Origin of the sequence: Gloeocapsopsis sp. IPPAS B-1203 (assembly GCF_002749975.1) — a bacterium.
Taxonomy (GTDB): Bacteria; Cyanobacteriota; Cyanobacteriia; order Cyanobacteriales; family Chroococcidiopsidaceae; genus Gloeocapsopsis.
Window position 1 is genome coordinate 173,015 of record NZ_PEIG01000005.1, and the last position, 115,343, is coordinate 288,357.

97 protein-coding genes and 2 pseudogenes (2 of these 99 running past the window's edge) are annotated in these 115,343 nt (G+C 42.3%); 49 read left to right on the forward strand and 50 right to left on the reverse strand.

The window, feature by feature from the left end; all coding sequences use genetic code 11:
* The 3 genes from ccmN to CSQ79_RS10735 form a co-directional block, all read left to right on the forward strand.
* On the forward strand, window positions 1-315 hold the final stretch of the coding sequence (gene ccmN, locus CSQ79_RS10725) for a beta-carboxysome scaffolding protein CcmN (protein WP_289501018.1). Its footprint begins 363 nt before the window's first position; only the last 315 of its 678 coding nucleotides appear in the window; its start codon lies off the left edge, out of view; it ends in the stop codon at window positions 313-315.
* A 35-nt stretch (window positions 316-350) separates the two neighbouring features.
* The gene (ccmO, locus tag CSQ79_RS10730; protein ID WP_099701169.1) at window positions 351-1,148 is read left to right on the forward strand and encodes a beta-carboxysome assembly protein CcmO; all 798 of its coding nucleotides are present in this window, start codon (window positions 351-353) and stop codon (window positions 1,146-1,148) included.
* Between the two features lie 373 nt (window positions 1,149-1,521).
* On the forward strand, window positions 1,522-2,445 hold the full coding sequence (locus CSQ79_RS10735; RefSeq protein ID WP_099701354.1) for a LysR family transcriptional regulator: 924 nt from the start codon (window positions 1,522-1,524) through the stop codon (window positions 2,443-2,445).
* 262 nt (window positions 2,446-2,707) lie between these two features.
* Here CSQ79_RS10735 and rpsU read toward each other — a convergent pair whose 3' ends face one another.
* On the reverse strand, window positions 2,708-2,896 hold the full coding sequence (rpsU, locus tag CSQ79_RS10740; RefSeq protein WP_099701170.1) for a 30S ribosomal protein S21: 189 nt from the start codon (window positions 2,894-2,896) through the stop codon (window positions 2,708-2,710).
* A 396-nt stretch (window positions 2,897-3,292) separates the two neighbouring features.
* Entirely contained in the window at window positions 3,293-3,598 is a 306-nt protein-coding gene (rbp, locus tag CSQ79_RS10745) for an RNA-binding regulator (protein WP_099701171.1), read from the reverse strand.
* 297 nt (window positions 3,599-3,895) lie between these two features.
* Here rbp and CSQ79_RS10750 point away from each other — a divergent pair, with 297 nt between their 5' ends.
* A complete protein-coding gene (locus tag CSQ79_RS10750) occupies window positions 3,896-4,921 on the forward strand; it encodes a cysteine hydrolase family protein (RefSeq protein ID WP_099701172.1) in 1,026 nt (341 codons plus the stop codon).
* Window positions 4,921-5,838 (forward strand): DMT family transporter, encoded by a 918-nt coding sequence (locus tag CSQ79_RS10755; RefSeq protein WP_099701173.1) that lies wholly within the window; start codon window positions 4,921-4,923, stop codon window positions 5,836-5,838. The genes CSQ79_RS10750 and CSQ79_RS10755 overlap by 1 nt, the downstream gene beginning before the upstream one ends.
* A gap of 87 nt (window positions 5,839-5,925) precedes the next feature.
* Here CSQ79_RS10755 and CSQ79_RS10760 read toward each other — a convergent pair whose 3' ends face one another.
* The 4 genes from CSQ79_RS10760 to modA all read right to left on the reverse strand — a co-directional run bounded on the left by CSQ79_RS10760 (window position 5,926) and on the right by modA (window position 9,973).
* On the reverse strand, window positions 5,926-7,089 hold the full coding sequence (locus tag CSQ79_RS10760; RefSeq protein ID WP_099701174.1) for an XRE family transcriptional regulator: 1,164 nt from the start codon (window positions 7,087-7,089) through the stop codon (window positions 5,926-5,928).
* A 328-nt stretch (window positions 7,090-7,417) separates the two neighbouring features.
* Entirely contained in the window at window positions 7,418-8,482 is a 1,065-nt protein-coding gene (locus tag CSQ79_RS10765) for a sulfate/molybdate ABC transporter ATP-binding protein (RefSeq protein WP_099701175.1), read from the reverse strand.
* On the reverse strand, window positions 8,415-9,161 hold the full coding sequence (modB, locus tag CSQ79_RS10770; protein WP_099701176.1) for a molybdate ABC transporter permease subunit: 747 nt from the start codon (window positions 9,159-9,161) through the stop codon (window positions 8,415-8,417). Before modB ends, CSQ79_RS10765 begins: the two co-directional genes overlap by 68 nt.
* On the reverse strand, window positions 9,158-9,973 hold the full coding sequence (gene modA, locus CSQ79_RS10775; RefSeq protein WP_099701177.1) for a molybdate ABC transporter substrate-binding protein: 816 nt from the start codon (window positions 9,971-9,973) through the stop codon (window positions 9,158-9,160). The genes modB and modA overlap by 4 nt, the downstream gene beginning before the upstream one ends.
* 131 nt (window positions 9,974-10,104) lie before the next feature.
* Here modA and CSQ79_RS27665 point away from each other — a divergent pair, with 131 nt between their 5' ends.
* Window positions 10,105-10,245, forward strand: coding sequence for a hypothetical protein (locus tag CSQ79_RS27665; RefSeq protein WP_289501019.1), 141 nt, complete (start codon window positions 10,105-10,107; stop codon window positions 10,243-10,245).
* A 124-nt stretch (window positions 10,246-10,369) separates the two neighbouring features.
* On the opposite strand, the gene CSQ79_RS10780 is transcribed toward CSQ79_RS27665, so the two are convergent.
* On the reverse strand, window positions 10,370-11,311 hold the full coding sequence (locus CSQ79_RS10780; RefSeq protein ID WP_099701178.1) for a methylenetetrahydrofolate reductase: 942 nt from the start codon (window positions 11,309-11,311) through the stop codon (window positions 10,370-10,372).
* Between the two features lie 37 nt (window positions 11,312-11,348).
* On the reverse strand, window positions 11,349-12,356 hold the full coding sequence (gene trpS, locus CSQ79_RS10785) for a tryptophan--tRNA ligase (RefSeq protein WP_099701179.1): 1,008 nt from the start codon (window positions 12,354-12,356) through the stop codon (window positions 11,349-11,351).
* Window positions 12,357-12,432: 76 nt separating this feature from the next.
* On the opposite strand from trpS, the gene CSQ79_RS10790 reads away from it, so the two are divergent.
* Together CSQ79_RS10790 and CSQ79_RS10795 are read left to right on the forward strand one after the other, a co-directional pair.
* The gene (locus tag CSQ79_RS10790; RefSeq protein ID WP_099701180.1) at window positions 12,433-12,732 is read left to right on the forward strand and encodes a hypothetical protein; all 300 of its coding nucleotides are present in this window, start codon (window positions 12,433-12,435) and stop codon (window positions 12,730-12,732) included.
* Window positions 12,733-12,963: 231 nt separating this feature from the next.
* Window positions 12,964-14,517 carry a B12-binding domain-containing radical SAM protein gene (locus tag CSQ79_RS10795; RefSeq protein ID WP_099701181.1) on the forward strand — a complete coding sequence of 518 codons (1,554 nt, stop codon included), beginning with the start codon at window positions 12,964-12,966 and terminating at the stop codon, window positions 14,515-14,517.
* A gap of 4 nt (window positions 14,518-14,521) precedes the next feature.
* On the opposite strand, the gene CSQ79_RS10800 is transcribed toward CSQ79_RS10795, so the two are convergent.
* A complete protein-coding gene (locus CSQ79_RS10800; RefSeq protein ID WP_502693925.1) occupies window positions 14,522-15,625 on the reverse strand; it encodes a P-loop NTPase family protein in 1,104 nt (367 codons plus the stop codon).
* Window positions 15,626-15,766: 141 nt separating this feature from the next.
* Here CSQ79_RS10800 and CSQ79_RS10805 point away from each other — a divergent pair, with 141 nt between their 5' ends.
* A complete protein-coding gene (locus tag CSQ79_RS10805) occupies window positions 15,767-18,487 on the forward strand; it encodes a cation-translocating P-type ATPase (RefSeq protein WP_099701183.1) in 2,721 nt (906 codons plus the stop codon).
* 162 nt (window positions 18,488-18,649) lie between these two features.
* Entirely contained in the window at window positions 18,650-19,339 is a 690-nt protein-coding gene (locus CSQ79_RS10810; protein WP_143755451.1) for a hypothetical protein, read from the forward strand.
* A gap of 79 nt (window positions 19,340-19,418) precedes the next feature.
* On the opposite strand, the gene ychF is transcribed toward CSQ79_RS10810, so the two are convergent.
* Window positions 19,419-20,510 carry a redox-regulated ATPase YchF gene (ychF, locus tag CSQ79_RS10815; protein ID WP_099701185.1) on the reverse strand — a complete coding sequence of 364 codons (1,092 nt, stop codon included), beginning with the start codon at window positions 20,508-20,510 and terminating at the stop codon, window positions 19,419-19,421.
* A 210-nt stretch (window positions 20,511-20,720) separates the two neighbouring features.
* Window positions 20,721-20,936 carry a hypothetical protein gene (locus CSQ79_RS10820; protein WP_099701186.1) on the reverse strand — a complete coding sequence of 72 codons (216 nt, stop codon included), beginning with the start codon at window positions 20,934-20,936 and terminating at the stop codon, window positions 20,721-20,723.
* Window positions 20,937-21,109: 173 nt separating this feature from the next.
* Here CSQ79_RS10820 and CSQ79_RS10825 point away from each other — a divergent pair, with 173 nt between their 5' ends.
* Entirely contained in the window at window positions 21,110-22,594 is a 1,485-nt protein-coding gene (locus tag CSQ79_RS10825) for an aminotransferase class I/II-fold pyridoxal phosphate-dependent enzyme (protein WP_099701187.1), read from the forward strand.
* Window positions 22,595-22,656: 62 nt separating this feature from the next.
* Here CSQ79_RS10825 and CSQ79_RS10830 read toward each other — a convergent pair whose 3' ends face one another.
* Both CSQ79_RS10830 and CSQ79_RS10835 read right to left on the reverse strand, forming a co-directional pair.
* The gene (locus CSQ79_RS10830; RefSeq protein WP_099701188.1) at window positions 22,657-23,199 is read right to left on the reverse strand and encodes an RES domain-containing protein; all 543 of its coding nucleotides are present in this window, start codon (window positions 23,197-23,199) and stop codon (window positions 22,657-22,659) included.
* 3 nt (window positions 23,200-23,202) lie between these two features.
* Entirely contained in the window at window positions 23,203-23,574 is a 372-nt protein-coding gene (locus CSQ79_RS10835; protein ID WP_289501021.1) for a helix-turn-helix domain-containing protein, read from the reverse strand.
* Between the two features lie 93 nt (window positions 23,575-23,667).
* Between CSQ79_RS10835 and CSQ79_RS10840 the strand changes: the two genes are divergently transcribed.
* The 4 genes and pseudogenes from CSQ79_RS10840 to CSQ79_RS27670 form a co-directional block, all read left to right on the forward strand.
* Entirely contained in the window at window positions 23,668-24,729 is a 1,062-nt protein-coding gene (locus CSQ79_RS10840) for a helix-turn-helix transcriptional regulator (protein WP_289501022.1), read from the forward strand.
* Between the two features lie 76 nt (window positions 24,730-24,805).
* Window positions 24,806-27,487, forward strand: a complete 2,682-nt coding sequence (locus tag CSQ79_RS10845; protein ID WP_099701189.1) for a TonB-dependent siderophore receptor — start codon at window positions 24,806-24,808, stop codon at window positions 27,485-27,487.
* Between the two features lie 29 nt (window positions 27,488-27,516).
* On the forward strand, window positions 27,517-28,494 hold the full coding sequence (locus CSQ79_RS10850; protein ID WP_289501023.1) for an ABC transporter substrate-binding protein: 978 nt from the start codon (window positions 27,517-27,519) through the stop codon (window positions 28,492-28,494).
* Window positions 28,495-28,707: 213 nt separating this feature from the next.
* Window positions 28,708-28,860: pseudogene (locus CSQ79_RS27670) on the forward strand (hypothetical protein); the annotation flags it as partial.
* A gap of 60 nt (window positions 28,861-28,920) precedes the next feature.
* Here CSQ79_RS27670 and CSQ79_RS27675 read toward each other — a convergent pair.
* The 12 genes from CSQ79_RS27675 to CSQ79_RS10910 form a co-directional block, all read right to left on the reverse strand.
* Window positions 28,921-29,112, reverse strand: a complete 192-nt coding sequence (locus tag CSQ79_RS27675) for a hypothetical protein (protein WP_289501025.1) — start codon at window positions 29,110-29,112, stop codon at window positions 28,921-28,923.
* A complete protein-coding gene (locus CSQ79_RS10860; RefSeq protein WP_099701191.1) occupies window positions 29,109-29,447 on the reverse strand; it encodes a type II toxin-antitoxin system VapC family toxin in 339 nt (112 codons plus the stop codon). Before CSQ79_RS10860 ends, CSQ79_RS27675 begins: the two co-directional genes overlap by 4 nt.
* Complete coding sequence (locus CSQ79_RS10865; protein ID WP_099701192.1) at window positions 29,444-29,686, reverse strand: DUF2281 domain-containing protein; 243 nt, start codon at window positions 29,684-29,686, stop codon at window positions 29,444-29,446. Before CSQ79_RS10865 ends, CSQ79_RS10860 begins: the two co-directional genes overlap by 4 nt.
* 284 nt (window positions 29,687-29,970) lie before the next feature.
* Window positions 29,971-30,168 carry a type II toxin-antitoxin system HicA family toxin gene (locus CSQ79_RS10870; protein ID WP_099701193.1) on the reverse strand — a complete coding sequence of 66 codons (198 nt, stop codon included), beginning with the start codon at window positions 30,166-30,168 and terminating at the stop codon, window positions 29,971-29,973.
* Window positions 30,169-30,411, reverse strand: a complete 243-nt coding sequence (locus tag CSQ79_RS10875; RefSeq protein WP_099701357.1) for a DUF1902 domain-containing protein — start codon at window positions 30,409-30,411, stop codon at window positions 30,169-30,171. It abuts the gene before it with no gap.
* 369 nt (window positions 30,412-30,780) lie between these two features.
* Window positions 30,781-30,993, reverse strand: a complete 213-nt coding sequence (locus tag CSQ79_RS27680; RefSeq protein ID WP_289501026.1) for a HepT-like ribonuclease domain-containing protein — start codon at window positions 30,991-30,993, stop codon at window positions 30,781-30,783.
* A 35-nt stretch (window positions 30,994-31,028) separates the two neighbouring features.
* The gene (locus tag CSQ79_RS10885) at window positions 31,029-31,316 is read right to left on the reverse strand and encodes a nucleotidyltransferase family protein (RefSeq protein WP_099701358.1); all 288 of its coding nucleotides are present in this window, start codon (window positions 31,314-31,316) and stop codon (window positions 31,029-31,031) included.
* Window positions 31,317-32,152: 836 nt separating this feature from the next.
* The gene (locus CSQ79_RS10890; RefSeq protein WP_099701194.1) at window positions 32,153-33,649 is read right to left on the reverse strand and encodes a mannitol dehydrogenase family protein; all 1,497 of its coding nucleotides are present in this window, start codon (window positions 33,647-33,649) and stop codon (window positions 32,153-32,155) included.
* 4 nt (window positions 33,650-33,653) lie between these two features.
* Window positions 33,654-34,760, reverse strand: coding sequence for an ABC transporter ATP-binding protein (locus CSQ79_RS10895; RefSeq protein WP_099701195.1), 1,107 nt, complete (start codon window positions 34,758-34,760; stop codon window positions 33,654-33,656).
* Window positions 34,761-34,895: 135 nt separating this feature from the next.
* A complete protein-coding gene (locus CSQ79_RS10900) occupies window positions 34,896-35,714 on the reverse strand; it encodes a carbohydrate ABC transporter permease (RefSeq protein ID WP_289501029.1) in 819 nt (272 codons plus the stop codon).
* Between the two features lie 3 nt (window positions 35,715-35,717).
* Window positions 35,718-36,635: a carbohydrate ABC transporter permease gene (locus CSQ79_RS10905; protein WP_099701197.1), complete on the reverse strand. Its 918-nt coding sequence runs from the start codon at window positions 36,633-36,635 to the stop codon at window positions 35,718-35,720.
* Window positions 36,636-36,658: 23 nt separating this feature from the next.
* A complete protein-coding gene (locus CSQ79_RS10910; RefSeq protein WP_099701198.1) occupies window positions 36,659-38,005 on the reverse strand; it encodes an ABC transporter substrate-binding protein in 1,347 nt (448 codons plus the stop codon).
* A gap of 162 nt (window positions 38,006-38,167) precedes the next feature.
* Here CSQ79_RS10910 and CSQ79_RS10915 point away from each other — a divergent pair, with 162 nt between their 5' ends.
* Window positions 38,168-38,971, forward strand: a complete 804-nt coding sequence (locus tag CSQ79_RS10915) for an SDR family NAD(P)-dependent oxidoreductase (protein ID WP_099701199.1) — start codon at window positions 38,168-38,170, stop codon at window positions 38,969-38,971.
* A gap of 209 nt (window positions 38,972-39,180) precedes the next feature.
* On the forward strand, window positions 39,181-40,131 hold the full coding sequence (locus CSQ79_RS10920; protein ID WP_099701200.1) for a sugar-binding transcriptional regulator: 951 nt from the start codon (window positions 39,181-39,183) through the stop codon (window positions 40,129-40,131).
* Window positions 40,132-40,296: 165 nt separating this feature from the next.
* Here the strand turns inward: CSQ79_RS10920 and CSQ79_RS10925 are convergent, their stop codons facing one another.
* From CSQ79_RS10925 to CSQ79_RS10955, 7 genes are all read right to left on the reverse strand, one after another.
* Window positions 40,297-40,533, reverse strand: coding sequence for a hypothetical protein (locus CSQ79_RS10925; RefSeq protein ID WP_099701201.1), 237 nt, complete (start codon window positions 40,531-40,533; stop codon window positions 40,297-40,299).
* Window positions 40,534-40,556: 23 nt separating this feature from the next.
* On the reverse strand, window positions 40,557-40,811 hold the full coding sequence (locus CSQ79_RS28880; protein WP_099701359.1) for a hypothetical protein: 255 nt from the start codon (window positions 40,809-40,811) through the stop codon (window positions 40,557-40,559).
* 435 nt (window positions 40,812-41,246) lie between these two features.
* Window positions 41,247-42,215 carry an iron-siderophore ABC transporter substrate-binding protein gene (locus tag CSQ79_RS10935; RefSeq protein WP_289501030.1) on the reverse strand — a complete coding sequence of 323 codons (969 nt, stop codon included), beginning with the start codon at window positions 42,213-42,215 and terminating at the stop codon, window positions 41,247-41,249.
* A complete protein-coding gene (locus CSQ79_RS10940) occupies window positions 42,203-44,770 on the reverse strand; it encodes a TonB-dependent siderophore receptor (protein ID WP_289501031.1) in 2,568 nt (855 codons plus the stop codon). Before CSQ79_RS10940 ends, CSQ79_RS10935 begins: the two co-directional genes overlap by 13 nt.
* Before the next feature lie 402 nt (window positions 44,771-45,172).
* Complete coding sequence (locus tag CSQ79_RS10945; protein WP_289501032.1) at window positions 45,173-45,568, reverse strand: endonuclease domain-containing protein; 396 nt, start codon at window positions 45,566-45,568, stop codon at window positions 45,173-45,175.
* Between the two features lie 377 nt (window positions 45,569-45,945).
* Window positions 45,946-46,929 (reverse strand): helix-turn-helix transcriptional regulator, encoded by a 984-nt coding sequence (locus CSQ79_RS10950; RefSeq protein ID WP_099701202.1) that lies wholly within the window; start codon window positions 46,927-46,929, stop codon window positions 45,946-45,948.
* Window positions 46,930-47,175: 246 nt separating this feature from the next.
* Window positions 47,176-47,766 (reverse strand): MarC family protein, encoded by a 591-nt coding sequence (locus CSQ79_RS10955; protein ID WP_099701203.1) that lies wholly within the window; start codon window positions 47,764-47,766, stop codon window positions 47,176-47,178.
* 186 nt (window positions 47,767-47,952) lie between these two features.
* On the opposite strand from CSQ79_RS10955, the gene CSQ79_RS10960 reads away from it, so the two are divergent.
* Together CSQ79_RS10960 and CSQ79_RS10965 are read left to right on the forward strand one after the other, a co-directional pair.
* Window positions 47,953-49,368, forward strand: coding sequence for an aspartate ammonia-lyase (locus tag CSQ79_RS10960; protein WP_099701204.1), 1,416 nt, complete (start codon window positions 47,953-47,955; stop codon window positions 49,366-49,368).
* A 187-nt stretch (window positions 49,369-49,555) separates the two neighbouring features.
* Window positions 49,556-49,762, forward strand: a complete 207-nt coding sequence (locus CSQ79_RS10965; RefSeq protein ID WP_099701205.1) for a hypothetical protein — start codon at window positions 49,556-49,558, stop codon at window positions 49,760-49,762.
* 164 nt (window positions 49,763-49,926) lie between these two features.
* Here CSQ79_RS10965 and CSQ79_RS10970 read toward each other — a convergent pair whose 3' ends face one another.
* Window positions 49,927-51,762: a PstS family phosphate ABC transporter substrate-binding protein gene (locus CSQ79_RS10970; protein ID WP_099701206.1), complete on the reverse strand. Its 1,836-nt coding sequence runs from the start codon at window positions 51,760-51,762 to the stop codon at window positions 49,927-49,929.
* Between the two features lie 219 nt (window positions 51,763-51,981).
* Between CSQ79_RS10970 and CSQ79_RS10975 the strand changes: the two genes are divergently transcribed.
* The 5 genes from CSQ79_RS10975 to panD all read left to right on the forward strand — a co-directional run bounded on the left by CSQ79_RS10975 (window position 51,982) and on the right by panD (window position 55,883).
* On the forward strand, window positions 51,982-52,944 hold the full coding sequence (locus CSQ79_RS10975; protein WP_289501033.1) for a GAF domain-containing protein: 963 nt from the start codon (window positions 51,982-51,984) through the stop codon (window positions 52,942-52,944).
* Window positions 52,941-53,918, forward strand: a complete 978-nt coding sequence (locus tag CSQ79_RS10980) for an Npun_F2552 family protein (RefSeq protein ID WP_099701208.1) — start codon at window positions 52,941-52,943, stop codon at window positions 53,916-53,918. Before CSQ79_RS10975 ends, CSQ79_RS10980 begins: the two co-directional genes overlap by 4 nt.
* A gap of 518 nt (window positions 53,919-54,436) precedes the next feature.
* The gene (locus tag CSQ79_RS10985) at window positions 54,437-54,643 is read left to right on the forward strand and encodes a TLTLP motif-containing protein (protein WP_099701209.1); all 207 of its coding nucleotides are present in this window, start codon (window positions 54,437-54,439) and stop codon (window positions 54,641-54,643) included.
* A 219-nt stretch (window positions 54,644-54,862) separates the two neighbouring features.
* Window positions 54,863-55,402, forward strand: a complete 540-nt coding sequence (locus CSQ79_RS10990) for an inorganic diphosphatase (protein WP_099701210.1) — start codon at window positions 54,863-54,865, stop codon at window positions 55,400-55,402.
* Window positions 55,403-55,499: 97 nt separating this feature from the next.
* Window positions 55,500-55,883: an aspartate 1-decarboxylase gene (gene panD / locus CSQ79_RS10995; protein WP_099701211.1), complete on the forward strand. Its 384-nt coding sequence runs from the start codon at window positions 55,500-55,502 to the stop codon at window positions 55,881-55,883.
* Between the two features lie 15 nt (window positions 55,884-55,898).
* Here the strand turns inward: panD and CSQ79_RS11000 are convergent, their stop codons facing one another.
* From CSQ79_RS11000 to CSQ79_RS11015, 4 genes are all read right to left on the reverse strand, one after another.
* Entirely contained in the window at window positions 55,899-56,267 is a 369-nt protein-coding gene (locus tag CSQ79_RS11000; protein ID WP_099701212.1) for a FeoA family protein, read from the reverse strand.
* Between the two features lie 365 nt (window positions 56,268-56,632).
* A complete protein-coding gene (locus tag CSQ79_RS11005; protein ID WP_099701213.1) occupies window positions 56,633-57,706 on the reverse strand; it encodes an anthranilate phosphoribosyltransferase family protein in 1,074 nt (357 codons plus the stop codon).
* A gap of 56 nt (window positions 57,707-57,762) precedes the next feature.
* Entirely contained in the window at window positions 57,763-58,731 is a 969-nt protein-coding gene (locus CSQ79_RS11010) for a LysR family transcriptional regulator (protein ID WP_099701214.1), read from the reverse strand.
* Between the two features lie 225 nt (window positions 58,732-58,956).
* Complete coding sequence (locus tag CSQ79_RS11015) at window positions 58,957-60,261, reverse strand: HEAT repeat domain-containing protein (RefSeq protein WP_289501034.1); 1,305 nt, start codon at window positions 60,259-60,261, stop codon at window positions 58,957-58,959.
* Between the two features lie 606 nt (window positions 60,262-60,867).
* Here CSQ79_RS11015 and CSQ79_RS11020 point away from each other — a divergent pair.
* The 6 genes from CSQ79_RS11020 to CSQ79_RS11045 all read left to right on the forward strand — a co-directional run bounded on the left by CSQ79_RS11020 (window position 60,868) and on the right by CSQ79_RS11045 (window position 70,212).
* Complete coding sequence (locus CSQ79_RS11020; protein ID WP_099701216.1) at window positions 60,868-62,418, forward strand: ferredoxin--nitrite reductase; 1,551 nt, start codon at window positions 60,868-60,870, stop codon at window positions 62,416-62,418.
* 50 nt (window positions 62,419-62,468) lie between these two features.
* Window positions 62,469-63,794, forward strand: coding sequence for a CmpA/NrtA family ABC transporter substrate-binding protein (locus tag CSQ79_RS11025; RefSeq protein ID WP_099701217.1), 1,326 nt, complete (start codon window positions 62,469-62,471; stop codon window positions 63,792-63,794).
* Window positions 63,795-63,899: 105 nt separating this feature from the next.
* Window positions 63,900-64,682 (forward strand): nitrate ABC transporter permease, encoded by a 783-nt coding sequence (gene ntrB, locus CSQ79_RS11030; protein ID WP_289501035.1) that lies wholly within the window; start codon window positions 63,900-63,902, stop codon window positions 64,680-64,682.
* 140 nt (window positions 64,683-64,822) lie between these two features.
* The gene (locus tag CSQ79_RS11035) at window positions 64,823-66,826 is read left to right on the forward strand and encodes a nitrate ABC transporter ATP-binding protein (RefSeq protein WP_099701219.1); all 2,004 of its coding nucleotides are present in this window, start codon (window positions 64,823-64,825) and stop codon (window positions 66,824-66,826) included.
* 104 nt (window positions 66,827-66,930) lie between these two features.
* The gene (locus CSQ79_RS11040; protein WP_099701220.1) at window positions 66,931-67,767 is read left to right on the forward strand and encodes an ABC transporter ATP-binding protein; all 837 of its coding nucleotides are present in this window, start codon (window positions 66,931-66,933) and stop codon (window positions 67,765-67,767) included.
* A gap of 210 nt (window positions 67,768-67,977) precedes the next feature.
* Complete coding sequence (locus tag CSQ79_RS11045; RefSeq protein ID WP_099701221.1) at window positions 67,978-70,212, forward strand: molybdopterin oxidoreductase family protein; 2,235 nt, start codon at window positions 67,978-67,980, stop codon at window positions 70,210-70,212.
* A 118-nt stretch (window positions 70,213-70,330) separates the two neighbouring features.
* Here the strand turns inward: CSQ79_RS11045 and ppk2 are convergent, their stop codons facing one another.
* On the reverse strand, window positions 70,331-71,170 hold the full coding sequence (gene ppk2, locus CSQ79_RS11050) for a polyphosphate kinase 2 (protein ID WP_099701222.1): 840 nt from the start codon (window positions 71,168-71,170) through the stop codon (window positions 70,331-70,333).
* A gap of 218 nt (window positions 71,171-71,388) precedes the next feature.
* On the opposite strand from ppk2, the gene CSQ79_RS11055 reads away from it, so the two are divergent.
* The 4 genes and pseudogenes from CSQ79_RS11055 to CSQ79_RS11070 all read left to right on the forward strand — a co-directional run bounded on the left by CSQ79_RS11055 (window position 71,389) and on the right by CSQ79_RS11070 (window position 75,106).
* A complete protein-coding gene (locus CSQ79_RS11055) occupies window positions 71,389-73,425 on the forward strand; it encodes an NAD-binding protein (RefSeq protein ID WP_099701223.1) in 2,037 nt (678 codons plus the stop codon).
* 91 nt (window positions 73,426-73,516) lie between these two features.
* Window positions 73,517-73,696 (forward strand): annotated as a pseudogene (locus tag CSQ79_RS28885) (BrnA antitoxin family protein); the annotation flags it as partial.
* 294 nt (window positions 73,697-73,990) lie between these two features.
* The gene (locus tag CSQ79_RS11065) at window positions 73,991-74,848 is read left to right on the forward strand and encodes a restriction endonuclease (protein WP_099701224.1); all 858 of its coding nucleotides are present in this window, start codon (window positions 73,991-73,993) and stop codon (window positions 74,846-74,848) included.
* Window positions 74,849-74,863: 15 nt separating this feature from the next.
* On the forward strand, window positions 74,864-75,106 hold the full coding sequence (locus CSQ79_RS11070; protein ID WP_099701225.1) for a hypothetical protein: 243 nt from the start codon (window positions 74,864-74,866) through the stop codon (window positions 75,104-75,106).
* A gap of 78 nt (window positions 75,107-75,184) precedes the next feature.
* Here CSQ79_RS11070 and CSQ79_RS11075 read toward each other — a convergent pair whose 3' ends face one another.
* Both CSQ79_RS11075 and CSQ79_RS11080 read right to left on the reverse strand, forming a co-directional pair.
* Complete coding sequence (locus CSQ79_RS11075) at window positions 75,185-75,619, reverse strand: DUF4079 domain-containing protein (protein WP_099701364.1); 435 nt, start codon at window positions 75,617-75,619, stop codon at window positions 75,185-75,187.
* A 286-nt stretch (window positions 75,620-75,905) separates the two neighbouring features.
* On the reverse strand, window positions 75,906-76,247 hold the full coding sequence (locus CSQ79_RS11080; RefSeq protein ID WP_099701226.1) for a DUF1830 domain-containing protein: 342 nt from the start codon (window positions 76,245-76,247) through the stop codon (window positions 75,906-75,908).
* A gap of 402 nt (window positions 76,248-76,649) precedes the next feature.
* Between CSQ79_RS11080 and CSQ79_RS11085 the strand changes: the two genes are divergently transcribed.
* The 4 genes from CSQ79_RS11085 (at window position 76,650) to gntT (ending at window position 81,798) form a co-directional block, all read left to right on the forward strand.
* A complete protein-coding gene (locus tag CSQ79_RS11085; RefSeq protein WP_099701227.1) occupies window positions 76,650-78,215 on the forward strand; it encodes a photosystem II high light acclimation radical SAM protein in 1,566 nt (521 codons plus the stop codon).
* A 101-nt stretch (window positions 78,216-78,316) separates the two neighbouring features.
* Window positions 78,317-79,672, forward strand: coding sequence for a DICT sensory domain-containing protein (locus CSQ79_RS11090; RefSeq protein WP_099701228.1), 1,356 nt, complete (start codon window positions 78,317-78,319; stop codon window positions 79,670-79,672).
* 35 nt (window positions 79,673-79,707) lie between these two features.
* Entirely contained in the window at window positions 79,708-80,346 is a 639-nt protein-coding gene (locus tag CSQ79_RS11095) for a pentapeptide repeat-containing protein (protein ID WP_099701365.1), read from the forward strand.
* 141 nt (window positions 80,347-80,487) lie between these two features.
* On the forward strand, window positions 80,488-81,798 hold the full coding sequence (gntT, locus tag CSQ79_RS11100) for a guanitoxin biosynthesis MATE family efflux transporter GntT (protein ID WP_289501037.1): 1,311 nt from the start codon (window positions 80,488-80,490) through the stop codon (window positions 81,796-81,798).
* Window positions 81,799-81,932: 134 nt separating this feature from the next.
* On the opposite strand, the gene CSQ79_RS11105 is transcribed toward gntT, so the two are convergent.
* Entirely contained in the window at window positions 81,933-82,742 is an 810-nt protein-coding gene (locus CSQ79_RS11105; protein WP_099701230.1) for a CPBP family intramembrane glutamic endopeptidase, read from the reverse strand.
* Between the two features lie 10 nt (window positions 82,743-82,752).
* On the reverse strand, window positions 82,753-83,034 hold the full coding sequence (gene clpS / locus CSQ79_RS11110) for an ATP-dependent Clp protease adapter ClpS (RefSeq protein WP_099701231.1): 282 nt from the start codon (window positions 83,032-83,034) through the stop codon (window positions 82,753-82,755).
* Window positions 83,035-83,330: 296 nt separating this feature from the next.
* Here clpS and CSQ79_RS11115 point away from each other — a divergent pair, with 296 nt between their 5' ends.
* Window positions 83,331-83,702, forward strand: a complete 372-nt coding sequence (locus tag CSQ79_RS11115) for a hypothetical protein (protein WP_099701232.1) — start codon at window positions 83,331-83,333, stop codon at window positions 83,700-83,702.
* A 72-nt stretch (window positions 83,703-83,774) separates the two neighbouring features.
* On the opposite strand, the gene CSQ79_RS11120 is transcribed toward CSQ79_RS11115, so the two are convergent.
* Window positions 83,775-83,969, reverse strand: a complete 195-nt coding sequence (locus CSQ79_RS11120; protein ID WP_099701233.1) for a hypothetical protein — start codon at window positions 83,967-83,969, stop codon at window positions 83,775-83,777.
* A gap of 558 nt (window positions 83,970-84,527) precedes the next feature.
* Between CSQ79_RS11120 and CSQ79_RS11125 the strand changes: the two genes are divergently transcribed.
* The 4 genes from CSQ79_RS11125 to CSQ79_RS11140 all read left to right on the forward strand — a co-directional run bounded on the left by CSQ79_RS11125 (window position 84,528) and on the right by CSQ79_RS11140 (window position 91,029).
* Window positions 84,528-84,917, forward strand: coding sequence for an STAS domain-containing protein (locus CSQ79_RS11125; RefSeq protein ID WP_289501038.1), 390 nt, complete (start codon window positions 84,528-84,530; stop codon window positions 84,915-84,917).
* 108 nt (window positions 84,918-85,025) lie between these two features.
* A complete protein-coding gene (locus CSQ79_RS11130) occupies window positions 85,026-87,653 on the forward strand; it encodes a TIGR03960 family B12-binding radical SAM protein (protein WP_099701234.1) in 2,628 nt (875 codons plus the stop codon).
* A 644-nt stretch (window positions 87,654-88,297) separates the two neighbouring features.
* On the forward strand, window positions 88,298-90,331 hold the full coding sequence (gene rne, locus CSQ79_RS11135) for a ribonuclease E (protein WP_099701235.1): 2,034 nt from the start codon (window positions 88,298-88,300) through the stop codon (window positions 90,329-90,331).
* A gap of 47 nt (window positions 90,332-90,378) precedes the next feature.
* Window positions 90,379-91,029 (forward strand): ribonuclease HII, encoded by a 651-nt coding sequence (locus CSQ79_RS11140; protein ID WP_099701236.1) that lies wholly within the window; start codon window positions 90,379-90,381, stop codon window positions 91,027-91,029.
* Here CSQ79_RS11140 and CSQ79_RS11145 read toward each other — a convergent pair.
* The gene (locus CSQ79_RS11145; RefSeq protein WP_099701237.1) at window positions 90,998-91,579 is read right to left on the reverse strand and encodes a DUF1997 domain-containing protein; all 582 of its coding nucleotides are present in this window, start codon (window positions 91,577-91,579) and stop codon (window positions 90,998-91,000) included. The genes CSQ79_RS11140 and CSQ79_RS11145 overlap by 32 nt on opposite strands.
* A gap of 310 nt (window positions 91,580-91,889) precedes the next feature.
* Here CSQ79_RS11145 and bchH point away from each other — a divergent pair, with 310 nt between their 5' ends.
* The gene (bchH, locus tag CSQ79_RS11150; RefSeq protein ID WP_099701238.1) at window positions 91,890-95,639 is read left to right on the forward strand and encodes a magnesium chelatase subunit H; all 3,750 of its coding nucleotides are present in this window, start codon (window positions 91,890-91,892) and stop codon (window positions 95,637-95,639) included.
* Between the two features lie 143 nt (window positions 95,640-95,782).
* Here bchH and CSQ79_RS11155 read toward each other — a convergent pair whose 3' ends face one another.
* The 6 genes from CSQ79_RS11155 to CSQ79_RS11180 all read right to left on the reverse strand — a co-directional run bounded on the left by CSQ79_RS11155 (window position 95,783) and on the right by CSQ79_RS11180 (window position 101,609).
* Window positions 95,783-96,898 carry a nucleotide-binding protein gene (locus tag CSQ79_RS11155; RefSeq protein ID WP_099701239.1) on the reverse strand — a complete coding sequence of 372 codons (1,116 nt, stop codon included), beginning with the start codon at window positions 96,896-96,898 and terminating at the stop codon, window positions 95,783-95,785.
* A gap of 146 nt (window positions 96,899-97,044) precedes the next feature.
* Entirely contained in the window at window positions 97,045-97,614 is a 570-nt protein-coding gene (locus CSQ79_RS11160) for a PIN domain-containing protein (RefSeq protein WP_099701240.1), read from the reverse strand.
* Window positions 97,615-97,620: 6 nt separating this feature from the next.
* The gene (locus tag CSQ79_RS11165) at window positions 97,621-98,085 is read right to left on the reverse strand and encodes a helix-turn-helix domain-containing protein (RefSeq protein WP_099701241.1); all 465 of its coding nucleotides are present in this window, start codon (window positions 98,083-98,085) and stop codon (window positions 97,621-97,623) included.
* 203 nt (window positions 98,086-98,288) lie between these two features.
* Window positions 98,289-98,978, reverse strand: coding sequence for a DevA family ABC transporter ATP-binding protein (locus tag CSQ79_RS11170; protein WP_099701242.1), 690 nt, complete (start codon window positions 98,976-98,978; stop codon window positions 98,289-98,291).
* Window positions 98,979-99,054: 76 nt separating this feature from the next.
* Window positions 99,055-100,227, reverse strand: coding sequence for an ABC transporter permease DevC (devC, locus tag CSQ79_RS11175; protein WP_099701243.1), 1,173 nt, complete (start codon window positions 100,225-100,227; stop codon window positions 99,055-99,057).
* Between the two features lie 194 nt (window positions 100,228-100,421).
* Complete coding sequence (locus CSQ79_RS11180; protein ID WP_099701244.1) at window positions 100,422-101,609, reverse strand: ABC exporter membrane fusion protein; 1,188 nt, start codon at window positions 101,607-101,609, stop codon at window positions 100,422-100,424.
* A gap of 1,119 nt (window positions 101,610-102,728) precedes the next feature.
* Between CSQ79_RS11180 and CSQ79_RS11185 the strand changes: the two genes are divergently transcribed.
* From CSQ79_RS11185 to CSQ79_RS11205, 5 genes are all read left to right on the forward strand, one after another.
* Window positions 102,729-104,060, forward strand: a complete 1,332-nt coding sequence (locus CSQ79_RS11185; RefSeq protein ID WP_099701245.1) for a ParB N-terminal domain-containing protein — start codon at window positions 102,729-102,731, stop codon at window positions 104,058-104,060.
* A gap of 696 nt (window positions 104,061-104,756) precedes the next feature.
* A complete protein-coding gene (locus CSQ79_RS11190) occupies window positions 104,757-105,035 on the forward strand; it encodes a hypothetical protein (protein ID WP_099701367.1) in 279 nt (92 codons plus the stop codon).
* Window positions 105,036-105,212: 177 nt separating this feature from the next.
* Window positions 105,213-110,147 carry a type I polyketide synthase gene (locus tag CSQ79_RS11195; RefSeq protein ID WP_289501040.1) on the forward strand — a complete coding sequence of 1,645 codons (4,935 nt, stop codon included), beginning with the start codon at window positions 105,213-105,215 and terminating at the stop codon, window positions 110,145-110,147.
* Window positions 110,148-110,484: 337 nt separating this feature from the next.
* The gene (locus CSQ79_RS11200) at window positions 110,485-112,173 is read left to right on the forward strand and encodes an SDR family NAD(P)-dependent oxidoreductase (protein ID WP_099701247.1); all 1,689 of its coding nucleotides are present in this window, start codon (window positions 110,485-110,487) and stop codon (window positions 112,171-112,173) included.
* 50 nt (window positions 112,174-112,223) lie between these two features.
* On the forward strand, window positions 112,224-115,343 hold the 5' portion of the coding sequence (locus tag CSQ79_RS11205) for a PfaB family protein (RefSeq protein ID WP_099701248.1). 189 nt of this gene lie beyond the right edge of the window; the window shows 3,120 of its 3,309 coding nt (coding positions 1-3,120); the start codon lies at window positions 112,224-112,226; the stop codon falls past the right edge of the window.

The following is a 115,343-nucleotide window of genomic DNA, read 5'->3' on the forward strand; positions in this document are numbered from 1 at the left end:
TCGCTGATTGGAGACAAAAGTCGTGTAGTTGTGGCACACACATCTGTGGCGGGCATTGATACAATCAATGAAACCGCCTCCCTTTCTCTTGAAGAAACAAATGGTGATAATTCTCCTGCGATGAATAACTCACCGTCGTCAACGCCAGAACCTCCTGAATCTGAACCTAGTGAGACAACACCTTTGCAGCAACCTACAAGTCAAAAAGTCTATGGACAAGCACAATTAAATCGTATGCTGTCAACAATGTTTCCTTACCGCCAAGCCTTGAACCGCCCTATACAAGATGGTCAGTCTCCTTCTGATCAGCCTTAATTCTATATTCTGGTCTGTTCACATGGAGGTCTAAGATGGAGACACCAAACCAAGGATACGCTCCCAGGGAGCAGTTCAGTAAAAAAGATGATCTCCGAGAAAGTGCCTTGGGTTTAGTTTCAACTTTAAGCTTTCCGGCAATTATCCAAACTGCTGATGCCATGCTGAAGTCCTCTGAAGTGACTTTAGTAGGATTTGAGAAAATTGGCAGTGGTCACTGTACTGCGATCGTACGTGGTAAAGTTGCTAGCATTCGCTTGGCAGTGGAAGCAGGAGCACAAACAGCTGCAGAATTTGGTCAGCTTGTTTCAACGTTGGTCATACCACGACCTCTACCCAATTTGGACGTTGTTTTTCCGATTGGTAATCGCTTGTCTGATCTAGCTCAGTTTGAGCGCGACATTCGCGTTAGTAGTCAAGCAATCGGTTTATTGGAAACACGCGGTTTTCCAGTTATGGTTGGGGCAGCTGATGCCATGCTCAAAGCTGCTGACGTGAAACTCATGTCTTACGAAAAGATTGGCGCGGGACTATGTACCGCAATCATTCGCGGAGCAGTTGCCGATGTTGTGGTAGCAGTAGAAGCAGGAATGCAGGAAGCATTACGCATTGACGCAAATTCGTTAAATGCAGTGACAGTCATCCCCAGACCTTTAGATGATTTAGAGCAAAGCCTACCTCTAGCAAGCTGCTTGCTTGAAGATCAGCCTAAGCCCTTGAAACTACCAGTAGCAATTAAAGATAAAACACCCGAAGCAGAGTTGATTAAGCTACCAGATTTGGCAACTATTCCGGTAGAAATTAATCAAGCAGAAATTAATCAAGAGGAGTAAATTTTATAACGTCTATAGTACAATCTCCTTTTCTATAATGTTTGCTTGTTGGTGGAGTCAAACCGAAGTAACAGCCTTGTATCGGATTTGATTGGTACCCTGGATGCCAAAACAAGAAAAGCGCTGCACACTGATAGTATGATGAGAGTAGCATCTCTGAGTGTGGTCAAAAACCACAAACGCAGATGGGAAAGTAGTTATGGCTCGCATAGCAAACTATTTAAATGTACAACGCTGTGACAGAAGGGATCTTACGCTCTTGTTGTTGTTTTGATAATAACCGCAAATTCTTATAAAGAAAAGCCATTATTTCTAATAGTAAGAATAGAATGTGCTCTATAGATCCTCCTTGAACTTTGAAGGAGAGGGAACCTTGAAGCAAGCAACGCTTCATCAGTTAAAGGTATTTGAAGCCGCTGCACGACATGGTAGCTTTACACGGGCAGCAGAAGAATTATTTCTGACTCAACCTACTGTCTCGATGCAGGTTAAACAACTGACAAAAGCAATAGGTTTACCACTGTTTGAGCAAGTCGGTAAACGTCTTTACTTGACAGAAGCCGGCAAAGAATTATTTACGACTTGTCGAGCCATATTTGAGGAATTAGCTCAGTTGGAAATGACTGTGGCTGATCTCAAGGGCTTAAAGCAAGGACAATTACGCCTAGCCGTTATTACAACTGCTAAGTACTTTGTACCTCGTCTATTAGGACCATTTTGCCAGCGCTATCCTGGCATTGATATTGCGTTACAAGTCACTAATCACTCCGGCATTCTCGAACGATTAACGGATAATTTGGATGATTTGTATGTCATGAGCCAGGTTCCAGAACATTTAGATGTCGTGTTTCAACCGTTTTTGGATAATCCTCTTGTCGTGTTGGCACCGGTAAATCATCCTTTAGCTCATGAAAAAAATATTTCGCTCTCACGGCTTGCTGAAGAACCTTTTATTATGCGCGAACCAGGTTCAGGAACGCGTAAAGCAGTTCAACAACTCTTTGCTACACATGAAACTACAGTGAAAGTCAAGTTGGAACTAGGCAGTAACGAAGCAATTAAACAAGCGATCGCCGGTGGTTTGGGACTTTCTGTCTTATCTCGTCATACCTTGACCCCAGACGGAGCAAACAGTGAATTGAAGGTATTGGATGTAGAACATTTTCCCATTCATCGTAACTGGTACGTTGTCTATCCCAACGGTAAGCAACTCTCGGTTGTAGCGCGTACTTACTTAGAATATTTGCTCGATGCTGCTAAACAATTTTCTACTTCAGCATCGAGTTCATCAGATTAGTCTTAGAAATCTCAATCTGTAGTGGCATAGCTTGAGTTGTTTTCGCTAAAATGCCTACTAACCAATTTATATATCTACACCCCAGTTGTTATTTTGGTCAGAAAATAAATTCAGGTGCTGATCTCTTATTAAAGTTGTAGGTTTTGTTTAACCGATTGCTAAGGATTTACTTGATTAAACAGCTATATTAAATATGATTAAATACTGAGATTAATCCATCTATAAATAAGCAGACTAGGCACACATGTCTGCTTATTATCAATTAACTTCTACCACGAAAACGGCGCTTACGTCTTCTAGCCACTTCTTTGCGCTTCCGCTTTTCAATGGGAGTTTCAAAGTGACGTTTACTCTTGATATCTGGTAAAATCCCTGCTTTAGAGACTTGACGTTTAAATCTCCTTAGTGCTGACTCAAAATTTTCATTTTCACCGACTACAACTTGGGTCATTCTATTTCCTCTTAACTACAATGCATAGCATTTATGACAATCTCAATTCAAAAAAATCAGTTATGACGTCAGTGCTATTCAATTCTTATAAATAGGTTCTCAATGACGAATAACAAAATATGAAAAAACTCTAGCTATAGTTAATTAACTGAATTGAATTGGGTATAATTTCTGAAAAGGATAGTGTCTAATAATAAAAAATGAAAGGTAGTAAAATAACTAGAGAGCCTTTCTCTCTTATCTTTACTTTTCAGAAGACATTCAATTTTTGAACTTTCAATAATATCATGTATCAGTGGCATTTGCAACTGTTGCAAATACACTCCTTGGCATTACTGCTGATATCAGCGTATTTAACTCAGTTACTTAAGTTAACTTCTGCAAGAGTATCAAGACTTAGTAGCGTTTTGAATAATTCTGGTTTCTGTCACCCCAGTTTCCACCACCTGAACGTCTGTCCTCACGTGGTTTAGCTTTGTTGACTTTCATTGTTCTTCCCATCCATTCTGCACCATCGAGAGCTTCGATTGCGCTAGTTTCGGCAGCTTCACTTTCCATTTCTACAAATCCGAAGCCTCGAGGAAGACCAGTTTCACGATCTGTTGGTAATTGTACGCGCTTCACAGTACCATATTCAGCAAAGATACTGCTAAGATCTTCTTGTGTAACTTCAAAGGACAAGTTACCCACGTAAATTGACATTGAATCTCTCCTGCATCGACTTTTGTAGAGAGTTCGATCCGGAGAGGCGCTTGTGAATTAAGAACAAACAACTACCGCCGAATTTACTTCTCGCTTACCAGCTTAACATACAACTTATATATGTAGAGATCAGGGGTCAGGGGTCAGAGATGAGAATGAAATTGGTTCTGAGCTTCTAGAGTGTCCTAATTTTTGCAGGTAGATGAGCTTAGTTCAACGATGCTGGTAATTGAGTCAAGATTAACAGCACACAAGAACTGATGGAGTTGATCATAATGAGAATAAAAACTCATATCTATGAATACTCATCAATTACCAACCCCGACTTTTTTTGCTCCTAGTAAAGTTAATGAAATATGGCGTGTTCCTTACGAACAACGCGCGCAAGAAGCAGCATCATGGGCGCAAGAGTACAACATTACACCAGCCAGCAAAGATAAAATTCGCATTGGGTTGCTTTTGATTGATGTCCAGAATACCTTTTGTATTCCTGGATTTGAATTATTTGTTGGTGGTAGATCTGGTACAGGCGCGGTTGAAGATAATGCACGTTTGTGTGAATTTATCTATCGCCATTTAGGTGTGATTAGTGCGATCGCCGCCACAATGGATACTCATACTGCAATGCAAATTTTCCATCCTGTATTTTGGGTTAACTCCTCTGGTACTCATCCCGCACCTGCAACATTAATTACACCTGATGAAGTAGAGCAAGGTATCTGGAAAGTCAATCCTGCTGTCGCGGCGAGTATTAGTAGCAAAGATCATCAAGCACTACAAAACCACGCTTTACACTATGTTAATCAACTAACACATCACGGTAAATATCCTTTAACCGTATGGCCTTACCATGCCATGCTAGGTGGTATTAGTCATGCTTTGGTTTCTGCGGTAGAAGAAGCCGTGTTTTTCCATACAATTGCCCGTAATACTCAAGCAAGATTTGAAATTAAAGGTAACAATCCATTAACCGAAAATTATTCAGTACTGCATCCTGAAGTATTAACAGGTGTTGATGGTCGAGCGATCGCGCGAAAAAATACAGAGTTAATTCAGTATTTATTAGAATTTGACAAACTTATTATTGCAGGTCAAGCGAAAAGTCACTGCGTCGCTTGGACAATTGATGATTTATTAACAGAAATTAAATCGGTTAATTCCAGCCTGGCACAAAAAATTTATTTACTAGAAAATTGCACATCTCCCGTTGTTATTCCTGATGTAGTAGATTACACCGAACAGGCTGAAGCAGCTTTTGAACGCTTTGCGGCGGCGGGAATGCATTTGGTTAAATCGAGTGAAGCGGGTGATTGGTTATTGTAATGCAAATTTGGCAAGCATCGAAATCTTGGCAGGTTGGGTTAGTTTTAATCATCGGAGTATTTGGTACTTCAGCTGCATCAATTTTTGTGCGGTTAGCATTTGCAGCAGTACCAGGTGTTCCTAGTGTTGGATTTAGTCTTGTTCTATCCGCAGCGCGTTTGACAATTTCTGCGATACTACTACTACCAGCTTGGCATCATCTGCGCTCATCTCCACCTAGACGTATATCTATATACTATGCATTAGTAGCAGGTATTTGCTTAGCGCTACACTTTGCAACGTGGATCACTTCGCTTGCTTTTACCTCAATTGCTGCTGCATCGACTTTAGTAAATAGTACACCAATTTGGGTGGCGCTACTTTCGTGGTTATGGCTGCGTGAAAAGCTATCATATATGACTCTTGTAGGAATCGGTGTTGCACTTGCAGGCGGTATTGTTATTGCATTAGGAGGTGCTGGGGTAGATTCTTTTGCAAGTAACTCCCTACTGGGAAATTTTCTGGCACTTTTTGGTGCTTGGATGTACAGTTTGTATCTACTCCTCGGACGTCAAGCTCAACAAGAAGGATTAGGATTAGGCAGCTATATTACAATTGCTTACACTACAGGAGCTTTAGTATTACTGCCGTTGCCAGGAGTGTTGGGTGTATCTTATACAGGCTATCCATCTATCGTCTATGCTTACATACTACTAATCGCGCTTTTCTCGCAAATGATCGGGCATACTAGCCTGAACTGGGGAATGCGCTGGCTTTCACCAACGTTTGTCACGCTTGCTGCTTTATTTGAACCTGTTGGTGCTAGTTTTCTCGCTTATTTCCTGCTGGATGAATTACCAGGGCGTTTAACAATTGTAGGTGCAGCTATTTTATTAGTGGGAGTAGCTTGTGCGATCGTGGGAGCGAGGCAAAAATAAATTAAATCGAGCTAATGAAACCAAGATGAAGCTTTTTCATCTCGGTATTATCTATTTATTAATGAAGTGTGGCAAGGATTGTGATACTTAGTATTTTGCTCGTTTTGAGTTTGTATTCGACATTGGCTCAACTGTTGCTATAACCTCTCCTGTTTGGCTAGTGTCGTATCCACCTAATGCTTCTAGTTGCGAGAGAACTCGCCGATGCCCTAATGTACTAAGTAATTGTTGCACAGGAGCTTCATCTAGGTAAGGTTTAAGAATAACTAAATCATATCGGGAACGATGCAGTGGTAGAAATTCCAAACCAAAGGCAGCAGCGACTGATGCAGTGCTGACTCCTGCGGTTACTTTACCTGTTGCGATCGCGTGAGCAACCTCTAGATGTCCGCGTACAATCTGTTCAAAACCCTTGACAGATTTAACATTAATGCCTGCTTGCTGAAGCGATCGCTCTAACAACTGGCGGCTACCAGATCCTATTTCTCGGTTCACAATTGTAACTCCAGGTAAAGTTAAATCCTCTACAGATTTGAGGTTGAGTGGATTTCCTGGCTGAATCATTAATCCCTCTTCCCAACTTCCCAAATTAATCAAAACAGCTGTGTTATTTTGTAAAACAGCTTGCACGAAAGTAACATTGTGTTCCTGAGTAGCAGAATCATATAAATGCATCCCTGCAATGTGAACTTCCCCTCGACAGAGCCGATGCAACGCAGTCATACTGTTGTCAGATGTCCAATGAACGCGCAATTCGGGATGCCAACGTTCTGCTGCCCGTGCCCATAGTGAGAGGGCTGGCGTGCAGCCTGCCAAAACGACCGTATGATGCAGTTTTTCTAGATCGTCTAGTAACTTAACTTGTGTCGAGGAAGATGAATCATACTTGCCTTCTCCATCAGCAGGAATCATCTCCATGCGAAAGGCATCATTGCCCAACAACGGATAAGCTATCCAGCGATCGCCGACTCGCGCTAGGCTTAAGCGTAGTGCTTTGCCAGTAGGAGTATGCTGTGCCGGAACTGCTTCAATTTGAGGAGTATCTTGTTCCAACCAGAATAAATCTTCGACTTGACATCCCAATGCCTTTGCCAAGCGGAGTGCTACGGTAGTTGATGGGGCATATTGTCCAGATTCCACACCACCAATGGTTTGTCGAGAGACACCTGCAATCACAGCTAAGTCTTGCTGACTCATACCTAGGCGCAGCCGAATTTGCTTTAAGTTGTTGTAAAGATCGTGTTGCTTCACACTGCTTGATTAAATTCCTTGAGAACTGGCACGCAGCTGTAGTTAACATAAGTAGTTTTGGCATCTGTTACCCAAACCTGCATTTACATTACCAGATTTCACATAGGCTGAAAGCTATCAATGGTTATTGTTGATAACTCAATAATAGACCTCCTGCATGAATCGAAAAACTACCCTTGTCATTCTGAACCCTTCGCTGGCGCTCAAGGGCAGGTTCCACGCAGTGGAGTGTTCGCGCAGCGTTGCCGTAGGCTAGAATCTCAAGAGATGTTTCAGGTATTCCCGCAGGAAGTCTAATGAATTCTTTACGCGGATTGTAACGGTTGTGTCAATCGTTGAGTAAAAATAATCGACGTGAATCTAGGCAAGCAAACCACGGTAAGGGACGGACTTTCAGGCGTTCCCAATTGTCCTTAAAGACTTCTGCCTGAAGGTTATAATCGTCTGTGTTAATAGGTGGTTCTTGCAACTTCAGATACAAAGTCATACGATGGGGCGTTTCACTTGTCCAAACTAACCAACAGGGAAACGTATTTTCCTGATGTTGATCTGGAAAGGTAATTTGATGGGCACGAATACCCACATGGGTATGCAGCGAAGACATAGGTTCAGGGGATTTAAGGGTACAGTTCCAATCCAGCGCTTGAAGTGTCTGAAAGTCTATCAGTTGAATTCTCGAAATATTTTTACAGCCTGTTAGTTGGGCAACAGTTAGTGTGTTAGGGTTTTCAAAAACGGTTTGTTTATGTCCATCCGCAACAATCTTACCAGCAGAGAGAACAATTAATTTCTGGCAAATTCGGTAAGCTTCCTCTAGATTATGGCTGACAAATAAAGTTAATCCTTGGTAGCTAGACAAGGTTTTAATCAATTGCTTTTCTAGTTCGCTGCGTAAATGAGTGTCAAGGGCAGAAAATGGCTCATCTAATAGCAAAATTTCTGGATGAGTTGCTAATGCTCTAGCTAGCGCCACCCGTTGTTGTTGTCCACCAGATAGCTGATAGGGATAGCGATGCTCAAATCCTACTAGTTTGACCTGTTCTATTTGAGTGGCGACGTGTTTCGCTTGCAACTTCTTAGATAAGCCTTTTAGACCATAGGCAATGTTTTGGGCAATAGTAAGATGAGGAAACAGAGCATAGTTTTGAAAAAGGAAACCGACGCGGCGATCGCGACTAGGCAGATTAATTCCCTTACGGGAGTCATATAAAATCCGGTCATTTAGCACGATGACTCCACTGGTGGGTGTTTCAATTCCTGCAATACAGCGGAGGGTCATACTTTTGCCTGAACCCGAACTACCTAAAATTCCTAGCACTTCTCGCTCAACGGTAAAAGCGACTGCTAGAGAATAACTGGGAAGTTGCTTTTGAATATCGACGATGAGTTGCATTGAATGCTTGCAGTTTCTTGTGCTGTTGTTGACTCTGGGGTTGTTGTGATTCTAGATATCGCACCCACCAAAGCAAAGCAAAGGCGATCGCACTCATGATGAGCACCATGATGTTTGCTAATTCATACCGTTGCATTTGTACTGCATCATAGATAGCTAAGGGCAATGTTTGCGTTCTTCCAGGGATACTACCTGCAACCATTAAGGTGGCTCCAAATTCTCCGAGTCCTCGCGCCACACTCAACCCAAATCCAGCTAAAATGCCTCGATAAGCCACAGGAATTGCAATCCGCCAGAGGACTTCTAGTTCTGTTGAACCGAGGGTACGGGCTGCTGCTTCTAATTCAGGATCGACATTGGCGATCGCGGCTCTGGTTGATTCAACCATTAAAGGAAATGCGACAATAGCAGAGGCGATCGCTCCAGCTTGCCAGGTAAATAATAAATCAATACCAAACCATTCTTTGATCGGGCTGCCTCTTCCCAATACCAGCAACAAGAAATAGCCTACGACACTCGGTGGCAATACTAACGGCAAATTCAGCAGTGTGGAAACAATAATCTGCCCTGAAAATTGTTTTCTTGCCAGCAAGATTCCTATGCTTAGACCAAATACCAGAATCAAAATGCTGGCAACGATTGTGACTTGCAAAGACAAAATAAACGGCTGCCAGATCATGATAACGGTTCCTCTCCTGGTAAAACAAAGCCATATTTGCGCATCAAAGGTCTTCCCTGTTCGCCATTGATAAAAGCGGCGAATTGCTTGGCTACCTCTGGATGACGGGCATTTTTGGGAACTGCTAGCATTTGTTCGAGTGGTTGATGTAAATTGGCAGGAAGCAAAATCCACTTGCCTGGTTTATTGATACTGATGGAAAGCGCGGCGATCGCGATATCTGCATTTCCTGTTTCTGCATATTGCTGTGTTTGTCTGATATTTTCTCCAAAAACAAGCTTCGGTTGCAGTTCTTCCCAAATGCCTGCCGATTGCAGGGCTTCTTGTGCTGCGACACCATAGGGTGCGTGGTTGGGATTGGCGATCGCGACTCGCTGAATCTGCGGTTGAGTTAAGTCTTTGATGTTTTGAATATTCAGGGGGCTATCTTCTCTGTGCCAAAGTGTAATGCGTCCTATCCCGTACAATGCCTTTGTTTCTGGTAGAATTAATCCTTTTTGGTCTAAATCATTGACAAATTGCTTATTAGCTGCTGCAAACAAATCGACAGGTGCACCCCGCTCAATTTGCTGGGCAAGTTGCCCTGTTGATCCCAAGTTAAACGTTACCTGATTTCCTGTTTCTTGTTCCCACAGCTTACCAATCTCTGGAAAGACGTCGTTTAAATCTGCGGCTGCGGACACAGTCAAGGAGATTGTCTCAGCCGGAGGTGAGGGAGAAGTCACTAAAGTAGGCGTACTGACAGTAGAAACTCCACATGCTGTTAAACAACCGATGAGAGCGAGAACTAAAAACCACAAGTGCTTTTTCATGATTTGCTCACAATGTCGCTATCACTGCAGACAAGGCAAGTATTATCTATACAATGCCAATATACTTGCATAATTTTATGTTCTACTTAGCAGTGCCACAGTTGTTCACAGTTAATGGCTAGCAGGTGCAAATGCAAATATGTATTGCTCAAGCTTGGAACAATCAACGTATAGCTATGGAAATGAGGCTCGTAGTTCTCTTAAAGGCAATGTCAAAGCCTTTGTTGCTGGAGCTATTTTATAGCGCGATCGCCCTCGTTGCCACGGGCTAAGTAAATTTTTTTGCTCCAATTTGTCACAATTGATGCGGCATCTAAATATAAGGAGGCGATCGCGCTAGCCAATTTAATTCATGTTAACTTCAGATCGCCTACCTAAAAGTTCGTTCTATTGTGCTTATGTTGTCATTGACATGACAGGCTCTTTTTTGACTGGTGCAACACCAGCTAAGTCTAAAATTTGTGGAATCAAATCTTCGCGCTTAACTGCCATCATATGGACACCTTGACATAATTCGCGAGCGATTTGGACTTGCTCTGCTGCAATTTTGACTCCTTCTTGGAGAGGATCTTGCGCTTGTTCTAAACGGTCAATAATATGTTGTGGAATATTGACTCCAGGAACACAGCGATTAATAAATTGGGCATTTTTAGCAGATTTTAATAAAAAGATACCCGCCATGATTGGCTTACCACAGCCATTGGCGATTTTATCCATAAATTTTTCTAGACGATCAAAATCTGTAATGAGTTGACTTTGGAAAAACTGCGCCCCAGCTTCAAGTTTACGGTCAAATCGACTTTGTAACCCTGACCAGCTTGCGAGTTGTGGATCGACTGCTGCACCAGGAAATAAATCTGTTGCACCATCAGTGAGAGGTTGATCGCAACAATCCATCCCAGAGTTCATTTTATGAATTAATTTGAGCAGTCGGATAGATTCGAGGTCAAACACACTTTTGGCATCTACATGATCGCCTGCTTTTACAGGGTCGCCCGTGAGCGCTAAAATATTGCGGATGCCGAGAGCATAAGCACCCATAAGATCTGCTTGGAGTCCAATACGGTTGCGATCGCGACAGGCAATTTGACAAATTGGCTCAATTCCGTACTGTAACAATATCACCGAAGCCGCTAGCGAAGACATCCGCAGCACTGCCCTACTACCATCAGTAATATTCACCGCGTGGACGCGATCTTTGAGTTGTTGTGCCATTTGCACCATATGCGCTGGATTGCTACCTTTGGGTGGTGCAACTTCAGCCGTGATTAAAAAGTCACCCTGAATAATGGCAGTGCGTAATGAGTTTAAAGAAGTTCCGTTTAAATTATTTAGCATTAGATCGTGCAAATTAAATTTTATATTTTTCTAGCAATTACACTGGCATAGAATAGCCCAAAGATGATTTCACTTTGTTCAGGGTTTGGTTCGCGATCGCTTCTGCTTTTTCTCGTCCTGAACGTAAGACCGACTCTAAATAGCCTTTATCGTTCATGACTGCATGATATTTGTCTTGGATTGGTTTAAGGGCTGCGATCGCTGTTTCTGCGAGTAGCGGTTTAAATTGTCCCCAGCCCATATCTTGACACTCAGCCGCAACTTCTTGCTTTGACTTGCCCGAAAGCAGCATATAGAGTGTTAACAAATTATGACATTCAGGGCGTTCTGGGTCATCAAACGTTAAACCCTTGATTGGATCAGTTTTACAGCGCTTAATCTTTTGTTGAATTTGTTCTGGAGTATCGAGTAAATTAATCCGACTAGCATCTGACGGATCGGATTTAGACATTTTGCGCGTACCATCTGTCAAACTCATCACCCGCGCACCTTCTTTGCGAATGAGTGGATCTGGTAACTTAAGTACTGGATTTTCTCTGGCAAATTGATAGTTGAACCGCGCTGCAATATCGCGGGTAAGTTCTAAGTGTTGCTTTTGATCCTCACCGACAGGTACTTTATCTGCTTGATACAGCAAAATATCTGCTGCCATTAATACGGGATAATCAAGTAAGCCTGTACTGACATTTTCTCCTTGCTTGATTGCCTTTTCCTTAAACTGGATCATGTCTTGCAGCCAGTTCAAGGGCGTAATGCAATTGAGTAGCCATGTCAACTCACTATGGGCGCAAATGTGGGATTGGACAAATATAGTCGAATGATTTATGTCAAGACCACTCGCCAGATATATAGCAGCCATATTATACGTATTAGTTGCTAGTGTTGCTGGATCGTGCGGTACGGTTATAGCGTGTAAGTCTGCTATGAATAAGAAGTTCTCGTATTCGCTTTGCCCTTCTACCCAATTGCGAATTGCACCTAGATAATTACCTAAGTGTAAATTACCAGTTGATTGAATCCCAGATAGAACGCGCTGCTTAGCCATTGATTTTAATTGATTGTTTACGCAATAACTGCCCAAAAATTATAGTAGGTATCTTTTTAGTTACTAGTTTCCAATTATGACTCAATCTTCCCCAAATCCGATGACTCTGCTGCGCCAATGCCTCAAATTAGCGCAAGAAGTTTCTACCCATGCTCAAGCAAATGAAGAATTTACCCAACTGCGTGATGGTATCGCAGCAACAAACCCCCAAGCAGCAGAATTGATGGATATACTCTGGCAAGATGTTATTGCTGCACGACGTTCAGCAGAGTTTTGGCACGAGATGAGCAACGTAGAAAAAGACTTAAGTAACCGGATGATGGAAAATATGGCACAATTACGCCAAAATTACTTACGTCTGATGCAGGAGATGTAGAGAAGAGAGCAGAGGAAGCAGAGGGGAATACTTTTTTCTATCTACTCAAAACTCATAATTCAAAACTCAAAACTAGCCACTCACCACACTTCATGAACAAATTTTTATAAATATTGATATTGGTGAATTTTTAGTACTTTTTGACACCAGTGGCAGTAAGTTTAGGTAATTGATCCCCCATGCAGGGACTATATCCCTTCAACATTCTTTGCCAATTTGGAGTACGTGCCCATGAAAGCATTACTGCTATGGCCCGTTATGCCTAATTCTTTCTGGTCGTACCAGGAAACATTAAATTTAGCAGGTTTGCGCTCAACAAATCCACCGCTTGGTTTAATTACGATCGCCGCAATGTTGCCAGCTGAGTGGGAAATTCGCTTTGTAGACCGCAATATCCGCTTTGAAACGGAGGATGACTGGGCTTGGTGCGACTTGGTCATCATATCAGCAATGATTATCCAAAAACAAGACTTTCGCGAACTCATCCAAAAAGGGGTTGCGTTAGGGAAGAAAGTTGCTGTAGGTGGTCCATACCCGACATCTGTACCAAAGATTGCATTAGATGCAGGAGCGCATTATCTTATTTTGGATGAAGGGGAATGCACAATTCCCATGTTTTTAGAAGCTTTAGCACGTGGCGAAGCCTGTGGGATATTCCGATCGCCAGAAAAACCTGATGTAACGCAAACACCAATTGCACGGTACGACTTACTTGATTTAAACGCCTACTTAGCAGTTACAGTTCAGTTTTCCCGTGGTTGTCCTTTTCAGTGCGAATTCTGTGACATTATTAACTTGTACGGACGCAAGCCTCGCACAAAAACCCCAGAGCAAATGTTGCAAGAATTTCAAGTTCTTTATGACTTGGGTTGGCGGCGATACGTATTTGTTGTTGATGATAATTTTATTGGCAATAAACGGAATGCAAAAGTATTTTTAAAGGCATTGATTCCGTGGATGGAAGCGCATGATTATCCCTTCATTTTATTAACTGAAGCTTCGCTAAATTTAGCTGAAGATGATGAATTAGTTGAACTCATGGTAAAAGCTGGTTTTACTATGGTGTTTATGGGGATTGAAACTCCGGATACAGATAGTTTAGTAGGCATTCATAAATTACAAAATACTCGTCAAGATTTGATTGAATCTTGTCATAAAATTACCCGTGCCGGACTGCAAATTATGTCTGGTTTTATTATGGGATTTGATAACGAACGTCCTGGTGCAGGAAAACGAATTCAAACATTCATTGAAGAAACAGGAATTCCACAGTGTCAATTTAGTTTATTGCAAGCATTACAAAATACAGCAATGTGGAATCGCCTGCAAAAAGAAGGGCGACTAGTTGACGGTTTAGGGACGATTCACCAAGGTGCAATTATGAATTTTGTGCCGACTCGTCCGGTAGAAGAGTTAACGGAAGAATATATCGATGCCTTCTGGAATATTTATGAACCAATGCCATATTTGAAACGTACGTTTCGTCACTTTCGGATGATGAATGGCTGGCGGGGTAAAACAAAACGCCCAGTAACAATGACTGAATTGCAGTTATTTGCTGCGCTTTGTTGGCGACAGGGTTTGTTGCGTTCGACGCGATTTCGTTTTTGGTGGCAATTAGGGGCGATCGCACTGACAAAACCACGTCTGGTATATGATTACTTAGTTGCCTTAGGTGCAGGCGAACACTTTTTCCACTACCGCTACCAAGTGCGAGAACAATTGCAAGTACAACTGAGTACAATCAAACAAGCAAAGCAACAGGAGTTATTAGCTGTTAGCTAATTGTTTACTCGCTTAAACGTTGACGCAGCCATAAAGCGAAAAAGGGAAGTGCTAAACGATAATTCTGTTCAGAACCGTAGATCAAGCCTTTTTGCTGTAATCCTATCAATGCACCTTGTAGACTTCCACCACGAGAAAGCCCGTGTTTTTGAATATACTCTCGGCTTTGTGGTTTACTTGTAGGATCTAACGCAAGACATTCTAAAAGTTGCACTTGACTTGCAGGTAAAAGCATGAGTAATGACTCGAAGGTGATTGACAAATCCTGTAATAACTCTTGAATTACTTGATGTACTTGTTCATCGCCAATGAACTCATCGGTACGACGGCTGACAAGGCGACGAATCAGTGTCATCGCATCGCCAATGTGTCCTTGAACTGCATCAATGAAAACGTCTATCGCTTGCGATCGTGAATCAAATGTTAGCCCCTGGGTATGTAAAATTTCTCTTGCCCATACTGCCAACACATCATCTGCTAAAGGAGTAAGTTCGACAACTTCTAGCGGGTATTCGGTATGCGTAATTTCTGCAATTGTAGCAATGAGTACGTAGCTGACTCGCGTCTGTAACTTAATTTCTCGCCTTAGCGTGTTTTCCCATTCACTATTGCGATCCCATGAGCGGAGGTGCGGAAAACTCTGTAAAATCAGCACAACACGTTTATTAACGACTTCGGCTAAAAGTTGCGGTAGCTGAATTAATCTTTCAAAGGCTTGCCATAGCTGCTTTGGTGTTACCGCAGGTGCGAGTTTCAGGTGAGTGCTGTTGTCGGTGATGTGAACTGTAAACAAATCTTTGGCAATTGTGTTAACCCACGTTTGCAGTAGCGTCGAGTCAAAGTTTTGACTAATTGCTTCTGCGAGTAATTCGATGAATTGCCTTCCTGCGATCGCGCGGATGCAATCTATTTCTAAAGCGATCGCTCCTACTTCTAAAGCCGCAGTTCTTACCAACGTCCGTCTTCCACACCCTGGTACTCCCGCAATCAAGAGATCTCCATCGCGGGCGAGAACTTCCACAATCTGTTGAAATTGAGCCGAACGCCCAATGATTTCTATCGAAGTAGACACATTTACTACATTCACGCACCTGTACCAATTTTGGATAGAACAAAGCTAACTGGTGAAATTTTCCACCAACTCGAAGGCAATCTATAGTTACCATTAAAAACCATTAGTGTAGTTTTTAGTAAAACACTATTTATTAGTGCTAAATATTAGATAGCACTTAACAATTGATTAAGAAATATGACGCAGACGCTAGCGCCGAGACTGCTACAGCAGCAGTCCCCAGTTTGGCACGCTTTGGAGATTGAGCAAGCGATCGCAATTCTTGAAACGGACGCTGCACAAGGATTGAGTAACACCGAAGCCAAGCAACGTTTAGCAAGGTTTGGGGCAAACGAACTGACAGCAAAAAAGCAAAAACCTTGGTGGTTAAAGTTTCTGTTGCAATACAACCAACCATTGCTCTACATCTTAATTGCGGCAGGGGCAACCAAAGCCATCATTGGCGAATTTGTTAACGCGGCTGTGATTTGGGGTGTGACGACAACCAACGCGATTATTGGATACGTTCAAGAATCGAAAGCCGAAGGAGCAATCGCCGCCCTAGCGCAGTCAATAACCACCGAAGCAACCGTGATTCGTGACGGGGAAAAATTACGAGTTGCATCACGTGAGTTAGTTCCTGGGGATATTGTGTTACTCACTTCTGGCGACAAAGTCCCCGCAGATTTACGGCTGATTCAAGTTCGCAATGTGCAAATTGATGAATCTGCGCTGACAGGAGAATCTGTTGCAGTGGAAAAACAGCCGCACGTTCTCACAAGCGAAACTTTATTAGCCGAACGCCGTAATATGGCATACGCGGGAGGTTTTGTTACATTTGGACAAGCAACGGGAGTTGTTGTAGCGACAGGTAATGCGACTGAAACAGGGCGGATTTCGCAGCTACTTGAGCAAAAAACGGATTTATCTACACCACTAAGCCGAAAACTCGAAAAATTCAGCCATACATGGTTATACCTGGTATTGGGGCTAGCGACACTGACTTTACTTGTTGGCTGGCAAACTAAACCGTGGCGTGAAGCGATCGAAGCTACAGTAGCGTTAATCGTTGGCTCGATTCCGGAAGGATTACCCGCAGTCGTTACCGTAACGTTGGCGATTGGAGTCTCGCGGATGGCGCGACGTCATGCAATTGTTCGCAAACTACCAGCAGTTGAAGCATTAGGAAGCGCGACAATCATTTGTTCGGATAAAACTGGTACATTGACCGAAAACCAGATGACGGTGCAAGCTATCTATGCAGGAGACAAACGATATGCACTCACAGGTAACGGGTACAGTCCTGAAGGAGAAATTTTAGCAGTAGATGCGCAAGGATCAGAGGTTCTATCGAACATTGCCTTACAAGAATGTTTGATTGCTGGATTGTTATGTAATGACTCGCATTTAGAAGTTAAAAATCATCAATGGGTTGTTGTTGGAGATCCGACAGAGGGGGCGTTGATTGCGGCTGGCAATAAAGCAAATTTATTTCATTCAGCGTTGGAACAAGAAATGCCAAGAGTTGATGTCATTCCCTTTGAATCAGAATTTCAATATATGGCAACGTTGCACCAACAGCAGTCAGGGAAAGTCGTCTATGTTAAAGGTTCGGTAGAGGCAATTCTTAAGCGCTGCAAACAGCAATTAGATCCACAAGGAAAGTTAACATTTTTACATCCACAGACTGTGCATCAAGAAGTGGAGAAAATGGCACGACAAGGATTGCGCGTGTTGGCTTTGGCAAAAAAAACTGTATCCATCTCGACACTAAAACACTCAGATATCGATAGCGGGTTAATTTTTCTGGGATTGCAAGGGATGATCGATCCGCCCCGTGCTGAGGCAATTAAGGCGGTGCAAGCCTGCCAACAAGCTGGAATTCAAGTGAAGATGATTACGGGCGATCATGCGGTGACGGCGAGTGCGATCGCATCCCGCATGGGCATCAATAAAGATGGTGCAGTCAAAGCATTTACAGGCGCTCAACTTGCGGCAATGGATCAGCGCGAACTCGCGGCGGTTGCTGAAGAAGGAGTTGTCTTTGCCCGCGTTGCACCCGAACAAAAGTTACGTTTAGTCGAAGCGCTGCAATCGCGAGGTGAAATTGTCGCGATGACAGGTGATGGTGTCAACGATGCACCCGCACTCAAACAAGCCGATATTGGCATTGCAATGGGGGGCGCTGGTACAGAAGTTGCCAAAGAAGCCGCAGATATGTTGCTGACTGATGATAACTTTGCTTCGATCGCAGCGGCGGTAGAAGAAGGACGTGCAGTATACAAAAATATCGTCAAAGCGATGTGCTTTATTCTCCCTGTCAACGGAGGAGAATCAATGACAATTTTACTCAGTACCTTACTAGCACGCGATTTACCAATTTTATCGTTGCAAATTCTCTGGTTGAACGTGATCAACTCGATTGCGATGACTGTGCCTTTAGCGTTTGAGCCGAAATCGCGCAATGTCATGCAACAGCCACCGCGTCGCCCTAACGAAGCTTTACTTTCAAAAAGTCGGGTTCAGCGGATTTTGGCAATTTCGCTGTTTAATTGGATTGTCATCTTTGGGGTTTTTGAATATATTCGGGCAACGACGGGAGACATCAATTTAGCGCGAACTATGGCAATCAATTCACTCATTGCTGGCAGGATTTTTTATCTTTTAAGTTTGAGTCAGTTAGTACCGAATTTGATGGCTAAAATTAAGGGTACAGCGGCAGAAGTTGATATTCCTGCGATCGCATTTGGCATTATTGGTGCGATTATTTTGCAAATCGTCTTCTGTTACCTACCAATCATTAATACTATCTTCTCAACCGCGCCTCTCGATTTTCATCATTGGCTATTCTGTCTTGCTGTTGGTTTACCAATGATTCCTTGGTCAATATTTGTCAACCGTCTCGATCCACCAAACTAAGTATACTCTGATGTCATTGGCGATCGCGCGTTAACAGAAGAGGGACGAAACCCTCTTTTTGCTTTTACTTTAAATATCACATCGTTTTTCCGAAATGTCGTTGATGGGTGCTGTATCCATCCCTTACACCGCAATATTCAATTTCACTAGGTGGAACTCGCCATGACAAGGATGCGACAATTCATCAATCAAAGTAAGTGGGATTCGTTTCTATTAGTTGTTGTTACTTGCTTCAGTCTTTTCTACTTGCTGGCAATTCCTTTCGGTTGGATACGCACAAGATTTGAACTAACCGAGATCATCATTTTTACAATTATCTTATTAATTAATTCCGAATTACTCGAACGTCTTAGAAAACTTGGAATTAATAAAGATGGTATCACATTTGAACTCGATCAAATTCAGGCTGAACAAAAGAATCAAAGAGACAATATTGAAACTAATAAAGCTAATATTGAAGCTGTGACAAATATCCTTCAGCGCTTAACTTTACTAGAAGCTCAACTCGCTGAAAATAGAAAAGATTCTCATCTATTAAGCCAGAACTTGCTTGATGACTATGAGCTAAAGCACCTGCGTAAGCTAGCAAGTGATACTCCCTTTAATTATAAAAGACAACCCTCATTTGAACGCGAACTCAGACATCTGCGCGCATTAGGCTTTGTTGAGAATATGCCTGGAAAAACAATTTCTCATATGCCAGAACGTGGAGATTTAAAAGAACATCTAAGAATTACTGAACATGGCAAGCAATATTTAGACAAAATCGAGTCTATGGCTACTACAGATTATTCAGCATCAATCAGTAATAATAGTAGCAGAGATCCTTCTGAGAAAAGCGATCGCACTTAGATAAATAAAGTCCAGAAAGGTAAACTTAACAAATAAAACGCTGACTAAGAGTTTGCTGCTGTGTACACTTTAGTAACTATTACACATTAAATCGAAATAGCATCACGTCGCCTTCTTGGACAACATACTCTTTTCCTTCACTCCGAACTAAGCCTTTTTCTTTTGCTGCATTCATCGATCCAGTCGCGACTAAATCTTTGTAAGCAACTGTTTCTGCCCGAATAAATCCGCGTTCAAAATCAGAGTGAATGACACCTGCGGCTTGGGGCGCTGACATACCCGCATGAATTGTCCAAGCGCGAGTTTCTTTAGGTCCTGAAGTAAAATATGTGCGCAATCCTAAAAGTTCATAAGTTGCGCGAATAAGTGATTTTAATCCGCCTTCTTCGACTCCTAACGATGCGAGAAACTCAGCTTTATCTTCTTCAGGTAATTCTACTAATTCAGCTTCAACTTGGGCAGACACAATCACAACTTGAGCATTCTCTTGGGAAGCAATTTGCCGCACTTGCTCGACATATTCGTTACCTGTTGCTAAGTCATCTTCCGAGACATTTGCAGCATAAATAATTGGTTTACCGCTAAGTAATCCAAGTCCTTTAATTGTTGCGGCTTCTTCTTCAGTTAAATCAATTTGACGTACAGATTTGCCTTCGTTCAATGCAGCACTTAGTTTTTCTAAAACGGTAACTTCAAATTGAGCGTCTTTACTTGTACGCGCTTGCTTTTTTGTGCGTTCAATACGTTTTTCTATTTGAGCCAAATCTGCTAACGCAAGTTCTAAATTAATAATTTCAATATCTCGTTTAGGATCAACTGAACCTGCGACGTGAATAATATCGTCGTTTTCAAAACAACGGACGACATGAGCGATCGCATCAACTTCACGAATATGGGAAAGAAACTGATTGCCTAAACCTTCGCCTTGGCTTGCACCTTTCACTAAACCAGCAATGTCAACAAACTCAACTCGCGCTGGTACGATTTGTGCCGAAGATGAAATATCTCCCAGAACTTGTAACCGTTCATCTGGTACTGAAACGATACCAACATTAGGTTCAATCGTACAGAAAGGGAAATTAGCAGCTTCCGCTTTGGCATTGGCAACCAAAGCATTAAACAAAGTCGATTTACCAACGTTGGGTAGCCCTACTATTCCGGCTCTGAGCATATACTTTTTGCAGATGAACGGTCAGCTTAACTAGTTTAACGAAGTTTGGCTAATTATTGTCTCTAGCAGTTCAATTTAGTCTGGGCATACTGAAACGTAATGCTTCTAGCGACATCATGATGCAACATCCAAACTAAACTTGGGTTGTGCGTAGAAACTCAAAAGTAGCTCAAGCTTTGATGCAATTGGGTCTAAAATCCAAAAAGATATCTATACTGGCTCAGGAATTGGTTGGGGAATTGGTGCAGGTACTGGCTGTGGTGCAGGTCCTGGTGTAGGCTGAGGAATAGGACTTGGTACTGGTTGTGGCGACGGTTCTGGTGTCGGTTGTGGTGCAGGAGACGGTGGTGTGGGATCTGGCAAAGGATTGGGAATTGGTGTAGGAATTTCTGGTTGTGGTAGAGGGTTAGGAGTAGGATTAATCATTGCAACTCGATTGAATTTGTCTATACCACCCTAAATAACAACTGCTATTTATTACATCTATCTATGTGTCTACACCCAGTGCGACTTGATACTTTACTAAGTGGCTAAAACTCATATCAAGGGTAGGGCAGGCTTGAGTTTCTACCCTATAAAATCATCACAATACTATTTTTATGTCTTTTCCCGATCAACACCAAACAAACCTACCAATATTAAATGCTTTACGCGAATGTACTAACAAAAACCATGCAGCTTTTTATACACCAGGACACAAACGAGGACAAGGTATTTCCTCACAGTTAGCTGATGCTTTCGATTCAAGTGTATTTAAGTTCGATTTACCAGAACTTCCAGAACTAGATAATTTGTTTGCTCCTCAAGGTGTGATTCAGCAAGCCCAAGAATTAGCAGCAGATACCTTTGGTGCAGAACAAACTTGGTTCTTAGTTAATGGTTCTACGTGTGGTGTAGAAGCTGCAATCTTGGCTACGTGTGGTGTAGGAGATAAAATCATTCTGCCGCGTAACGCACACTCATCTTGCATTGCAGGCTTAATTCTCTCCGGTGCAATTCCTGTGTTTGTTAATCCCGAATATGATTCAACACTAGATATTGCCCATAGTGTGACTCCAGAAGGTGTTGCAATCGCACTCCAACAGCATCCTGACGCGAAAGCTGTGATGGTTGTTTACCCAACGTATTACGGTGCGTGTGGTGATATTGGTGCGATCGCATCTCTTACCCACAAACACAATATTCCTTTACTTGTAGACGAAGCCCACGGCGGACACTTTGCATTTCATCCGGATCTACCGATATCTGCATTGGCAGCTGGTGCAGATTTAACAGTGCAATCAACACATAAAGTTCTTGGGGCAATGACTCAAGCATCGATGCTGCACATCCAAGGCAGTAGAATAGATCGCGATCGCCTTTCTAAAGCATTACAACTTCTGCAATCTACAAGCCCTAGTTATTTACTTTTAGCTTCCCTCGATGCCGCACGGCAACAAATGGCACTGCAAGGAAAACAGCTAATGTCACGCACTTTACAGCTTGCTATAGAAGCGCGTACCCAAATTCATCAAATTCCTGGATTATTAGTTTTAGAATGCAAATCTACTCCTGGCTTTTGTCATCTAGATCCAACGCGGCTGACGGTAACGGTTTCAGATTTAGGCTTGACAGGCTTTGAAGCAGATGAAATCTTGCATGAACAACTTGGTGTAACCGCAGAATTACCTTCATTACAAAACCTGACATTTATTATTTCCTTGGGCAACACGCAAGAAGATATCGAAAAACTAGTGCAAGCTTTCATTTTGGTATCTAAACAACATCAAAAAGAACACTTGACTTGTAAAAAGCCTTTGTGGGAAAATCTTTTTTATATGATGGATTATACTGTGCAAATTTCGCCACAACAAGCATATTTTGCCGCTACTGAGAGTGTACCGATAGTCAAGGCTTGCGATCGCATCTGTGCAGAGTTAATTTGTCCTTACCCTCCAGGAATTCCTGTTTTGATGCCAGGAGAAATCATCACCCTACAAGCTTTAGATTATCTTCAACAAATCCAGGCACAGCGAGGCTTTATTAGTGGTTGTGCTGATAATACTTTAAGTACTATAAAAGTAATAAAAGAACAAATCGCATAATAACTATAGTATTCATTCCAATGCTTAAAACTTGGAGATTTCAAACCCTACACGCTCCTCAATCATGAAATTTGGAAGAATCCATCAGCTGCGACAGAGGGTAAAAACTTGCGTGTTTCTGGCAGTAATTTTTCCAAAAATAGGACTAGACACCATTGCTCCAAATTATCGAGAAAGGCAATGGAAGGAACAACGATCGCTTGAGTTGATGTAGTATTACGAATGAAGTTTGCAGTTGAGCGAGCAATAGTTTTGTGCTTGAAACAGTCTGGCGCATTCTCCAAAGAAAGTGCAGTCCAAACTTGGGGATTTGTTAGATCAAGAACGTATTCTAACTCAACCCGAAAACGAAACACCTGACGACGGTGAGTTTGGCTAGCTAAGCCCAGAGTTCGATCGACCTTGAAATGACGCGCATATTCAGCTAAGGCGACATCTTTTTCCTTTGCTAGATACAGTGTTGGTTCCCCAGCAACATTCCAACGATTTTCATTGCTCCGACCGCAATATCTAAAGTCGTATACGTCGTATGTCTTACCAGGGTTATCAGGTATATGCCGCACAGCGTATCCAGTCCACGAGGAAATATAAGTTTGGAGGGGCATAATCTAAAAGCCCGTTCCCTCATAATCAGCAGCTAAAGTACCAATGACAGTTTCGTATTCACCTAATTGCAGGAGTTCTAAAGCGCATCGTCCATTAAATACTGGCAGTGGTGTATTGAGAAATTCTTTTAAACCTTCTGGAGTATAAACCATCAATCCTAACTCTTTAATTTCTTTGAGTTTGGCTAACCTTGACAGCGTATCTCGATCGCTGGGTCGTCGTTCTCCTTTTTCCCAGCGAGTTACTGTTTTGGTGCTGACTTTCAGCAGCGTACTCATGCGTTCCTGAGAAATAGCTAATCCTTGACGAATATCAAGTGGATTTAGCCGTTGGCTGTAGTTGGTAAGTGTTGACATATTTTGGCTAGTTTTCATAACCACGCTACATCTACAATAGCTATTGTCTAGACAAATGTCTAGTCAGACAAGCAGGACTGAGGCAAAATATTTAAAAAAGATTGGTAAGCTTTGGAGTTAGGTTTGTTTGTGGGAAGCGATCGCGGTAAGATTATTGACAATCTTTTGCATAATCTCCCACTACTTCAGTACCTCATGACACAGACTTTCTCTCGAGAGGATTTCATTGAACTGTCATATAGTCAGCCTGTTCTAGATAACGGCTTTGAAACGTATCAAACACCTAAATGCCTTGGTGATGGTTATTTTCAGGAGGTAGAGCTTTTTCCAGGATTGGAACTTGCCATTTATGACAATGAGTATCGCGATGACTTGGTGGTTAAATCCCCCGTTCGCGACCATCCTGTACAATTTTGTATTTTCTTATCAGGCGTTGTGCATCATGATGACGATTTCCCATCAATAGGAGGCAAATACGGTTACTTATCAGGTAATGGCATTGCCCAGGCAGTTACCGCAAAGTATCAGAAATCGCAGCGACAAGTAGGAGTTAGCGTTCACCTCGAACCTGAAATTTTAGAAACATTTCTGGCGGAAGATCTGGAGCAATTTCCGACACATTTAAAGCCATTGATCCACAACAACGATTGGCAAGTTGTGTTTTCGCCCCAAATTACCTTAGGTATGCAAGTGGCGACTCAGCGGATTATCAATTCTCCGTTTCAAGGATTCACAAAGCGCCTTTATCTTCAGGGAAAAGTTTTGGAACTCTTAGCAATGGTGTTAGATGGGATTTCGGGCGATCCCAACCCAACGTTACCACGCTTCAAACCAGAAACAATCGCCCGACTGCATCACGCTAGAGAGATATTAGCAACGCAGTTAGAGAATCCACCGTTATTAACAGAGTTGGCTGTTTTGGTGGGAGTAAGCGATCGCACTCTGCAACGCGGATTTAGAGAGTTATTTGGCACAACCGTTTTCGGATATTTAACGCATCAACGCATGAAACACGCCGAACAACTCTTGCGACAAAGCGATCGCACCGTTGCGGAGATTGCGCGGATGGTTGGCTATGCACATTTGGGACACTTTGCTGCTGCTTTTAAGCGTCAATTTGGGATTACGCCGCGTGAATGTCTGGTAGGAAAAAAGGCGGTTTTGGGATCATAAATGGCGGTTTAGTGGATAGACTTAGCGTTTTAACTTCTCTACACTACGCCTTATTGCCTGTTAAGAATTATTTGCAATGAAGCGGGATTTTGGTAATTGGTGTGTGGAGTGTGCAATTAATGTTTGGCGATCGCCTTTTGGTAACAATGCACAATATTGGCTGCGTTTGTGGTTGATTTTGATATCCAGTATCAGCAGTGTCTTAGCACTATCACCCGCTGGGGCGCAAGAGGCGAATGCAAAAGATTATTCAACTCTATCGACTGACATCCGCCAAAGTGAAATAGAACAACCTGCCACAACGCTTAATGAGTGGTTAACTCAAATTGCACAAACAGCAGTCATCCAAATCACAGGAGTGCAAGCTAATCCCACTGAACAAGGTGTGGAGGTGATTTTACAAACAACTCAAGGCGAACAACTGCAAATTAGCGATCGCAGTGCTGGAAATAACTTTATCGCAGATATCCCTAATGCTCAATTGCGTTTACCCAATGGTGAGGCGTTTGTATTTCGCTCTGAAAAACCAGTTGAGGGGATTACTGAGATCGCGGTTACAAACCTGGATGCCAATACGATTCGGGTGACAGTAGCGGGTGAAACAGGATTGCCCACAGTAGAGTTATTTGACAGTGACGAAGGGTTGATTTTTGGTTTGACACCTGCGGTAACGGCAATGCAGCCTGAAGTTGAGCAGCCGACGACGAGTGATACACTTCCAGATGAACCAGCAGCGCAGGGTGATGAGCCAATTGAGTTAATAGTGACGGGAGAGCAAGATACAGAGTATCGCGTACCGAATGCCAGCGTGGGAACAAGAACTGATACGCCACTGCGCGACATTCCCCAATCGATTCAGGTCGTACCCCAACAAGTGCTGCGGGATCAAAATGTGACTCGCCTAGAAGAAGCCTTGTCAACTGTGGGTGGGGTAACTCCAGTCTCTTCTCAAAGAGTAGGGTTCAGCACCTTTATCATTCGAGGCTTTGATAGCCCTAATGATGGAAATTTTCTCAGAGATGGGCTAAGAGACTCCCAAGCACAATGGATACCTGAACTCTCCAATATCGAGAGAATCGAAGTTCTTAGGGGGCCTGCTTCAGTTTTGTACGGTGGAGGTTCTCCGGGTGGAACTATCAACTTGGTAACAAAACAACCTCTGCGCGATCCCTTCTACGCCATTAATGCCACAATTGGCAGCTACAATTTCTACCGGGGTACTGTCGATTTATCTGGGCCATTGAACGACTCAAGGACAGTTTTGTATCGACTCAATGCATCTTATTTGGATAGAGACAGTTTTGTTGATTTTTATAACCAACGTCAATTCTCTATTTCACCTGTATTTAGTTTGGCACTGGGCGAGAGAACCAACCTGACCTTGGAAGGCAGTTACACAGACGTAAGCCTTATCAATGATTTTGGTTTGCCAGCAATCGGTACTGTGTTGCCCAACCCAAATGGGCGCATACCACGCAATCGCCTCACTGCAGAGCCTGACTCTGTTGCTAATCAAACTGCAGTTAGGGTTGGGTATAGGCTGGAGCATCAATTTAGCAACAACTGGTCATTACAAAATGCGTTTCGAGCAACAGTCAGAACAGTCAGAGCAGACGAGAATGTTTTTTCTACTAGTCTTGCTGACGACAATCGAACTTTGAATCGTGGAAGTTTTGGAGCTGATAATCGTAATAATGATTACGACTTAGCAGTCAACCTTATTGGCAGATTTTCAACTGGCTCAATTGACCATCAGCTAGTCTTTGGAGTCGATCTAGCTAGGAGAGAGGAGTTCGGTCGAGGCTTTGGTGGGACTGCTGCCCCCCTTGACCTGTTTAACCCTGTGTATGGACAGCCTCGTGGCCCTCAGACGCTTAACCGTGATGAAAATACCTTAACGGATGCATTAGGTATTTATGTTCAAGATCAAGTGACGCTAGCAGACAATCTCAGATTATTAATGGGCGGGCGTTTTGATCTGTTTGAAGAAACCAATCAGAATTTTCTGGCAGATACCAGCACCAGTCAATCGGGTCAGGCATTCAGTCCGCGTATCGGTATTGTTTACCAACCCATCGAACCCATTTCCCTCTATGCCAGCTACAGTCGCTCATTTGACCCAGCTTTCAGCACTTCCTTTGAAGGAATCAGCCAATTTCAACCAGTGCGTGGTACTCAGTATGAAGTGGGGGTCAAGGCAGATGTGAATGACAGACTTTCGGCAATCCTTGCCTTTTATGATTTGACCCGCTCCAACGTGATAACGCCTGACAATAGGCCCGGTGTACCCCCAGGCTTTTCGATTCAAACTGGAGAACAGCGCAGTCGAGGCGTAGAACTCACTGCACAAGGCGAAATTCTGCCAGGATGGAACATCATTGCGGGCTATGCCTATACTGATGCCAGAATCACCCAAGACAACACATTTCCTGTAGGTAATCGGTTGAATCTTGTGCCTGAAAATTCCTTTAACCTGTGGACAACCTACCAAATTCAGCAAGGTGTGCTGCAAGGTTTAGGATTTGGTGCAGGATTGTTCTATGTTGGAGAGCGGCAAGGTGATTTAGTCAATAGCTTTCAAGTCCCCAGCTACCTGCGGACAGATGCAGCAATTTTTTACAATCGCGATCGCTTCCGCGCCGCCCTTAATTTCAGAAATTTGTTCAACGTAGACTATTTTGAATCCGCTTTCAATCTACGTCGAGTTTATCCAGGCGAACCATTTACAGTGCAAGGAACAATTTCATGGGAATTTTGACCCTATCCCAACCCTTACTAAGGGGGGTAATGCAGAGACTTCGCAAAATCGTTGCCAGATATAAGCATCTGCCACTATTTCTAGCAACAATAACCATTTTAGTCGTCCCAGCCTGCCACAGTGATACGTCGCAACTTAAGCAAAATCAAACCTACTTAGCAACAACTCGAATTGTTAACCATGCTTTAGGTGAAGTCGAGATTCCAGTTAGTCCTCACAGAGTTGTCGTTTTACATGATCACTTACTTGCTTGTGTTATGGAATTGGGTTTTAAGCCAATTGGATCTACTTATAATGTCTATGGCGAGGATAATCAGTATTTTCGAGGAATTCCATCTGAATGGACTGATAGCATCGCGAAAGTAGGTGTTAATGATCAACCTTCTTTAGAAGCAGTTCTTGATCTTGCTCCTGATTTAATTTTAGGTCGAGATCTAGGTAATTCAGTTAACGAGATGTACTATAAGCAACTGTCGGCAATCGCGCCTACAGTAATAGTCAAAGATAGCGAAGGTTACTTGTCTCAATCTAAATACATTGCTGAGATTTTAGGAAGAAGCGATATTGCAGAAAAACTTCAAATTGAGTATGAAGATAGAATCCAAAACCTACGGCAACAATTAGCAGAAAACCTAAGTAATATCACTATATCTGTGATTAGTTCCGTTGGTGGTGGAAACTTTGTGACTTTTTCTGCAAATGATATTTATGATCAGATTTTTAATGAAATAGGTTTACGCCGTCCACCAATTCAACAAAATCAAAAGGAAATCAGATTAGTACATAGCATTGAGACTCTACACGAACACGACGCTGATGTTGTGTTTGTTAGAAACTTCGGGGAAAGCCCTGATAAATTTCTATCTTTTTTAAAACAGCCTCTTGTGTTACAGCTTCGAGCGGCACAAAATAACCGAGTGTATGAAGTACATTGGCTTGGTGGAAATTATTTAGTAGCTAATCGAATTATTGATGATTTATATAAATATCTTGTCCATAAAGATTAAATTATTAATTTTTGTTTATAAATAATAGGAGTTAGAAAATAAACTAAAGTTTATTTTTCCGGCAATTGTGCAAAAATTGAAAATAATAAGTATAATCTATTAATAGAAAGTGCAAAATTTACCGATCAAAATAATTTTTCTGCCCTGTGAACTCCAAAAAGACATTTTTACTCATTTGGAGGGCTTTATTCCAACCCATCCTTAACTTGTACAGCACTAATAATGGTTACTAAACAAATTCAATTACGTGCTGGTAGTGTTGTCATGCCACTGCATAATCCAGTACAAGTAGCTGAAGAATGGTCTGTAGTTGATAATCTTTCTATGGGAGAGTGGCAATTGGTTTTGCATCAGGTTGGACTGTAGATGACTTTGTACTTTCTCCTGAAAGTTATGCCAACCGCAGAGAAACAATGTGGGTGGAATTCAAACAGTCCAAAAGCTTTGGGAAGGTGAACAAGTTGAACTCAAAGATGCGGCTGGAAACGCTTTTAAAGGGAGAACTTTTCCACGACCAATACAACCAAAGCTACCAACTTTAAGATTTTCCTGGAGTGGCAATTGTTGAGATGCGATCGCTTCTGCAATGTAAACTGTTTTGAAACTGCTTTCAATCAATGCAAAGGCATTTGTTCAACGATCGCCTGGGCGATTAATAAGCGATCAAATGGTCGATGATGATTTGGCAGCATTTCTAAAGCGTAGATGTGTTCAGTCAAAATTGATAAAAGCTGCAAGTCGTTTACTTGTCGCTGACTCTCAATCAACTCCGAAAGTGGTAAATCAAAATTCAACTTCCCAAGCTGAAGCTTGATTTGCATCTCCCATATACTCACAATACTCAGAAATATCTCATGCTCTCTATCAACAAACAAACTCGTAACCCGTTCAGACGAACTATTTGGCTCAAAGATAATCCAAATTAAGGTGTGCGTGTCCAGTAATAATCTCACGATTCTCCCGTCCAAAAATCCTCAGGAAGTGGATCGTTGAAATCCTCGCTGATCCAACCCTTGCCTTGATGAAGTCCTAGCACTCGTGGTTGCTTTACCGCTGCTTGTTCATATTGAGATGCACCATATTTTTGATGCAAAAATTCCACAAAATCAATCACTTGCTGTCTCTGCTCAGGTGGCAGCGCCTGCAGTTGCCTCAATAACGTTTGGGGCAATGTTGTAGTTTGGGAATTCATGAATCACCTCTGGAGGCTTGATGAATTTATCCTAAATTAATTACAGGATGCTTCTTTGTCAGGATGACACCGCTTGAAGTGCTGACTTCTCATTTTATCTGGCTTTTACGAGACTATGGATTTTATGGGATCTGACTCATGATGATCGCTTACACTATCCCTAAGTCTATGCCTAAACGCAAGTTAATCTTGCGATCGCCACAGTCTCTCAACATTATTGAAGTCGTAAACGGCTGATTGTGCGATCGCTTCTTGAGTTCGCCACGATTGTCAACCTGCTGATTTCAAAATGCTTTAGGCAATCCTGCTTGCTTCAAAACTGCGTTAGCCGTATGCCGCGATTTAATTAAACCATCTACAACAAAATACCGCTGTGTAATGGGACTGTACCAAATTTCATGATCTCCTTTACCCTGTCGTTCAAAATAGCAACTTGCCTCTATCAACAGTTTCTTTAGCTGCGGAGTAAATGACTGACTCATTTAAGACGCAACCTCGATCAACTCTTGTCGGTGACTTGTCAGTTGCAATTCAATTGAATCTGTATCTGGAGTCACAAGACGATTAAGCAGAATAAGCTCTAGGACTATACTTCGGAGTTTCTGCATTAAAGCCTCGATCGTCTCAGCTTCAGTTACTAATCCTGGAATATCTTCACTCGTTGCAACCCAGACAGCAGCTTCTACATCCCAGAACGCCTCAACTTTGTAGATCATTTGTGCCATTGCTAAATTCTGCAATGCTTTCATTGTATCTGACTCATGACGATCGCTTACACTATCCCCAAGTCGATGCTTAAACGCAAGTTAATCTTGCGATCGCCACAGTCTCTCAATAACATTATTGAAGTCGTAAACGGCTGATTGTGCGATCTCACTCTGAAATCAAATCAATTATTGAATTGCGATGTCACAGACTCTGCGAGAAGGCTTCGCCAATGCGTCTACGCATAACCTAACTCTCGAATCTAAATCTTATTCACTTCCACAAATAGGTAAGATCAATTAAAGGCTCTGTCTAATTGCAGTGATGACAATCTTCAGAGGTGGAATACCTTCTTTGACAGTAGACCAAACAACAGCGACATCAACTCCCTAATATTCATGTACCAAAATATCTCTCATGCCAGCGATCGCACGCCAGGAAATTTGAGGATATTTTTTACAAATTTTCTCAGGGATTTTCTTAAGGGCTTCCCCTAAAATTTCAATGGATTTGATAACAGCTAAAACTTTCTCTCGGTTTTGTTGGAATTGATTAAAGTCAACAGCATTAGTGAAGGTTTCGATATCAGCAATTGCCTCCAAAATATCATCGAGATACTATGATAGAGAGCGTTTGGTCATACATAAACAACTTCTGATAAAACCTGCGCTCGAATTCTCGGCTTAAGTCCGTTTTTAGTCACTAAGTCAACCTTGAAGCCCACTTGCTCACTGAGATAGTCTCGCAACTCCACAAGTTGGAATAAAGTCGGAGCTTGATCATAGTCAATTAAAATATCAAGGCTCTCTATTGTTTGTTCTCCCCTTGCATAAGAGCCAAATATGCCCAGCTTCGTCACTTGATACTGTCGCAATCGCGGTTTACTCTGGCTCAAAACTTGCTTAACATCATCCAGTGATTTCATATTTGCCATAGAAACGCCTGTTTTGCTCTTATTTAGACTTTACTCAGCGATCTGGCTGCATTCAGCATTTTACTGAATCATTAACCTTATGACATATCTAACCATACAGCAATCCTAAATTGTTTGTGAAAACCTCTCCTTATCTCTTTCCTTTGTGCTACGCCATTTTCCCCAACGGAGGACATTTCCGCACGGAAGTGGCTTCTCTGTGACTCTGCGGTTCGTTTCTAAATAAAATTTACAACTCAGATAAAATTGCTATACATCCCTAACACATTACTTTCATTGCTTATCTGCAAGTGCGATCGCTCACCAGCACAAGGAAAGTAGAATAGCTGCATTTTGACTCTCTCAGGCAAGATGCCTAACCCACAAAAGCTGAATTAATCTGATATTTGTATGGTGGGTGTCTTCACCTGCCCATGATTTGCAAGAAGTCTATTGTTTGACCATGTCCTGTTTTGAGTAAATACAATCACTGCACTCTTCCTTTACCAGTTGCTGTTTTTTGGATGACCAGTAACTTTTTGAGTTCGTCTACGGTTTCTTTAATTTCTGCTTGTACCAACTGGTTATGATTTGAGTGCAAAGGCTGGGGCGATCGCCAACTCTTGATGCAAGTCTTGACTGTTTCTAAATCCTCGTAGAAGTAGTTATGTTAAATACGGTTGATGAGGGATGACAAAAATGGTGGCTCAAGGTGGCTAGTTACTAGTGACTAATCACTAAATACTTACAAAAGTGTAACGATACCGATAGTTTGGTTATTTAACCGGAGATGAAACCGACAAATAGAGGCAAGTAAGCGGCATAATACCCCGAAAATTACTGTTTGATTAAGTTTTTAACAACTGATGTAGTGTTCCTTTGGCGCCCAACTCCCACAAGCTATGTAACTGACTCTCAATAACCCCGACAAAACGCGACGATTGCGATAAATCGCCAAAAATCTCAGATAAGCTGAGCAATGGTTGAGGATTAGAACCACCACAACGGGCTTGTTGAGTTAGAATGTTTGCCATTGGGTCATCAATCGCGATCGCCCTGCCTTGATCGTCCTCTCCATTTAGGTAGCGGAACCAGGCAGCAACGGTTAAGCTCAGATAGTCGATCGCACCACCTTGCGCAAGTTTATCGCGGAGCGAACCTAAAACAAACTTTGGCATTTTAGCAGCACCATTGAGGCAAAGACGCGGGAGTTGATCCTGAATTTTAGGATTGGCAAATCGTTCAACTAAAGTCTTTTTATACTCTGTCAAATCAATTCCTGGTACAGGTTCAAGTGTAGGCGTGACTTCTGCCATCAAGTTAGCTACTGCTTGCTGAAATAACGGGTCTGCCATAACCTCATGAACGTACGTGTAGCCTGCCAAAGAGCCAAGATAGCCAATCAATAAGTGACTCGCATTGAGTAGCCGGATCTTCATCATTTCATAAGGATGAACGTTGCTAGTCATTTGTACGCCCACAGTTTCCCAATCTGGTCTACCAGCACAGAAATCGTCTTCGATGACCCACTGAATGAACGGTTCTGCCACAACGGGAAAAGCATCATCGATGCCAAACTGCTCGGCTACCATGGCAATATCAGGTGGAGTTGTCGCGGGAGTGATGCGATCGACCATGCTGTTAGGAAACGCTACGTGTTCGGCAATCCAATGACCTAATTGGGGATTTTGCAGTTCGGCAAAAGTCGTTAACATTTTGCGGGCAATGTTGCCGTTACCTTGCAAGTTGTCGCAGGATAACACGGTAAATGGTGCTACTCCCTGTTTATAGCGCCGATCGAGCGCAGCCGTCAAAAATCCATACACTCCAATCGGTTGGTTAGGATGCTGCAAATCTTGCTGAATTGTGGGATGATTAACATCAAATTCGCCACTGCCTTCAATGTAGTAGTAGCCGCCTTCGGTAATTGTCAGCGTCACAATGCGGCAGTTGGGATTTGCCAAAGCATCAATGACTGCTTGTCGATTGTCTGGTGCGAATAAATATTGCGTAATTGAGCCAATAATCCGCGCGCGATCGCCTGCGCTTGATCGTTCAACAAGCGTATACATACAATCTTGTGAATGCAGCGCGTCGCGCATCCGCCGATCGTAATCTAGTAGTCCCACACCGCAGATTCCCCATGCACTTTGAGGATTTAAATGTAAGTAATCATCGAGATACAACGCTTGATGTGCGCGATGAAAGCCACCAACACCAATGTGGACAATACCATTAGTAACTTGTTGGCGATCGTAATGCGGGACGCGAACGCGCTTTGCTGCTAGTTTTGATAGAGCGGTTTCATTCAGCTTGATTGCTGAACCTGTACTCATATTGCTCATAAAATTAATTAAGAGTTAAATAGTGACGACGGACTTTAGGAATCGCCTCACCTTGTTGATTAAACAAGTGACATAAATCGCCGTTAATGTGGATCGGAACGCGATCGTGCAATTGGCTAGAATTATCTCCGTCGGTTTGCACAATGAGAGTATCGCCATCCGCAACTTTGACGTAGAGATAGGTTTCACCGCCAAGTCGTTCGACAACAAGCACCTCGCCATTGATTGTTGCTTGCGCTTGATCTAACCGTAAATGTTCAGGACGAATTCCTAAGGTGGCGCGATCGCCAACAGATATTCCAGGTTTGACGGGAATCATTACACTAGCACCACCAGGAAGTCTAACAGTCGTACCAGAATCGTTAACACCTGCAACTGTCACTGATAGAAAGTTCATCCGAGGTGAACCGATAAATCCGGCAACAAACAGATTGCGGGGATGATGATATAGTTCGAGCGGTGAGCCTACTTGCTCGACAATACCGCCTTGCAACACAACAATTTTATTCGCCAGCGTCATAGCTTCGACTTGATCGTGCGTCACGTAAATCATCGTCGATTGCAAACTATCATGCAGACTGGCAAGTTCAATGCGCATCTGTACCCGCAACGCCGCATCAAGGTTGGATAGTGGTTCGTCAAATAAAAACACCTTAGGATTGCGAACGAGGGCGCGACCGATCGCTACCCGCTGGCGCTGTCCTCCTGATAGTTCTCTTGGCTTCCGGTTCAAAAGCGGCTCTAATTGTAAAATCCGCGCAACATCACGCGCGCGTTGCAGCCGTTGTGCTTTGGGAACACCAGCAAGCCGCAGGCTAAACGCCATATTCTCTGCAACAGTCATGTGCGGATACAACGCATAAGTTTGAAACACCATCGCCAAGCCGCGTTTATCCGGCGGGACATCATTCACTTTCTTGCCATCAATCAACAATTCACCAGCGGTAATTTCTTCAAGTCCCGCAATCATGCGGAGTAGAGTAGATTTTCCACAACCGGATGGACCGACGAAAACAACAAACTCGCGATCGCTAATATCCAAGTCAATGCCTTTGATGATTTCACTATCCGCATACGTTTTGTGGATATTTTTTAAAGCAACTGTTGACATAAAAAGCTTCCATTGTACAAATAATCAACTCAAATCAAACTCAACACAAAAACCTTCAGAATCCCTCCTTTGTGTCCTACCCTGGGGGAAGGCTACGCCTATGTAGTTCATTTATTCCCAAATCCAGCAGAACCATTACTTCACCGCACCAAACGTCAAACCTCGAACTAATTGCCGTTGACTGAACCAACCGAAGATTAAAATTGGAGCGATCGCCATTGTTGATGCAGCGGAAAGTTTTGCCCAGAACAATCCTTGTGGACTTGAAAACGAAGCAATAAACGCTGTCAACGGTGCAGCATTTGCTGTGGTTAAATTTAAACTCCAGAAAGCTTCGTTCCACGACAAAATAATCGCTAGTAGTGCCGTCGATGCAATTCCAGGTAACGCGAGAGGTAGCAACACATGAACAAGTTCTTGTTGCGTTGTTGCGCCATCCATGCGATCGGCTTCTAAAATCTCTTTAGGAACTTCCTTAAAAAAGCTATAGATCATCCAAACGACGATCGGTAAATTAATCAGCGTGTAAATGACGATCAAACCAATCCGAGTATCCAATAGCCCAAAGTTACGTGACAAGATGTATATCGGTACCAGCACGCCAACCGGCGGTAGCATTTTGGTAGATAGCATCCACAACAACGTTCCTTTGGTGCGTTTTGTCGGAAAGAACGCCATCGCATACGCCGCAGGTATTGCCAGTAGCAGCGCTAGGATTGTTGAGCCAAGTGAAACAGCAACACTGTTAAACGCATAATTGAAATAATCTGCCCGCGCTTCGATTGCCACATAGTTTTCTAAAGTCGGCTGGAAAAACAACTGCGGAGGAGTTGCGACTGCTGCAACTTCAGTTTTAAAACTGGTAAGAAACATCCAGAAAATTGGGAAAAACAAGATGCAGGCGACAAGCCAGCCGAGTAACGTAAATAGCCAACGACGAGAATTACTTGCCATGATTTAGGTATCCAAATTACGAGCAACACTACGCATCAAAAAGATCGCCACAATGTTGGCAATAATCACGGCAATTAATCCCCCAGCAGAAGCACCGCCGACATCAAATTCCAACAAAGCTTTGAGAAAGATGTAATACGCAAGGTTAGTAGTCGCTAATCCAGAACCGCCACCTGTGGTTACAAAAATTTCGGCGAAGATCGTGAGAAAGAAAATTGTCTCGATCATTGCCACTACAGCGATCGCACGGCTGAGATGCGGCAACATGACAAACCGAAATAATGCAACAGGATTCGCGCCATCCATGCGGGCTGCTTCTAACTGTTCGCGATCAAGAGATTGAATGGCAGTGAGTAGAATCAGCAGCGCGAACGGCAACCATTCCCAAGAGACAATAATAATAATCGCCAGCAAGGGGAAATCTGCAAACCAATCGATCGCACCCAATCCTAAGCCTGTAGTAATCTGCGCAAACAGCCCATTGACTGGATGCATCAGCATATTTTTCCAAATCAGCGCACTTACCGTCGGCATCACAAAAAACGGCGAGATTGCCAGCACTCGCGCAATGCCTTGTCCAAAAAAGTCTTGGTCAAACAGTACCGCGAGTAAAGTTCCCAACCCAATCGTGATTGCCAGAACAGCACCAACTAGAACGACTGTCGTGACAATCGAACTCCAGAAACCTGGATCGGTCAAAATAAACGTGAAGTTTTCAATGCCAATAAATTCACGTACATCAGGATTAAGTAAGTTATACCGCTGAAAAGCAAACCATACTGTCATTGCCAGCGGCACAATCATCCACAGCAATAAGGCAATCATCGAAGGGGCAACCAGCGGTAAAGTAGATACCTGTCGTTTGCGTTGCTTAATCCGTGGCGTTTCGTGACGGGGCTTAACAACGATTGAAGAAGACATAGCCTCAAGAAGTAATAATAGTTTTACTCGATATATCCGGTGTGGCGCATAAAGCGTTCCGTCGAGCGCTGCGATTGCTCTAACGCTTGGTCTACGGTGATGTTGTTAGTCAAAGCGGCTGCAATAGTTTGTCCCACTTGTGCGCCGATCGCCTGAAATTCTGGAATGTCAACGTATTGCACTCCCTTGTAAGGCGTCGGTTCGATTGCTGGACGCGTAATATCTGCCGATTCAATTGAGCGCAGCACAATCTCTGTAAACGGTGCAGCTTGTTGATAGTTGGAGTTCTCGTAAGTTGATGTCCGCGTACCAGGCGGTACCGCAACCCAGCCATTCTCGTCAGCAACCAACTGGATATATTCTTTTGATGTTGCCCACGCAACAAACCTTTGCGCGGCTTCAGGTGATTGTGAGGTTTTAGGTACTGCGAGTGCCCAAGCCCACAGCCAATTTGAGCCATTAGGATAGTCAGCGATCGGCGCGCGGGTAAAACCAACAGTGTCGGCAACTTGCGATTCTTTTGGATTCGATAATAATCCTGCAGCAACGGTGGCATCGATCCACATTCCGCATCTGCCTGTTGAGAACAATGCTAGATTCTCATTGAATCCATTGGAACTCGCGCCAGGTGGACCGTAGTTATTCAGTAAATCGATATAAAAGCTAACTGCATTTTTCCATGCGGGAGTATTAATTGTTGGTTGCCACTCCATGTCAAACCAGCGTCCCCCAAAGGTATTGACCAACGTCGAGAGAAATGCCATGTTTTCTCCCCAACCAGGTTTACCGCGCAGGCAAACGCCATAAACTCCATTTGCTGGATCGTGGACTTTGCTTGCCCATTGTTGAATCTGCGCATACGTCGGCTGTTCAGGTACTGCAATTCCTGCTTTGGCAAACAAGTCTTTGCGGTAATACAGCATCGAACTTTCACCATAGAAAGGAACAGCATAAAGTTGACCTTCGTGGGAAAGTCCTTCGCGGATCGGAGTGAGTAAGTCGTTTACGTCGTAACTAGCAGGAAGTTGTAAGGGCGTTAGCCAATCGCGTCTAGCCCAGATCGGTGTTTCATACGAACCAATGGTTAAAACATCAAATTGTCCGCCCTGGCTGGCAACATCTGTGGTGGTGCGTTGGCGCAAAATGTTTTCTTCTAGAACAACCCATCGTAGTTCGATGTCTGGATTAGCTGCCTCAAAGTGACGTGACAGATCTTGCATAACTACCATGTCACCATTATTAACAGTGGCGATCGTTAGTCGCGTTTTCTGTGCAGCTTGCGAACTTGGCGCACAGGCGTGTAGCAATTGCACTAGTACCACTCCTGCAAGGAATGCCACTAGCACTTTGGCGAAGCGGGGGATACGCATCGCATGGCTCCTTTAATTGTTAACAAACGAATAAATTAATTTTTTTGATTTTATGCTCTAATTTTGAGCAAAAGCTCGATAATAAAAATCATACTTGGCTTCGAGGCAAAACTGAGAAGTTGATGAGAATTTGCAACAATTCTTCAATACGAGGTGAAGACTATGACAGCAAAAGCAACTTATGACTTTACAGGTAAGACGATATTGATTACAGGTGGTGCGGGAGAAATTGGTAAAACTACGGCTCGCCGTTTTGCGACTAATGGTGCAGGTGTTGTGCTACTCGATTTAAATGAAGCGGGAATGACGCAGGTGGCTGAGGAACTCAAAGAGTACAACGTTCGAGTGAGTACATTTCGCTGTGACGTTACGTCTGCTAATGATGTTCATCAAGCTTTTACAGAGGCTGCGGTGCAGTTTGGGCAAATTGATTACGTTTTTAACAATGCAGGATATCAAGGCGTGTTTGCCAAGACCGATGAGTATCCTGAAGATGACTTTCAAAAGGTAATTGATATTAATGTCATCGGTGTTTTTCACATTCTTAAGGCGGCTGCGCAACATCTACGCGATATAGGCGGAGGCGCAATTGTCAATATGGCAAGCTTCGCAGGGGTGGTAGGACCGCCGAATATGCTGGCTTACGCGGCTTCCAAGTTTGCAGTTATTGGCATGACTCAGACCGCAGCAAAAGACCTTGCACCTTATGGCATTCGCGTCAATTCGTTGTCGCCTTCACTCATTGGTCCTGGTTTTATGTGGACGCGACAAACCGAATTACAAGCAGCAGTAGGTTCGCAGTATTTTGATGCTGACCCTAAGATTGTTGAGCAGCAGATGATTAATTCAGTACCGCTGCGTCGTTTGGGAAGTTTAGAAGAGGTTGCTAATGGTGTAGCGTTTCTCGTGAGTGATGAGGCGAGTTATATCACTGGATTTAATTTGGAGATTACTGGCGGGCAATAGAAAGATGATGAATATGTTCGTGAAATGGAAAGTGATACTTTTTCATAATTTGAGCAAAATATCTAGCTTTAGGCATTTACTCAAATTTATAAATCATTCTTTTGGTAGTTGTATTATTTCACTAAATGAAAAATACAGATAATTTCTCTTCTGCTTCCTATTTGTATCAACCTTATGGTGAAAACAGTATTATCTGCTCAAGGTAGGATATGAGAGAACCTTTATCAGAGCGACGCGATCGCAAACTCGATCTCGCTGCACGCGCGGCTTGGCTGTATTACATTGCTGGAAATACCCAAGAAGAGATTGCCGCAAAGCTCAATGTCTCTCGACAAGCTGCCCAACGCCTAGTTGCATATGCGGTTAGTGAAAAACTGATCAAGTTCCGGCTCGATCATCCCTTAAGTGAATGCATTGCGCTAGCTGAGTCATTACGCGATAAGTTCGCGCTGTCTTTGTGTGAAGTAGTACCGAGTGGTGATACATTCCAGGGAATTGGCGTGTGTGCGGCTACTTACCTAGAAGCTTACTTGATTACGAGAACTCCAACTATATTGGCATTCTCTTCAGGTCGCACATTGCGATTGATGGTAGAACAAATTCCATCGATGAACCAACCTCAGCACAAAATTGTTTCCATCATTGGCAATATGTCACATTGTGGACGTGCAGGTCGTAATGAAGTAGTAATACATTTATCCGATCGCGTTGGTTCGCAAGCCTATCCAGTACCAACTCCGGTTGTAGCAACAAGTATCGAAGAACGGGAACTGTTACAAACGCAGCGATCGTTTATTGCGGTAAAGACTCTTGCAGAACAAGCTAAAGCAACTTTTGTCGGAATTGGTGACATTGCTTGGAATGCACCGTTACATCAAGAAGGCTTTATCGATGATGAAGAAGTTGCTGAGTTACTTGAACTCGGAGCGGTTGGAGAAGTCGCAGGTTGGGCATACGATCGCCACGGAGTATTACTGCAAAAAGGAACAAATATTCGTGTTGCTAGCGTACCGCTCGAACAACCTGCACAGCGTCTCATTATTGGTGTGGCGGGTGGTGCAAAAAAAGCAGAAGCTATTCTAGCTGCACTGCGTGGCAAGTTAATCACAGGACTGATTGCTGACGAAGCCGCTGCCCAAGCGATTCTTGCCAAACTTTAAGTTCAAGACACTCAAGGACTTACAGTATATCAGTTCTCTATCTCTTGTACAGTAGATTTCGCGCACGCAGATTATTGACCAAAATTGGTTGAAGGTTTTCTGGTTTCACGACAAGAGTTGTGTTACGAACATCAAAGGTTGTCAGGCGATCGCTCTGAGTATGTTTTATGCAAGCGTGGGTTGAGACTCTATTTGACAGACTGGAGCTTCTCGACGCGACACAATTCGTAACTCACTAGGGTAACGTGGACGCGGATCGTCTACTAACCAAATTGGAGGCACCATCATGGCTTCATAGTAATCAATTTGGTGCAAAACCCCTGGGTTGTTTTTGAGTTCTACAATCGTTCCTGGTAGATACTCAAACATCTCATCCCAATCGATAGCTGATTCGGTGTTCATAGCACTCAATCTCATTTCCTCGATCAACAATAGAAGTGGCTCCTATGGAGAACAACTTCACCACAATCCGGTATCCAAGCGTTCCAGGTATCTGGGGATTCCTGACAAAGTAATTTGGCTTCATCGAATGCATATTCGCTAGGCAATTGCAGCAGCTTAACCCATGTATCGCGGGTGTAAGTGATATGACAAACGGGTTTCCAACCTGAAGCGATCGCTCCCTCTAGTGCTGGTGTGGGAGGACAAACCGGATTAGTTGTTTGCAGGGATATACTCATTTCTACATCAAATCCATTAAAACTGAGTGCAAAATACTTTCTCTCTGTCAAACCAGGAGAAAAAAATAAAATATTTTCTGTATTCATTTTTACAAAATATGAGCGCGATCGCTCAATTATCCCAAATAAATTAACAAATCCTGACACAACTTCTGTGCTGTGCAAAATTTCGGTTATTCTGCATTTTGTAGCAGCAATGATCTGGACAGACAAATCCTGTTTTGCCTTCTGCTCTAAAGTATTGCAATCCAAAATGTATCTATCAATTGATAGAATTCCTCTAGAGATTTGGGTTGACGGCGTTGTGGCGCATCGGAACTTATTCTTCTAGTTTCCAGAATTTCTCTATATATAATATGTATGGAATTTAGCGACTATAGTAATTTTTGTTGGAGCGATCGCACTTTTTGAAGTAGAGTGCAGAGGCACAAGAGTTTAAGGTGTGTTGACGAGGTGTTTAAATAAGTCATCAATGACGGCATTCATTGCCAAAATATCAAAAGCGTACCAGTGGTCAGAATCAACAAGATAAACTCGATTTTGTTGAACTACTTTTAATTGCTGCCATAAAGGAGATTGTTGTAGCTTTTCTAAAGCCTCTCTACCTGCTTGTTTACCATATGAAAGGAACAAAACATCACCATCAATATCAGATAAATTTTCATAAGAAATTTTGTCTCGCGTGAAGAAATCTCCATTTTGTGTAGGTGGACGTTGTAATCCAATGTCATTCAAAACTATACTAATAGGATGTTGTTTTCCGTAGATGAATATGCCATAAGTTTGATCTACTGTAGCAATAGATACTTGCATTTGCAGACGACTATTACCCAACGCTTTTTTTAATTGTTCAATTCGCTGCCAGTAGTCATTAATTAACTTTTTACTTTCCTGTTCCTTGTCGAGAATCTTAGCAAGATCTTCTAAAGTTCTTTGCCAAGAAGCTGGTGGAGTGGGATGATACAAGGCAACGGTAGGTGCAATATTGGATAGTTGCGTGTAGATATTTTGTAATCGAGTATTTGATAAAATTAAATCAGGTTTTAGTAACAGAAGCTTTTCTAAATTTGGCTCAAACCCAATATTTTCAACTCCATCCACTTGGCTTTGAAGGTGTTCTGGAAAAGGTTCTCCTAGAATCCATGCGGATGCAATAGGTTTGATACCTAATGCCAACGTACTACTAAAAGTACCACCCCACAAAGTTACAACTCGCTGAGGATTATGAGGAATACACGTTTCACCTGCTGTGTGTTGTACAACTCGACAGCTTGCTAACTCCTTATTGCTTGTAACACTGTGAAAACTACAAGCCGAGACAATTGTGCAGATTAATACTCCTAAGAGAAATAGATAGGTAAAGCGAAAACATCTCATACAGTTCAACTCGCTCAAAACTGCCATGAAATTGTTCCTTGAATGGTGAAGGGTTCACCTCGAAAAACTCTTAAGCTGTTAAAAGCTCCTGAAAAATAATCCACATCAAATAAGTTTTTAAAATTGATTTGTATCTGAAATTGCTCTCGATTGTAAAAGATTGCAGCATCGGTACGGAGGTAGCTAGGTACTTGAAAAGTGTTCGCTAAATCTCCTTGACGTTCTCCTACAAAGAATAAACCCGCACCCACACCAAGACCCTGTAGCGCACCTTCTTGAATTTCATAAGTTGTCCACAAGTTAAAGCTATTTTCGGGGATATTGTTGAGGAAATTGCCAACTAAACTACTGTCGGTGTCATCGGTGACAGTGGCATCAGTATAAGCATAGCCTGCGAAGATATTCCATCCAGGTAAAATTTCACCTGTCAGATTTAGTTCAACCCCTCGGCTGCGTTGCTCACCTGTTTGAATAGAAAAGTTGGGATTGACTGGATCTTCTGTTAAAACATTAGAACGAGTCAAGTCATATAAGGCAAGGGTTGCAGAAAGCTGGTCGTTTAAATCTGCCTTAACCCCGATTTCATACTGAGTTCCTCTTCCTGGCTCAAACTGGCTACCATCAAATGCTAAACCAATTGTAGGAGTGAAGGAGCGACTGTAGCTAGCATAAAGCGAAAGCGGCTCAACAGGTTGATAGACGATACCGACACGCGGACTAAATGCATTGCCAGATTGATTTGTTCTGGTATCTTCTAGCAAATCTCGATTGGTTTGCTCAAAAGCATCAAACCGCAAGCCTAGAAGCAGCTTGAGATTATCAGTTATTGTAACTTGATCTTGGATGTAAATACCCAACGAGTCTGATACAGAAGTGGAGTCATAAAATTCGACAGGTGGTGTAAGAGGCTGCCCATACACAGGATTGAACAAATCGAGAGGTGGGGCAGTTCCACTCGAACCTTCCGATCTAATGTAATCAATCCTAGCTAGAGTAGTTCCTAATAGCAACTGATGTTCAACAGAGCCAGTTGAAAATTTGCCAACAATATCTGTAGCAAAACTATATATATCTTGCTCATTGAAATCGACCAGATACCTACGATTTAGAGTTCTGTTGTCAGGAGACAAACTATCGGGAAAAACGAGATTTCTCCTCGTCTCGCGATATGTTCTCAATCCAAAGGCACTTCGCAATGACCAATTATCACTAAATTGATGCTCCAATTCAGCCCTAACTCTAATTCCATTTTGATCGAAGTTACTATCAGGTTCGCCAATATATAAGTTACGTGCGATCGCACCATTGGGGTTAAGGAGAATTGTCCCAACTGCTGGTTGACCAGGTGTAAATACACTATTCAAACTGAGGTATTCGCCTGAAAAAGTCAGGGTGGTATTCTCACCAATTCTCCAATCAAGAACAGGCGCGATAGAAATGTTTTGGTTTTCTACAAAGTCGATGAAACTACCAGCGCTTCTATAAGAAGCATTCAGCCGATACAAAACTGTTTGCGAGTCATTTAGAGATCCAGTTAAATCGATGGCACCGCGATAAAAGTCATAACTACCAACTGTTGCACTTAATTCGTAAAATGGATCGGGTAAGGGTTGCTTGGTAATGATATTAATTGTGCCACCTGGATTTGCCGAGCCAAACAATACTGACGATGGACCCTTAAGAACTTCTACCCTGTCAATACTCGTGAGTTCAAGCAAATATGTACCGACAGGATCTTGTAGACCATCTCTGAGCGTAGTTCCAAAAAATGAGAACTCGTCAATCCTAAAGCCCCGAATCGCAAAATCACTTCCTGGCCAAGATCGAGGAGTGATTTGCGTTACACCGCTGACATTTTGCAACGCATCTTCTAAACGGACAGCTTGCTGATCTCGTAGCACTTGTTGCGGTACAACTTGAATTGATTGCGGAATATCTCGCAGGGGTGTATCGGTTCTGGTCGCGGTTGAAGCATCAGGAACAAAGTATCCATCTTGTTCTCCTGTGACGACGATTTGAATTTCTTCTTCAGCTTCTGTAAATTCTGGTGTTACGCTCAAAATCAAACTTTGAGCTTGTGTTCTCACTTCCGCTGTTGGCGGTGCATCGACACCTGTAATGGCAACTCGAACATAATTATTTGGTAAGTTTGTTACTGATACCGATGCAATTTCTGCTACTGGATCGATTTGCTGAAAATCCTGTGCATTGGGAAGTGCTAGCACTGCATTGGGAATATCGGCGATTAAAGTATTGCCAATCACTGAGGTGACAGGAGCTAATTCTGCGGAGGTGTCTAAAATTACGTCTAATCCAAAATCGGTAGCACTAACGCTAACGCCTGTCACTTCGATTACAGAAGGAGTTTGACTCAGCCACTGTTCAACAGTTTTTGCTGGCTGTGCTATATCGTGTAGATGAGGTATTTCGTTGTTGTGTTGAGAATGTTGAGATTCGCGCAATCTTTCAGTTAATAAATTACGACTTGTATTTTTCCCCTGTTCTACCGAATCAGCCCAAGCGGATGGCGCAATCAATACCGAAAAGCAACTTAGAATAGTCAACCAACGCAACTGCATCATCACTCTACACACTTTAACTGAGAAGCATTTTCAAGAACATACAGCTTCTGTGCGTGTGATAAAAGCAATTTTGGTTGCTAGCCGGAATATTTTTGAATGCTAGCGGGAATTTTTTATTTGGTAATTGGTAATGGGTGTAGAAATACCAATTACTTCCAGTCAATACCTGTTCCAAGTCCCCCATAATTGGGGGATTTAGGGGGCTAAGATTCTCGATACTTATTAAAATATTTTTGTTTTAGTTGATATCTTAGAATACAGCTTGTAAAATTTGGCGATCGCACAAGATTTACCAGGCTCTACACCAATTGCTCAAATTTGGATGACAAATCACTGGTTTGCGTTTGTGGTTTTATCGCCCCCTAAATCCCCCACCAGTGGGGGACTTTGAAAGAGGAACAGTTAGATTTTTTCGCGACTGGCTTCAAGAATTTGCTGGAGAACCCACTCCAGGTTTGTCATCACTTCCTGATTGCGAAATCGTATGACTCGCAAGCCAAAGCGCTGAAGTTGCTCGGTGCGAGCATTATCATAGTCAAGCTGTTGGTTGTGAATCTCGCCATCGAGTTCAACGACTAATCGACACTCAGCGCAGTAGAAATCAACAATAAACGAACAGACAGCGTGCTGACAACGAAACCTTAATCCCTTGAGTTGTCGATTTCTTAAAGCTTGCCATAGTATCTTTTCGGTGGGTGTAAGGTTTTGTCGCAGATGTCGCGCAGCCGCAACAATTCTCGGAGTCGTTCCTCGGATGCGGTGAGATTTCATCGTTAAAAGTTTGTCATAGATATTCATAGAGTACCCACGACAGTTATTGATACTTCAAAGTCCCCCAATTTTGGGGGATTTAGGGGGCGAAAATCCGCTGATAATTGAGTGGTGAGAAGTGAGACAGTGTATTATCTGCCCACAAGTGGCGTGGATTTAGGGAGCGAAAACCCGCTGATAATTGAGTGGTGAGAAGCGAGACAGTGCATTATCTGCCCACAGTGGCGTAAGGGGGCTGAGATTCCTGAAACTAATTTAAAATATTTTTGTGAGTCAATGTCTTAGAAATAGAGTTTGTCCGCTGCGACGATCGCACAAGAATGATGGCGTTTGTGTTTGAGTGTCCTCGCCCCCTAAATCCCCCACGAGTGGGGGACTTTGAGAGTGGATAAACATCAGAATTTTCAAACTTTACACTGCATCTGATACGCTTTTGGACTCATACCAAATTTCTTCCTAAAGGCAGATGCAAAGTAACTCCGACTTTCAAAGCCTATTGCATCTGCGACTTCTGTCACTTTCATTTCGCTCGTTGCTAATAATTGTTGTGCTTGCTCTAAGCGATAATCATGTAAATAGCCAAATACTGTTTTACCAAATACCTGCTGAAAACCGCGCTTGAGTGCGTAATCGTTTAACCCAACTTGACGCGCTAGATCGATTAGTGATGGAGGATTAGCTAGCCGTTGCATTAAGATTTTTCGCGCCTGGTGAAGTCGATCCAAATCGTTCCTATTGAGCGACGGTGTGGGAGTTTTACCCTGTTGAAATTCAATTTCTTGCTCAACCATCAGCGCCAATAGCTCTAATACCTTGCTTTCAAGATATATTTGCTTTGTGATGCCTTGATAAGGACAGTGGAGAATTTGCTGTAGCGTTAGCCGCATCACTGGTGTCACTTTACCATGCCGGTATTGATATTCTTGATGTGGTTCGCGAAATAGATGCAGTAACTCTGAAGCAATTTGTCCCGCAGTAGCAATCAATGATTGACATAATTCGGGTGCAATGTGAACGTTGATTTGTAAGTATTGCCCTCTCGATCTTTCAAAAACTCCCCCTGATGCTAAGCCACTACCGCAAAACCAATACTGTCCAGGAATAAGATCGTCACTTCGAGATCGAAAACTACCTGCTAGGCAAAATCCATATTGAATCGGATGATCGTGTTCGTCAAATTGTGTCGTTAAGTCGCTGTGAAGTTGATAGTTATCGATTGTGAGTTCTATTCCTTGATGCAAGTTAATCGCTTGCTGAAATCCTTGCCCTAATTCACGAGGAAACTGCCAAATCACATCCGAGTAGTTTAATGAATTGGGTTGTGGCGGCGTAGGGTTAGCATCTTGCCAAAGTTCCTCGTAAGCTTGTGCTGAAATTGTGGTAGTCATGTGGCGATTTGCGTGTTGCTGTCATTAATTTATTATTGTTAGTTTAGAAAGATTCTCAATATTTCAGTAGGAAATGGGCAATGGAGAGTTGGGTTATTAAATTTCTTGCAAGAGTATTACATTTGACTCTGGTTAGGCATCTTGCCCAACCCACAAAGGTTGAATTAATCTGAATTTATAGGGTGGGTGTCCTCACCCACCCATGATTGCTAATGAATGCTTGAATTGTGCGATCGCTAACAATTACTAAAAAAACAATTCCTTAATTCCTTCACTACCAATCTCAATTGCCAATGCAGCAAGCAGAAAACCAAGAAGTTGCGTAACGATGACTGCACCTTCCGCACCAATCCATTTGTCAACGCGCCCTGCTTGGCGCACAATAAACCAGGTGACAACCATCGCTGCAACAGTACCAACGACAACACTGATATGTGCGTTAGGAGACTCTGACATTAACAGCATGACTGTAGTAATCGTTGCAGGTCCTGCGAGTAAAGGCAACGCTAGCGGAGTAATCGCCACATCGCGCCCTTGTTCGACAATTGGCGTATCCAATTCGCCTTCGAGCATTTTTAAAGCAATTAGTAGCAGTAACAGCCCTCCAGCTACCCGCAATGATGCAATACTGATGTGCAAGTAATCGAGAATAAACTGACCGCCGAAGGCAAAGCCCAATAATACTGCGATCGCCACAATACTAGCTTTATCAACAACTCGGTTACGTTGCTGTGGTTCCATACCCTTAGTTAGAACTAAAAATATCGGTGCATTACCCAAAGCATCAGCAAGGACAAATACAGCAACAAAGGTTCTGACTAGGACAGATGTATCCATAGATAAGAGTGAGGGGTGAGGGGTGAGGGGCGAGTCTTAATTCAGAATTGTACAGGATGCTACTCAATAGTAAGAAATCCATAGGATGAGGAGCGAAGGGTAAATTTAATTATCCACTGCCAGGTTTTGTCAAATCAATAAATCTGGCATCATACCTGAGAGTGACTTATTTTTGCACCTGCCAACATGACTCAACAAGATTCACAAGTACGAATTGAACGCGATTCGATGGGAGAACGACAAATTCCCCATCATGTCTACTATGGTATCCAAACGCTACGAGCAACAGAAAATTTTCCGATAAGTGGAATTAAGCCTCTACCTACATATGTTGATGCTTGTGTGTTGATTAAAAAAGCCACAGCGATCGCAAATGGTGAACTCGAATGCATATCTTTAGAAATTAGTCAAGCAATTGTTGCAGCAGCAGATGAAGTGTTATCGGGGAAACTGCGCGATCAGTTTGTGGTGGATGTCTACCAAGCAGGTGCAGGAACTTCGCATCATATGAATGTTAACGAAGTCTTAGCTAATCGGGCTTTAGAAATTTTAGGCGATGAAAAAGGAAACTATCAGCGCGTCAGCCCAAACGATCATGTAAATTACGGTCAATCGACAAATGATGTCATTCCGACCGCAATTCGTATCGGAGGTTTATTAGCAATAAAAAGAACGCTTTATCCTGCGTTGACAGGTGCGATCGCTGCTTTAGAGAACAAAGCTGTAGAATTTCAAGATATTGTGCGATCGGGTAGAACACACCTACAAGATGCGGTTCCAGTAAGACTAGGTGAAAACTTTCGTGCTTGGGCACAAATCATCCAAGATCACGAAACTAGAATTAAAACTGCTGCACAAGATCTGACTATTCTTGGCTTAGGAGGTAGTGCAGCGGGAACAGGGTTAAATACACATCCCCAGTATTGCGATCGCGTTGCTCAAATTTTAGCGGAATTAATTGATCAACCTTTACGTCCTGCACCACATCTTATGGCAGCAATGCAGAGTATGGCACCATTTGTAAGTGTTTCTGGGGCTTTACGCAACTTAGCACAGGATTGCGTCAAAATTTCTCACGATCTACGGTTAATGGATTCGGGACCAAAAACAGGTTTTAAAGAAATTCAACTACCACCCGTACAACCTGGATCTTCAATTATGCCAGGAAAATACAACCCTGTAATGGCAGAAATGACTTCAATGGTATGCTTTCAGGTGATGGGTTATGACAATGCGATCGCCCTCGCCGCACAAGCTGGACAACTTGAACTTAATGTCATGATGCCACTCATTGCCTACAATCTGATTCACAGTATTGAAATATTGGGTAACACTCTCGCCGCATTAACCCAACGATGTATTAAAGGTATATCCGCAAATCGCGATCGCTGTTTTGCTTATGCCGAAGGTAGCTTAGCGCTGGTGACAGCCCTCAATCCTTATATTGGCTACTTGAATGCAGCCGCAGTTGCCAAAGAGTCGCTAGAAACAGGTAAATCACTCCGACAGATTGTTCTCGAACGCGGATTAATGACAGCAGAAGATTTAGCTAAAGTATTAAATCTAGAACAAATGAGTGCAATGCGCTCTACACAAGGATAGGCTCTTTTTTTTAGAATACATAGTAGGTAAGCGAAAGCGCAACTCAAGAACTGGTAATTAGTCAATGGTCAATGGTTCATGGCAAACTGCTATTAATTATTCACTATTAACCAACATAACAAAGTGTGATATTTAATTATGCCTACCTACTTAAATCTAAAAGTCTTTAACGAGGAGAAATAATCAGTTGGCTACTACTGCGATTACGAGAAAAAACCTTATTTATAGTTTGCTAACAGGTTTGATTATTGGTATATTTATTGGCACACCTTTAGGCTGGTTTACACACCAATTTTTTGCCGAACGTCGTCTAGCCGAGGTTTTGATTTGCCGCGAAAAGAACCGCAATCAGCCTGAAGCTGTTTTACAGTCGATGTGTGGTTCTAGATTTTAAAGAATTTGTGTTAGATCTATTTCCATTAATTGCTGTTACTTACGTTTTTGTCTGTCTAATAGTCAATAATTTATGGGGTATTGCTATTAATTATTAACTAACATAAAAAAGTGTAATGTATAATTATGCATACCCACTTATGTAGTTATGAATTATATAGCTATTCAACGAATCGGAACAAAACCTGCTTGTTCTACTAATTTTTGTCCTTCATCAGTTGTTAATAAATTGACATAGCTGACTCCTGCTTGCTCGTCGAGTCTACCATCGCGTTTAACGATCGCAAACAGCCGACGTGTTAGCGGATAGGAACCGTTAGTAAAAGCTGTTTTGTTCAATACCGTTTCGTTTATACCAACAAAGGGGGTAATAAACATTTCTCCTGCTGCTATGGATACAGGGATAGGATAGATCGTTTCTTGTCCTACAACAACCGAGGCTGAACTATAGCCAATAGCGCCAGGATTAGCAGCAACTTTGAGAATTGCTTCTGTTGCTGTAGCAACAGCTTGGACATTTTTACCAAACTCCCTTCCGGCTAAAACTCTTTGTTGAACAACATCTGCAGTTCCACTGACTTGAGGAGTAAAACTATATGCTGTAATTGGCAGAGCTGAACCTCCTACACTTTTCCAATTGCTGATTCTTCCTGAGAAAATATCCTGTAGTTGTGCCAAGTTTAGACCCACAATAGGATTACGCGGGTGAACAAAAAAAGTAATACCATCAATGGCAATAGGAATTTGTTCTAAAGCAAATCCACGCGCTTTTGCTAGAGCGATCTCGTCTTCTTTTAAAGGACGCGATGATAGGGCAAAACTCAATTCACCATCCAGTAGCATTTTAATACCAGCAGCAGAACCTTGAGGAGTACCAACGGGTTCAACAAAACGTAACTGAAACTGCCTTTGTGACTGGCTAATTGCAGAAACAATTCCTGGAGAACGCAACGGGGCTAGGGTAGGAGAACCACCGTAATTAAAGACTCCTTGAGGAACGTTTGGAACCTCAGCTAAGGTTTTGTAAAAAACAAGATTATTGGTACGAACTTCTGAAGCGATCGGGCTAAGAATAATAATTTGAATCAATCTGTAGAGTGAAATTGTTACTGCTAAAGCAGTGGCAATAATACCAATTCGTAGTAAGAATTGAATATTGTTACGGTTAAATGGCATAGTATTTAAGTTCAGATTCTCATCTTGTGAAAGAATCTTTTTCTTTGAACTTTCTTGATGAAAACTATTATTTTGAGCAATTGCTAAACCATTTTCTTTTATTTTAACTAAACTTGATTTTTGCTGAAGTTCTTGAACATTATTTACATCATTTTCACTTTGGTGTGATTTTAATTTTCCTTGCTCATCTAATGTTTTTAGTGAGATCAAATCATCATAATTTACAATTCCTTCAATGATATAATGTTGGTAAACTGATAAGTTTGCAATCTGCTGCTCATAGGTTTGTTCGCTAGGTAAGATCACTGTTTCTTGTGCTGAAAGCGGAATAAATAAAGTGATCAGTTTTTCTTGACTTAAAGCAGTATGACATTGTTGACGAATTTCAGAAGAAAGGACTACTCCAGGGCGCGCTGGTTCGTAGTTCCATAGGTTAGATACGACCTTTGTTGCTACTGAAATTGATGGATTATTGCGGTCAATAACCGTTAATGGACCTTTTTGTAAGCAAGTTAAAATTGTTTCTAGATGAAAGCTCAGCAGTGTTTCGTCTAAGTAATAACAGACAAAGTAAGGGATGACACTGCCGTTTTGATCGATTTCGTCAGCGTATAACCATCCAAATAACGTTTGTCCAGAAGTGATTTGATATAAGTAAACAGCACGATATCCTAATGTAGGAGGATGAGAAGGTTCCCAGTAGTATGAAATGATGCGATCGCTAAATGCTTTGCGAACTTCAAGCGGCACTTGTTGACTCACAAGCTGTTTCAATCCTCTACCTGCAAAACTCGTGCAATGGAGTTGTCTTAGGAGTAAATCCATCAGCTTACTTGCAAAAAAAAATTAAAACAATACTATCTTGAGGAGAATTTTCAAGCAACTCCCCCACAAATATTAGTAGGTATGTACAGAATCAGCAAGAAACTTCCTAAGTCTGTTAACTACAATACTAAACTTTCAATTAATAAAAATTATATATTTTCTTCGCTTACCAAATTTCTCAGCATTGGTTATGGTGTAAATAATCAAAAAACTGCAAAAATGTCAATATTGATGGCTTTATCGGCAAATACACAGCAAATACTTCAGATCAAACAACAAATCAAAATTGCAGCAGTCATAGCGATTTTAATATTGCCAGTATTAGATACGAAAGCTAGCGCTGAAAATTCAAGTTCTCAAGTAGTCATTGCTCAGAATCAAGCAGCTGAGCAAGCAAGAATGACTCAACCACCAAAAATTGCTTTTGTACCAAGAAGACGATTGCCGTTAACTCTTTTAGCTGAGACTGGGGCAGGATTACTACTACTCTTTGGGTTAGTTGCTGCATATTTGGCTAATCGTACGCAAAAACCATTGTCAACGGCAACAGATACCTCGAATCAAAATCTTATAGCTTTATTAGACAACACGATAACAAGTAATCTTGCCATAGCACCAAGCACCGCAACACCATTACTGCCAAGTGCCACAAATGAATCAGTGCGAAAAGAGGCAACGGGACAAGCAGAGCTTTTTAAAGAAGTAACACTACGATTGCGGCAAGCAGTAGACATAGAAGATTTATACAGAACCGCAGTCAAAGAAATCCGCCGTGCCATACGAGCAGACCGCATTTTACTCTATCAGTTGGATGACGCAACTTGGCAAGGCAGTGTGGTAGCAGAATCTGTCGCCCCAGGACTACCACAAACTTGGCGGGTGAAAATTGACGATCCTTGCTTCCGCGAGCGGCATATGGAATTGTATAAACAAGGTCGCGTGCGGGCAATCAATGATATCTACCACGAACCAGGCTTAACCGATTGCCACATCAAATTGTTAGCACAGTTTGCAGTGAAAGCAAACTTAGTGGCGCCAATTATGCACAACGATGTGTTGTTAGGATTACTGATTGCGCATCAGTGCGATCGCCCGCGTGTTTGGCAAGAAAATGAGATTAGCTTGTTTGCGCGCTTAGCAACTCAAGTCGGTTTTGTCATTAGTCAAAGTGATTTTATATGAATTCGCAACCACTCGTTAGCCTAATTCAAGCTCAATCCTACGAACAAAACTTATTACGAGATGCTTTAGAAACTTTACTGCAGCCTTTGGGAGGGCTGACTAGTTTTGTCAAGCCAGGCGATCGCGTTTTGCTCAAGCCTAATTTACTGACTGGCTCGCGTCCTGGAAAAGAGTGTACCACTCGTGCTGAATTAGTCTACACCGTAGCACAGATGGTTATGGATGTTGGTGGTAAGCCATTTTTAGGAGATAGTCCAGCATTTGGCAGTGCTAGGGGTGTTGCGATCGCCAATGGATATCAGCCATTAATATCTGACTTGCATATTCCTGTTGTAGACTTTCACGGACGACGTTATCAAACTGTCGGTGAAGAATTTAATCACTTGCTGCTGTGTAAAGAAGCGATCGAAGCTGATGTCGTCATCAATCTACCCAAAGTAAAGTCACACAGTCAACTGACATTAACTCTAGGTGTGAAAAATCTTTTTGGCTGTGTTCCTGGAAAAATGAAAGCATGGTGGCATATGGAAGCCGGAAAAGATCTCAATCGCTTTGGGCAGATGCTTGTCGAAACTGCACGGACAATCAACCCAGACTTAACAATTATTGATGGTATTATTGGACATGAAGGTAATGGTCCTAGCGGCGGCGAACCGCGACAGTTAGGTGTATTGGGTGCTGCTGCTGACGTATTTGCTCTGGATCGGGCAGTGATAGACCTGCTGCAAGTGCAGCCAGAAAGCGTACCAACCATCGCCGCGCAAGCTCGTCTCGGACTGTGTGCAGATATTAGCCAAATCCAATTTCCCCACTTACATCCTACTGCGCTACAGATCGATGACTGGAAATTGCCAGATGCGCTGACACCGATTGACTTTGGAATGCCCCGCGTGATTAAGTCCACATTTAAACATCTCTACATCCGCTGGATCAAAGAGCCAATGAAAGCTTACGCTGCTGGTCAAAACCAATAAGCGTATTTACTCAAGTGTAAACTTTGCTACGATGAGCAGCTATAAGTTTAGATTAAGCTGTTAACACCCTCCGATTGCTCAAGCAACCGCCATAAAGCTAGCTAATGGCGGTTTTTTATGTTGATACAGAGAATCAAAAGGTAGTAGGGTAAGAGGGTAGTAGAGTAGGCGGGTAGTAGAGTAGCTGGGTAGTTGGGGAGACTAAGAGAGTTATGAATGTTGAGTGTTGAGTTATGAGTTAAGAAAATTCTTTTAATTCAAAATTCAAAATTCAAAACGTGCTAAGGCACCGCTACGCTAACAAAACTCTATTACCTACACTCCCACACTCCCATACTCCCACTAGTCACTCATCACTCCTTATATAAGTTCTACGAATACAAGAGATAAGATTTGTTGGTTAGCGAACAGTGTGTTAGAAAAGAGTTGCTAAAATGGCAGTAAGAAAGTAGAAAACTACCTTCTCATGTGTCAAACATTGTTCAGGTTCATTACAACAGGTTCAGTAGAACTTCTTTATGGAATCAAGTAGTAGTCAGTCTGCCAGCTCAGCAGAGAAACCTTCTCATAAGTTGGCAGACATCGTAGGAACAGCAATCGCTTTGTTGACTCTGACAGTCCCACTTGTGGCGATCGCTCAGTACTCTGACAAAAATCTTCTGACAAACGTGCAACCAATATCATATCCTTTGCAAAGAGCAGGAATGAAAACCAGCGAATGGTGATGAAATTTATGATCGTTGGAAACTGACTTTAGTACTACGGTTAGCTAATGGTGAAGGGTTGTCAGCCCTAGACTTGTTAGTTATGCACCTAGCTAACAGCTAACAGCTAATCGCTTTTTTAATAGCTAAGGGTTTGCAGTTGTCCGTCATACCCTAAAATGCTACACGGGGAGCTAACGGAACTGCACCCTAAATTAGCTGTTAAATTGGAGTGATGTTGTGGACTTAACCCGTATTCCGGCGCAACCAAAACCAGGCGTCATCAATGTTTTAATTGAAATCACTGCTGGAAGTAAAAATAAATACGAATACGATAAAGATTTACAGGCTTTCGCTTTAGACCGAGTTCTGTATTCTTCGGTGCAATATCCTTACGATTATGGCTTTGTCCCTAATACTCTCGCTGATGATGGCGATCCTCTTGATGGTATGGTATTGATGGACGAGCCAACATTTCCAGGATGTGTGATTGCAGCACGTCCCATTGGAATGTTAATTATGATTGATGGTGGCGATCATGACGAGAAAATTTTGTGTGTTCCCGACAAAGATCCGCGCTACCAACATGTCCAATCGCTTGCAGATGTTGCACCACATAGATTAGATGAAATCGCTGAATTTTTCCGTAGCTATAAGAATTTAGAGAAGAAAGTTACAGAAATTCGCGGTTGGCAAGATATTGACCAAGTTATGCCCTTGGTAGAAAAATGCATTGAGGCAGGTAGTAAACAAGGGCGCAATTCTGACGCTGAAGCATAATACACAACCTCAAGAGAAAGTCATTATCATAACGTTAGAGTCGTTTTCTTCAATAAACTGAAGAACGATTCTATCACTCAACCCTAGTGCCTCTTTCATGCAACGAACGCTACTATTAGCTAAAATTCACAGTTGCACGCTCACTGCGGCTAATCTGAACTACGTAGGTAGTGTCAGTATCGATCAAATCTTACTCGACGCTGCAGGAATACTACCTTACGAGCAAGTGCAAGTTGTTAACGTTGCCAATGGAGAAAGATTGATTACATATGCGATCGCCGCTCCAGCAAATTCAGGAGCAATTGAGTTAAATGGCGCTGCCGCAAGACTCGGTATGCCAGGCGATCGCTTAATTATTATGACTTATGCACAATTCACACCCGAAGAACTCAAAACTTACTGCCCGACAGTTTTACTAGTAACTGAAAACAATCGTCTCCTTGAAGTCCGGCGCTACGATGATTTATTAGCGCAGGTTTGATTCATCGTCTCTTCTCTACGTTGAGCAAGTTTGAGATAATGCTGTGACTAAAATTTGATGTGCCATTCCTGCACCAAGCCCAATGCGGTTATCTTGAATGCCTACCACAACTGAGCCACTACCGGTACGGCTGACAATCTGAATCTCGCATCCTACAGTTAAACCCAGATCAAACAGACGACGCGCTAATTCATCTTCGCCATTGAGTTTGACAATCGACAGGCGATCGCCAACTGTTGCCCTAGTTAAGGGAAATGACATTTTAGCAGTGTTCTGTGAGATACTGCTATGTTCCTGCTTGTAGGATTCAGGTGTTCCGCCAAAAAATGTAAATTCCCACTCTTTGCGACTTGGGTGCTGTTGTGCGTTGTTCGGGTCTTTCATGCGATCGTTCTCCCGAATTACTTAGAATCATTCTCACGGACTTATTTAGAAATATTCGCAAATAAAGTCTAAAAATTGTAGCTTTTAAGAGAGAATTCACATTTATCTTTACAAATCTTTATGTTTACTACCAAGAATAAGCTCAAGCAGTAAAAATTAAGGATAGACCACAAATACCTTTTTTTGGAACAAAAGCATTTAATAGACTTTGCCAAGCAAGTCATTACTAGACTTCCTGCATGAATACGAGTGCCATAAATTCGCTGCTACATAAACAAAGTCCACCAATTTAGAGTCGTGAAGTGTTGAGTGATGAGCTTAAGAGAGTTACTCGTAAAGAGTGCTGAGTTATGAGTTAAAAAAATTCAAAACTTTATCAGCGATCGCGTCACTAAAGCAATAACTTGGGTTATCTTTTGGAGTTGCTGTGTGACTGCACCACTTCTAAGTAAAGCTTCAGCTTTCGCAATTCCCGAGGGCATATCTGGACAAACGCCACACCGCCAGAGATAAAAACCACCGTTCCACAAAGCTGTTTGCATTAATTCAGACGGTTGCCCTTGCAATATAGATTGCATCGCCTCTAATAGCTGCGTCGTCGATTCTAACGGGACATTTTTAGTCGTAAAGCCATAGTCGCGGGGAACAAGGTGCAAGCGCTCAATTGGTTCGTCAGGATTCAGTGTCGATAAGCCAATAATTGCGGTGCGATCGCGGGGCAGATCGCAACTTCCTTCTAATCCTTTGACTGTTGTAAAGTGCTGAGTTCCTCTGACAGCAAAAGCGGTTTGAAACATACCTTCTGTTGGTGGATGAACGTAGCCAGCAACAATATGCGCATCTCCAGCGTACGGACACCAAATCAGTTCCATTGTGGCAAATGGCGGACGTTTACCAACTTGGTCGCGGTATTCAAATAGACCTTGAGCCAAGGGAAAATGCTGAGGGAGATAAATAAATCCTACGCCAGTAGCCTCGAACACCTGTTGCGTTTGTGCGAGTGACAGCTTCTTCCAATCAACACCTAATCCTTGCCAAATATCAACAAGTGGTAATCCATATTTAGTCGGTAAGCGATCGCCACCATGCATAATCACAGGTTGTCCTGCTGCTGACAGTAGTAAAGCCGCGATCGGGCTAATGGGTGCAGTACGCGATCGCCCGTCATAAGGTAAACCCAAAACAAAGACACGTTGTGTTGTAGTTATTGGTTGCAGTTTAGGACCAAGTTGATCGTAAGCATCAAGCATTCCTGCCAACTCTTCTCCTGTAGGGCGCTTGATCCGGTGCGCAATCAGAAACGCCCCAATTTGGGCTGGAGTTGCTTCTTGCAGTAAAATCATCCGAGTTGCAGTCGCTGCTTCATCTCGCGTGAGATTTTCACCGGTATGATTACCGCTACCCACTTTTTTTAGCAAATCCCGAAATGCATTGCTCATTGCGATCGCTCAATTAAAAACAAGATAGATGATGGGTGAAGAGTTTTAGCCTAGCACTATCGCACCTGCAAATTCTCGATGATCTGCGGTCCTGAATGCTGTTCAAACTGTGGAATAACGAGTTTCTTTACTAATTGCCAAAAATCTCGAATTGGCGGAACTTGCAAGCGATCTTGTGTCGTCACCATCACAACTTGACGTGTTAAACCAGAATTGACACCTGTGATTGAATGACTACTCGCAAGAGGGCGCACTGCTAGCGTCGGATCTTGGCTTGCTTCGACTAATGCGGAACGTGGTAGTAATGCAATTAATTCACCTTGGCGCACGACCCCGCGAAAAGCATCAAGGGTATTCACTTCTAAAACAGCTTGGAGTGTCGCGCCAAACCGTTCAAATTGTTCTTGGACAAGGCGTTGCATTCCATAACCATCTTTGAAAACAACTTGAGGATAGCGAACCAACTCGAACCAAGGAACTTTGTCAAACTGAGCCAGAGGATGATTTGCTGCGGTTAACACCTCAATCGGTTCGTCATATAACACTTCCACTGCCATTTCGGAACCTGTTGTGAGCAAGCGATTATTCATCACAATTGCCAAATCGACAAGTCCATCTTTAAGGACTTTCAACGCGCGATCGCTTCCTAAAGACGTCACGCGTAACTGAATTTCGGGATAGTCGTGACAAAATTGCTGTAAAACAGGGGGTAAGCAGTTAGAACAAATCGAATGAATTGCCGCAATACACAATTCAGGCTGCTTTCCAGCAACTAAATCCGCCAGTTCCTCTTTAATTGTCCGCCACTCTTGACAAATTTTTCGCACTCTGGGTAAGACACGCTCACCTCCTAAAGTCAGCGTTGCACCTGTAGTACGATGAAACAACGATAATCCCAAATCGGCTTCCAGCGCTTGAATTTGGCGACTGATTGTCGATTGAGTTACGCCGCATTTTCGTGCTGCTTGTTGAAAACTACCTGTCTCCGCGATCGCCAAAAAGGCTTGCAACTGCTCTAGCCGCATTTTGTGTAGCCTGAATCACATTTAAGGCATACACTAACTTAGCGGATTTAGGATAGTAATTTCGTAGAGATTGATACAGCAAGAAGGAGGAGTGAGGGGTGAGTGAATAAAGTGACTAGTGATTAGTTTTGTTAGCGTAGCGGTGCCTTAGCACGTTTTGAATGTAGAGCAAAAGAGCGATTAGTGGTTAGCATACAAGTATTCTTCTGTTTTCCTGCAAAGCTCTCAATTCAACCATTCAGAAAGCGCGATTGCAACTCCTTGTTTGAGTTCTGGGGCTAGATCGCTTGTGGCGATTTGCTGGAGTTGTTTGTAGGCAATTTCTGGTGCAAGTTGTTTGAGTGCTGCGATCGCGTGTAGTAAAACTGCACGCTCTGAATCAGCTAATAATTGGATTAAGGGTTCTATTGCTTGTAATTGTTCTAGGTATCCCAGTGATAAAGCAATGACTGCCCTGATCCGCCCAGTTTCAGTTACTGGATGTTGCAAATGCAGCATATTGATTAATATATTGGCAGCTTTCACTTGATTATTTGGTTGTTTAACTTGCCCTAGAACTGTGATAATTTCTTGACATACAGCAACAGATGGCGACTGCTCCAAAAAAGAGGAAAGATGATCTAAAGCCAGGTTTGATTCAATTCTGCCTAAAGCCCGAAGAATTTCTATTTGGAGAGACTCTGGTGTGTGTGGTGATTGGAGTACTTGATTTAAGCCAATCACAGCAGGATCTGTCCCTAAACGCCCTAACGCGATCGCCGCAGCATGACACACATCAAGATTGAAATCGTACAGTTTTGGTAAGATACGTGCAATAAGGTCTAATTCTGCGCACAAGTCAGTCCGAAAGCCTAAACCCAACACAGCTTCGCGCCTTACAGGAGCAGCAATATCATCTAGAGCATTGAGTAATACTGGTGCAATTCGCGGATCGTGAAAACTACTCAAAGCTTCAATTGCCACAGCACGAATATTCGCTTGGGCATCGCTGACAATACTCAGTAGTGGTGCTATTGTTTCTGAACGCCGGATGTAAGCAAGCGATCGCGCTGCAAGTAACCGCGTATTTTCATCATCTAATAACTCTGTTAGGACTGTAACGGCATTACTTCCAATTTGTCCGAGTGCTGTTGCGGCAATTGCCTGGAGTTCTTCATGATGAGTTGTTTTGATCAGTTCTACTAAAGCAGCGATCGCCTGTGGGTGGTCAAATTCGCCTAGAGTCCGCGCAGCAAACCAACACAGTTCCTCATCGTCATCTTCTAAGATTTCTACCAGAGGAGCGATCGCGCTTGTCCCTAGACGGGGAATTAGTTTTGCAACGTCCCAGCGTTGTTGGAAATCTCCTGCGAGTAACACAGCAATTGCCAAATCAAGGAGTTGCGTTGCTTCGGGTACAGTGTTTATATTACCTTGCTCGCGCTTTCTCCCAGGAATTAGCTGCTGCAAACATTGTACGAGTAATGACCAGTTACTTGCACTCAACGCTGAGTGTGCTTGCTCCAACTTGAGTTGAATACTTGTGTTCACGATCGCTTTGTATGCAGATTAAAATTAGCTTAACTTGACCACAACCAATTATTTTGGCTTTTCGATGAGTTAGTTGTTGCTGGAACTGAAAATATTTTATCTGCTGCAATCGAGTAACTATTGCATAAAGATGCAGTTTGCCCAAAACGTTGATAGCTAGTTAATCGCAGTAGTCATCATCTTCACAAAACTTAACTAAATAGATTGACAAATCTACTGTTAAAGCTTTTAGCAATACAGAGTTCTTAATTATGCGTGTTTTGCATCCACCTTACGACTGAGCTTATTGCAAAAAATGCATCAAGTCGATGCATTTTCTTCATATTTTGAAATATTTAGTTACATAAGATACGAAATTACTTGCAATGTAATTCTAACTTGGATGTTGTCAGGCACATTCAACAAAAAGATGTTTCTGATGTAGCTGTAAGCTTCGCAATCCCGCAATACAAAGAAGGAAATATTCATTTTGTTCTAATCAGCAGTCTGCGTAACTATCTATACGACTTTTCGTTTTCAAACAGAATAACCTAACAAACTAAGCAGTAGCATCAGCAGACTACTTTTTTTCAGCTCCAGCGTGCACAAAGGCAATGAGGGGACACTATGACAGAAGCAGCCAAGAAGGAAACCCTAAATAAATTCGAGAAATTCAAAGCCGAGAAAGATGGTCTTGCTGTCAAAGGCGAATTAGAACATTTTGCTGCGCTCGGGTGGGAAGCAATAGACGAAACTGATCGCGACCATCGACTCAAATGGGTAGGACTATTCTTTCGCCCTGTGACTCCTGGTAAGTTCATGATGCGGATGCGCATACCCAACGGTATCGTCACAAGTCATCAGATGCGAGTATTAGGTGAAGTGGTGCAACGCTATGGTGATGATGGCAATGCAGACATCACTACTCGACAAAATATTCAGTTACGTGGAATACGAATTGAAGACTTTCCCGATATTTTTAATCGGTTTCGTGCCGCAGGATTAACCAGTGTTCAGTCGGGAATGGACAATGTGCGTAATATTACTGGCGATCCAGTAGCTGGACTTGATGCAGATGAGTTATTTGATACGCGCGAGTTAGTCTGCCAAGTGCAAGATATGATTACCAATAATGGTGAGGGTAATCCAGAGTTTACGAACTTGCCACGCAAATTTAATATTGCGATTACAGGCGGGCGCGATAACTCAGTTCATGCTGAAATCAACGATTTGGCATTTATTCCTGGATTTAAAAATGATACTTTCGGCTTCAACGTCATTGTTGGTGGTTTTTTCTCTGCCAAGCGCTGCGACGCGGCAGTTCCTCTCCATGCTTGGGTACCTCCAGAAGACGTCGTTGCAGTATGTAGAGTGGTTTTAGAAATCTTTCGGGATAGTGGACTGCGGGCAAATCGCCAAAAGTCACGCCTAATGTGGCTAATTGATGAATGGGGAATCGAGAAATTCCGCGCTGAAGTTGAAAAAAAACTAGGTAAGGAACTACAACCCGCCGCCGAGAAAGATGAAATTGATTGGGAAAAACGCGACCATGTTGGAGTTTTTCGCCAAAAGCAAGCAGGGTTAAATTATGTAGGTTTACATATTCCAGTGGGACGGCTTTATGCTCAAGATATGTTTGAAATCGCCCGACTCGCTGAAGTTTACGGAAATAGCGAAATTCGGCTTACGGTAGAGCAAAACTTGATTATTCCCAATATTCCCGATTCGCGCTTAGATGCATTTTTAGCCGAACCATTGTTACAACGCTTTTCGATTAGCCCTGAAACATTAACTAGAGGCTTAGTTTCTTGTACTGGTGCTCAGTTTTGTAACTTTGCCTTGATTGAAACCAAAAACCGAGCTTTAGGAATGATTAAGGCACTCGAAAGTGAGCTACATTTTACACGCCCAGTGCGCATTCATTGGACAGGATGTCCGAATTCTTGCGGTCAACCACAAGTTGCAGATATCGGATTAATGGGTACTAAAGTTCGGAAAAATGGCAAGGCAGTGGAAGGAGTTGATATCTATATGGGTGGCAAAGTGGGCAAAGATGCGCACTTGGGGACTTGCGTTACTAAAGGGATTCCTTGTGAAGACTTACAGCCAGTGTTACGGGATTTGCTCATTGAGCATTTTGCAGCGCAGCCTAAGCAAGAAGCAATCAGCGCTAGGTAAGTAGCGATCTTTGAAACTGATTTAGCAACAATTCAACTGAAACCAAGAAGATGACCAAGTTTACGAGAAGACAATTTATTTTCACTGCTGGGACTGCAACTGCTGCTTCGCTATTGATGCATGGCTGTGCTAATGGTAATTCTAATACTGCAGCAAATAACGGTGGTACGGTTCCAGCGGCTAATATTGACCCAGCCGATGCACCAGAAGTAACAACTGCACGATTAGGATTTATTGCACTTACAGATGCTGCGCCTTTAATCGTTGCCAAAGAAAAAGGCTACTTTGACAAATATGGCATGAAGGATGTCGAAGTAGCAAAACAAGCATCTTGGGCAGTTACCCGCGACAATTTAGTTCTTGGTTCTGGTGGTGGTGGAATTGATGGTGCGCATATTTTGACACCCATGCCTTATTTGATGTCTTTAGGGACAATTACGCAGGGCAATCGCATTCCGATGTATATTTTAGCGAGATTAAACACCAATGGGCAGGCAATTTCACTATCTAACACTTACAAAGAAATGAACGTAGGTTTAGATAGTTCTCCCTTACAACAAGCTTTTGCACAACAAAAATCTGCTGGTAGAGAACTGAGGGCTGCGGTAACTTTTCCTGGAGGAACCCACGACTTGTGGATGCGCTACTGGTTAGCTGCAGGTGGAATTAATCCGAACAGTGAGATTTCTGTAATTGTCGTTCCACCACCACAGATGGTACAGAACGTGCGCGTGGGTAATATGGAAACCTTCTGTGTGGGTGAACCTTGGCCTGCACAAACGGTCACACAAGGCATTGGTTATACTGCCCTCACAACTGGCGAACTATGGAAAGATCATCCAGAAAAAGCACTGGCAATGCGGGCAGATTGGGTAGATCAACATCCCAAGGCAACGAAAGCAATTTTGATGGCAGTGCAGGAAGCTCAACAATGGTGCGCTTTGCCAGAGAATAAAGAAGAAATGGCAAATATCGTTGCTAATCGGCAATGGCTGGGAGTATCAGCGAAAGATATTTTAGGTCGTTTCCAAGGTCAGTATGACTATGGTACAGGTCGTACTGAAGACTATAGCGACTCATTACTCATGAAATTCTGGCGCGATAACGCCTCCTATCCTTACAAGAGTCACGATCTGTGGTTTTTAACCGAAAACATTCGTTGGGGTTATATTCCAGGCGATACTGACACGAGAGCGCTCGTCGATCAAGTTAACCGCGAAGATTTGTGGCGCGAAGCCGCCCAAGCGCTTGGTGTTTCAGCGGCTGAAATTCCTCAGAGTACTTCCCGTGGTGTGGAAACATTCTTTGATGGCGTGCAGTTTGATCCAGAAAATCCAACAGCATATTTGAATAGTTTAAAAATCAAAAAAGCCTAATTGAGCGCTAAAACTTGCAAGTTGTAAGAACACGGGACAGGAGAATAACAAAGAATGACAGTACTTGGTAGCCGCTCAAAGAAGAGCAGCAAATTGGGAAAAGCAATGCCCGCTGTAACGAAATACGTAGTGCCCCCACTAGTGGCGATCGCTGTTATTTTAGTCATCTGGCAGCTGATTTTCTCAGGACCAGATGCTAACTTACCTGGTCCAATTACTGTACTGCAAGAAACTTGGGACCCTTTAATTATCGATCCGTTTTTTGATTATGGTGGGACGAATAAAGGATTAGGTTTGCAAATCCTCGCAAGTTTAGGTAGAGTTGCTATCGGCTTTTCCTTAGCGGCGATCGTCGGGATTGCATTAGGTATTCTTGTCGGAATTAGTCCCTTTGTTTATCGCGCCCTAGACCCTCTATTTCAGGTGTTACGTACTGTACCACCTTTGGCATGGCTACCACTTTCACTAGCAGCATTGCAACAATCTAATCCCTCAGCAATTTTCGTCATTTTTATTACAGCAATTTGGCCTATTATTATTAACACAACTGTAGGAGTACAGCAGATTCCCCAAGACTACAGAAACGTTGCTAAAGTGCTGCGTCTATCGGGACCAAAGTTTTTTTGGAAAATTTTGCTTCCTTCAGCAGTTCCCTATATTTTTACTGGTTTGAGAATCGGGATTGGCTTATCTTGGTTAGCGATCGTTGCAGCAGAAATGTTAACCGGCGGTGTAGGAATCGGCTTCTTTATCTGGGATGCTTACAACAGTTCTCGGTTGAGTGAAATTATTCTGGCACTGGTTTATGTCGGGATCGTTGGTTTAATCCTCGATAGACTTGTTGCTTTTGTTGCATCTAAAGTTGTCCCAGAAGAGCAAATGAATTAAGAGAGGGGCGAAGAGTGAGGGGTGAGGGGCGAGGGAATATATAGTTAGACGATCTCTCAATCCTAGTTTTCCCCGCTTTATGTCCTTGTTTTGTGTAACTTCCTCTGTGCTAAATACCCTGATCCCTCATTTATTAAGTTATGAAAGTATTTGTAGAAGTCGATCACATTGATCAGGAATTCTTGCTACCGAATGGTGGTAAATATGTAGCGCTACGCAATATTGAACTAAAAATTCAACAAGGTGAATTTATTTCTTTAATTGGACACTCTGGCTGCGGTAAATCAACACTACTGAATATCATTGCAGGGCTAAATCGTCCAGCAAGAGGTGGGGTACTGCTCGAAGGGCGACAAGTTACAAAGCCTGGTCCTGACCGGATGGTGGTGTTTCAGAATTACTCATTATTACCTTGGTTAACAGTACGGGAAAATATTGCTTTAGCAGTTGATGAAGTTATGAGCAATGTCCCAAAAGGCGAACGCCGAGGTATTGTTGAGCATCATATTGATTTAGTCGGGCTGCGTCATGCGGCAAATAAACGACCAGGAGAAATTTCTGGGGGCATGAAACAGCGGGTGGCGATCGCCCGTGCCCTTTCTATTCGCCCAAAATTGCTATTGCTAGATGAACCGTTTGGTGCATTAGATGCTTTGACTCGTAGTGGTTTGCAAGATCAGTTGATGAAGATCTGCGAAGAAAACCACATGACGTGTGTGATGGTAACGCACGATGTCGATGAAGCTTTGCTGCTGTCAGATCGCATTGTCATGCTGACGAATGGACCCGAATCGCATATTGGACAAATTCTTGAAGTTCCCTTCCCACGTCCGCGTCATCGCTTGGAAGTTGTGAATCATCCCAACTACTACAGCTTGCGTAATGAAATTGTTTATTTCCTCAATCAGCAAAAACGTGCAAAGCAGCGTAAGGCACAGCAAGCCGTAGCGATCGCTCGCAATGGTTTAGAAAAAGTCAATTTGGAAATTGGTTTTGTTCCACTAACCGATTGTGCTCCCTTGGTTGTGGCAAAAGAGAAAGGATTTTTTGAAAAATACGGTTTAGATCAAGTTATTTTGTCACGCGAACCAAGTTGGAAAGTGCTTGCCGAAGGTGTGGCAACACGCCGCTTGGATGCTGCGCAAATGACTGCAGGAATGCCCTTAGCAATGACAATGGGGATGAATGGTAAAGCCCCGCAACCAGTCGTTACAGGGTTAGTTCTCGCACGCAATGGTAATTCAATTACTTTGAGCAAGCGGTTTTATGATGAAGGAGTTAGGACGCTTGCTGATTTTAAAGCGGCGATCGCCCGAACACCTGATAAAGTACATACTTTAGGTATGGTACACCCAGCATCAATGCATAACTTGATGCTACGATACTGGCTTTCTTCAGCAGATATTGATCCTGATTTGGATGTAAGCCTGACGGTGATTCCGCCACCGCAGATGGTCGCGAACCTCAAAGCTGGAAATATTGATGGATTCTGTGTTGGTGAACCTTGGAATTCCCGCGCAGTGAAAGAAGACTTGGGTTTTGTAATTGCAACAGATTTGGATATCTGGAACGGACACATTGAGAAAGTTTTAGGCGTGCGCGAAGATTGGGCAAATCAACATCCAGAAGCGCACCTGGCTTTAATTAAAGCTTTACTTGAGGCATGTGAATACTGCGACGATCGCCGCAATCGCGAAGAAATTGTCACGTTGTTGGCACAACCTCAATATGTTGGTGTTGCGCCAGAGTACATTCGCCCTGGATTTATTGACGAATACGCACGCGGTAACGATACGGAACCCGAAATGCTGTTGCGGTACAACCAGTTTTATATTGACCGTACTAATTGTCCGTACCGCGTTGAGGGGCTTTGGATGATGACGCAGTTGGCACGGTGGGGAATTACACCTTTCCCGAAAAACTGGATTGAAATTTTGGATCGAGTGCAGCGTGTCGATTTATTCGGTGCAGCAGCAAGAGATCTTGATTTATTAGATGTAGAACCTGACCGTGGTTCAATTCACTTCTTTGATGGCACAGTATTTAATCCTGATGACCCGATTCGCTATCTCAATAGTCTCAAATTCAAGCGCGATGTGCGGATTGAAGAAGTTGTCTTTGATGCAACGCCAGCAGCCGTGTAGAAAGGGGCGAGGGGCGAGTGAATAGCAGTTAGTTGTTATCCCATAACTCTAGTTTCTCCACAATTGAAACATTCTGAACCGTAATTCTTACCGATATCTAAAATATGCAAACTCTGAACACTACTGCTCTTAGAAAACCTGAAGTTCTTAACGGCGATCCTTTTCTGGTCATCGATAACGTCTCTAAGATTTATCCGACACCTACGGGTCCTTACACGGTGTTAGATGGCATTAATCTCACGGTTTATGAAGGTGAATTTATCTGTTTAATTGGTCACTCTGGCTGTGGTAAATCGACGCTTTTAGATATGGTGTCAGGATTTCGCAAGCCGAGTGAAGGTGAAGTCAGACTGCAAACCAAACGCATCACTGAACCTGGTCCCGATCGCATGGTGGTGTTTCAAAATTACTCGCTATTACCTTGGTTGAGCGCCTTTGAAAATGTATATTTAGGAATTGATTCGGTTTATCCAAATAAACCCAAAGCTGAAAAAACGGCGATCGCCAACGAACATCTCGCAATGGTTGGGCTTGCAGATGCAGCCAATAAAAGACCCAGAGAACTTTCTGGTGGCATGAAACAGCGCGTATCAATTGCGCGGGCTTTAGCGTTGCGTCCTAAAGTTTTAGTGTTAGATGAACCTTTTGGTGCGCTTGACCCCATCACTAGAGAGGAACTGCAAGAAGAACTGCTGAAAATTTGGAGCGATCATCAAGTAACAGTACTAATGATTACGCACGACATTGACGAAGCATTGTTCTTAGCAGATCGCTTGGTCATGATGACGAATGGTCCAGCAGCAAATATTGGGGAAGTTATGAATATTCCTTTCCCACGTCCCCGCAATCGCGCTCGCATCATGGAAGATCCTGAATACTATAATCTACGCAACCAAGCGCTTGATTTTCTCTATCGCCGTTTTGCACACGCAGATGAGTAAAGAGGGATAAGGAGTGAGGGGGAGTGGCTAGTTACTAGTGAATAGTGATTAGTTTTGAATTTTGTTAGCGTAGCGGTGCCTTAGCACGTTTTGAATTACAAAGAATTCTCATAACTTCTTAAACTCATAACTCAACACTCTTTACGAGTAACTCTCTATCTCTTCTATCCCAACTCCCCTAGTTTTCTTGCCTATCGAGGGATATTAACAATGACCGATACAACTAAAACCCTCTGTCCCTATTGTGGTGTAGGCTGCGGTTTGGATGTGTCGCCGCCAGCACAGCCAGGGAAGGCAATTAATCGAGATAGCCAAGGTAATCCGATTTGGAAGGTGAAAGGCGATCGCAATCATCCTTCGAGTCAAGGCATGGTTTGTGTCAAAGGCGCGACAATCGCTGAATCGATTGATAAAAACCGCTTGCGTTACCCTATGCTGCGCGACTCCTTAGATCAACCATTTCGCCGCGTGAGTTGGGATGAGGCTTTAACACATATTGTGAGTCGGATGCGATCGCTGTGTGCAACTCAAGGAGCCGATGCTATATGTATGTATGGTTCAGGGCAAATGCAAACCGAGGATTACTACGTTGCGCAAAAACTGCTTAAAGGTTGCCTAGGAACGAATAACTTTGACTCGAATTCCCGCTTGTGTATGTCATCAGCTGTTGCTGGCTATGTGCAAAGCTTGGGTGCGGATGGTCCTCCATGCTGCTATGAGGATTTAGATTTAACCGACTGCGCCTTTATTATTGGCTCGAACGCTGCTGAATGTCACCCAATTGTTTTTAATCGCCTGCAGAAACACCATAAGAAAAACCACGACGTCAAAATGATTGTGGTCGATCCACGTCGCACTCCTACTGCTGAAGTTGCCGACTTACATTTAGCAATCCATCCAGGGACAGATATTGATCTACTCAATGGCATTGCCCATCTACTATTACGTTGGGGCTATTTTGAGTCTGAGTTTGTTAGTGAGTGTACAGCAAACTTTCCGGCGTTTGCTGAGGTAATTTCCCACTATCCACCTGATATTGTTGCTAGAAGATGTGGCATATCAGTTGAGGACTTGGAAACATCTGCCCGCTACTGGGGAACAAGCAAGCGCGTTCTTTCACTGTGGTCAATGGGAGTAAATCAATCTACCGAGGGCACAGCCAAGGTACGTGGCATCATTAACTTGCACCTCATGACTGGGCAAATTGGTAAGCCTGGGTGTGGTCCTTTTTCTCTCACAGGTCAACCCAACGCAATGGGTGGACGAGAATCAGGAGGATTGTGTAATTTATTACCAGGATACCGTCACGTCCAAAATGCCCAAGAAAGAGCAGAAGTTGAGAAATTTTGGGGCATTCCCGCAGGCAGAATTTCATCTAATTGGGGTCGTACTGCATGGGACATGATTATAGGTTTAGAAACCGGAGACATCGGCTTACTATGGATTGTCGCGACGAATCCGGCTGTGAGTTTACCTGATGTCAAGCGCACCCAAGCTGCATTACTGCGATCGCCTTTTACGGTGTATCAAGATGCGTACTACCCTACCGAAACCGCAGCGTATGCACACGTGTTACTACCTGCAGCGCAATGGGGTGAAAAAACGGGCACAATGACCAATTCTGAGCGGGTTGTGACGTTGTGTCAGGCATTTCGCCCACCTGTAGGGGAAGCCAAGCCTGATTGGGAAATTATTGCAGAAGTTGGGCGACGGCTAGGATTTGCCGATAAGTTTCCTTTTGCAAATTCGGCAGAAGTTTATGCTGAGTATGTCCAATTAACACGCGATCGCCCTTGCGATATGACGGGAATTAGTCACGCGAGGTTAGCCCAAGATCCGATACAATGGCCATACCCTGATGAAGGGGTGAGGGGCGTGGATCTTGGGACGAGGGAATCCTGCAAGCGATTGTATACAAATTTGCGGTTTGCAACACCCGATGGACGGGCGCGATTTAGTGCTTATCACTCGCGAGGACTGGCTGAACCTCCTGATGCAGAGTATCCGTTTGTACTCACAAATGGAAGACTATACGGTCACTGGCATACCCAAACACGCACAGGAAGAATTGAAAAAATTAAACAAATGCATCCGCAGCCCTTTTTGGAAATTCATCCTCGTGATGCAGCAAAGCTAAAGATTCAAGAAAATGATTTGGTAGAAGTGCGATCGCGGCGCGGAAAAGCACAATTTCCAGCGAAAGTCACAAAAGCGATCGCACCTGGGACACTTTTTGTGCCTATGCACTGGGGCGCACTTTGGGGAGATGAAACTGAAGCTAATGCCCTCACGCACCCTGAACACGATCCCGATTCGCATCAACCCGAACTGAAAGCCTGTGCCGTACAACTGATTCCTGTCGCACTGAAAGCAAATGTCAGTAAATTAAAAGACAACTTTCAACAGAATCAGTCAAACGAAATTATAATACGCATCACTTCTTAACTAGGCAGGCAAGATGCCTGCTCCACACGCCACTCTACTAACACCCTAACCCCTCGACGCCAGTTGCTACAACGGAGGACACCTCCGCAATGCACTGGCTCCCCCTCGCTCCTTGCTCCTAATACACTTCTGGGACAAAAAACTGCTCATTCTTGGGAGGGCGGATATAATCGCTACCAGGCTGTCTTGGTGGTAGTTCCATTGGTTGGGGAACGATGTCTTGATAGTGAATTTTGCTCAAAATATGACTGATGCAATTAAGACGGGCGCTTTTTTTATGGTCAGCTTCTACAGTAAACCAAGGCGCTTCCGGAATATTTGTATGTGCAAACATCACATCTTTAGCTTTGGAATATTCTACCCAGCGATCGCGTGATTCAATATCCATTGGGCTAAGTTTCCATCGTCTTGCTGGATCGCTAGCGCGCGATTGAAAGCGACGTTCCTGTTCTTCATCGCTAATCGAAAACCAGTATTTTAGCAAAATCATGCCAGAACGAACTAACATCCGCTCAAATTGAGGACAGGAAAATAAGAATTCCTCATATTGTTCTTCTGTACAGAAACCCATAACCCGTTCTACACCAGCGCGATTGTACCAACTGCGATCAAACAGTACAATCTCTCCTGCACCTGGTAAATGAGGTACATAACGTTGAAAATACCATTGCGACTTTTCATGATCCGATGGTGTTCCTAAAGCAACTACTCGACAACCACGAGGATTTAAAGAATCAACAATTCGCTTGATTGTGCCACCTTTACCAGCCGCATCACGCCCTTCAAAAATTATCCCTACTCTTAAGCCTTGGTGCTTTACCCAATACTGGAGTTTTACCAATTCGACTTTCAACTGAGATAATTCTTGCTTATAAACTTTCTTTTTTAATTTCTTTTTTGTAGTCTCTTTTTCTGTCGTTTCTTTGGAAGCAACTCCATTTTTATCGGCTGATTTCATTTTTTTATTCCATATTTTTAATTTTAAACTAATGATTACACATCCTCAAGGGTAAAAAAATATTATTAAATTGTAGTGTAATTTACAGTTTATGAATTATATTTTAAATTTCTGCCACAAGCTGTCAACGATGAACATACTATTAAATTGAGGCAAGATTAACACAAAAAGACAACTCAATAGTTGAAATTTTGCTAGCCACTCACTCCTTGCACTCTATGATGCCATCATCAGGAAGTTCCAAGACTCTTCAGCCGCCATCTCAATTGACGCGCTTCTTAGTTTGTGGACTAGGTAGTTTAGGACAACACTGCGTTGCAGTATTGAAAGACTATGGTGTTGCCGTAAGTGCAATTGATTTAATCCTGCCACAAAATTGGGAAGTTCCTGAGTTACCAAACTTATTAGATGATTTAGCGATCGGAGATTGTCGTCAAGCGGCCATTTTGGAGCAAGTTAAAATTCGTGAGTGTCGCTCTATTCTTTTAGTAACTAGCGATGAGCGAGGAAACACAGAAGCAGCATTTGCAGCACGATTATTAAATCCAGATATTCGCTTAATTCTGCGTTCGGATAAACAAAATCTCAATCAACTTTTAAGTGAGAATCTCGGTAATTTTGTTGCATTTGAACCGAGTCAACTATCAGCAGCAGCATTTGCTTTAGCGGCTTTAGGCGATCAAACCTTGGGTTATTTTAATTTAGAAGGACAGCTATTGCGAGTGACAAAGTATCAAGTAAAACCAGGCGATCGCTGGTGCGATCGCTGGTGGGTACATGGGTTGAATACTCGCAATCGTCGCATCTTGAGTCATACTGCAAACTTTTCACCCCTGCCAAAACAATTCTACGAGTGGGAACCAGAAGCAAGAGTAAGAGCAGGAGATACAATAGTTTATATTGAAGTCGCATCAAGTAGTTACTCACAGCAAGCAAAAGCAAGTTCTGTCAAGCAGCAGCTACACCAAGCTGTTCGCCAGGGCATATGGCATCATCTCAAGCATTACATTAGCCAATTTTGGCAATGGACGTATCAATATCAAACACGCCGTGTTGCTGTGCTTTGTTGCTTTACAGTATTAATTTTAGTTGTTTGCGGGACAATTCTCTTTAGATGGGAATATCCAGAGATTAACTTGCAAGATGCTTTCAACGCGACAGCAACGTTGTTGTTAGGCGGATATGGAGATTTATTTGGTGATATTAAACCAGAAACTCCTTTGTCTTTCGGGTTGCAAGTTTTTAGTCTGGCACTAGCCTTAGCAGGTACAGCATTCATTGGCGTATTATACGCATTGCTGATTGATCTGCTATTGACTTCTCGGTTTCATTTTAGCAGTCGTCCTCCCATACCCCAGCAAGATCATATCGTTCTCATTGGCTTAGGTAGATTAGGTCAACGTGTTGCCACCTTGTTGCAAGAATTCAAGCAATCAATTGCAGGAATTAGTAACACCGAGTTAGATCCTGGCATTCTCCCTCAGATGCCGTTAGTTATCGATAACGTCATCAGTGCTTTTAGTAAAATACATCTAGAAAATGCCAAAAGTGCCATTATCATTACCGAAGATGATTTAGAAAATCTAGAAATCGGTTTGATGGTTCATGCTGCTAATCCTGATGTTGGCGTCATTATTCATTCGTACGATCAGCACTTTCGCGATCAAGTAGCAAAACTCTTTCCTTATGCCAAAGTACTATGTGCTTCAGCGTTATCTGCAGAAGTCTTTGCAGCAGCAGCGTTTGGGGAAAACGTATTGAGTTTATTTCACTTCAACAACACCACAGTACTTGTGACAGAATATTTCATTGAAACTGGAGATACCTTAAATGGCTTGATGTTGTCTGAGGTCGCTTATGGCTACGCTGTTGTTCCAGTTTTATATCAGCATGATAAACATGAATCAGCAAAATTTATGCCGGCGCCGGAAACGCGGCTGTATGTCGGCGATCGCCTGATAGTGTTAGCCACAAGTCAGAGTTTACAACGCATCGAACGCGGTGAAATGACCCCCCGAACTCGGCAAGTACAGATTGAAAAAGCCCTCAATCAAGATGCTGTTTTTGATGGTGCAAATGCGATCGCACTGATTTCAGGTTGTAGTTTGGCGATCGCTCGCAAATTAATGAATAACTTACCAGCAACATTACCCCAGCCTTTATATCATCACCAAGCACAACATTTAGTCTGGGAGTTAAGTAAAGTTCAAGTCACCGCACATTTAACTGCATTAAAAGGCTCCAACTCGGTTTGAGTTACGAATTAGTATTAAATATCAAAATTATAGTTATGCTGATGCTTCCGTAAATAATTTGGGACTTTGATGGAACTTTATATGACACTTCACAATTCAGTTAGATGATGAGGTTTTAGTATGGTTTCGTGAACAAGCTCACAAAGCAGGCGGAGGAAATTATCAAACTATGATTAACGAAGCTTTACACCAGCATATTCAGTAGAGTCGCGAACCTTTAGAGGAAATACGCAGAGTTATGCGTAAAGAGCTTGAACGTATTGAGCGTTAAGGTGCTTGTTGAGAGCTAACTACCCCAAATCAGGTATTTTCAAATATTGACGATATGTAAATGGTTTCGCTCTTTTGATTGAAAAGCTTGTACAACTCTCTCTACCTGAATTGCTCAGTATGATATGCGGAAAGTTTCTGCATAGTAATTATAGTTAGCTAGCTTCTCTGGGTTGGGGCTGTACCTTCGGATTGTTTGTGGGATATCTATGTTGAGCGATCGCAAAACAGTTACATATCTTGAGTAGCGATTTATATTTGACAAAGCAACATCTTTGTAAATCAGCTCATCTGTATGAAGCGATCCGCCCCCTTAGTTCCAACATTTGATTCAATGCTTATACCCACAATTCAAGCTCTACAAATTCTGGGTGGATCCGGTACAACTGAGGAGATTTACGACCAGGTAGTACAAATTCTTGATTTGCCGGATAAGGTTCTGGAAATTCCGCACGGCAGTACATCCCAAAGTGAAGTTGAGTACCGTCTTGGGTGGAGCCGTACTTATTTGAAAAAATACGGGCTTTTGCAGAATTCAGCACGCGGTGTCTGGTCCCTGGTATCAACCTCTATCAATCTTGATAACCTAGATACAAAGGAAATTGTCAAGGCTGTTCGAGATGCAGAGAAATGCAAAGTTGTTTCTTCAGAGCCAACGATAGAAACCTTTGAATCGATTGAACCCCTGGAACTAGCATGGCATCAGCAGTTGCACAAAATGTTGCTAACCCTTGAGCCATCTGCATTTGAGCGTTTAGCACAACGCCTACTGCGTGAGTCTGGGTTTATCCAAGTTCAAGTTACAGGAAAATCGGGTGACGGTGGAATTGATGGAGTGGGCATTGCCCGTATCAATGGTTTTTTGAGCTTCCATGTCCTTTTCCAATGCAAACGTTATCAAGGTTCAGTAACAGCGGGTCAAATTCGGGATTTTCGGGGAGCCATGCAAGGGCGTACTGACAAGGGGCTATTGATCACGACTGGCACATTCACTAGAGATGCGATTAAGGAGGCAACACGAGATGGCGCGCCACCCATTGACTTGATAGACGGCGAGCAGTTAGTCCAACGATTGAAAGAGTTGGGGCTTGGTGTCAAGATCGCCACGATTGAGTCAGTGGAAGTTGACACAGCTTGGTTTGCAAAAATTTAACGCAATGGAGGTCAAATGGTTACAACTCTTAACAAACCATCTTCTCTAATTCATGAAATCCAACTTGAAAAAGTTGGCAACTGGAATTTATTCAAATTCAGTGCATCTCTTCAACTGCGAATGGAGGATCTTCTAGAAAAGAAAAAAGCCGATCAAATCACTCCTGATGAATTTGCTGAATTGGATGCGATCGCAGAGTTGGATCGTATTTTTACTCATATCAACGCGATGCTTGCTGCTCAAAATGCGAATCAGTGATGAACTTAAGCAAGCTGTTCGAGTGCAAAGCTATTTTTTGCCCTATCGACTATTTCTCTCTCTAACTCAACCGGGAAATTACGGCAAGTACTTTTGGACAACATCCCAACCTGTGAGTGACACCCAAACTAACCCCAGAAACAAGATGATATTTGTTCCTATATGAAGCGATCGCATCCACGATTGACTATCTATAAAAATTGCACTGAGTGCGGAGAGTAAAACTAAGCCGACGACAAATAATCCGGCGGGAAGATGAGAAGAATGTCCTAGGCTACCAAAGTGACCCAACGTTCCCACAATACCGATTGCTAACAGTAGCAAGACTAGTAGAACTAAGCTACCACCAAACATAAAATGCAGCGATCGCAGCCAACTCGGACGTGATGTGCGTGTTGTTCGGGCGCGAAACATCCAAACACCAGTAACGGCTAACAATAGATATGCTAGCAGCGATAAACCCATTGACCATGCTGCTATTTTCCACAACCACAAAAAGGAAGGCAGATTCAACTTAAACCAAATCCCTAGCAAGTACTACAATTTACCTTAACGCCTTAGGGGAGTTGGTAGTTGTCTTTCCTGCGAGGGAAATGTGTTAACCAAGTTTTTATCAATTTAATCGCTTATTATCTCAAAAAAAGCTACTAGCAATCAGCTAAATAGACTTTATGATCGTCCGCCCTCTAATAAATTAAAGGAACCACAAATGCGCAACCTTAAAATTTTAAACCCTTGAATTTATCTGTAAGGTTTAGTTAACAGCTAATTACTCTGCAAACTTGTATGATTGAATGCTCTAATCTACCGAAGTCAAAACAGCAGCCGTTAAACTTTTTCTTTTCTCATTGATTTCTGGAACTTCTGCTTCTTCAATCGTGCCCTCTTCACTAACGCAGAGGCGATCGCAGGGGATCGTATCTGAAAGAATTGCACTTGCCATCATGCCAGTATGAATTTCTAGCATTGATTTCGGTGGCGCTTCAAACACCAAGCGCTGACCTGGAAAGACCACTCTTTCAAAATACCAATTAGGAATATTAGAAATGCGAGCAATCTGAATTTTACTTGTCGCATTAACATAGCAGCAGACAAGTTGACTAGATTGGTTTGGTGGTAAAGGATCTAAAATTTGAGCCATAGCCGCCAAGTAGCGTCAAGCCACACCTATGAGATTACAATAGCCAAGCTAACACTGAGCGATCCCCAGTTGCTGTAACCCCGACTACCAACTGATGGCTACAATAAAAATTCTGTCTAAATCCAGAACAACAAGTTTAATTCTGTAGTTAATTAAACTCAATTTTTGCGCAATTAGCAATCACTTCGCGTCCCTGATTAAAAATTTCCACGCGGCGAAGTAAACTGAGTGTTATCGTAAAGTTATATGAAAAATGCTTTCATAAAGTTTCCAAATCACCAGGCATCTATCTGGGGATCAGTTTTAAATAACTCCACAGTTAGCTGCACTTAAGAACAGAAGAGGATTCCGAACCCTTGCTCCTGTCCAACAATTGCTAAGTTTCAGTTTTAGATAAGCGCTATGGAAAACCGAATTCTCTACGTTCGCCTTCCCTGCAACCCAATTTTTCCCATTGGAGTTGTTTACCTAGCAGATCATATCCACAAGCAGTTTCCTGATGTTGAGCAACGCATTTTCGATTTAGGAACAGTCCCACCGCTCGATTTTGCCTCTGCTCTTGATACTTGTGTTGATGAATTTCAACCAACATTGCTCGTCTTTTCCTGGCGAGATATTCAGATTTACGCACCTGTAGGGGGAAGAGGTGGTAATCCTCTCCAAAATGCCTTTGAATTTTACTATGCGCGTAATCCTTTGATTAAACTGCGAGGAGCAATTGGCGGACTTAGACTCGCAGCGTCTTATTACACAGAACTGTGGCGCAACTTAGGATTAATTAAACGCGGACTCAGCCGCGCTAGAAAACACCAACCAGCAGCTCGTGCAGTCGTCGGTGGTGGTGCAGTGAGTGTCTTTTATGAGCAATTAGGAGACAAGTTACCTACAGGAACAATTATTTCTGTGGGTGAGGGAGAACTATTAATAGAAAAACTGATTCGAGGTCAAGAATTTCGAGATGAGCGCTGTTATGTTGCTGGAGAAAAGTCACGCGATCGCCTGATTCACGAGCAACCCACTCCTATAGAAAAGAGTGCCTGTAACTACGACTATATCGAAAGTATCTGGTCTGAATTTCAATACTATCTTCAAGATCAAGATTTCTACGTCGGCGTCCAAACTAAGCGTGGTTGTCCGCACAATTGCTGCTACTGCGTTTACACAGTTGTGGAAGGAAAACAAGTCCGCATTAACCCTGCTGACGAAGTTGTCGCCGAGATGCAACAACTCTACGATCGCGGCATTCGCAACTTTTGGTTTACCGATGCCCAATTCATTCCAGCGCGACGATTTATTAATGATGCAATAGAACTCTTACAAAAAATCCTCGATGCAGGGATGCAAGACATCCACTGGGCGGCTTATATCCGAGCTGATAATTTAACACCTCAGTTATGTGACTTAATGGTCAAAACGGGGATGAACTACTTTGAAATTGGGATCACGAGTGGTTCTCAAGAACTTGTCCGCAAAATGCGTATGGGTTATAACCTCCGCACAGTCTTAGAAAACTGCCGCGATCTCAAAGCCGCAGGATTCAACGATCTCGTTTCTGTCAACTACTCTTTTAATGTAATTGACGAACGCCCAGAAACAATTCGGCAAACGATCGCCTATCACCGCGAACTTGAACGGATTTTTGGTGCAGATAAAGTCGAACCAGCAATCTTCTTTATCGGGTTACAACCGCATACCCACTTAGAAGAATATGCCTTGAAAAACCAAATTCTGAAACCAGACTACGATCCCATGAGTTTAATGCCTTGGACAGCCAAGAAACTGCTATGGAACCCCGAACCCCTCGGTTCCTTCTTTGGTGAAGTTTGCCTAGCAGCATGGCAGAAAAACCCCAATGACTTCGGTAGAGAAGTGATGAACATTCTCGAAGCACGTCTTGGTTGTGCTGATTTAGAAGAAGCTTTATCTGCACCAATAGAAACCGACAAAAAACAGCTTGTTACAGCTTAATAAAATTGGTAATGGGTCATGGGTCATAGGTAATAGGCCATATCATCTTCGCTCACCCAATTACCAATTACCGCGTTCCCAGTTACCACTTGCTCAAATTCATGTTAGAAGGTTCCATTCTCCAACAACTAGCCACTGCCCACGCTCACAATAGCCAACCTCTTAATTTGGGCGTGTACTACAAAAACACCCTTGTCGCACTTTGCCACGCCTTAGAAGACTGTATTCTGACCTCAAATAATCCGCCATTAGTGATTACAGCTTTCCAACAAGGAAAATGGTATCTACAAGAGGCAGAGCGATATAGCCAAATTGCGCAAAAAGCAAGACATATCGCAATTATGGCAGCCCCTGATACAGGCTTTGCAGAGCATCCGACAAGTCAAATGACGAATGTTGATTTAGTTGCCTTAGATCCTCAAGATCCTGTAGCACAAGAGTGGCATCTGATTATATATTCTCCTAGCTACACCGCGATGGTGTTATGTCAAGAGTTATCTGATACTGATTATGGCACTGCGGGAAGACCAACAGTAGATCTAGAGCGGAAATTTTATGGCTTTTGGACATTTGAGCCAGCGTTAGTACGAGAAACGGTAGATTTGGCGATCGCCCATATTGGCAAATACAATCCTGAACTTCAGCAACAACTAATTGCTTTAGTTAATGCGATCGCCACTGATGCTCCCAGCGACATGGATGATTTAGGTCATGCAGTTTCTCGCGTTGTTGATTATCTGCAAATCAGTCAAACTGGTGTCAGTCAATTAGACCCGAGTGCGCAACAAGTCCTCGATCAAAACTTAGTTTCTAACGAATTACAAGCATTTTTACGCCTAGCCCAACTTATTGATATAGCCGATACAGAAAACCCGATGGCAGCAGCAGAAATTGCTGCTTTAGCTGAAACTCTGGGACAATTATTAGACTTACCCGCATGGCAATTAAAGCGCTTGCGTCTAGCAGGATTACTGCATCGTATCGCGCCCGCAACTGTCGGAGTGCAATACGGTGATGAAGCACCAAGTTGCCCATTAGTACCCGCAGCCCAAGTACTACGTACAATGCCCAGAATGCAGGCGATCGCCCACATCATTACGCACCAAAATGAGTGGTGGAACGGTAACGGTCAACCTGCGGGTTTATCAGGTCAAGAAATTCCGCTAGAATCACGCATTTTAGGCTTAGTTGCTGCATTTCAAAAACGTGTTACTCAACTGCAAGCATCACAACCTCAGCATTCACCTTTAACACAAGCCTTAACCGAGTTTAAACAACAGCAGGGACAAATCTGGGAACCAAAACTCGTTGCTACCCTAGAACTATTGGTGATGGGTTTACAGCAAGGATTAGAATTGCCAGTTACAGCACCAAAAATTAGTACAGGAATGTGGTTAGTTGATCCGCAAACGAGTGAAGATAGCAAGCGTCATCAAACAGCAAGGAGCCAGGTGTGAGTAGCGATCGCCCTATATTCGAGCAGGAAAAAGGCATAAATAAAGATATTGCTGCCCTGCATTCTGGTAGCAAACATCTACCAGGAGCTAATCTAGAAGATGCGGAACTAGCCGGTATTGCCTTAGAAGGTGTCAATTTAGCCGGAGCAACACTTGTTGGAGCAAATCTTGCTGGTTGTAAGTTAGAACGCGCGCGATTAGATGGTGCTAATCTTCTAGGAGTTCAGCTCACAGGTGCAGACTTGCGAGCAAATTTCCTCGGAGCTAACTTGATGCAAGCTGACTTGACAGGTGCAGACTTACGTGGTAGTAACTTACGGGGCGCTAATTTGATGGGTGCCAAGCTGTCGCAAGCTTCTTGTGCAGGAGCCTTCTTGAGTGGAGCCAATCTGATGAGTGGCAACTTGCAAGGAGTAGACTTACGTGGTGCAGATCTACGCGGCGTCAATCTTAGCGGTGCTAATTTGCATGGAGCGAATTTAAGTCAAGCTGATTTACAAGGCGCCTTACTACAGCAAGCAAACCTCGAAGAAGCAGATTTAAGAGGTGCAAATCTCACCGGAGCAAACTTAACCGGAACAAACCTTTTATGTGCAGAACTCGAAGGAACCAATCTCACCGGAGTTAATCTTGCTGGTGCGTGTCTGATAGGTACTAATGTCGTTTCGCCTTAGAGTTGTTGCGTGGAGGAAAGCAGGGGAGTTTTGAGTTTTGAGTTTTGAGTTTTGAGTTGAAGAGGGTTACTTGTAAAAGTGTAATAGTCAAGACTTTCTCAATTCACGTATTCAAAACTCTTTTATGCCTCTGTGGTTCGTATGTTCCAGCAGTATAACTTTCTCCATCGCTTCTTAAGACTAGCAAGCATCAACATTATCTCCAACCTGATGGTGCCGCTTGCTGGATTAATCGATGTTGCCTTTTTAGGACACCTTGCTGAAATTCGTCACTTAGCTGGAGTTGCTTTAGCTACAGTGCTATTCAACTACATTTACTGGACATTTGGCTTTTTGCGCATGGCAACGACTGGAACCACAGCCCAAGCAGTAGGACGCCGCGATCGCGAAACAACTATACTAATAGGCTTGCGCAATACTATACTCGCTTTAGCATTAGGGTTATTTATCTTACTTTTACAGCAGCCTTTACGCGAACTAGGATTTACCCTACTCAGTGCGACCCCAGAAGTCAAAGCCGCAGGGAGAGATTACTACAACACTCTAATTTGGGGTGCGCCAGCAACTTTAATCAACTTCGTCGTTGTGGGTTGGTTTCTCGGACGCGAACAAAGTAGCAAAGTATTACTTTTGTCCGCAGTTGCAAATGGAGCAAATATTTTTCTAGATTACATTTTAATTAATCGTTGGGGATTAGAAAGTGCAGGTGCTGGAATTGCTACAGCCACTAGTCAGTATCTCATGTTGCTCACAGGAGGAGTGCTAGTTTATCTAGAACATCAATTGCGAACAATCCCAATACAATGGCAGCAGATATTTGATGTGCGTGCTTTAAAGGCAGCTTTTTCTCTTAACGGAAATATCTTAATCCGCACTTTGGCGCTAGTTTCTACATTTGCGTTTTTTACTAATCTAAGTTCTGTTTTAGGAACTGCAATACTCGCGACAAACACACTCTTGATGCAAGTAGTAACTTTAGCAGCTTACTTTATTGATGGATTAGCATTTGCAACTGAAAGTCTTGCAGGTATTTTTCGGGGTCAAGGTAGTAGTAAGCTATTGTTACCTCTACTCTGGGTTTCTGGAGGAACAAGTTTAGTTATCGGGCTACTTTTTGCCATTCTCTTTGTCGGCTTTCCTCGTCTTCTCTTTGGATTATTAACGCATCATCTCACTGTCATTGAGCAAATAGATAACTATGTTCTCTGGCTATTGCCGATTCTCAGCATTGGTTCCCAAGCTTATATGCTTGATGGTTACTTTTTAGGTTTAACCGAAGGACGCATTCTGCGCAATGCATCTGTGATTGCTGCGATCGCTGGTATTGTTTTTATGCTAGTTGTAGCCTATTTATTTCCCAGTAATCACCTGTTGTGGCTAGCGCTATCTTGTTTTATGGCAGCCAGAGTTGTGACATTAGCAATTCAATTACCAGCAAGCTATGAAGCTTAGAGAGTTATGACTGTTGAGTTATGAGTTATGAGTTATAAAACTTTCTTCAATTCAAAACTCAAAACTCAAAACGTGCTAAGGCACCGCTACGCTAACAAAACTCTATTACCCACACTCCTACACTCCCACTCTCATCACTTGCGCCTCACCCACAACGCTAGTACACCTAAAAATAATAACCCCATCACGCCAGCAAGTGGATTACGCTCAACGCCAGTAATCCAATCAGGGACTTGACCAGAATATTGAGTCAATTGCCCGACATTAATGATGTAGTATCCCCAAATTAAACCTGCGTGTAAACCAATCGGTAAGCCGAGGCGATTTTTTCGCATTCGCGCCCAGACTAATGTCAGCCCCAACACAACTAAAGCTGGAAATTGCGGCAATGTCCGTAAGATATCTGGCAATGGTTTAATAAAATGCAACAGTGCAAATAAAGTCGCATTAATCCACGATGCACGTTGAAAACGGTAATCGCGCAGCAACTCGTCGAGTAACCAACCGCGAAATAGTAACTCTTCAGCGAAGCCAACAGCGATCGCAACGATCGAGCCTTCTAAAACTATTCGTGGTAAAAAGCCCGTACTCGGAAGCCAAACTAACCAACCTAACCAACCTTCGACTAAAAATAAGCTAAAAACTAACACTACACCAATAATCAATCCGCGCAGCAAATCTAACCAATTGTGCTGCGTTCTCACTAAACCATAGTGTTGTAGTATCTGAGGCTGATGGTAAACGCGCTTTCCCCACCATTGCAGAAGAAATATAAATTCTCCATACAATAGCAGCATTGTCAGAATGCTAATTGTATTGGGATCAAGTCTCGTTAAATAAATTGGTACTGCAAACGGCAACCATATCAACAACAATACCAAGACAAAAACCCCAATTCTAACCGGAACTGGGTATCGTGCAATACTACTAATCTTATGCAGCAACGAGTTTTAATTATTCCTCTGGTTCAATTGTGCTAGTTAGACCGTGATTTTTTAAGGTTTCACAGTAAAACTCAGCATGCTCTTGGGCACAAGCAATCACAAGTGCCATACCATTAGTGTGCGCTTCCATCATGATACTCACAGCTTGCGGCTGAGTAATACTCGGTACCGTCTGCATTAACACTTGCACTACGTACTCCATACTGTTGTAGTCATCATTATGAAGTAGCACGCGATATCGAGGTGCGAGCTTTCTAATTGTTGAAGGCTTCTCAAGGGTTTCGACAGACACTGCTATCCACTTTTTTAATTCACTACAACACTCTGTTAAACCTTTACTTAACAGATATTCATTTATTTTATATCATCTCAACTTATCTGCAAGCGACTGTGCTTAGGAGTTCATGATGTCTTGGGGAAGTGCGATCGCTCTTCCTTAACTAAAATAGTAATCATGCTGGTAAGCAGTACAGGAGTGCCCCTATTTTAAGTTTGATCGCCGACACAAGCCAATCGGATAAGTCTTGTTAGCTTTGTAAAATTAAACTAAGCACCAAGATTACGCCAACTGCTGTGGAGCCAGTATCAATGGATTTTCCCTATGACTTTCAACCGCGACAAATTGTTTATTTAGAAAATAATAATCAACGCTTGTACGCAGAAGTTATTCAAGTCGTAGACTCACGTCAGATGTGCTGGGTACGTCCTTTAGCGTTGGTGACATTTCACTCAGAACCGTCAGTCACATTTGACCAGTTACCATCAGTTACTGACTTACGCTCAACAGCAGATTTGTTTTGGCATAGTGCCTTGTTTCGTCCAGCTTTGGACACTGAGGTGATTCCCTTCTTAGTTGGACAAATGGCTACAGACCCTTCATCTGAAACTAACCCGATTGATGTGGCACAACTTAATCAGTTTATCCGTGGCGTTTGGCAGGCTTATCAAGCTGCACAGTAGACAGAGTTCTGAAAGTTAGCATGAGCAAGTACAACGCACCATTTTTTCTTGACTTTGTTGTACTCAGTGATTTCAAAAACTAGGTACTAACTTAATTCTCCCAGCATCCATCTCAGCCATTAATAACTCTAGTGCTTCATAATCAATATCAGATATATGTCCTTGTGCGGTTAATTCTGAATTAATCGCATTTTCAATATCAGGTGTTAATCGCTTTATATATAATGCTTTTTCTACTAATTGGCGGATGCCATATTTACTTTTCATACTAAGAGTTAGTATTTTACTTGTAATATATTGTCCGATACCTATATGGTAGCAAACGTGCACTAAATCATGCTTTTGGCGTGATTCGTATCACAGAGATTCACAATGTATTTATGCCTCAAGATAGATGTTATTGCAACATAAAACAGTAAAATTTCACCTAATCTTTAAGAATTTAATATAAGCTTTTTCTTAACTTTAGCAAGTCTGTAAAGATTACATTCCGCGTATTAGATACTACCCTAGTAAATGTCAAAAGTCATCATCTTTGTAGTGGAAGCAACAATGATCTCTTTGCCTTATTCTAGCCATAAAGGTAGGAAAAGTTAAGACAGATGATCTAAGAAATAGGAACTTTAACTCGGTAAAATTAGGAAATATTATTTTCGTATAGGTGTATACTTTATATTTTTGTAAACTAATGATAGGTTTGAGCAACTCATTGAAAAATAAAGATTCAGTAATATTACCGAAGATACATTTTTCAAAACTTGTAGTATGTCTACTATCATGTTGTTAAATATCAGGTAATTGGTTAGTAGCTTCAGCAAAAAAAGTATGATGCAAACAATGATTGCCTATCCAAAAGTTACTGTACTCAGAGCTTACGGCTCTTTCAATGCTTCAAGTGCTGCTGAATTTCAACAGCAACTGAAAGCCACTATTGCTGCGGATGAGTGTACAGTATTTTTATTAGATATGGAGCATGTGGAATCCATCGATAGCGCTGGTCTGATGGTATTGGTTCAAAGCTTAAGGCTAGTGGAAGGATGGGGAAAGAGATTTAGTCTGTGTTCGTTTTCGCCCGCATTGCGTATAATTTTTGAGTTAACTCAACTTGATTCAGTGTTTGAAATTTTTGAGAACGCTGAAGCTTTTGAAGCAGCCCTTGCTCAGTCAGAAGTAGTAACACCCAGCTACTACCCAGAGCAAAGTATGTGCGCATAGTCAAGTTTGAAACAAATGAATAGCAAATTTGACAAGCAACTGTTGATGCTAGTAGTGCTAAGGTTGAAATGGATTACAGATATTAGCTGATATTAATATTTAAGTACGGTGACAGTTGCTGTAGAAAAGTTAATTACGTCTGAAGTCTCGCGACCCGCTCGTTACTTAGGAAATGAGTTAGGAGCAATCCACAAGCCGTGGGACACAGCAAAAGTGCGCTGGGTACTGACATACCCAGAAGTCTATGAGGTGGGTGCATCTAACTTAGGGCATATCATTTTATACAATATATTGAATGCTCAGCCGCGACAATTGTGCGATCGCGCCTACTTACCTGCGCCAGATTTAGCAACGAAGTTACGCACAACCCAGACGCCATTATTTGCAGTAGAGTCCAAACGCTCTTTACAAGAATTTGATGTACTTGGCTTTAGTTTAAGCTATGAACTGGGAGCGACTAACATTTTAGAAATGTTGGATTTAGCAGGGATTCCACTAACATGGCAAGAGAGGCAAGCGTCACTATCTACCTATCCGTTGATTTTTGCGGGAGGGCAGACAGCAACATCAAATCCTGAACCTTATGCAGACTTTTTAGACTTTTTTGCTCTGGGAGATGGAGAAGAATTACTTCCAGAAATTGGTTTAGTTATTGAAGAAGGTAAGACTCGTGGGTTGAGTCGTCAAGAATTATTACTTGATTTGGCTCAAATTCCAGGGGTTTATGTACCGCAATTTTATGATATGTCGGCTGACGGTTCGGTGCATCCAAATTCTGTAGATGTACCATCACGAATTTTGCGGCGAGTTGCTGTACCGATGCCTGCATACTCGATTGGGTTAGTTCCTTACGTAGAAACTGTACACGATCGCCTAACAATTGAAATTCGGCGTGGCTGTACGCGCGGTTGCCGTTTTTGTCAACCAGGAATGTTGACACGCCCAGCACGAGATGTTGAACCTGAACAGGTAGTTACTGCGATTGAACAAGGAATGCGGGCTACAGGATACAACGAGTTTTCGCTGTTATCTTTATCATGTTCTGATTATCTATCGCTCAGTGCAGTAGGCGTAGAAATTAAAAATCGTTTGCAAGCAGAAAATATTTCCTTATCTTTACCCAGCCAACGTGTCGATCGGTTTGATAAGAACATTGCCAATATCTTGGGTGGTGCGCGACAGTCAGGATTAACGTTTGCACCCGAAGCAGGGACACAGCGGATGCGGGATATTGTCAATAAAGGATTGACAAACGAAGAACTCTTACGGGGTGTGCAAACAGCTTGGGAACAAGGCTGGGACAAAATCAAGCTGTATTTTATGATTGGCTTGCCAGGGGAAACCGATGTTGATGTTTTAGGAATTGTTGAAACAGTCGCTTGGTTACAGCGCGAGTGCCGTGCTAAAGGTAGAAGACCACTGGCATTTAACTTAACAATTTCTAACTTTACACCCAAGCCACATACACCATTTCAATGGCATTCTGTTTCTACTTCAGAATTTGCACGTAAGCAGGAACTACTAAGACAGGCATTTCGCCGGATGAGGGGAGTTAAAGTGAACTTCACCGATATCCGCATTTCTGCAATGGAAGATTTTGTGGGCAGAGGCGATCGCCGCATAAGTCATGTGATTCGCCGCGCGTGGGAATTAGGCGCAGGAATGGATTCTTGGTACGACAGTGCGGAAAGAGCCTTTGATGCTTGGGGTAAAGCGATCGCCCAAGCCGGATTAAGTTGGAAATACCGTCAAATAGAAAACGGAGAATGGAACTTAATTCCAGAACAAGAAACAACTAGCAACCAGCAACTAACCACTAGCCACTTACTTGATGCACCACTACCTTGGGATCATATTGATACAGGCATTAGTAAACAATGGTTGCAAGAAGATCTGCAAAAGGCTTTAGCTGCGGCTACAGTTCCCGATTGTTCATTTGAGGGTTGTTCGCACTGCGGAGTATGTAGCACCAACTTTGGTCATAATGTGGTCATTGAACCACCACCAATTCCTGAGTTTCAAGGAAATTTTGTCCCCAAAACAACTAAAGTACAACGCTTACGCGGATATTTCGGTAAGCTCGGAGATATGGCTTTAGTGGGTCATCTTGATTTGGTACGATTGTTTGATCGAGCAATTCGCCGCGCCGCACTACCAATTTCTTTTACAGGTGGTTTTCATCCTAGCCCTAGAATGAGCATTGCTCAAGCGTTACCCTTAGGCGCAACAAGTAGTGGTGAGATTATTGATTTTGAATTGACTCAAGCAGTGCCTGCAGAAGAGTTTCAATATCGCTTAAGTCAAGAATTGCCAAGCGATCTGCCCATTTACAGCGTAGTAGCTGTAGACTTGAAAGCACCTGCAGCAACTCAAGTTTTGAACAAGGCAGAGTATTTAATTAGTATTGCTGTGGCAGAGGAAACTGCGATCGCACAATGGCAAGAATGGTTAACAGCGATCGCTAACTCGGAAACAATGTGGTTTGAACACATCAGTAAATCTGGTAAACGCCAACAAGTGAATTTACGCGATCGCTTGTTTGAGTTGTCAGTCAGTAAAATACAAGAAGCAAACGCTGTCACTTTACGATATGTTGGTAGTTGTCGTAATGATGGTACGCAACTTAGACCAGAACAGGTAATCTTTATGTTGGAGCAAGTAGCACCACAACGGGAATTTCAACTACTTCATATCCATCGTAATCAGTTAGTTTTAGAGTACGACTTAAGTAAGTAATCTCAGCTACTAAGCGCTCATAGCTAATTGCTTTTTCTCAACCTTGAGTTAAAATTGAACCAATAGAAGTTTTGCTAGCGCCGCACATTGAGTGACCTGACCACTCTCCTGTTATCAGGGCTGAAGCAAAGATGAGTGAAGAATTTGACGATTCTTTTGCATAAAAGCTAAGGCGGATTGAGTGTTTTCTCTGTTTGTCCCTATAAGTGGTAGAGTAAACAATTCTAGGCGCAGTCATCGATTCATTATGAGTTGTTGCAGACTGTTACCCTAAATCTTAGTTAGGGAAAATGCATGAAGCTCAACCAAAGATGGCTACTCAGGTGAAACGCTAGATATGCACCTATTCGGCAAGAATTTACCGAATCGAGGTTAGATCAATAACTTCTTGTCCAGCGTAATCAAAACGACTCTTATGTACCAGTAGAGAAGTGAATAACTGGTGTTAAAGCTAAAAATCTTCAAAATCAGGAATTATGCATTGAGCAACAAAGGTGACGAGATGATCGCAGTTAAGCATAATCAGCATAACTATCAGGGAAATAAGTCTTTTCCCTGCAACCTTGTCAAAACCTAATTTCGTTTCCTTAGGTCACTAGAACTTTATTTATGCCAATACTAAGGGCAATTTTTGAGGGAATTGAATGCCAAAACAAATCATTATAGCAGAGCAACATCATATCGCTGCAGTATTTTCAGAAGACCAAATTCAAGAACTTGTCGTTGCTACAGGTCGGCACCAAATTGGTGATATCTACTTAGGTGTTGTTGAAAATGTTTTACCTGGTATCGATGCAGCATTTGTCAATATAGGTGATACAGAACGTAATGGTTTTATTCATGTCACCGACCTTGGTCCCCTAAAACTGAAGCGTACTGCAGGAGCCATTACTGAACTTTTAGCACCACAGCAAAAAGTCTTGGTGCAAGTGATGAAGGAGCCAACGGGAAACAAAGGACCCAGGTTAACAGGAAATATCACTTTACCAGGTCGCTATGTCGTACTAATGCCGTTTGGGCGAGGCGTCAACTTGTCAAGACGCATCAAAAATGAGAATGAGCGGAATCGCTTACGCGCTTTAGCAATCCTGATTAAACCAGCAGGTATGGGCTTACTCGTTCGTACTGAAGCGGAAGGAAAGCCCGAAGAAGCAATCATGGAAGATCTAGAGTTGCTGCAAAGACAGTGGGAGGCAATTCTGCAAGAAGCACAATCGACACGCGCACCTTCTCTGCTGAACCGAGATGATGATTTTATCCAACGCGTACTGCGGGATATGTACGGTGCAGATGTGAACCGAATTGTTGTCGATTCTAATACAGGGCTAAAGCGCGTCAAACAATACTTAATCAACTGGAGTGGAGGTCAAGCGCCCCAGGGTTTGTTAATCGATCACCACCGCGATCGCATTGCGATTTTAGAGTACTTCCGCATTAATGCGGCAATTCGCGAAGCCCTCAAACCAAGAGTCGATCTTCCTTCTGGTGGCTACGTCATTATTGAGCCGACCGAAGCATTAACCGTGGTGGATGTCAACTCTGGCTCATTCACGCGATCGGCAACTGCTCGCGAAACTGTGTTGTGGACAAACTGCGAAGCTGCAACCGAAATTGCGCGACAACTGCGCTTACGCAATCTGGCTGGCGTGATCATTGTTGATTTCATTGATATGGAATCTCGTAAAGATCAACTGCAAGTCTTGGAACACTTTAATAAAGCTCTCAAAGCCGATAAAGCACGACCGCAAATTGCCCAATTGTCTGAGTTGGGATTAGTTGAATTAACCCGTAAGCGCCAAGGACAAAACATTTATGAACTATTTGGTCGTCCATGTCCTACCTGTGGTGGATTAGGACATTTAGTTCATTTGCCAGGGGAACCAGATCGCGATGCAGTCGCAGCACCCAGAAATGGAGCAGAACGAGCCGTGGGTGAAACACTGCGACTAGCAGAATCGCGAGACTATACTGAACCAACTGCAGATTATAATTTAGAACCTGGTGACAATGAGTTTGCTAATCTCAATATTCTGAATCATCCTAGCTATCAAGAACTCGGAGAGAGTAACAAAAATCGCCGGACTCGTCGCCGCCTGATTGGTAGAGGCGAAGGTTCTGTGAAGGATGAACCTCGGATGCCATCTACACCAATGAATTTGGTAAACGAACGCGATCAAGACCTTGAACAAGAGTCTGAATCATCAACATCCGAGATATCACTACCAGTCACTGGTAAAAATAACTGGATTGAGCGCACTGAGCGCAGTAGACCAGCTAAACCAGAACCGGTGAAGCCTACTGTTGCTGAACCTCCGGAAATAGTTTCTGTGGAGATGACACCAGAAGAACAAGAAATCTATGCCATGATGGGTGTTTCGCCATTGGTACATGTGAATCGAACAGTCAAAAATTCACGCTCTTTGATCATCAATGTCGTGTTACCTGGGCAAGCTGCATCTGAATCTGCTGAGGACGATTTTGTGACACCATCACAACCACAGCCAGTTACGATCAGCCCCCAAGCGCCTGTAGAATTCTCAGATACAGATAATACAGAGGAATCCTCTGTTGCGACTGTAACTGATGAAAGTGAGAGTGAAAGTGATACTGGTGGAACTGTTGTTACGCGCAGACGTCGCCGTCGCTCTTCAGCAGTAGAGAATCGAGGTGAAGAATAGGAATGTAAAATGCTACGTTCCTATCAAAGTAAAGAGCAAGGTTGAGTATGAAAAATGACTATATTAACTTAGACCTTGACTCAGCACTTAGCAACCAACATTCAGTTTTGCTAGCTGGAGTAGACGAAGCTGGACGCGGAGCCTTATTTGGTCCTGTGGTAGCAGCGGCAGTCATTTTACCTCCGGCTGCTTTACCTGAGTTGGTAGCGTGTCAGGTACGTGATAGTAAACAACTATCGAGTTATCGGCGCCAGCAGTTGGCAGAAAAAATTTGTCTGTTGGCTGTGGATTGGAGAGTAGGCTTTGCTTCTACAGCGGAGATTGACAGCATCAATATTTTACAAGCATCACTGTTGGCAATGAAGCGCGCTGTGACTAAACTCAAGGTAACGCCAGAGTTATGTTTAGTGGATGGCAACCAGCCCATCAAAAATTTAGCACTACCTCAACAAACACTTGTCAAGGGAGACGAGCGATCGCTTGTCATTGCTGCTGCTAGCATTGTCGCGAAAGTATGGCGTGACGATCTTATTCTACGCCTTGCTGCTAAGTATCCGCTGTACGACTTGGTATCAAATAAAGGTTATGGTACTGCACGTCATCTACAAGCACTACAGCACTATGGTCCCTCACGACTACATCGATTGTCGTTTCGCCCCTGTCAAGTTAGGGCAATGGAAATTGGGGTTGGGGAATAATTAAATCAGCTTCAGTATCTTCAGTGTCACTTGCCCAAGCATAGTAATCTGCTAGCAGTTGATGCTGGAGTCTTTGTTTGATCGTCAATAAAACACTTTTGAGTAAACCATTACCCGCAGCTTCTAAGATTGGCTTGGGTGTCAGCCAAAAGGGAGGTGGTAATTCTACTTGTACTTCTAATTCTGCCTTTCCTTGGAGACCCGCCTTACTTCCGACCTGAGATGGAGACAAGTATCCTTTCAGATTGAGGGCAAAACGTTGATTGATATAATCAACTCCCCGAATTTCACAGCCTTGCGATCGCAGATAAATTGTACCGTTGTGCTCAGCCCACACTTTAATATCTACTGTTGGTTGAATACTCAGTGTCATAAAGGTTAGCGGACGCATGGTCAGACGGAAGCACTCGTTACTCAAATGCTCAACTCGACTCGGATCGACCAAAGCATTAACAAGACGTTGTGGCTGTCGCAAATAATGTTGAATAGGAATCGGTTGCTCTGGAACAACAATTTCGACTGCTTGGGAAGCACTAAACCGAGTAGACATGAGCGGCTGAAAGTAGCTTTTACATAATTTTACATTCTTTTAAGCGAGATGTTTATACTCCTCAAGAAACAAGTCCTAATGAGTAAGTATATTGGCAAAAGTAAACGTAACATCAAAGCGGTAATTGGTAATTGGTCATTGGCAGAGCTAACTTTCTTCTATCGCTAAGTGCTAATTAGAAGTTTTTGCGTTTCCGATTACCCATTACCAGTTACCAGTTACCACCAATATGAGTCATTTTTTACGTAAGCGATCAGTTTGTAAAGATTTTCCCGCGTAAGATCAAAAGTAAGATGTTGGGGCTTTAGGTATGCAACGCATTGTTTTGATTGCGGGGTTTGAATCTTTCAATGCTGACTTGTACCGCAAAGCAGCACTACTAGCAGAAGAACGCTGTCCGGAGTTGGAAATAGAGGTATTTAGCGATCGCGATATCAGTACTAAACCTGAAACAGTCGCCGCCGCGCTAGCAGATGCTCAAGTATTTTTTGGCAGTCTACTATTTGATTACGACCAAGTTTTGTGGCTGCGCGATCGCGTTCAACATATTGCGATTCGCCTCGTTTTTGAGTCAGCACTAGAGTTGATGAGTTTAACTCGCCTGGGTGCATTTGCGATCGGTGACAAGCCTAAAGGAATGCCCAAACCAGTCAAGTTTATTTTAGATAAATTCAGTCAAGGACGCGAAGAAGATCGCCTGGCTGGATATATTAGCTTTTTAAAAATTGGACCAAAACTGCTCAAATTCGTTCCAGGGCAAAAAGTCCAAGATCTACGCAACTGGCTCATTATATACGGTTACTGGAATGCAGGCGGCATAGAAAACGTAGCTGCTTTATTTTGGACACTCGCAGAAAAATATTTAAATCTCAAAGTCGGTGAAATTCCCCCACCTGTCGAAACTCCTAACATAGGATTGCTACATCCTGAATATCAAGGCTATTTTGAATCTCCCCACGAGTATCTGAAATGGTATGTAAAGGAGGGGCGAGGAGCGAGGGATAAGGAGCGAGGGAAAGATTCTCAAATCCAAGATTCGGTTGTAGGAATTTTGTTGTATCGCAAACATGTTATTACGCGACAGCCTTATATTCCTCAGTTAATTCGTCGCTTTGAAGACGCAGGATTAATCCCATTACCAATTTTTATTAATGGTGTTGAAGGTCATGTAGCAGTACGCGATTGGATGACTACCGCATATGAAACTGCACAGCGACAGTCGGGTCATATTGAAACTCCTTCGTTATCACCCGAAGCCGTAGAAGTTGATGCAATTGTCTCTACTATTGGCTTTCCCCTTGTAGGTGGTCCCGCAGGTTCGATGGAAGCAGGGCGACAGGTAGAAGTTGCAAAACGGATTTTGAGTGCGAAAAATGTACCTTATATTGTTGCTGCACCATTACTGATTCAAGATATTCATTCCTGGACGCGCCAAGGTGTGGGGGGATTGCAAAGTGTCGTATTATATGCGTTACCCGAACTTGATGGAGCGATTGATCCAGTTCCCTTAGGGGGATTGGTGGGTGAGAAGATTTATTTAGTTCCTGAACGGGTAGAGCGGTTGATTGGGAGGGTAAAAAAATGGATCGCTCTACGCCAAAAGCCAGCAAATGAGCGAAAGATTGCAGTTATTTTGTATGGTTTTCCGCCAGGTTATGGTGCGACGGGAACTGCTGCATTATTGAATGTACCGCGATCGCTCCTGAAATTCCTCCAAGCATTAAAAGACTGTGGTTACACAGTCGGAGATTTACCGGAAGATGGCGAAGAGTTAATTTCTCAAGTCAAAGTTGCTGATGAAGATCCATCTGTTGGTACTGTTGTCAATGCGCGAACTTTAGAAACGTGGTTAGGTTATCTCAAAACATCTTGGATTGAAAAACATTGGACTTTAACAAACAGTGGCATTAAAACCTATGGCGATGAGTTTCATCTCGGTGGCGTGCAACTTGGTAACGTTTGGATTGGCGTACAGCCACCACTGGGAATTCCTGGCGACCCAATGCGGTTAATGTTTGAGCGAGACTTGACACCACATCCACAATATGCTGCGTTTTATCAATGGTTGCAGCATGAATTTCAAGCTGATGCGGTGGTTCATTTTGGCATGCATGGCACAGTAGAATGGTTGCCTGGTTCGCCGTTGGGAAATACTGGTTATTCGTGGTCAGATATTTTGTTGGGTAACTTACCACATCTATATATATATGCAGCAAATAATCCTTCCGAGTCAATTTTGGCAAAGCGGCGCGGATATGGTGTTTTAATTTCGCACAATGTCCCGCCTTACGGTCGGGCGGGGTTGTATAAAGAATTAGTAGCACTACGCGATTTAATTGCGGAATATCGCGAAGATCCTGAAAAGAATTATGCTTTGAAAGAAGCGATTTGTAAGAAAATTGTTGATACGGGAATTGATGCTGATTGTCCGTTTGAAGATGCTAAACGCTTAGGCATTACTTTTACACCAGAAAATGCACGGTTATTTAGTAATGCAGCATTTAACCATTACTTGGTGCAATTGTATGAATATCTACAAGTATTAGAAAATCGTCTATTCTCTTCGGGTTTACATATATTAGGAGAACCACCAACCGCAGAAGAACTAGCAAGCTATCTTCAAGCTTATTTTAGCGACGAATTATCCGAGGAGACGATCAGCGCGATCGCAACAGGCAATTACGGACAAGGCAATATATATAAGTACGGGCAAGGTACTGCCTTGCCCCAACCCAACACTTTACCCCAAGAAGCATTACAAATTCGCGATCTTCTAGCACAAAACACTGATGAAATCACAAACCTTTTAAAGGGACTCAATGGCGAATACATTCCGCCTGCGCCTGGTGGTGACTTATTACGCGATGGTATTGGTGTTTTACCCACAGGGCGCAATATTCATGCGTTAGATCCTTACCGAATGCCATCACCTGCGGCTTACGAACGCGGAAAAGAAATCGCCCAAAAGATTATTGCCCAACACTTACAAGAACACAAAGCATATCCTGAAACTGTCGCTGTGATGTTGTGGGGATTAGATGCAATTAAAACTCGTGGTGAATCTTTAGGTATTTTATTAGAACTTGTGGGCGCAGAACCTGTTAAAGAAGGAACAGGAAGAATTGTCCGCTATGAGTTGAAACCTTTAGCTGAAGTGGGACATCCGCGCATTGATGTCTTAGGAAATCTTTCAGGGATTTTCCGCGATAGCTTTGTGAATATTATTGAGTTACTCGACGATTTATTTTATCGCGCCGCAACTGTAGAAGAACCAGAAGACCAAAACTTTATTCGCAAGCATTATTTAGCACTGCGATCGCAAGGAGTCGCAAATCCATCGGCACGGTTATTTTCTAATCCGGCTGGTGACTTTGGTTCGATGGTGAATGAAAGAGTTGTTGATGGTAACTGGGAATCAGGTTCGGAGTTGGGTGATACTTGGCGCGATCGCAATGTGTTTAGTTATGGCAGGCAAGATAAAGGTCAAGCACGACCGGAAGTGTTAACACAATTATTGCAGACGAGCGATCGGATTGTGCAAGAAATTGACTCTGTAGAATATGGTCTTACTGACATTCAAGAATATTACGCTAACACGGGTGGATTGAAAAAGGCAGCTGAGAAGCAACGCGGGAAGAAAGTGAATGCAAGTTTTGTCGAAAGTTTCTCGAAAGATACAACACCCCGAAATTTAGATGATTTATTACGGATGGAGTATCGCACCAAATTACTCAATCCCAAATGGGCGGATGCAATGGCAAATCAAGGTTCGGGTGGTGCATTTGAGATTTCCCAACGGATGACAGCTTTAATCGGTTGGGGTGGTACTGCTGATTTTAGTGATGCTTGGGTTTATGACCAAGCTGCTGATACTTATGCCTTAGATTCAGAAATGGCGGAGAAATTACGCAAGGCAAATCCTGAAGCTTTTCGCAATATTGTGGGCAGGATGTTAGAGGCACACGGGCGAGGTTTTTGGCAAGCTGATATGGAGAAATTAGAGAAATTGCGGGAGTTATATGAATTAGCAGATGAGGAGTTAGAAGGAGTGACAGTTTAGATAATAAAGTGCGTTAATACTAGATAAATTAACGCACTTTATATACTTTAGTAATATGCTTATAGCAATATAGAAATCAGTATTTAAATGACATGATGCTATAAGTTTAAATTAGTTTGAATCGTATTTACTTATCGGTTTGCTTAGTTTCTACATTCCTCAATATCCGAATGATCTTCTAAGTAGTTAAGTAAGTTTAAAAAATCTGCTCTTGGTAAACATCTACCTCCTACAGGGTTAAAGGCTAATTCTGGTTTACCACCATCATATATGTGATATCCCCAGTAAAATAATTGCTTGCTATTGCGAATAACAACTTCGTCTGGATCAATAAATTCAAACTTCTCATCATCCTCAGAAATTTCAGCAAAATATCGCTGATATTGATCTTTCAATACTTGACTTCTTCTTGTTTCATCTGCTTGATAGTTATTAATTAAGACAAAAATATATGCATCTTGATTAACTCTACGAATTGCTTGCGCAGTCCTTTTGATTACATGACCATTTTTATTCAAGCCAAGAGGATTAAGTGTAGTGGGAATAATACAGTAAGTGAATTTCTTGATGAGTTCCTCATCGTTTTCTTCAAAGACTGGCGAACAGTCACAAACAACCATTTTTACATCATTAGGTGGTGTACTATTCTCTAACTTATTAATATCATAGACACTAATAGTATTACCTGGTCTTCGATTAGTACCAGGTAGCATTAATCCGTTGCCGAGTAAAGTTGTTAAATTCTTTTGTGGATCGAGATCGATCAATGCAACATCGTAACCAGAAAGTGCCATTGCGCCAGCAATATGTGCGCTAACTGTCGTTTTACCTACTCCGCCTTTGCAAGTGAATACACCAAGATAAGTAGGTTCTTGAGATGTAGGTGATGACGGTGCGAATTCACTACCAATAATCTTTAATCTACCATTTTGAATTTCTCCTAGTCTGACTCTATTACTCTGGGCTTGCTCAAAGTAAGCCATTGCTTGGCGCGAGTATCCACTAGCAGAGACAAATAATCCTCCTGCAAATTGTGCAGCAATTGGTAAATCTAAGAAGTCAAAAAACCTTTCTAATTGTGAAACTCTGACTGGAACTCTATAGTTTTTAACCTGAACTGCAACAAGTAAATTATTCTTAACCGCTGCAATATCATAACCCCTTGTGTTGGCTGGAGGCATTTTGACTTGCCATCCGTCTTGTTGTAAGAGTAATGCAACAACTCTTTCAAAATCACTCGCATTTTCAAAAGGTTCCATAGCCGAATGAATCCATCTCTCCTAACACGTCTATTTCTAGAGTTCCCCAGAATTTTTGCTGAGTAACATATTAGAGATGAGGAGTGATGGTTAGGTGAAAATATTTATATCAAAAAAGTAGTATATATAGGGCTACAAAAACTGTTCTAAATCTCGTAACACAACTCCCACAGCATAGAAACCGATTGCGGAAGTCCTAACTGAAAAAGCGTGTCTAAATGTTCTTCCCGTGTTTTTGGTGTTTTTTTTAGATTTCTTCTTTGCCTTTCTACGACTTCGCATACCACGCGCGGATTCAGATCAAGCAAATGTCGAATAAACTCATCTGGGTGCTGAGCTTCAACACCGTAGGGTTCGAGGCTATCAGATGGGAAATCCTTAAGGTTGAAAGTAATAATAACATCAGCATTGCAACGAATTGCTGCTGCCAGAACATGGCAATCTCCTGAATCAGGAAGTTGTAAAGAAGGAATTATACTTTCGTAACCTGTTACAAGGGAGTCTCGAACGTTTGAATTCATGAGAGTTTTAGTTCTGGTAAGCTGTTCGAGTGTTAAATCAGGTCGTTCCTTTAAAACATTCCTGATCCATTCGCCGTGAATCTCATCTGTCCAACGCGCCTTAAATAAATCAGTCAGTGCTAACCACATTAACAGATCGCGTAGTGGCGCTGGATACAACACACAAGCGTCGTATACTGCTGTAAAATTTGCCACAGCCCGCTAGTATCCCATGTTAAGTTCTTCTGCTTGATTAGTAAGCTCCTCTAGAATTTGCATTCTTGCTGCATCAATCTTGTTTTTGTAGTCGATTAAATCTTGGTAACGCACGCGGCGACGAGTTCCTACTTTACGGTAAGGAATTTCTCTAGACTCTAGCAATCCTACTAAATAAGGACGAGAGACATTGAGGATATCAGCTGCTTCTTGGGTAGTAAGTTCTGCATGGATCGGAATGAGGGTTACGGCGTTACCGTTAGCCATCTGTACCAAGATATCAACAAAAAGACGAAATGCTTCTGCTGGTACAACAACAGTCTCATCAGTGTTGTTTCCCACAATTTTAATAGTATGAGGTGCTTCGTTGTTGTGCACATACGACGATAGAATCCTGCTACTAGCTTGAGCTAGAGAAGCTTCTTCTGCTGTTGGTGTATTAGTTTCAGATCGATACGCAGTGAGTGTCATAGAATAAACTCTTGAACTCCTTTGTCACTTTACTTCTGTAAAAGAAGTCGGGATGCATTTGTGTAAGTGTTATTTTAACAACACTGCGAAATGAATGCAATAGACGAAATGAACGAAAAAAACTGGTTTGCAACTAGATATTGCTGCACTCAGTCAAACCTCTGTGATGCGTGCGTGTGAGTAGAGATTGCAGTAAAAGTACTCTATAAAACGACTTCTTTAAATAATTTGCCGTCTTCCATGTAAATTGTGCGATCGGCGACATCTAAAATGCGGTTGTCGTGTGTCACCATCAGAATCGCGCAGCCTTGTTCTTTGGCTAGTTGCTGCATTAAATCAACGACATCTCTTCCTGATTTACTATCTAAAGCAGCGGTGGGTTCGTCGGCTAAAACTAATTTGGGTTGACTGACTAAAGCCCGCGCGATCGCAACACGTTGTTTTTGTCCTCCTGATAAGTCAGAAGGGTAGTAATTTATCCGATTTCCTAACTTCACAGCATGAAGCATCGCTTCGGCTTTTGCTTTTGCGATGCGATCAGGTTCGTTATGCAATTCCAACGCCATTTGGACGTTTTGTCTTGCTGTTAAAAACTCTAATAAGTTATGCGATTGAAAAATAAAGCCAATATGACGCCGCACTTGGACTAACTTTTCATCACTAGCGCCATAAAGTTCCCATCCTAAAACTTTTAAGCTTCCTTCTTGAACAGAACGTAAACCACCAATTAAGGTTAGTAATGTACTTTTACCTGAGCCGGATGGTCCCGTCATAATAATAACTTCTCCGGCTTTTATTTCTAAGTTTATGTCTGATAATACTTGGCTACGTAATGATTTTCCACCAAAATAATGATTGAGGTTTTTGATATGAACAATTGTTTTTTCATTCATGTGAATTGATGTATTTTTTAAAATAAATTTAAATTAATACAAGCAATTAAATAAGATTAATTTGTTTGGAGATACTTTAAAAGATATCCGCAGGATCGGCTGAGCGAAGTTTGCCAATTGAAAAGAAACCCGATGTAAAACACATGAGCGTAGCCGAAATTAAGACTGCAAATAATTTATTAGGACTCATAATTACTGGTAACTGAGTTGCATTGCTAGCAACATCGTATAATCCATAGGAAATAATGAGTCCTGGGATATAGCCTAAAACTGCTAATAACAAGGCTTGTTGAAATACAACATCAAGTAGATATTTGTTTTTAAACCCCATTGCTTTTAAGGTTGCATATTCCATCAAGTGATTAGAAATGTTGCTGTACAAAATTTGATAAACAACAACAACTCCAACAACAAAGCCCATAAACACCATTAAGCTAAAAACAAAACCAATGGGAGTTCTAACTGACCAATAATCTTTTTCAAAAGCCAAGTAGTCTTGACGAGTAAAAACTTTGACATCGTTGGGTAAAATCTTGGTTAATGCTGCTTGCATTTTTTTAACATTAGTACCTGGTTGAAGCGTGACTAAACCTATATCAATTTTTTCTGGAGTACGGTCCTGGAATATTCTGAGGATTGTTGCGTAGTTAACGATTAAGTTTCCATCAACTCCAAAGGAAGGACCTAATGTAAATAGTCCGCCAACATTGACTTGATAACCAACTGTTCCGTTATAAGGAAATATTTCAACTGAGACGGGTTCGTTGTGATGAAAATTCTCCACAACTGGACCAAATTCAGGTCTGGAAGCTTGGTCAAATAAAACTCTATTAGGGAACTTGAGAACGTCAAGATTTTGCGTAACTTCTGGAATGTCAAAAGCTGGAAATGCTGGGTCGATACCTAAAACATAAATAGGATTTTTTTCTCCGTTTTGAGGATTCTTAAATTTAGAAAATTGGACATATAGTGGGCTAACTGATTCTACTCCTTCAAAACCGAGGACTTGATACAAACGCGATCGCGGAAAGCTTTGCTGTGATGTCAAAGATTTATATTGCGAACTAATGATAAATAAATCACCTTTGAGTTTTTGATGAACTTGTGTTGCACTCTCGTATAGCGCATCTTGAAAACCTAGTTGCATAAACATCAAGATGACTACAAAAGCAATACCTGCCAAAGCTACAATGAAACGTATTTTTTGCCTTGCTAGTTGCAGCCATGCTAAAGGAATTTTGAGTAGCATGATAATTCTTATAAGTTAGGAGCCAGAGAGGTTGGAAGACTGGGAATTATAAACGATGAATGAGTGTTAAGTTAAGAAATTCTCATAACGTGCTAAGGCACCGCTACGCTAACAAAATTTAAAACTTTTCTAACCCAATTACCCATTACCTATTACCAGCCTTTATGTTACGTTTATTTTCACCCATTTACTTATTAAATATTGATTGCTACTTGCACTTGTAAGTTTGTTAAACCGGCGACTCTTTGATTATCTTTTGGGTTATCAATACGAATTCTGACTTCAACAACTCTGTTATCTGTGTTAGCTGTCGGGTTAGTACTTAAGACTTCTTGCGAATTGACTTGTAGCCCAATTTGTGTTACTTCGCCGCTGAGATCTTCAGACAAAGCACTGCTAGTAATTGTTGCTTTTTGCCCTAGACTAACTTTGTTAATATCAGTTTCATAAATTTCTGCTATGGCGTACATTTGGTTTGTTTGACCTAGTTCAGCAATTCCTCGATTACTAACAAGTTCTCCAGGACGGGTGTGGACTTTCAGTACTTGGGTGTCTTTGGGCGCGCGGACATAAGATAAATTTAAATCAGCTTGAGCTTGCTTCACAGCGGCGATCGCACCATCGACTTCTGATTGGGCGACTTGAACATCTACAGGACGAACTTCAGCAGTTGCTGCTAAAGTTGCTTTGGCTTGGCTAATTTGTTCGCGGTAACTTGATGTTGTCCGATTTAAAGTAGCGCGTGCTTCATTGAGTTGCTGTTGTACTGTAGCAACTGGTAAGCGTTTACTATCAAATAAAGAAGCCGAAATAGCGCCTTCTTGATATAAGTTTTGATAGCGTTGATATTCAGCTTGTGCGTTATTAAATTCAGCTTGTAAACGGGCGATCGTTGCTTGTTGTGCTGGAATTTCACCTTGTAATTCAGCTTGTAAACGAGCGATCGTTGCTTGTTGTGCTTCAATTTGTCCAGTTTGGGCGCCAGCTTGAACTCTAGCTAACTGTGCTTTGGCAATTTTGACTTGCTGATTTGCTGCATTTAAAGCGGCTAGTCTCGGTTCATAAGTATCAAGTACTGCAATAATTTGTCCTTGTGCAACGCGATCGCCTTCTTGAACTAAAACTTGTGAAACTCGCGCACCTTGTGCTGAAGTGGGCGGCGATAATCGAATGACTTCTCCTTGTGGTTCTAAACGCCCCAAACCTGTAACAGCTTTTCTGACAGGAGTAGGATTTTCACTTGTCGTTGGCACTACACTTCTAGAGTTAGACCGAAATGTAACTATGTTATAAACTGAAAAAGCTCCGTTGAGCAGGCTCAATAATATTACAGCACCGATCAACCATTGCTCTTTGTCTTGCTCACGTTTCTTCTGAACCATAACTTTATTTTCCTGATACGGTAGTTCAGATCACAGCGTAAATATCGCCATATACCTAATTAATAAAACTCGTTTTGATTTGGATACAGAAAACTCAATCAATGTTAATGCCTAGAACCTAACAATAGCTTTGCAGGTTGCACTCAGAACATTTGTTAATTTTATTACCATTGTTTCTTGATTAAACTAGGATTGCGGACAAGATTGCCGAAGTAGCGACTATCATGAGAAATTAGCAAAGAAGTAGAGTACTTTTATTGCTGTCACCTTTTTTTTGCAAATACAGGTATTCTTGAATACAAGAAAAGTTTATTGCCCCAGAGAATCTAGCATTGGGAGATATCGTGCTTGACTCTACTTACTATTCTGTAAAATAAAATTGCTTAAGAGCCGGAATTGAGTAATATTGCCGCGTAAAGGAATTATAACTAATTTTCTATATTTGTAAATGAGTCTAGGCGATCAATTTTCTAGAGCTTGCATAAAACAATTCAAAGAATACGCGTGTGAGAAGATAAAGGTAAAGCTATCTTGGGCAATAAGCTTGCAGCTTTCGATTGAATCAACTTTTGGCAGTCTTAGAGGCAGTTAAACGACCTACTCTCCAAAAGCTAACTTAACGTCTGCTGTCTTGCATTTATGTACGGATTCTATTTAAAAGCATCATAACTATAAACATGAAAATTAAGGGTTCGTGCTTAATCTGATATTTATAAAGCATTAAAAATATTTATATATTTTAATTGTAATATAGTTAGCTACTTTAAATGGCTAGCACAACAAAGAAGTATAAACTATATTGAGACTGTACTAGGCTTGCTGTAGTGATTGATACTCAAGAATTACCTTTTTTTTGATATACAAAAGTAATGTAAATATAGCTGTTCGTGGGGCTTTACGGAACTAGGCTGATTCGTATATATTAGAGCTTAATTCGTACAGAGTGGTCAAAATTGATGCAAATCGCTCTGAGCAAGGGTGCTGTTGATAGATAGCTTGAACAAAGACTGAAATGCTTGTTGAAGTTTAGTTACTCAACATAATGATATTTGAGGATGTAGCTCAAGCCATTAATTATTGTGATAACTGGATAAATTATTTTGGGGATAAAGAACACAAATGCCTATTGTCGCCATCGCTCAAATCAAAGTTGGTATCAATAGACGTCCGATTAAGCAACAAAAAGTTTTAGAGCTGATAGAATCAATTCAAGCAAATGGATTATTAAACCCGATTACTGTCGATCAAAATCTAACTTTAATTGCTGGGCTGCATCGGCTGACAGCCTGCAAAATGTTAGGGTTGGAGAAGATTGAGTGTAATATTATCAATTGTGCAGATTCGGCGCACGCACGTTTGGCAGAAATTGATGAGAACCTGATTCGTAGCGAGTTGGATGCATTAGAGCGTGCAGAGTTATGGTTAGAACGCGATCGCATTTTGGATAGCTTGCGATTAAGGGCAAAACCAGGCGATAATCAATATACCTACAAAGGCAGTAAGGGCAGTGAAACGATTTCACCACCTCCGAAAACAACTTTCGAGTTAGCTCAAGCAGTAGGATACACCGAGCGAACATTTCAACAAGGGAAGCAAATTGCCAAAAGCATTTTGCCCGAAGTCAAAGAAGCCATTAAAGGAACTGCGATCGCTAAAAGCACAACTGCACTCCTTAAAGTAGCCCGTGCAGGAAGTAAAGAACGCGAAGAAGCAGAAAAGGCAGAAAAAGCAATCAAAGAAGCTCAACTTCAGCAAGAAGAACTGCAACACCAAGCTCGATTAGCAGAGGAAGCAAGAACCAAACAGCGAGAGTTGCAACTACTTACACTGCGCAATGTAGCGGCGCAGAAAGAGGCGAAGTTGAAAAAGAAATCGCGCAAATTGTCACCACTAACAAGAGAAATAACCGCTCAAGACGTTTTGAACACTCAACCTGGCGATCAGTGGCTGTTAGCACGACACTTAGTTTATTGCGGCGATACCGCAAGCGATGAGTTTATTCGTTGTTTACCATCTCATGCTGCCCTGGCGATCGCCACTCCTTCAACCATTTGGCAACACGATTACTTAGTTGATGAAGCGCGGATTGTTGCGGTACTACGTAGCGCTGGACACATTCATCAATTTTGTACCCAGCAACGGATGCCTTTTCAATATGAATTATTGATTGGTGGCATCTATGTTGCTCTTTTTTCTTACTCTGCGCTGAGTGAACCCCAACAGCCGATTGCAATTGAAGGTGTGGAAGGAATTGTCGCTTTTCTGATTAGTTTGTACTCCAACGCAGGAAACTTCGTAATTGCGCCATTTATTGGACACGGTGAAGCTTTGATCTGTTGTGAAAGAATGGGACGAATTTGTTTTACTGGCGATCTTGAGTCGCAGCGCGTGAGTCAGGCGATCGCACGTTGGCAACAGTGGACGGGAAAGCAGGTAAATAGAGGAAACTAAAATTTAAGTAGTTCGGAAAAACTGGTTAACTTCATCAAAACTTTACAAAAAACCCAAGAAAAGGGGGTCTTTTATGAAGATAATGTAAAGTTGGTGTCCGTCTTCAAGGCGATCGTGCTACTTTGAGTACCAATCTATCGACCAGCATAATTAACATAACTTGCCGTCACCTTTTGCTAACTAAATCTATAGCAGGATAGAGAGAAACTGATTTCAACTGTAGTAAGTTTTGATACATGGTTAGATAAGTTAATCAAATCTCTGTCATGCTTAATACAGAAATTAGCAAATCAGCCTAATAAGATGCTGGCTAAAGCTTAGACAATTACATAACAATTGGAGAAGTTGAATGCGATCGCAGTATTCACCGATGTATTCCCTGATAGACATTAAGTAGGCATACTAATGGTCGATGTAAACTCTGACCTCTGCCATAGATAAACACTGAACAAATACAAATAAATACTGAACAAATACAGCTGACAGCTCAGCAATTTTCAGATAGTTTGGGAGCCAATTAATCTTTTTTCAAAGTTAAACTATAAACCACAGCAGATGATTTAAAAAATTGCCCTGAATTTATCCCAAACGTTTACTAGAATACAGTATTTACTTTCCTTGAGACTTATGATGAGTTGCATAGAGATGCCAGTTGTTGCGTTTGCTGCAAACCTACTATTTTTGAAAGGGTTATTTATGGCATTTATTAGAATTGAAAATATTGTCATCAATACCAATTACATTGCTGCGATTAAACTCGATAACCAAACTATTGCTGGAGAAAGTAGTGTTTCTATATTAATGGCTACTCCGAAACTCCCTTTGTTTCAGATTGAAGGTGCTTTTCCCAATCATTATCACTATGAATGGATTGATTTTGTCGGTAGGGAAGCCAAGGCACTTCAAGATTACTTCACGAGCTTCAATAATGTGATCGACCTACTACCACAGCACTGTAAAGTTAACGAGATGTAAAAGTCTTTTGACCGCTTAATCCATTTTAAGCTCAACAATTTATCTCAATCTGTGCTGCAAACAAGTTATTAAGAGCCTATGTTTGCCTGCAATATTACTGTCGCTTTAACACAGTTACAAAACGAAATTAGAAACTGTGAAACAGCATTGATGAAGCTAATACAAAAGAAAAAAAGCATGGCTGAAAAAGTATTAGAACCGGACACCATCAATACTCAACTTCAAAAAAATCCGATTGCCATCATCGGGATGGCATCCTTATTTCCGCAGTCAAGAAATACCCAGCAATACTGGCAAAAAATTATTGAAAAAGTAGATTGTATTACCGACGTGCCACCTTCGCGGTGGGATGTTGATACGTACTACGATCCAAATCCAAGGGCACCGGATAAAACCTATTGCAAACGTGGTGGATTTATTCCAGATATTGATTTTAACCCGATGGAATTTGGGCTGCCACCTAATATCTTAGAAGTCACAGACGTTTCTCAGTTGCTTGGCTTAGTGGTTGCTAAAGAAGCAATGGAAGATGCAGGCTATGATGAAAAGCGGCAGTTTAATCGCGATCGCACTGGAGTTGTTTTAGGTGTTGCCTTAGCAAGACAGTTAGCAATGCCATTAGGTGCGAGACTGCAATATCCCGTCTGGGAAAAAGCCTTAAAAAGCAGCGGGTTATCTGATGCAGATACCCAAAAAGTGATTGACAAAATTAAAAGCGCTTACGTTAATTGGGAAGAAAACGCCTTTCCAGGAATGCTGGCTAACGTTGTCAGTGGACGAATTGCCAATCGCCTTGATTTTGGTGGAACCAACTGTGTTGTCGATGCAGCTTGTGCGAGTTCCCTAGGTGCGTTGCGCATGGCAATGAGTGAGTTACTCGAACATCGCTGCGACATGATGCTGACGGGCGGTGTAGATACCGATAACTCAATTGTCGCGTATATGTGCTTTAGTAAAACTCCCGCAGTATCTCCTAGCGAAAACGTCAAACCTTTCGATGCAGAATCGGATGGCATGATGTTAGGCGAAGGTGTTGGGATGATCGTTCTCAAGCGCCTTGCTGATGCTGAACGTGACGGCGACAAAATTTATGCTGTGATTAAAGGCATTGGCACTTCCAGCGATGGCAAATATAAAAGTATCTATGCGCCACGCCCTGAAGGACAAGTCCGCGCCTTGCGCCGCGCTTATGAAGATGCTGGCTGTTCTCCTGCAAGTGTTGGCTTGATCGAAGCCCACGGTACAGGAACAATGGCAGGAGATCCGACTGAGTTTAGTGCCTTAAAAGCCTTTTTTGAGGAAACAAACATTGGTAAGCAAAAAATTGCTCTTGGTAGTGTCAAATCACAAATTGGACACACTAAAGCCGCCGCAGGTGCAGCAAGTTTAATTAAAACTGCTTTAGCACTGCATCATAAAGTTTTACCGCCGACAATCAACGTCACGAAGCCGAATCCAAAATTAAAAATTGAAGATTCACCCTTTTATCTCAATACCGAAACTCGCCCTTGGTTGCCAGGAGATACGCCGCGACGGGCTGGAGTGAGTTCTTTTGGATTTGGTGGCACAAATTATCACGTTGTTTTAGAAGAATATACCAAAGAACACAATAACTATCCTTACCGCCTCCATCAAGCGCCTCAAATTGTGTTGCTATCAGCAGCAACGCCAGAACAATTACAGCACAAGTGTGCAGATTTACTCGCAAAATTGCAAGGTGAAGCTTCAGAACAATATTTTACCCAAGTTGTTGCAGCATCACGAACACTAAAAATTCCAGTCACAGATGCGCGTCTTGGTTTTGTTGCTAATTCGGCTACGGAAGCGATCGCCTTATTGCAAATCAGTGTTGAGCAACTCAAAAATAATGTAGCTGATTGGGAACATCCCCAAGGCATTTATTACAGACGTAGCGGAATTGATTCTACAGGTAAAGTCGTCGCCTTATTTTCTGGACAAGGTTCGCAATACCTTGAGATGGGTAAGGAATTGGCACTAAATTTTCCTTGCTTGCGCCAGGTATATCACCAGATGGATAACCTGTTAAGCAAAGATGGGTTGCAACCGATTTCTGATGTTGTGTTTCCGCCGCCAGTATTTGATAACGCCCAACGCCAAAAGCAGCAGGAAGCATTGCAGCGCACAGAATACGCCCAGCCAGCAATTGGAGTCTTTAGTGCGGGATTATATAAGATATTACAGCAAGCTGGATTTAAACCTGATTTTGTTGCTGGACATAGTTTTGGTGAATTAACTGCACTGTGGGCAGCAGAAGTATTAAGCGATGAAGATTACTTGGCGCTTGTCAAAGCGAGAGGACAGGCGATGGCGACTCCCAAAGAAACCGACTTTGATGCTGGGGCGATGCTTGCTGTCAAGGGGGATGTTAGTCAAGTAACGACATTAATTAAACAGTTTCCCTTAGTTACAATCGCTAACTTCAACTCAACCAAGCAAATCGTTTTAGCAGGAACTAAGCCAGAAATTACCCAAGTACAACAGGCTTTAAATGGACAAGGCTTCTCGACAGTTGTCTTACCAGTTGCCGCAGCCTTTCATACTCCCTTAGTCAGTTACGCCCAAAAACCTTTTGCCCACGCAATTGAAGCAACGCGCTTTCAAGAACCAAAAACTTCGGTTTACTCGAATGTAACTGGCAAAGCGTATCCCAAAGAACCCCAGACAATTCAAAAAATTCTTAAAGAACACTTACTCAATTCGGTGTTGTTTAAGGATCAGATCGAGAATATCTATGCAAGTGGTGGTTATTTCTTTGTTGAATTTGGACCTAGAAATATTCTGACTAATTTAGTCAAAGATACACTTGGCGATCGCCCCCACTTAGCTGTTGCCATTAATGCACACAAACAACAAAATAGCGATCGCACTCTGCGATCGGCCGTTGTACAATTGCGTGTTGCAGGATTGTCTCTAGGAGACATCGATCCTTATCAACTAGAATCGAAAATACCCCAAGTTCAAGGAAATAAAGCACTCAATGTCCGCCTAAATAGTGCTAACTACATCTCGGAAAAAACACAAACCGCATTCGCGCAAGCTTTAGCAGAGACACACGTTGTTTCAAGTGCGATCTCCACTACAACTACACCCGCGCCAACATCAGCAACAAACGGACATCATTCCCAACCAGTAGCTGCTTCCAGTCAACCTGAACCAAAGACTGTTGCAGCAACACCACCGTCACCACAACCAGTAGCAGTAGATTACCAAAAAATGTTGGACAGTATTGAGTCCTCCCTGACACAGTTTAACGATCATCACGGTGACATCTTACAAGTCCACGAACAATCGCTGAAACATCAAACTGAATACGCCCAAACCTTCTATCAACTCACCCAGCAGCAATCATTACTTACCAACCAAAATGAGGCAACTAGAGATAGCTTAGAACGCAGCATGATGCGGTTTCACGATCATCAAGCGGAAACTTTGCGCATTCACGAACAATATCTGCAACAGCAGATGGAACATACACATAGTTTCTTTGAACTGATCGAGCAAAAATATGAATCTGTTATTGAAGGAGGTACAACAAAAGAAGCATTGAGTCCAACGCCTGTCAGCAATGGAAACGGACATCAAGCTAATGGTAATGGTACTACATTAGTTGAAATCGCGTCTGTACCTCAAACCCAGGAACCACAACAAATCCCTGAAACCGCATCTGTTGTTGTACCTCCTGTTGAACCTGCACCTGAAATCAATGTTGTTGATTTAAGTCAAACACTGCTGAATGTGGTGAGTGACAAGACAGGGTATCCAGTTGAAATGCTGGAGTTAGAAATGGATATGGAAGCAGATTTAGGCATTGATTCGATTAAGCGCGTGGAAATATTAGGCGCACTGCTGGAACTCAATCCAAGCTTACCCCAACCAAATCCTGAAGAACTCACCGAACTGCGTACCCTCGGTCAAATTGCCGAGTATATGGGTAATATTGCTACAGGGCTTTCCCTAAAAACTGTTGAAGTCTCCACAGTAGAGGAAGTGAGTCATGATGCATCTACTACACCAGTAACACCGATTCCTGAAAGCTCTCCAACAGAACAATTAACTTCAGTACCCGAAACGTCAATTGATGTTGCTAATTTAAGTCAAACACTGCTGAATGTGGTGAGTGACAAGACAGGGTATCCAGTCGAAATGCTGGAGTTAGAAATGGATATGGAGGCAGATTTAGGCATTGATTCGATTAAGCGCGTAGAAATATTAGGCGCACTGCTGGAACTCAATCCAGGCTTACCCCAACCAAATCCTGAAGAACTCGCCGAACTGCGTACCCTCGGTCAAATTGCCGAGTATATGGGTAATATTGCAGGAAATTTAACAGAAGAGGAGATACTGCCAAAAAAGCAGGATAGCGGGGAACCAGAGACAAACCACAATATTATCCGCAGTGTGGTGAAATTAAAAGTTCTACCGCCTCCCGATCGCTTAGAATGCAGTTTACCCCAGCAGCACGTATGCTTAATTACTGATGATGGTTCAGCGCTAACGACACAATTAGCCCAAGCTTTGACTGCAAAAGGGGAAAAAGTTGTCGTTTTAAGTTTTCCTGAATCCGTAATTGCCCAAAGAGCAAATGTAGATGATAATATTGCGCGCATTCTCTTAGAGGACTTGACAGAAACTCGTCTGCAACAACTCAAAGAATTACAATATGGTTCGATTGGCACTTTTATTCACCTCCACCCTGCTATTGACAACGGCGAGGAAATTGCTAATCTCAACTCGGAAACTGCTTTACTCAAACACATTTTCCTACTTGCCAAATATCTCAAAGAACCACTCAATCAAGCTGCAAGTCAAGGACGCAGTTGTTTTGTCACCGTAACTCATCTTGACGGCGAATTGGGAATTGGACAAAAAACAAACTACAGTGCGATCGCTGGTGGCTTGTTTGGACTTACCAAAACACTCAATCAAGAATGGGAATCGGTATTCTGTCGCGCAATTGACATTAGTACTGACATTGATGCCCAACAAGCTGTCAAACATATCCTCGCAGAAATTCAAGATCCTAATCGTTTAATCAGTGAAGTAGGCTACGGCGCTAAAGGGAGAGTCACGTTAGAGAGTTATGAGTTTTGAGTTATGAGTTTTGAGTTTAAGAGAGTCGTGAAGTGTTGAGTTTAAGAGAGTTTTGAGTTATGAGTTTTGAGTTTAAGAGAGTTATGAATGTTGAGTCGTGAAGTGTTGAGTTAAGAAAATTCTTTTAATGATTGCCTCCGGCACACTGACGCGAACAAAACTCAAAACTAATCACTAGCCACTAATAATTCAAAACTCAAAACTCAAAACTAATCACTAGCTACTAATAATTCAAAACTCAAAACTCAAAACTAATCACTAGCTACTAATAATTCAAAACTCAAAATTCAAAACTCAAAACTAATCACTAGCTACTTATCAAACTGGGAATAAACTTATGAAAAGCCAGGTTGACTCAAATTCTGTATTTCTTGTCAGCGGTGGTGCTAAGGGAATAACTGCACAGTGCGTTATTGAATTAGCCAAAGCGAAGCAATGCAAATTTATGATCTTGGGACGTTCTTCTCCTTCACCAGAACCTGTTTGGGCGATGGGATGCCATGATGAAGCTGAACTTAAAAAGCGAATTATGGAGTATTTGGTTGCTAGTGGAGAAAAACCAACTCCAGTTATGGTGCAGAAACAGTATAAGGCGATCGCATCTTCCCGCGAAATTCAAGCAACTCTCAATGCAATTGAACAAGCTGGTAGCAAAGCGGAGTATTTCAGCGTTGATGTCACTGATACAGAGGCTTTACAAGCTATTGCCGATCGCTTAACAGCAGTTACCGGAATTATTCACGGTGCAGGTAATTTAGCTGATAAGCGCATTGAGAAAAAGACTTCTGAAGATTTTGATACTGTTTATGCTGCTAAAGTGACAGGCTTAGCAAATCTGTTGCGTTATATTCCTGCAAGTCAATTACAGCAATTAATATTGTTTTCTTCTGTTGCTGGGTTTTACGGTAATGTCGGACAAGCTGATTATGCGATCGCCAACGAAATTCTCAATAAATCAGCCCATCTCGTAAAATATCATCACCCTGATTGTCATGTTGTTGCCATCAATTGGGGACCTTGGGATAGTGGGATGGTGAGTCCTGAATTGAAAAAAGCATTTGCCGAACGTAATATTGAGACGATTCCGATTCAAGTTGGTGCCAAAATGCTTGTAGAAGAACTTGAATCAACTCATCAAGCACCCCAAATTATTGTTGGTAGTCCTCTTGTCTTTTCTGAAAGCTTCAGTTCACAACTTCAAACTTTTTGTATCCAGCGCCATCTAACTGTAGATGCTAATCCATTTTTGCAAGATCATGTTATTGCAAATCGCCCAGTTCTTCCGGCAACTTGTGCCATAGCTTGGATTGCAAATACTTGCGAACAACTCTATCCTGGTTATCAGTTTTCTAACTGCCGAAATTACAAAGTTTTGAAAGGAATTATTTTTGAACCCACTACTCCAACTGAATATACTTTAGAATTACAAGAAACTAACAAAAACAACATAGAAGTTGAGTTTGATGCTAAAATTTGGAGTAAGAATTTAGCAGGAAAAACTCGCTATCATTTCAGCACGCAGTTAACTCTAAAACGTCAAATACCTTCAAGTTCTGATTACGCTTCTATTAACCTAAATCTCGATCAAAGTTATTCTAATCAACCGTCTTTCTATCAAGATGGTACGGCAAGCTTATTTCATGGAAGAAGTTTTCAAGGAGTTAAGCAAGTTCTCAACATTACTCCAGAAAAAGTCACCATTGAATGTCTACTTCCCAGTCTCAATGAACAACAACAAGGACAATTTCCAGTACAAACATTTAATCCATATATTGTAGATGTACAAATTCATTCTTTATGGATTTGGTCACAATATTTTCATCAGCAAGGTTGTTTACCTTCAGCAATTAATATTTACGAGCAATTTATTCCCGTTCCTTTTGATGAAACATTTTATGTTTCTTGTGAAATCAAATCTAAAACTGATAGTGCAGTAATAGCTGAAGTTGTTACTCACGATAGTCAGGGAAAGGTGTACTCGCGAATGACTGAAGCAAAGGGAACTTTATTACCTAAAAGTAAATAACTAAACGAACCTGATTAGGTATAAAGAAATACTCTAAGGAGTAAAGGTATATGAAATTGACGCAAAAACAAGCTCCCAAAATAGCGATTACTGGGATGAGTTTGATTGCAGGTTCTTGCCTAGATTTGGATAGTTTTGAACGAACTATTTATGAAGGGAACCAAAATTTTATTGAGTTACCTCAAAACCGTTGGCAAGGTAAAATAGACTTTCTCCAAGAGTATCAAGAGCACAACAAGCAAGCATCTGTAGGAGGTTATCTTCCAGAATCTGTCATAGATTTTCAGCAAAATCAGCAGCTATCGGATGAGATAGAAGAATTGAGTCCTCAAGAACTATTGATGCTCAAAGTAGCGGATAGTGCATTGAAAGATGCTGCAATTAAGGAGGGGGCAAAAGTAGCAGTAATTATTGCTACAGCAACTCAAATTTCGCTACAAAAACTCTATAGTAAACAGCAGTTTTCTCGACAACTACAAACAATTTTCACTGGAAAAAGTACAACTAGCGATCTTGAATCATTTGAGCGTTATGGTCGCTGTAACTTACAAAGTGAATATCGTAGCCCAATAGAAAACACGATCGCCAGTCGAATTTCTGCTTTGTGGCAATTTGAAGCACCAGCATTTACACTGACAGCTGAAGAAAATTCCGCATTTAAAGCACTAGAAGTTGCTCAAAATCTACTGATGCTTGGAGAAGTTGATGCGGTTGTTGTTGGTGCAGTAGATTTAGCTGGTAGTAGTGAAAGTGTGTTATTACGCAATCAGCTAGTCAAGATTAATACAGGCGCGAAAACTTTAAGTTACGACAAAAATGCCAATGGTTGGATCGTTGGCGAAGGTTCAGGGGCGGTTGTTTTAAAGTTACATGATGCAATTGAACAAGGCGATCGCATCTACGCCATCATTGATACCATCAGCTTACTACCACAAACTTCATCGTGCGACTCTGCCGCAGTTACGCAAGTTTGTCAACGTGCTTTTCAAATTGCAGATATTGAACCCAAAGACATTGGCTATCTTGAAGTTCATGGAAGTGGAGTAGAGGTAGAAGATACCGCAGAAATTGCAGGTTTGCTAACAGCATATCAAACCATACCTAAACTAAATTGCGCGATCGGTAGTGTGAAATCTAATGTTGGACACACCTATGCAGCATCTGAAATTATTAGTTTAATTAAAACGGCACTTTGTCTCTACTACCGTTATATTCCTGCTACACCGCAGTGGAGTAGTCCTAAAAACCCCGAATGGCAAGATATATTTTATGTTGCAACAGAATCTCGACCTTGGTTTAGTGCCTCAGACAAGCCAAGACGTGCTGCAATTAATAGTATTTCCCTAGATGGTAGCTACGCTCATATCATTTTATCAGAAGAAACAAGCAAAACTAATCTGACTCGCTTCTACGCAGACGGGAATAGATATTTAACTCAAATGCCATTTTATCTATTTGCGATCGCCGCTGACAATCGTAGCGATTTAATGGCTCAGTTACATAGTCTAGAGCAAAATATTGAGAGTTGTACCTCTTTAACTGCTGCTGCAAGTCAAACTTTTAGCACTTTTCAAAAGCAATCGAATGCAACGTATGCTCTAGCAATTCTGGGACGTAATAAAAATGACTTATTACGAGAAATTCAACGGGCATTGACAGGCATAGAACGTGCCTTTGAGCAAGGAGCAGATTGGCAATCTCCTGTAGGTAGTTATTTTACAGCAAATCCTTTAGGAAAAAAAGGTGCGATCGCTTACGTTTATCCTAGTGCATATAACTCCTACATTGGTATTAGCAGAAACCTGTTTCGCTTATTTCCTCAAATTTACGACGATACTGTCATTAAAAATGCTTATAGCCGTGTTGCTAGTATTGAAAGACTCTTATATCCCCGCAGTTTACGTAAATTATCTAAAAGACAATTAGAAGACATTGAACAGCAATTGCTTAATAACCCCATTGCCATGCTGGAATCAGAAATGGGATATGCGGGGCTGATGACGACAATCTTCAAAAATTACTTTCAAATCAAGCCACAATACAGTTTTGGTTACAGTTTAGGCGAAACTAGCATGATGTTTTCTCAAGGCGTCTGGACTGATTTTCAAAAATGTAGTAATGCTTTGAATTCTTCCTCTTTGTTTAGTAGTCGTCTTGCTGGATCTAAAAATGCAGTTCGTGAATTTTGGGGACTACCAACGGTAGAAAAACAAGACGCCGATTTCTGGAGTACATATGTTTTAATGACTCCTGTCGCTGATGTTCAAGAAGTTATTAAACAAGAAGAGCGAGTTTATTTAACTCAAATTAGTACTCCCAAAGAATGCATTATTGCTGGAGAAACAAAAGCTTGTTTGCAAGTAATTGAAAAGTTGAAGTGCGATGCCTTTCGTGCTCCATTTAATCACGTCATTCACTGTGAGGCAATGCGATCGGAATATCCAGAACTTGTACGAATTAAAACCTTACCAGTGCAAAATATTCCAGAAACCGTCTTTTATTCGTCTGCTCAATATGCACCAATAACTCTGGAGAGTGAATCGATTGCCCACCATATCGCTAAATGTTTGTGCCAACAAGTTGATTTCCCACGATTAGTTAATCGCGTTTATGCAGATAACGTCAAAATCTTTATCGAAGTAGGTGCAGGAAGTAATTGTTCGCGCTGGATTAGCGAAATACTCAAAGATCAAGAACACCTCACAGTATCAGTTAACCGTAGAGGTGTAGACGATCATGCTGCAATTCTTAAAGCACTTGCTAAGCTTGTTAGCCATCGAGTCTCGTTAGATTTGTCGCCACTATATACGCGATCGCCAAATAATTTAAGTAGCGATCAATTGTTGACATCAGCTACTTCAACAACACAACAAAATTCATTAAACTCATCTGCAACTGTTACTTTTTCACCTTTGAATGAAGACGAGCAAAGTCAAGTTGAGTTACATACCTTAGATACTTCAGTTAATCAAAATATCAAATCAGAGCCGCCAACTATGCAAGTATTACAGCAATACCCAACTGTTATTTCAGTAGAAAAAGCTCCTAATCAGATTGCAGACAACAAGGCTATTGAACAGCTAATTAATAATCATAAAGATACGCCAATACCATCGGCAAAACAAATAGTTACACATGAACTCACTTTTCCACTTTATCAGAGCGATAGC

Coding starts and splice junctions, on each gene's coding strand:
- CSQ79_RS11065 (WP_099701224.1), top strand. CDS start 73,991: ATGAAGCGATCCGCCCCCTTAGTTCCAACATTTGATTCAATGCTTATA.
- CSQ79_RS27665 (WP_289501019.1), top strand. CDS start 10,105: ATGCAAATATGTATTGCTCAAGCTTGGAACAATCAACGTATAGCTATG.
- CSQ79_RS11120 (WP_099701233.1), bottom strand. CDS start 83,969: ATGAAAAGTAAATATGGCATCCGCCAATTAGTAGAAAAAGCATTATAT.
- ppk2 (WP_099701222.1), bottom strand. CDS start 71,170: ATGAAATCAGCCGATAAAAATGGAGTTGCTTCCAAAGAAACGACAGAA.
- CSQ79_RS11005 (WP_099701213.1), bottom strand. CDS start 57,706: ATGAGCAATGCATTTCGGGATTTGCTAAAAAAAGTGGGTAGCGGTAAT.
- CSQ79_RS10980 (WP_099701208.1), top strand. CDS start 52,941: ATGAATTCGCAACCACTCGTTAGCCTAATTCAAGCTCAATCCTACGAA.
- CSQ79_RS10985 (WP_099701209.1), top strand. CDS start 54,437: ATGGAATCAAGTAGTAGTCAGTCTGCCAGCTCAGCAGAGAAACCTTCT.
- CSQ79_RS10885 (WP_099701358.1), bottom strand. CDS start 31,316: ATGAAATCACTGGATGATGTTAAGCAAGTTTTGAGCCAGAGTAAACCG.
- CSQ79_RS10825 (WP_099701187.1), top strand. CDS start 21,110: ATGTCTTTTCCCGATCAACACCAAACAAACCTACCAATATTAAATGCT.
- ccmO (WP_099701169.1), top strand. CDS start 351: ATGGAGACACCAAACCAAGGATACGCTCCCAGGGAGCAGTTCAGTAAA.
- CSQ79_RS10795 (WP_099701181.1), top strand. CDS start 12,964: ATGAAAGCATTACTGCTATGGCCCGTTATGCCTAATTCTTTCTGGTCG.
- CSQ79_RS10875 (WP_099701357.1), bottom strand. CDS start 30,411: ATGGCACAAATGATCTACAAAGTTGAGGCGTTCTGGGATGTAGAAGCT.
- CSQ79_RS11010 (WP_099701214.1), bottom strand. CDS start 58,731: ATGCGGCTAGAGCAGTTGCAAGCCTTTTTGGCGATCGCGGAGACAGGT.
- CSQ79_RS11125 (WP_289501038.1), top strand. CDS start 84,528: ATGATGCAAACAATGATTGCCTATCCAAAAGTTACTGTACTCAGAGCT.
- CSQ79_RS10920 (WP_099701200.1), top strand. CDS start 39,181: ATGAGAGAACCTTTATCAGAGCGACGCGATCGCAAACTCGATCTCGCT.
- CSQ79_RS11055 (WP_099701223.1), top strand. CDS start 71,389: ATGATGCCATCATCAGGAAGTTCCAAGACTCTTCAGCCGCCATCTCAA.
- CSQ79_RS11045 (WP_099701221.1), top strand. CDS start 67,978: ATGACCGATACAACTAAAACCCTCTGTCCCTATTGTGGTGTAGGCTGC.
- CSQ79_RS10890 (WP_099701194.1), bottom strand. CDS start 33,649: ATGAGCAATATGAGTACAGGTTCAGCAATCAAGCTGAATGAAACCGCT.
- CSQ79_RS11155 (WP_099701239.1), bottom strand. CDS start 96,898: ATGGAACCTTTTGAAAATGCGAGTGATTTTGAAAGAGTTGTTGCATTA.
- CSQ79_RS10935 (WP_289501030.1), bottom strand. CDS start 42,215: ATGGCAGTTTTGAGCGAGTTGAACTGTATGAGATGTTTTCGCTTTACC.
- CSQ79_RS10940 (WP_289501031.1), bottom strand. CDS start 44,770: ATGATGCAGTTGCGTTGGTTGACTATTCTAAGTTGCTTTTCGGTATTG.
- CSQ79_RS10765 (WP_099701175.1), bottom strand. CDS start 8,482: ATGCAACTCATCGTCGATATTCAAAAGCAACTTCCCAGTTATTCTCTA.
- CSQ79_RS10970 (WP_099701206.1), bottom strand. CDS start 51,762: ATGGATTTACTCCTAAGACAACTCCATTGCACGAGTTTTGCAGGTAGA.
- ychF (WP_099701185.1), bottom strand. CDS start 20,510: ATGCTCAGAGCCGGAATAGTAGGGCTACCCAACGTTGGTAAATCGACT.
- CSQ79_RS11070 (WP_099701225.1), top strand. CDS start 74,864: ATGGTTACAACTCTTAACAAACCATCTTCTCTAATTCATGAAATCCAA.
- CSQ79_RS11180 (WP_099701244.1), bottom strand. CDS start 101,609: ATGGTTCAGAAGAAACGTGAGCAAGACAAAGAGCAATGGTTGATCGGT.
- CSQ79_RS10945 (WP_289501032.1), bottom strand. CDS start 45,568: ATGAATATCTATGACAAACTTTTAACGATGAAATCTCACCGCATCCGA.
- CSQ79_RS11115 (WP_099701232.1), top strand. CDS start 83,331: ATGGATTTTCCCTATGACTTTCAACCGCGACAAATTGTTTATTTAGAA.
- CSQ79_RS11140 (WP_099701236.1), top strand. CDS start 90,379: ATGAAAAATGACTATATTAACTTAGACCTTGACTCAGCACTTAGCAAC.
- CSQ79_RS10845 (WP_099701189.1), top strand. CDS start 24,806: ATGAAGCGGGATTTTGGTAATTGGTGTGTGGAGTGTGCAATTAATGTT.
- CSQ79_RS11090 (WP_099701228.1), top strand. CDS start 78,317: ATGTTAGAAGGTTCCATTCTCCAACAACTAGCCACTGCCCACGCTCAC.
- CSQ79_RS10835 (WP_289501021.1), bottom strand. CDS start 23,574: ATGAAAACTAGCCAAAATATGTCAACACTTACCAACTACAGCCAACGG.
- CSQ79_RS10830 (WP_099701188.1), bottom strand. CDS start 23,199: ATGCCCCTCCAAACTTATATTTCCTCGTGGACTGGATACGCTGTGCGG.
- CSQ79_RS10820 (WP_099701186.1), bottom strand. CDS start 20,936: ATGATTAATCCTACTCCTAACCCTCTACCACAACCAGAAATTCCTACA.
- CSQ79_RS11145 (WP_099701237.1), bottom strand. CDS start 91,579: ATGTCTACTCGGTTTAGTGCTTCCCAAGCAGTCGAAATTGTTGTTCCA.
- CSQ79_RS11185 (WP_099701245.1), top strand. CDS start 102,729: ATGCCTATTGTCGCCATCGCTCAAATCAAAGTTGGTATCAATAGACGT.
- CSQ79_RS10950 (WP_099701202.1), bottom strand. CDS start 46,929: ATGACTACCACAATTTCAGCACAAGCTTACGAGGAACTTTGGCAAGAT.
- CSQ79_RS10910 (WP_099701198.1), bottom strand. CDS start 38,005: ATGCGTATCCCCCGCTTCGCCAAAGTGCTAGTGGCATTCCTTGCAGGA.
- CSQ79_RS10905 (WP_099701197.1), bottom strand. CDS start 36,635: ATGTCTTCTTCAATCGTTGTTAAGCCCCGTCACGAAACGCCACGGATT.
- modA (WP_099701177.1), bottom strand. CDS start 9,973: ATGAAAAAGCACTTGTGGTTTTTAGTTCTCGCTCTCATCGGTTGTTTA.
- CSQ79_RS10790 (WP_099701180.1), top strand. CDS start 12,433: ATGACTCAATCTTCCCCAAATCCGATGACTCTGCTGCGCCAATGCCTC.
- CSQ79_RS11025 (WP_099701217.1), top strand. CDS start 62,469: ATGACCAAGTTTACGAGAAGACAATTTATTTTCACTGCTGGGACTGCA.
- CSQ79_RS11195 (WP_289501040.1), top strand. CDS start 105,213: ATGGCTGAAAAAGTATTAGAACCGGACACCATCAATACTCAACTTCAA.
- CSQ79_RS10750 (WP_099701172.1), top strand. CDS start 3,896: ATGAATACTCATCAATTACCAACCCCGACTTTTTTTGCTCCTAGTAAA.
- CSQ79_RS10960 (WP_099701204.1), top strand. CDS start 47,953: ATGACTCAACAAGATTCACAAGTACGAATTGAACGCGATTCGATGGGA.
- CSQ79_RS10915 (WP_099701199.1), top strand. CDS start 38,168: ATGACAGCAAAAGCAACTTATGACTTTACAGGTAAGACGATATTGATT.
- CSQ79_RS10900 (WP_289501029.1), bottom strand. CDS start 35,714: ATGGCAAGTAATTCTCGTCGTTGGCTATTTACGTTACTCGGCTGGCTT.
- devC (WP_099701243.1), bottom strand. CDS start 100,227: ATGCTACTCAAAATTCCTTTAGCATGGCTGCAACTAGCAAGGCAAAAA.
- trpS (WP_099701179.1), bottom strand. CDS start 12,356: ATGGCTAAGCAGCGCGTTCTATCTGGGATTCAATCAACTGGTAATTTA.
- CSQ79_RS10805 (WP_099701183.1), top strand. CDS start 15,767: ATGACGCAGACGCTAGCGCCGAGACTGCTACAGCAGCAGTCCCCAGTT.
- ntrB (WP_289501035.1), top strand. CDS start 63,900: ATGCCCGCTGTAACGAAATACGTAGTGCCCCCACTAGTGGCGATCGCT.
- rpsU (WP_099701170.1), bottom strand. CDS start 2,896: ATGACCCAAGTTGTAGTCGGTGAAAATGAAAATTTTGAGTCAGCACTA.
- CSQ79_RS11200 (WP_099701247.1), top strand. CDS start 110,485: ATGAAAAGCCAGGTTGACTCAAATTCTGTATTTCTTGTCAGCGGTGGT.
- CSQ79_RS10865 (WP_099701192.1), bottom strand. CDS start 29,686: ATGAATTCCCAAACTACAACATTGCCCCAAACGTTATTGAGGCAACTG.
- CSQ79_RS11085 (WP_099701227.1), top strand. CDS start 76,650: ATGGAAAACCGAATTCTCTACGTTCGCCTTCCCTGCAACCCAATTTTT.
- CSQ79_RS10895 (WP_099701195.1), bottom strand. CDS start 34,760: ATGTCAACAGTTGCTTTAAAAAATATCCACAAAACGTATGCGGATAGT.
- CSQ79_RS28880 (WP_099701359.1), bottom strand. CDS start 40,811: ATGAGTATATCCCTGCAAACAACTAATCCGGTTTGTCCTCCCACACCA.
- CSQ79_RS11165 (WP_099701241.1), bottom strand. CDS start 98,085: ATGACACTCACTGCGTATCGATCTGAAACTAATACACCAACAGCAGAA.
- CSQ79_RS11080 (WP_099701226.1), bottom strand. CDS start 76,247: ATGGCTCAAATTTTAGATCCTTTACCACCAAACCAATCTAGTCAACTT.
- CSQ79_RS10850 (WP_289501023.1), top strand. CDS start 27,517: ATGCAGAGACTTCGCAAAATCGTTGCCAGATATAAGCATCTGCCACTA.
- CSQ79_RS10755 (WP_099701173.1), top strand. CDS start 4,921: ATGCAAATTTGGCAAGCATCGAAATCTTGGCAGGTTGGGTTAGTTTTA.
- CSQ79_RS11170 (WP_099701242.1), bottom strand. CDS start 98,978: ATGAATGAAAAAACAATTGTTCATATCAAAAACCTCAATCATTATTTT.
- CSQ79_RS11035 (WP_099701219.1), top strand. CDS start 64,823: ATGAAAGTATTTGTAGAAGTCGATCACATTGATCAGGAATTCTTGCTA.
- rne (WP_099701235.1), top strand. CDS start 88,298: ATGCCAAAACAAATCATTATAGCAGAGCAACATCATATCGCTGCAGTA.
- CSQ79_RS11040 (WP_099701220.1), top strand. CDS start 66,931: ATGCAAACTCTGAACACTACTGCTCTTAGAAAACCTGAAGTTCTTAAC.
- rbp (WP_099701171.1), bottom strand. CDS start 3,598: ATGTCAATTTACGTGGGTAACTTGTCCTTTGAAGTTACACAAGAAGAT.
- CSQ79_RS11190 (WP_099701367.1), top strand. CDS start 104,757: ATGGCATTTATTAGAATTGAAAATATTGTCATCAATACCAATTACATT.
- CSQ79_RS10955 (WP_099701203.1), bottom strand. CDS start 47,766: ATGGATACATCTGTCCTAGTCAGAACCTTTGTTGCTGTATTTGTCCTT.
- CSQ79_RS10870 (WP_099701193.1), bottom strand. CDS start 30,168: ATGAGTCAGTCATTTACTCCGCAGCTAAAGAAACTGTTGATAGAGGCA.
- CSQ79_RS10975 (WP_289501033.1), top strand. CDS start 51,982: ATGTCAATATTGATGGCTTTATCGGCAAATACACAGCAAATACTTCAG.
- gntT (WP_289501037.1), top strand. CDS start 80,488: ATGTTCCAGCAGTATAACTTTCTCCATCGCTTCTTAAGACTAGCAAGC.
- CSQ79_RS10810 (WP_143755451.1), top strand. CDS start 18,650: ATGACAAGGATGCGACAATTCATCAATCAAAGTAAGTGGGATTCGTTT.
- CSQ79_RS10925 (WP_099701201.1), bottom strand. CDS start 40,533: ATGAACACCGAATCAGCTATCGATTGGGATGAGATGTTTGAGTATCTA.
- CSQ79_RS10780 (WP_099701178.1), bottom strand. CDS start 11,311: ATGCTAAATAATTTAAACGGAACTTCTTTAAACTCATTACGCACTGCC.
- modB (WP_099701176.1), bottom strand. CDS start 9,161: ATGATCTGGCAGCCGTTTATTTTGTCTTTGCAAGTCACAATCGTTGCC.
- CSQ79_RS11020 (WP_099701216.1), top strand. CDS start 60,868: ATGACAGAAGCAGCCAAGAAGGAAACCCTAAATAAATTCGAGAAATTC.
- panD (WP_099701211.1), top strand. CDS start 55,500: ATGCAACGAACGCTACTATTAGCTAAAATTCACAGTTGCACGCTCACT.
- bchH (WP_099701238.1), top strand. CDS start 91,890: ATGCAACGCATTGTTTTGATTGCGGGGTTTGAATCTTTCAATGCTGAC.
- CSQ79_RS11000 (WP_099701212.1), bottom strand. CDS start 56,267: ATGAAAGACCCGAACAACGCACAACAGCACCCAAGTCGCAAAGAGTGG.